Origin of the sequence: Bacillus sp. DWP3-1, from assembly GCF_049896565.1 — a bacterium.
Classification (GTDB): domain Bacteria; phylum Bacillota; class Bacilli; order Bacillales; family Bacillaceae; genus Bacillus.
On sequence record NZ_JAFCUN010000007.1, the window covers coordinates 1 to 113711 of the forward strand.

120 protein-coding genes, 1 tRNA gene, 3 pseudogenes, 3 riboswitches and 1 other annotated feature (1 of these 128 running past the window's edge) are annotated in these 113711 nt (G+C 41.7%); of the genes and pseudogenes, 38 read left to right on the forward strand and 86 right to left on the reverse strand.

The annotated features are described in order from the left end of the window. From ACP7A0_RS14945 to ACP7A0_RS14955, 3 genes and pseudogenes are all read right to left on the reverse strand, one after another. Positions 1-142 (reverse strand): annotated as a pseudogene (locus tag ACP7A0_RS14945) (IS5/IS1182 family transposase); the annotation flags it as partial. Positions 143-273: 131 nt separating this feature from the next. Further along, positions 274-1227 (reverse strand): flagellin Hag, encoded by a 954-nt coding sequence (hag, locus tag ACP7A0_RS14950; RefSeq protein WP_106071560.1) that lies wholly within the window; start codon positions 1225-1227, stop codon positions 274-276. After that, positions 1217-1402, reverse strand: a complete 186-nt coding sequence (locus ACP7A0_RS14955; protein ID WP_060596034.1) for a hypothetical protein — start codon at positions 1400-1402, stop codon at positions 1217-1219. Before ACP7A0_RS14955 ends, hag begins: the two co-directional genes overlap by 11 nt. 273 nt (positions 1403-1675) lie before the next feature. Between ACP7A0_RS14955 and ACP7A0_RS14960 the strand changes: the two genes are divergently transcribed. Both ACP7A0_RS14960 and ACP7A0_RS14965 read left to right on the forward strand, forming a co-directional pair. Beyond that, on the forward strand, positions 1676-2122 hold the full coding sequence (locus ACP7A0_RS14960) for a MarR family winged helix-turn-helix transcriptional regulator (RefSeq protein WP_060596033.1): 447 nt from the start codon (positions 1676-1678) through the stop codon (positions 2120-2122). 32 nt (positions 2123-2154) lie between these two features. After that, positions 2155-3096, forward strand: coding sequence for an acetyl-CoA carboxylase carboxyltransferase subunit alpha (locus tag ACP7A0_RS14965; protein ID WP_066031023.1), 942 nt, complete (start codon positions 2155-2157; stop codon positions 3094-3096). 200 nt (positions 3097-3296) lie between these two features. On the opposite strand, the pseudogene ACP7A0_RS14970 reads toward ACP7A0_RS14965, so the two are convergent. Then, positions 3297-3458: pseudogene (locus tag ACP7A0_RS14970) on the reverse strand (porphobilinogen synthase); the annotation flags it as partial. 182 nt (positions 3459-3640) lie between these two features. After that, positions 3641-4060, reverse strand: coding sequence for a MarR family winged helix-turn-helix transcriptional regulator (locus ACP7A0_RS14975; protein WP_060596031.1), 420 nt, complete (start codon positions 4058-4060; stop codon positions 3641-3643). 112 nt (positions 4061-4172) lie between these two features. Here ACP7A0_RS14975 and ACP7A0_RS14980 point away from each other — a divergent pair, with 112 nt between their 5' ends. Further along, the gene (locus ACP7A0_RS14980; RefSeq protein WP_060596030.1) at positions 4173-5159 is read left to right on the forward strand and encodes a YhdH/YhfP family quinone oxidoreductase; all 987 of its coding nucleotides are present in this window, start codon (positions 4173-4175) and stop codon (positions 5157-5159) included. 255 nt (positions 5160-5414) lie between these two features. Here ACP7A0_RS14980 and ACP7A0_RS14985 read toward each other — a convergent pair. The 3 genes from ACP7A0_RS14985 to ACP7A0_RS14995 form a co-directional block, all read right to left on the reverse strand. Then, positions 5415-5487: transfer RNA gene (locus tag ACP7A0_RS14985), tRNA-Val, on the reverse strand. Positions 5488-5616: 129 nt separating this feature from the next. Then, positions 5617-6795 carry a cystathionine beta-lyase gene (gene metC, locus ACP7A0_RS14990; RefSeq protein ID WP_106036705.1) on the reverse strand — a complete coding sequence of 393 codons (1179 nt, stop codon included), beginning with the start codon at positions 6793-6795 and terminating at the stop codon, positions 5617-5619. After that, entirely contained in the window at positions 6792-7910 is a 1119-nt protein-coding gene (locus tag ACP7A0_RS14995) for a methionine biosynthesis PLP-dependent protein (RefSeq protein ID WP_066031026.1), read from the reverse strand. Before ACP7A0_RS14995 ends, metC begins: the two co-directional genes overlap by 4 nt. Positions 7911-7987: 77 nt before the next feature. Further along, positions 7988-8109, reverse strand: a riboswitch (SAM riboswitch). A 221-nt stretch (positions 8110-8330) separates the two neighbouring features. On the opposite strand from ACP7A0_RS14995, the gene ACP7A0_RS15000 reads away from it, so the two are divergent. Genes ACP7A0_RS15000 through ACP7A0_RS15010 form a run of 3 tightly spaced genes read left to right on the forward strand, consistent with a single transcriptional unit; the run spans position 8331 to position 10080 of the window. Further along, positions 8331-9071, forward strand: a complete 741-nt coding sequence (locus tag ACP7A0_RS15000) for an alpha/beta hydrolase (protein WP_066031027.1) — start codon at positions 8331-8333, stop codon at positions 9069-9071. Positions 9072-9123: 52 nt separating this feature from the next. Continuing rightward, a complete protein-coding gene (locus ACP7A0_RS15005; protein ID WP_034663172.1) occupies positions 9124-9639 on the forward strand; it encodes a YjcG family protein in 516 nt (171 codons plus the stop codon). Between the two features lie 6 nt (positions 9640-9645). Further along, positions 9646-10080 (forward strand): GNAT family N-acetyltransferase, encoded by a 435-nt coding sequence (locus ACP7A0_RS15010; protein WP_058014269.1) that lies wholly within the window; start codon positions 9646-9648, stop codon positions 10078-10080. A 79-nt stretch (positions 10081-10159) separates the two neighbouring features. Here ACP7A0_RS15010 and ACP7A0_RS15015 read toward each other — a convergent pair whose 3' ends face one another. Continuing rightward, complete coding sequence (locus ACP7A0_RS15015) at positions 10160-10417, reverse strand: hypothetical protein (RefSeq protein ID WP_034663177.1); 258 nt, start codon at positions 10415-10417, stop codon at positions 10160-10162. 126 nt (positions 10418-10543) lie between these two features. Between ACP7A0_RS15015 and ACP7A0_RS15020 the strand changes: the two genes are divergently transcribed. After that, positions 10544-12856: a UvrD-helicase domain-containing protein gene (locus ACP7A0_RS15020; RefSeq protein WP_426005644.1), complete on the forward strand. Its 2313-nt coding sequence runs from the start codon at positions 10544-10546 to the stop codon at positions 12854-12856. Positions 12857-12872: 16 nt separating this feature from the next. Here the strand turns inward: ACP7A0_RS15020 and ACP7A0_RS15025 are convergent, their stop codons facing one another. The 5 genes from ACP7A0_RS15025 to ACP7A0_RS15045 form a co-directional block, all read right to left on the reverse strand. Then, positions 12873-13130, reverse strand: coding sequence for a stage VI sporulation protein F (locus tag ACP7A0_RS15025; protein WP_426005646.1), 258 nt, complete (start codon positions 13128-13130; stop codon positions 12873-12875). 138 nt (positions 13131-13268) lie between these two features. Further along, on the reverse strand, positions 13269-13406 hold the full coding sequence (locus ACP7A0_RS15030; protein ID WP_003212017.1) for a YjcZ family sporulation protein: 138 nt from the start codon (positions 13404-13406) through the stop codon (positions 13269-13271). An 84-nt stretch (positions 13407-13490) separates the two neighbouring features. Beyond that, positions 13491-13712 carry a hypothetical protein gene (locus ACP7A0_RS15035; RefSeq protein WP_060596024.1) on the reverse strand — a complete coding sequence of 74 codons (222 nt, stop codon included), beginning with the start codon at positions 13710-13712 and terminating at the stop codon, positions 13491-13493. 86 nt (positions 13713-13798) lie between these two features. After that, the gene (locus ACP7A0_RS15040; protein WP_258182060.1) at positions 13799-13927 is read right to left on the reverse strand and encodes a hypothetical protein; all 129 of its coding nucleotides are present in this window, start codon (positions 13925-13927) and stop codon (positions 13799-13801) included. Positions 13928-13998: 71 nt separating this feature from the next. Continuing rightward, a complete protein-coding gene (locus tag ACP7A0_RS15045) occupies positions 13999-14349 on the reverse strand; it encodes a DUF1360 domain-containing protein (RefSeq protein ID WP_060596043.1) in 351 nt (116 codons plus the stop codon). A gap of 177 nt (positions 14350-14526) precedes the next feature. Between ACP7A0_RS15045 and ACP7A0_RS15050 the strand changes: the two genes are divergently transcribed. The 5 genes from ACP7A0_RS15050 to ACP7A0_RS15070 all read left to right on the forward strand — a co-directional run bounded on the left by ACP7A0_RS15050 (position 14527) and on the right by ACP7A0_RS15070 (position 17166). Next, entirely contained in the window at positions 14527-14913 is a 387-nt protein-coding gene (locus ACP7A0_RS15050; RefSeq protein WP_034663185.1) for a spore coat protein, read from the forward strand. Between the two features lie 43 nt (positions 14914-14956). Next, a complete protein-coding gene (locus tag ACP7A0_RS15055; protein WP_066031768.1) occupies positions 14957-15292 on the forward strand; it encodes a spore coat protein in 336 nt (111 codons plus the stop codon). Between the two features lie 88 nt (positions 15293-15380). Beyond that, the gene (locus tag ACP7A0_RS15060) at positions 15381-15878 is read left to right on the forward strand and encodes a spore coat protein (protein WP_106039517.1); all 498 of its coding nucleotides are present in this window, start codon (positions 15381-15383) and stop codon (positions 15876-15878) included. Positions 15879-16024: 146 nt separating this feature from the next. Continuing rightward, positions 16025-16516, forward strand: a complete 492-nt coding sequence (locus ACP7A0_RS15065) for a CotY/CotZ family spore coat protein (RefSeq protein WP_060596022.1) — start codon at positions 16025-16027, stop codon at positions 16514-16516. A gap of 206 nt (positions 16517-16722) precedes the next feature. Beyond that, entirely contained in the window at positions 16723-17166 is a 444-nt protein-coding gene (locus ACP7A0_RS15070) for a CotY/CotZ family spore coat protein (RefSeq protein ID WP_034663193.1), read from the forward strand. A gap of 35 nt (positions 17167-17201) precedes the next feature. Here the strand turns inward: ACP7A0_RS15070 and ACP7A0_RS15075 are convergent, their stop codons facing one another. The 10 genes from ACP7A0_RS15075 to ACP7A0_RS15120 all read right to left on the reverse strand — a co-directional run bounded on the left by ACP7A0_RS15075 (position 17202) and on the right by ACP7A0_RS15120 (position 26294). Beyond that, positions 17202-17960: a CotO family spore coat protein gene (locus tag ACP7A0_RS15075; protein ID WP_278022977.1), complete on the reverse strand. Its 759-nt coding sequence runs from the start codon at positions 17958-17960 to the stop codon at positions 17202-17204. Between the two features lie 114 nt (positions 17961-18074). Further along, positions 18075-18851, reverse strand: a complete 777-nt coding sequence (gene fabI, locus ACP7A0_RS15080; RefSeq protein WP_003211867.1) for an enoyl-ACP reductase FabI — start codon at positions 18849-18851, stop codon at positions 18075-18077. 150 nt (positions 18852-19001) lie between these two features. Continuing rightward, positions 19002-19808, reverse strand: coding sequence for a bifunctional hydroxymethylpyrimidine kinase/phosphomethylpyrimidine kinase (thiD, locus tag ACP7A0_RS15085; RefSeq protein WP_066031030.1), 807 nt, complete (start codon positions 19806-19808; stop codon positions 19002-19004). A 16-nt stretch (positions 19809-19824) separates the two neighbouring features. Further along, entirely contained in the window at positions 19825-20838 is a 1014-nt protein-coding gene (locus tag ACP7A0_RS15090; protein ID WP_034663202.1) for a thiazole biosynthesis adenylyltransferase ThiF, read from the reverse strand. After that, positions 20835-21602 (reverse strand): thiazole synthase, encoded by a 768-nt coding sequence (locus ACP7A0_RS15095; RefSeq protein ID WP_034322849.1) that lies wholly within the window; start codon positions 21600-21602, stop codon positions 20835-20837. Before ACP7A0_RS15095 ends, ACP7A0_RS15090 begins: the two co-directional genes overlap by 4 nt. Before the next feature lie 4 nt (positions 21603-21606). Continuing rightward, positions 21607-21810 (reverse strand): sulfur carrier protein ThiS, encoded by a 204-nt coding sequence (thiS, locus tag ACP7A0_RS15100; protein ID WP_034663206.1) that lies wholly within the window; start codon positions 21808-21810, stop codon positions 21607-21609. Further along, positions 21807-22919, reverse strand: coding sequence for a glycine oxidase ThiO (thiO, locus tag ACP7A0_RS15105; RefSeq protein ID WP_060596017.1), 1113 nt, complete (start codon positions 22917-22919; stop codon positions 21807-21809). The genes thiS and thiO overlap by 4 nt, the downstream gene beginning before the upstream one ends. Next, positions 22903-23520: a thiazole tautomerase TenI gene (tenI, locus tag ACP7A0_RS15110; protein WP_060596016.1), complete on the reverse strand. Its 618-nt coding sequence runs from the start codon at positions 23518-23520 to the stop codon at positions 22903-22905. The genes thiO and tenI overlap by 17 nt, the downstream gene beginning before the upstream one ends. Beyond that, a complete protein-coding gene (tenA, locus tag ACP7A0_RS15115; RefSeq protein ID WP_066031032.1) occupies positions 23495-24205 on the reverse strand; it encodes a thiaminase II in 711 nt (236 codons plus the stop codon). Before tenA ends, tenI begins: the two co-directional genes overlap by 26 nt. Before the next feature lie 78 nt (positions 24206-24283). Continuing rightward, positions 24284-24393: riboswitch (TPP riboswitch) on the reverse strand. Between the two features lie 59 nt (positions 24394-24452). Next, positions 24453-26294 carry a monovalent cation:proton antiporter family protein gene (locus tag ACP7A0_RS15120; RefSeq protein WP_066031033.1) on the reverse strand — a complete coding sequence of 614 codons (1842 nt, stop codon included), beginning with the start codon at positions 26292-26294 and terminating at the stop codon, positions 24453-24455. Between the two features lie 162 nt (positions 26295-26456). Between ACP7A0_RS15120 and prpE the strand changes: the two genes are divergently transcribed. Next, positions 26457-27200 carry a bis(5'-nucleosyl)-tetraphosphatase PrpE gene (gene prpE, locus ACP7A0_RS15125; protein WP_034663218.1) on the forward strand — a complete coding sequence of 248 codons (744 nt, stop codon included), beginning with the start codon at positions 26457-26459 and terminating at the stop codon, positions 27198-27200. 42 nt (positions 27201-27242) lie between these two features. On the opposite strand, the gene ACP7A0_RS15130 is transcribed toward prpE, so the two are convergent. The 4 genes from ACP7A0_RS15130 to ACP7A0_RS15145 form a co-directional block, all read right to left on the reverse strand. Further along, on the reverse strand, positions 27243-28109 hold the full coding sequence (locus ACP7A0_RS15130; RefSeq protein WP_426005655.1) for an RluA family pseudouridine synthase: 867 nt from the start codon (positions 28107-28109) through the stop codon (positions 27243-27245). Between the two features lie 44 nt (positions 28110-28153). Continuing rightward, complete coding sequence (locus tag ACP7A0_RS15135) at positions 28154-28954, reverse strand: NAD kinase (protein ID WP_060596013.1); 801 nt, start codon at positions 28952-28954, stop codon at positions 28154-28156. Between the two features lie 65 nt (positions 28955-29019). Beyond that, positions 29020-29649, reverse strand: a complete 630-nt coding sequence (locus ACP7A0_RS15140) for a GTP pyrophosphokinase (protein ID WP_003211990.1) — start codon at positions 29647-29649, stop codon at positions 29020-29022. A gap of 33 nt (positions 29650-29682) precedes the next feature. After that, positions 29683-30048, reverse strand: coding sequence for a hypothetical protein (locus ACP7A0_RS15145; protein ID WP_034663228.1), 366 nt, complete (start codon positions 30046-30048; stop codon positions 29683-29685). Between the two features lie 236 nt (positions 30049-30284). On the opposite strand from ACP7A0_RS15145, the gene ACP7A0_RS15150 reads away from it, so the two are divergent. The 5 genes from ACP7A0_RS15150 to ACP7A0_RS15170 all read left to right on the forward strand — a co-directional run bounded on the left by ACP7A0_RS15150 (position 30285) and on the right by ACP7A0_RS15170 (position 33705). Then, a complete protein-coding gene (locus ACP7A0_RS15150; protein ID WP_060596011.1) occupies positions 30285-30863 on the forward strand; it encodes a CYTH domain-containing protein in 579 nt (192 codons plus the stop codon). Between the two features lie 21 nt (positions 30864-30884). Continuing rightward, positions 30885-31652 carry a lytic transglycosylase domain-containing protein gene (locus tag ACP7A0_RS15155; protein ID WP_106039523.1) on the forward strand — a complete coding sequence of 256 codons (768 nt, stop codon included), beginning with the start codon at positions 30885-30887 and terminating at the stop codon, positions 31650-31652. A 276-nt stretch (positions 31653-31928) separates the two neighbouring features. Then, positions 31929-32327, forward strand: coding sequence for a thiol management oxidoreductase (locus tag ACP7A0_RS15160; RefSeq protein WP_008355333.1), 399 nt, complete (start codon positions 31929-31931; stop codon positions 32325-32327). Further along, the gene (locus ACP7A0_RS15165; protein WP_106031504.1) at positions 32324-33235 is read left to right on the forward strand and encodes a ClpXP adapter SpxH family protein; all 912 of its coding nucleotides are present in this window, start codon (positions 32324-32326) and stop codon (positions 33233-33235) included. The genes ACP7A0_RS15160 and ACP7A0_RS15165 overlap by 4 nt, the downstream gene beginning before the upstream one ends. Before the next feature lie 296 nt (positions 33236-33531). Next, positions 33532-33705 carry a hypothetical protein gene (locus tag ACP7A0_RS15170; protein WP_034663238.1) on the forward strand — a complete coding sequence of 58 codons (174 nt, stop codon included), beginning with the start codon at positions 33532-33534 and terminating at the stop codon, positions 33703-33705. A gap of 103 nt (positions 33706-33808) precedes the next feature. Here the strand turns inward: ACP7A0_RS15170 and pepF are convergent, their stop codons facing one another. The 5 genes and pseudogenes from pepF to ACP7A0_RS15195 form a co-directional block, all read right to left on the reverse strand. Beyond that, on the reverse strand, positions 33809-35635 hold the full coding sequence (gene pepF, locus ACP7A0_RS15175; RefSeq protein WP_282959334.1) for an oligoendopeptidase F: 1827 nt from the start codon (positions 35633-35635) through the stop codon (positions 33809-33811). Between the two features lie 214 nt (positions 35636-35849). Beyond that, complete coding sequence (locus ACP7A0_RS15180) at positions 35850-37010, reverse strand: competence protein CoiA (protein ID WP_426005660.1); 1161 nt, start codon at positions 37008-37010, stop codon at positions 35850-35852. 161 nt (positions 37011-37171) lie between these two features. Further along, positions 37172-38692, reverse strand: coding sequence for a cardiolipin synthase (gene cls, locus ACP7A0_RS15185; protein WP_088003078.1), 1521 nt, complete (start codon positions 38690-38692; stop codon positions 37172-37174). An 85-nt stretch (positions 38693-38777) separates the two neighbouring features. Then, positions 38778-39443 (reverse strand): adaptor protein MecA, encoded by a 666-nt coding sequence (gene mecA, locus ACP7A0_RS15190; protein ID WP_012009573.1) that lies wholly within the window; start codon positions 39441-39443, stop codon positions 38778-38780. Continuing rightward, positions 39410-39530: pseudogene (locus tag ACP7A0_RS15195) on the reverse strand (hypothetical protein); the annotation flags it as partial. The pseudogene ACP7A0_RS15195 and the gene mecA, both read right to left, overlap by 34 nt. Positions 39531-39705: 175 nt before the next feature. Between ACP7A0_RS15195 and ACP7A0_RS15200 the strand changes: the two are divergent. Further along, positions 39706-40371: a TerC family protein gene (locus tag ACP7A0_RS15200; RefSeq protein ID WP_060596006.1), complete on the forward strand. Its 666-nt coding sequence runs from the start codon at positions 39706-39708 to the stop codon at positions 40369-40371. 39 nt (positions 40372-40410) lie between these two features. On the opposite strand, the gene spxA is transcribed toward ACP7A0_RS15200, so the two are convergent. The 8 genes from spxA to ACP7A0_RS15240 all read right to left on the reverse strand — a co-directional run bounded on the left by spxA (position 40411) and on the right by ACP7A0_RS15240 (position 47741). After that, complete coding sequence (spxA, locus tag ACP7A0_RS15205; protein WP_003211421.1) at positions 40411-40806, reverse strand: transcriptional regulator SpxA; 396 nt, start codon at positions 40804-40806, stop codon at positions 40411-40413. A gap of 193 nt (positions 40807-40999) precedes the next feature. After that, positions 41000-41578 (reverse strand): GNAT family N-acetyltransferase, encoded by a 579-nt coding sequence (locus ACP7A0_RS15210; protein ID WP_426005664.1) that lies wholly within the window; start codon positions 41576-41578, stop codon positions 41000-41002. Between the two features lie 136 nt (positions 41579-41714). Beyond that, on the reverse strand, positions 41715-42002 hold the full coding sequence (locus ACP7A0_RS15215) for a hypothetical protein (RefSeq protein WP_106039525.1): 288 nt from the start codon (positions 42000-42002) through the stop codon (positions 41715-41717). A gap of 105 nt (positions 42003-42107) precedes the next feature. Further along, positions 42108-43028 (reverse strand): ABC transporter ATP-binding protein, encoded by a 921-nt coding sequence (locus tag ACP7A0_RS15220; RefSeq protein WP_034663259.1) that lies wholly within the window; start codon positions 43026-43028, stop codon positions 42108-42110. A gap of 1 nt (position 43029) precedes the next feature. Then, the gene (locus tag ACP7A0_RS15225; protein ID WP_034663262.1) at positions 43030-44109 is read right to left on the reverse strand and encodes an ABC transporter ATP-binding protein; all 1080 of its coding nucleotides are present in this window, start codon (positions 44107-44109) and stop codon (positions 43030-43032) included. Between the two features lie 12 nt (positions 44110-44121). Continuing rightward, on the reverse strand, positions 44122-45039 hold the full coding sequence (locus ACP7A0_RS15230; protein WP_034663265.1) for an ABC transporter permease: 918 nt from the start codon (positions 45037-45039) through the stop codon (positions 44122-44124). Between the two features lie 3 nt (positions 45040-45042). Next, positions 45043-45987 carry an ABC transporter permease gene (locus ACP7A0_RS15235; protein WP_060596003.1) on the reverse strand — a complete coding sequence of 315 codons (945 nt, stop codon included), beginning with the start codon at positions 45985-45987 and terminating at the stop codon, positions 45043-45045. A 116-nt stretch (positions 45988-46103) separates the two neighbouring features. Continuing rightward, the gene (locus ACP7A0_RS15240) at positions 46104-47741 is read right to left on the reverse strand and encodes a peptide ABC transporter substrate-binding protein (protein WP_034666712.1); all 1638 of its coding nucleotides are present in this window, start codon (positions 47739-47741) and stop codon (positions 46104-46106) included. Between the two features lie 481 nt (positions 47742-48222). Next, positions 48223-48440: a binding site (T-box leader), on the forward strand. A 53-nt stretch (positions 48441-48493) separates the two neighbouring features. On the opposite strand from ACP7A0_RS15240, the gene trpS reads away from it, so the two are divergent. Next, positions 48494-49489 (forward strand): tryptophan--tRNA ligase, encoded by a 996-nt coding sequence (gene trpS / locus ACP7A0_RS15245; protein WP_426005668.1) that lies wholly within the window; start codon positions 48494-48496, stop codon positions 49487-49489. Between the two features lie 35 nt (positions 49490-49524). On the opposite strand, the gene ACP7A0_RS15250 is transcribed toward trpS, so the two are convergent. From ACP7A0_RS15250 to ACP7A0_RS15290, 9 genes are all read right to left on the reverse strand, one after another. Further along, a complete protein-coding gene (locus tag ACP7A0_RS15250; RefSeq protein WP_060596001.1) occupies positions 49525-50277 on the reverse strand; it encodes a YjbA family protein in 753 nt (250 codons plus the stop codon). Between the two features lie 178 nt (positions 50278-50455). Then, on the reverse strand, positions 50456-51355 hold the full coding sequence (opp4C, locus tag ACP7A0_RS15255) for an oligopeptide ABC transporter permease (RefSeq protein WP_081311422.1): 900 nt from the start codon (positions 51353-51355) through the stop codon (positions 50456-50458). A 33-nt stretch (positions 51356-51388) separates the two neighbouring features. After that, positions 51389-52339, reverse strand: coding sequence for an ABC transporter permease (locus ACP7A0_RS15260; protein WP_060595999.1), 951 nt, complete (start codon positions 52337-52339; stop codon positions 51389-51391). Between the two features lie 225 nt (positions 52340-52564). Continuing rightward, positions 52565-54199 carry a peptide-binding protein gene (locus ACP7A0_RS15265; protein ID WP_060595998.1) on the reverse strand — a complete coding sequence of 545 codons (1635 nt, stop codon included), beginning with the start codon at positions 54197-54199 and terminating at the stop codon, positions 52565-52567. An 83-nt stretch (positions 54200-54282) separates the two neighbouring features. Continuing rightward, positions 54283-55305 carry an ABC transporter ATP-binding protein gene (locus tag ACP7A0_RS15270; protein ID WP_060595997.1) on the reverse strand — a complete coding sequence of 341 codons (1023 nt, stop codon included), beginning with the start codon at positions 55303-55305 and terminating at the stop codon, positions 54283-54285. Further along, positions 55302-56282 carry an ABC transporter ATP-binding protein gene (locus ACP7A0_RS15275; protein ID WP_045210037.1) on the reverse strand — a complete coding sequence of 327 codons (981 nt, stop codon included), beginning with the start codon at positions 56280-56282 and terminating at the stop codon, positions 55302-55304. The genes ACP7A0_RS15270 and ACP7A0_RS15275 overlap by 4 nt, the downstream gene beginning before the upstream one ends. A 168-nt stretch (positions 56283-56450) precedes the next feature. Then, on the reverse strand, positions 56451-57245 hold the full coding sequence (locus tag ACP7A0_RS15280) for a DUF2268 domain-containing protein (RefSeq protein WP_106061798.1): 795 nt from the start codon (positions 57243-57245) through the stop codon (positions 56451-56453). 77 nt (positions 57246-57322) lie between these two features. Continuing rightward, positions 57323-58564: a beta-ketoacyl-ACP synthase II gene (gene fabF, locus ACP7A0_RS15285; RefSeq protein ID WP_060595995.1), complete on the reverse strand. Its 1242-nt coding sequence runs from the start codon at positions 58562-58564 to the stop codon at positions 57323-57325. Between the two features lie 21 nt (positions 58565-58585). Beyond that, entirely contained in the window at positions 58586-59524 is a 939-nt protein-coding gene (locus ACP7A0_RS15290; RefSeq protein WP_106156897.1) for a beta-ketoacyl-ACP synthase III, read from the reverse strand. Between the two features lie 169 nt (positions 59525-59693). Here ACP7A0_RS15290 and ACP7A0_RS15295 point away from each other — a divergent pair, with 169 nt between their 5' ends. Continuing rightward, a complete protein-coding gene (locus tag ACP7A0_RS15295; RefSeq protein ID WP_034663296.1) occupies positions 59694-59927 on the forward strand; it encodes a hypothetical protein in 234 nt (77 codons plus the stop codon). 9 nt (positions 59928-59936) lie between these two features. On the opposite strand, the gene ACP7A0_RS15300 is transcribed toward ACP7A0_RS15295, so the two are convergent. From ACP7A0_RS15300 to ACP7A0_RS15315, 4 genes are all read right to left on the reverse strand, one after another. Next, the gene (locus ACP7A0_RS15300) at positions 59937-60134 is read right to left on the reverse strand and encodes a ComZ family protein (RefSeq protein WP_003211983.1); all 198 of its coding nucleotides are present in this window, start codon (positions 60132-60134) and stop codon (positions 59937-59939) included. Positions 60135-60144: 10 nt separating this feature from the next. Beyond that, positions 60145-61107, reverse strand: a complete 963-nt coding sequence (locus ACP7A0_RS15305; protein WP_034663299.1) for a BMP family ABC transporter substrate-binding protein — start codon at positions 61105-61107, stop codon at positions 60145-60147. Positions 61108-61197: 90 nt separating this feature from the next. After that, positions 61198-61770: a nad binding enzyme gene (locus ACP7A0_RS15310; protein WP_106041568.1), complete on the reverse strand. Its 573-nt coding sequence runs from the start codon at positions 61768-61770 to the stop codon at positions 61198-61200. A 75-nt stretch (positions 61771-61845) separates the two neighbouring features. Continuing rightward, positions 61846-62586 (reverse strand): hypothetical protein, encoded by a 741-nt coding sequence (locus tag ACP7A0_RS15315; protein ID WP_060595993.1) that lies wholly within the window; start codon positions 62584-62586, stop codon positions 61846-61848. Between the two features lie 211 nt (positions 62587-62797). Between ACP7A0_RS15315 and ACP7A0_RS15320 the strand changes: the two genes are divergently transcribed. After that, the gene (locus ACP7A0_RS15320) at positions 62798-62992 is read left to right on the forward strand and encodes a YjzD family protein (RefSeq protein ID WP_003211779.1); all 195 of its coding nucleotides are present in this window, start codon (positions 62798-62800) and stop codon (positions 62990-62992) included. A 118-nt stretch (positions 62993-63110) separates the two neighbouring features. Here ACP7A0_RS15320 and ACP7A0_RS15325 read toward each other — a convergent pair whose 3' ends face one another. The 11 genes from ACP7A0_RS15325 to ACP7A0_RS15375 form a co-directional block, all read right to left on the reverse strand. Then, positions 63111-64376, reverse strand: a complete 1266-nt coding sequence (locus ACP7A0_RS15325; protein ID WP_034663308.1) for an MFS transporter — start codon at positions 64374-64376, stop codon at positions 63111-63113. Positions 64377-64544: 168 nt separating this feature from the next. Then, positions 64545-64724 carry a YjzC family protein gene (locus tag ACP7A0_RS15330; protein WP_034663316.1) on the reverse strand — a complete coding sequence of 60 codons (180 nt, stop codon included), beginning with the start codon at positions 64722-64724 and terminating at the stop codon, positions 64545-64547. 102 nt (positions 64725-64826) lie between these two features. Then, complete coding sequence (gene argF, locus ACP7A0_RS15335; RefSeq protein WP_106039528.1) at positions 64827-65777, reverse strand: ornithine carbamoyltransferase; 951 nt, start codon at positions 65775-65777, stop codon at positions 64827-64829. Then, positions 65774-68854, reverse strand: coding sequence for a carbamoyl phosphate synthase large subunit (locus ACP7A0_RS15340; RefSeq protein WP_106039529.1), 3081 nt, complete (start codon positions 68852-68854; stop codon positions 65774-65776). Before ACP7A0_RS15340 ends, argF begins: the two co-directional genes overlap by 4 nt. Then, entirely contained in the window at positions 68847-69908 is a 1062-nt protein-coding gene (locus tag ACP7A0_RS15345; RefSeq protein WP_106039530.1) for a carbamoyl phosphate synthase small subunit, read from the reverse strand. Before ACP7A0_RS15345 ends, ACP7A0_RS15340 begins: the two co-directional genes overlap by 8 nt. A 69-nt stretch (positions 69909-69977) precedes the next feature. Beyond that, positions 69978-71129 (reverse strand): acetylornithine transaminase, encoded by a 1152-nt coding sequence (locus ACP7A0_RS15350; RefSeq protein WP_106039531.1) that lies wholly within the window; start codon positions 71127-71129, stop codon positions 69978-69980. Beyond that, a complete protein-coding gene (gene argB / locus ACP7A0_RS15355) occupies positions 71126-71902 on the reverse strand; it encodes an acetylglutamate kinase (protein WP_034663330.1) in 777 nt (258 codons plus the stop codon). The genes ACP7A0_RS15350 and argB overlap by 4 nt, the downstream gene beginning before the upstream one ends. 14 nt (positions 71903-71916) lie before the next feature. Beyond that, on the reverse strand, positions 71917-73137 hold the full coding sequence (argJ, locus tag ACP7A0_RS15360; protein WP_375567228.1) for a bifunctional ornithine acetyltransferase/N-acetylglutamate synthase: 1221 nt from the start codon (positions 73135-73137) through the stop codon (positions 71917-71919). 20 nt (positions 73138-73157) lie between these two features. After that, positions 73158-74195, reverse strand: coding sequence for an N-acetyl-gamma-glutamyl-phosphate reductase (gene argC, locus ACP7A0_RS15365; RefSeq protein WP_426005780.1), 1038 nt, complete (start codon positions 74193-74195; stop codon positions 73158-73160). A 233-nt stretch (positions 74196-74428) separates the two neighbouring features. Then, on the reverse strand, positions 74429-74737 hold the full coding sequence (locus ACP7A0_RS15370; RefSeq protein WP_060595986.1) for a metal-sulfur cluster assembly factor: 309 nt from the start codon (positions 74735-74737) through the stop codon (positions 74429-74431). A gap of 45 nt (positions 74738-74782) precedes the next feature. Beyond that, positions 74783-75568: an alpha/beta fold hydrolase gene (locus ACP7A0_RS15375; protein WP_060595985.1), complete on the reverse strand. Its 786-nt coding sequence runs from the start codon at positions 75566-75568 to the stop codon at positions 74783-74785. Between the two features lie 136 nt (positions 75569-75704). Here ACP7A0_RS15375 and ACP7A0_RS15380 point away from each other — a divergent pair, with 136 nt between their 5' ends. The 3 genes from ACP7A0_RS15380 (at position 75705) to ACP7A0_RS15390 (ending at position 76946) form a co-directional block, all read left to right on the forward strand. After that, complete coding sequence (locus ACP7A0_RS15380; RefSeq protein WP_012009535.1) at positions 75705-76517, forward strand: Cof-type HAD-IIB family hydrolase; 813 nt, start codon at positions 75705-75707, stop codon at positions 76515-76517. 88 nt (positions 76518-76605) lie between these two features. Further along, a complete protein-coding gene (locus ACP7A0_RS15385) occupies positions 76606-76758 on the forward strand; it encodes a hypothetical protein (protein WP_034663354.1) in 153 nt (50 codons plus the stop codon). Further along, a complete protein-coding gene (locus tag ACP7A0_RS15390; RefSeq protein WP_024425070.1) occupies positions 76755-76946 on the forward strand; it encodes a DUF3813 domain-containing protein in 192 nt (63 codons plus the stop codon). The genes ACP7A0_RS15385 and ACP7A0_RS15390 overlap by 4 nt, the downstream gene beginning before the upstream one ends. Positions 76947-77006: 60 nt before the next feature. Here the strand turns inward: ACP7A0_RS15390 and ACP7A0_RS15395 are convergent, their stop codons facing one another. Beyond that, positions 77007-77462, reverse strand: coding sequence for a BsuPI-related putative proteinase inhibitor (locus tag ACP7A0_RS15395; RefSeq protein ID WP_060595983.1), 456 nt, complete (start codon positions 77460-77462; stop codon positions 77007-77009). 14 nt (positions 77463-77476) lie between these two features. Next, a complete protein-coding gene (locus ACP7A0_RS15400; protein ID WP_034663360.1) occupies positions 77477-78319 on the reverse strand; it encodes a YitT family protein in 843 nt (280 codons plus the stop codon). Between the two features lie 140 nt (positions 78320-78459). Here ACP7A0_RS15400 and ACP7A0_RS15405 point away from each other — a divergent pair, with 140 nt between their 5' ends. Then, the gene (locus ACP7A0_RS15405; RefSeq protein WP_034663363.1) at positions 78460-79317 is read left to right on the forward strand and encodes a DegV family protein; all 858 of its coding nucleotides are present in this window, start codon (positions 78460-78462) and stop codon (positions 79315-79317) included. Between the two features lie 48 nt (positions 79318-79365). Here ACP7A0_RS15405 and ACP7A0_RS15410 read toward each other — a convergent pair whose 3' ends face one another. The 3 genes from ACP7A0_RS15410 to ACP7A0_RS15420 form a co-directional block, all read right to left on the reverse strand. After that, positions 79366-81015, reverse strand: coding sequence for a methyl-accepting chemotaxis protein (locus tag ACP7A0_RS15410; RefSeq protein WP_060595982.1), 1650 nt, complete (start codon positions 81013-81015; stop codon positions 79366-79368). Further along, positions 81012-81989: a BMP family lipoprotein gene (locus ACP7A0_RS15415; RefSeq protein WP_426005679.1), complete on the reverse strand. Its 978-nt coding sequence runs from the start codon at positions 81987-81989 to the stop codon at positions 81012-81014. The genes ACP7A0_RS15410 and ACP7A0_RS15415 overlap by 4 nt, the downstream gene beginning before the upstream one ends. 232 nt (positions 81990-82221) lie before the next feature. Then, a complete protein-coding gene (locus ACP7A0_RS15420) occupies positions 82222-83070 on the reverse strand; it encodes a CvfB family protein (RefSeq protein ID WP_066031051.1) in 849 nt (282 codons plus the stop codon). Between the two features lie 237 nt (positions 83071-83307). On the opposite strand from ACP7A0_RS15420, the gene ACP7A0_RS15425 reads away from it, so the two are divergent. From ACP7A0_RS15425 to ACP7A0_RS15440, 4 genes are all read left to right on the forward strand, one after another. Next, the gene (locus ACP7A0_RS15425; RefSeq protein WP_060595979.1) at positions 83308-83799 is read left to right on the forward strand and encodes a YajQ family cyclic di-GMP-binding protein; all 492 of its coding nucleotides are present in this window, start codon (positions 83308-83310) and stop codon (positions 83797-83799) included. Positions 83800-83880: 81 nt separating this feature from the next. Further along, a riboswitch (SAM riboswitch) is annotated at positions 83881-83999 on the forward strand. 78 nt (positions 84000-84077) lie between these two features. Then, on the forward strand, positions 84078-85919 hold the full coding sequence (locus ACP7A0_RS15430; RefSeq protein WP_426005682.1) for a bifunctional homocysteine S-methyltransferase/methylenetetrahydrofolate reductase: 1842 nt from the start codon (positions 84078-84080) through the stop codon (positions 85917-85919). Further along, positions 85903-89331, forward strand: coding sequence for a methionine synthase (metH, locus tag ACP7A0_RS15435; RefSeq protein ID WP_426005684.1), 3429 nt, complete (start codon positions 85903-85905; stop codon positions 89329-89331). The genes ACP7A0_RS15430 and metH overlap by 17 nt, the downstream gene beginning before the upstream one ends. Before the next feature lie 114 nt (positions 89332-89445). Next, a complete protein-coding gene (locus tag ACP7A0_RS15440; RefSeq protein WP_426005686.1) occupies positions 89446-90303 on the forward strand; it encodes a GNAT family N-acetyltransferase in 858 nt (285 codons plus the stop codon). Positions 90304-90344: 41 nt separating this feature from the next. On the opposite strand, the gene ACP7A0_RS15445 is transcribed toward ACP7A0_RS15440, so the two are convergent. The 6 genes from ACP7A0_RS15445 to ACP7A0_RS15470 are packed head-to-tail and all read right to left on the reverse strand — an operon-like array spanning position 90345 to position 98655. Then, entirely contained in the window at positions 90345-92159 is a 1815-nt protein-coding gene (locus ACP7A0_RS15445) for an IucA/IucC family protein (RefSeq protein ID WP_426005688.1), read from the reverse strand. A 13-nt stretch (positions 92160-92172) separates the two neighbouring features. Next, a complete protein-coding gene (locus ACP7A0_RS15450; protein ID WP_060595974.1) occupies positions 92173-93522 on the reverse strand; it encodes a lysine N(6)-hydroxylase/L-ornithine N(5)-oxygenase family protein in 1350 nt (449 codons plus the stop codon). Further along, complete coding sequence (locus ACP7A0_RS15455) at positions 93497-94051, reverse strand: GNAT family N-acetyltransferase (RefSeq protein WP_060595973.1); 555 nt, start codon at positions 94049-94051, stop codon at positions 93497-93499. Before ACP7A0_RS15455 ends, ACP7A0_RS15450 begins: the two co-directional genes overlap by 26 nt. Continuing rightward, positions 94048-95829, reverse strand: coding sequence for an IucA/IucC family protein (locus tag ACP7A0_RS15460; RefSeq protein WP_066031055.1), 1782 nt, complete (start codon positions 95827-95829; stop codon positions 94048-94050). The genes ACP7A0_RS15455 and ACP7A0_RS15460 overlap by 4 nt, the downstream gene beginning before the upstream one ends. Then, a complete protein-coding gene (locus ACP7A0_RS15465) occupies positions 95826-97322 on the reverse strand; it encodes a pyridoxal phosphate-dependent decarboxylase family protein (protein ID WP_060595971.1) in 1497 nt (498 codons plus the stop codon). The genes ACP7A0_RS15460 and ACP7A0_RS15465 overlap by 4 nt, the downstream gene beginning before the upstream one ends. After that, positions 97309-98655: an aspartate aminotransferase family protein gene (locus tag ACP7A0_RS15470; protein ID WP_034663402.1), complete on the reverse strand. Its 1347-nt coding sequence runs from the start codon at positions 98653-98655 to the stop codon at positions 97309-97311. Before ACP7A0_RS15470 ends, ACP7A0_RS15465 begins: the two co-directional genes overlap by 14 nt. A gap of 386 nt (positions 98656-99041) precedes the next feature. On the opposite strand from ACP7A0_RS15470, the gene ACP7A0_RS15475 reads away from it, so the two are divergent. Continuing rightward, positions 99042-99578 (forward strand): serine O-acetyltransferase, encoded by a 537-nt coding sequence (locus ACP7A0_RS15475; RefSeq protein ID WP_034663405.1) that lies wholly within the window; start codon positions 99042-99044, stop codon positions 99576-99578. On the opposite strand, the gene ACP7A0_RS15480 is transcribed toward ACP7A0_RS15475, so the two are convergent. The 3 genes from ACP7A0_RS15480 to ACP7A0_RS15490 all read right to left on the reverse strand — a co-directional run bounded on the left by ACP7A0_RS15480 (position 99573) and on the right by ACP7A0_RS15490 (position 101385). Next, positions 99573-99833 carry a hypothetical protein gene (locus tag ACP7A0_RS15480; protein ID WP_081311424.1) on the reverse strand — a complete coding sequence of 87 codons (261 nt, stop codon included), beginning with the start codon at positions 99831-99833 and terminating at the stop codon, positions 99573-99575. The genes ACP7A0_RS15475 and ACP7A0_RS15480 overlap by 6 nt on opposite strands. 113 nt (positions 99834-99946) lie before the next feature. Further along, entirely contained in the window at positions 99947-100504 is a 558-nt protein-coding gene (locus ACP7A0_RS15485; RefSeq protein ID WP_106031485.1) for a GNAT family N-acetyltransferase, read from the reverse strand. A 14-nt stretch (positions 100505-100518) separates the two neighbouring features. Continuing rightward, positions 100519-101385, reverse strand: a complete 867-nt coding sequence (locus ACP7A0_RS15490) for an AraC family transcriptional regulator (RefSeq protein ID WP_060595967.1) — start codon at positions 101383-101385, stop codon at positions 100519-100521. 113 nt (positions 101386-101498) lie between these two features. On the opposite strand from ACP7A0_RS15490, the gene ACP7A0_RS15495 reads away from it, so the two are divergent. After that, the gene (locus ACP7A0_RS15495; protein ID WP_060595966.1) at positions 101499-102875 is read left to right on the forward strand and encodes an MATE family efflux transporter; all 1377 of its coding nucleotides are present in this window, start codon (positions 101499-101501) and stop codon (positions 102873-102875) included. A 25-nt stretch (positions 102876-102900) separates the two neighbouring features. Here the strand turns inward: ACP7A0_RS15495 and ACP7A0_RS15500 are convergent, their stop codons facing one another. The 4 genes from ACP7A0_RS15500 to asnB all read right to left on the reverse strand — a co-directional run bounded on the left by ACP7A0_RS15500 (position 102901) and on the right by asnB (position 108711). Beyond that, positions 102901-103740 (reverse strand): phytoene/squalene synthase family protein, encoded by an 840-nt coding sequence (locus ACP7A0_RS15500; RefSeq protein WP_060595965.1) that lies wholly within the window; start codon positions 103738-103740, stop codon positions 102901-102903. Further along, positions 103733-105208, reverse strand: coding sequence for a phytoene desaturase family protein (locus ACP7A0_RS15505; protein WP_426005694.1), 1476 nt, complete (start codon positions 105206-105208; stop codon positions 103733-103735). The genes ACP7A0_RS15500 and ACP7A0_RS15505 overlap by 8 nt, the downstream gene beginning before the upstream one ends. Further along, positions 105205-106722 (reverse strand): phytoene desaturase family protein, encoded by a 1518-nt coding sequence (locus ACP7A0_RS15510; protein ID WP_106048737.1) that lies wholly within the window; start codon positions 106720-106722, stop codon positions 105205-105207. The genes ACP7A0_RS15505 and ACP7A0_RS15510 overlap by 4 nt, the downstream gene beginning before the upstream one ends. 147 nt (positions 106723-106869) lie before the next feature. Further along, entirely contained in the window at positions 106870-108711 is a 1842-nt protein-coding gene (gene asnB / locus ACP7A0_RS15515; protein ID WP_066031061.1) for an asparagine synthase (glutamine-hydrolyzing), read from the reverse strand. A 156-nt stretch (positions 108712-108867) separates the two neighbouring features. Between asnB and ACP7A0_RS15520 the strand changes: the two genes are divergently transcribed. Next, positions 108868-109395 carry a DUF2777 family protein gene (locus tag ACP7A0_RS15520; protein ID WP_106031481.1) on the forward strand — a complete coding sequence of 176 codons (528 nt, stop codon included), beginning with the start codon at positions 108868-108870 and terminating at the stop codon, positions 109393-109395. A gap of 38 nt (positions 109396-109433) precedes the next feature. Here ACP7A0_RS15520 and ACP7A0_RS15525 read toward each other — a convergent pair whose 3' ends face one another. The 3 genes from ACP7A0_RS15525 to cotG form a co-directional block, all read right to left on the reverse strand. Beyond that, a complete protein-coding gene (locus ACP7A0_RS15525; RefSeq protein ID WP_034663442.1) occupies positions 109434-109802 on the reverse strand; it encodes a YisL family protein in 369 nt (122 codons plus the stop codon). A gap of 92 nt (positions 109803-109894) precedes the next feature. Beyond that, the gene (locus ACP7A0_RS15530; protein WP_375567206.1) at positions 109895-110800 is read right to left on the reverse strand and encodes a fumarylacetoacetate hydrolase family protein; all 906 of its coding nucleotides are present in this window, start codon (positions 110798-110800) and stop codon (positions 109895-109897) included. Positions 110801-110926: 126 nt separating this feature from the next. Beyond that, positions 110927-111451 (reverse strand): spore coat protein CotG, encoded by a 525-nt coding sequence (gene cotG, locus ACP7A0_RS15535; RefSeq protein WP_338712396.1) that lies wholly within the window; start codon positions 111449-111451, stop codon positions 110927-110929. Between the two features lie 205 nt (positions 111452-111656). Here cotG and ACP7A0_RS15540 point away from each other — a divergent pair, with 205 nt between their 5' ends. The 5 genes from ACP7A0_RS15540 to ACP7A0_RS15560 all read left to right on the forward strand — a co-directional run. Further along, complete coding sequence (locus ACP7A0_RS15540) at positions 111657-112751, forward strand: CotH kinase family protein (RefSeq protein WP_106031478.1); 1095 nt, start codon at positions 111657-111659, stop codon at positions 112749-112751. 122 nt (positions 112752-112873) lie between these two features. Beyond that, positions 112874-113035 (forward strand): aspartyl-phosphate phosphatase Spo0E family protein, encoded by a 162-nt coding sequence (locus ACP7A0_RS15545; protein WP_012009503.1) that lies wholly within the window; start codon positions 112874-112876, stop codon positions 113033-113035. Between the two features lie 127 nt (positions 113036-113162). After that, positions 113163-113384, forward strand: a complete 222-nt coding sequence (locus ACP7A0_RS15550; RefSeq protein WP_003211745.1) for a spore germination protein — start codon at positions 113163-113165, stop codon at positions 113382-113384. Between the two features lie 14 nt (positions 113385-113398). Beyond that, positions 113399-113632: a spore germination protein GerPB gene (locus ACP7A0_RS15555; protein ID WP_060595958.1), complete on the forward strand. Its 234-nt coding sequence runs from the start codon at positions 113399-113401 to the stop codon at positions 113630-113632. Positions 113633-113663: 31 nt separating this feature from the next. Continuing rightward, positions 113664-113711 carry the 5' end (the start) of a spore germination protein GerPC gene (locus ACP7A0_RS15560; RefSeq protein ID WP_066031066.1) on the forward strand. The gene runs 567 nt beyond the window's last position, so only the first 48 of its 615 coding nucleotides appear in the window; it begins with the start codon at positions 113664-113666; the stop codon falls past the right edge of the window.

A 113711-nucleotide genomic window follows, 5' to 3' on the forward strand; every position in this document is an offset into this window, starting at 1 on the left:
TATAATACGGTTTTACTTTATCTACGATAAATGAAAAATCAATGTACTGATCAATTTTACGAAGCAGGTGATCCTCTTCGACCAGTTGATCTAGCAATACAAATTCGGCTTCGTGCTGATAAGAATTTCTAGTGTGGAACATGAGAAAAACACCTTCCTTTAGTATGCTTTTCTCTATTATAAAATGGAGGAATGGAAACTTTAAGGAAAAAAATAAAGCTGTCGAGATTTTCTCGACAGCCTGAGCCCCTATATATAGGGGCTTTTGATTTATTAACGTAATAATTGAAGTACGTTTTGTGGCTGTTGATTCGCTTGTGCAAGCATCGCTTGAGACGCTTGAGAAAGAATATTGTTCTTAGTGAATTCACTCATTTCTTTTGCCATGTCAACGTCACGAATACGAGATTCAGCAGCCGTTAAGTTTTCACCAGAAGCACCAAGGTTGTTGATTGTGTGCTCTAGACGGTTTTGAACTGCACCAAGTTTAGAACGTTGTGCAGAAACTTGTTTAATAGCTCCATCAACGATTGCTAACTGATCATCAAATCCACCATCGTCATCAGCTGCAATTGTTTTAAATTTAGATACATCGATATCTTTAACAGACTTACCTGTCTCAACTGCACCATCGTTGTCTGTAACGCCTAAAGCAGCAGCGCTCATATCTTGAATGTTTACCTTAATTTGTTGTGTAGCATTTGCACCAATTTGGAATACTAAAGCATCACCATCAGTTGCTGGTGTACCTGTACTTGGATCATCTGGATCTGTCGGCGGAACTTCTGGTGTGCCTACTCCATTAAACGTACCATTTAATAATTTTTTTCCGTTAAACTCAGTACGATTAGAAATACCATCGACCTCTTCAACAAGCGCTGTGATCTCATCTTTAATTGCAGCTAAGTCTTCACCTTGCTGTGTACCAGTATTTCCAGCTTGAACGACTAGTTCACGAACACGTTGAAGGATGGAGTGAGTTTCAGTCAATGCACCTTCAGCTGTTTGGATAAGAGAGATACCGTCTTGGGCGTTTTTAGAAGCCATTTCTAATCCGCGGATTTGTCCACGCATTTTTTCAGAGATTGCTAGACCTGCTGCGTCATCTCCTGCACGGTTAATTTTAAGACCAGAAGATAGTTTCTCCATGTTCTTTTGGCTCGCACCGTTGTTTGCTGATAAACGGTTTAATGTGTTAAGTGCTGCGATATTGTGGTTAATTCTCATTTCCTATTACCTCCGTGTAATTTTTTTTAGAGAGCTTATCTGTAAAGTCCATTTGGATGAGAAGCTCTTCCTTAGAATTTTCGATTTCTAAGGCATGTGTATAGTAGTAACGCAGAGCACCTTTTGGCTCTCTTACTTTACTACCGTATGTAACATCAGTTATGGCAATATTCATGAAACCTCCTTCTATTCATTCAAAATGATTAGTCTTGTCACTTTTACGAGACTAGATACCCGCCATAACAATGAGTATTATGTTACCTACTATAGACTGAACTTCCATATATTTTAGTTTGTGGAAATTGTTAATTTCACAAATTAGACACATTTAACAAGAAGAAATATCTCGTCCATGTTGTCATATTGGCTTATGTTAAGCTTGTGAAAAAACCACATTGATGTATAATACAATTAATGTATGATACATGAATTGTAGGAGGTTGACCTTTTGAAAAGAGAAGATGCCTTAAAACTAAGAACAGATATTAAGAAAATGATTATATTAACTGGGGTTTTCGAATCTCAAAATTTGCCGAATGGACCATTTGAAAAACCTCTACCAACTTCTCAAATGATGGCGTTAGAGGAACTAGAGGTGGAAAGATTAACTGTTTGGCAACTATCCAATAAACTTAGACTAGATACTTCAACTGTAAGTAGATTGGTAGATAAGTTAGTAAAAAAGGGACTTGTTTATCGTGAAGTAAATGAAAAAAATAGAAGAGAACTTTTTCTGCACCTCACAGAAAAGGGTCACATTACTGTTAATCGCTTAAGAGAACAATCCCTTACATTTTATCAACGTATCCTCAATAATTTATCAGAATCAGAACAAAAAATAGTTGTGGATGGTTTTGAATTATTTATTGATTCTATTTCTAAGTCTTTTGATTAGAGTGAGGTAAATCATAACCTTTGGAGGATAAAATGAGTTTGGATTTTGAACGTCCTATTATTGAACTAAAAGAGAAATTTGATGAATTAAAGAAAATGATGAAAGAAAATAATGTAGATTTATCGTCAGAAATTCATTTATTAGAAAAACGTTTAAATAAAATGCAAGATGAAATTTATTCTAATCTTACAGCTTTTCAACGAGTTCAAATTGCAAGGCTACGTAACCGGCCCACGACATTGGATTATATACCTTTATTGTTTACAAACTTTTTCGAACTTCATGGTGATCGATTATATGGTGATGATAAAGCAATGATAGGTGGTATTGCAAAATTTAAAGGAATGCCCGTTACGGTTATTGGTCATCAAAGAGGTAGAAGTACAAAGGAAAATATAGAAAGAAATTTTGGAATGGCTCATCCAGAAGGATATAGAAAAGCGCTAAGACTGATGAAACAAGCTGATAAATTTAATCGCCCTATTATTACATTTATTGATACAATAGGCGCCTATCCAGGGAAAGGGTCTGAAGAACGTGGAATTTCTGAAGCGATAGCTCGAAATCTATTTGAAATGGCTACGCTTAAAGTGCCAATTGTTTGTATTGTAATTGGAGAGGCATCAAGTGGTGGAGCTCTTGGCATTAGTGTCGGTAACCATATCCATATGTTAGAGTATTCATGGTACTCGGTAATTTCGCCAGAAGGAGCAGCATCTATCCTATGGAAAGACGCTAAGTATGCTCCAGAAGCTGCTGAACATATGAAAATTTCAGCAAAAGATTTAAAACAGTTAGGAATGATTGATGAAATCATTCCTGAAATGAAAGGTGGAGCACAAAATGATATCAAATCACAGGCACAAATGATTGAATCTGTGATCGAATCATCTCTAAAAAAATTGACACCATTATCCTCAGAAGAGCTTATCCAACAGCGATATGAAAAGTATAGACAAATAGAAAATATTTAAAGTCCGTATTACATTTAGGAGGGTTCTTACAAGATAGTTCTAAATATTTTGTAAGTAACCTCTTAAACTGAATATGCTGATACTATTAAAAGATGTGTGATCGGTATGAAAAAGGATTTCTTCCATCAATACTTTTTCTGAAGGTCCTCAAATAATTCCTCATAAAAAAACAGACCCTGCATGGTCTGTTTTCATTTTGCCTATATGTTTTGAGATTCTCCATCTCTCAGTCGCCGAGCCATATCTAAAGCAAAATAAGTCAAAATGCCATCGCATCCGGCGCGTTTGAACGACATTAATGATTCTTCAATTACAACATTTGCATCAAGCCAACCATTCTGAATAGCTGCCATCAACATTGAATATTCTCCACTGAAGAAAGAATTTTGTCCATTCCTTACCTAATTTCCATAAAAAACTTAATATTATATTTATTATCACATCCAAGGATTTACAAAGCACCGAAAAGAAACTGAAAAAAGCTCCTGTAAAGGAGCCTTGTGATAGTTATCGATTTAATATGGAACTTGTTTATAAAAGTACATCATTGAAAATTATTTATAATTGTACTTAATGCTTTCTTTAGTACAACCTTATCATCATTTGACAAGTTTTGAAGCGCTGTCTCGTTCAGTTCAATTGTTGCTGCTTCAACTTGATCTCTAATGACTAAAGATTTTTGAGTAGCCTCTACTAAAATATTTCTTCGATTGTTTGGATCTATTGTGCGTTCAATTAAGTCAGCTTTTTGCATTTTATCTAAAATTCCAGAAACTGTTGAGGCTTCTAAATATACAAGTTCTCCAATTTGTTTAGGAGATAACTGACCCTCTCTCCACAGACAGTTCAACACACCATATTGAGCGGGTGTCAAATCACATTCCTCTAAAAGTTTACTAAAGTACTTGAACACTTTATTTTGACTAACACTTAGTAAAAAATTTATGCACTCTAATAATTCCATTTTATCTCCCCCACATTGACTTTACCTATAATATCATGGTAGTTTTTTAATTGAAATACTTTTGCACCAGAAATATTTTGTTGTAATATATTTTTAGAGAGGAAGATAAACAATGGATTCATTTAAAGCGATTCTAGTTACAGAAAAAAATGATCAAGTTAGTTATGATCTTCAAAATGTAAGTGTTAATGATTTATCTGAAGGAGAAATATTAATTAAAGTAGCATATTCTTCAATCAATTATAAAGATATGCTGGCTGTTCAAAAAAATGGAGGTGTTATTCGTAACTATCCAATGATTCCTGGAATTGATCTAAGTGGGACTATCGTTCATACAACAGATCATCGTTTCGTAGAGGGTCAACAAGTGATTGTCACAGGTTTCGCTATGGGCATGAGCCACACTGGAGGTTTTTCTGAATATGCTAGAGTACCTGCGGATTGGATTGTTCCTTTGCCAAATAACTTGACTTTAAAAGAAGCAATGATTTTTGGAACAGCAGGCTTTACCGCAGCTCTTTCTATCATGGCTTTACAGGAAAATGGTATGAGTACGAAAAATCAACCTAATATACTCGTTACAGGGTCAACTGGTGGAGTTGGTAGCATTGCTATACAATTATTATCTAAAATTGGGTACAACAATATTTTTGCTTTAGTGCGTAAAGATCATCAAGTTGATATAGCAAAATCTTTAGGAGCAGCTGATGTCATTTTTGCAAACGAGTTAGGAGAGCTAAAAAAACCATTAAACAAGCAAAAATTTGACTTCGTCTTAGATACCGTAGGAGGAGATGTGGCTTCTGTGATCATTCCTCAAATTTCTTATGGTGGAAGCATGAGCATGTGCGGGAATGCAGGCGGAATTAAATTAACAACAACTGTGTTACCTTTTATTCTAAGAGGGATCAACCTTCTAGGGATCGATTCTGTAAATGTACCAATCAATAAACGCAAAGTCATTTGGAACGAGATAGCAAACGAATGGAATATCTCCCAAACGACCCTAGTCAATGAGATTACTCTCAATACGTTACCTGAAAAAATTGAAGCCATTAAAAATGGTCAACATTTAGGAAGAACCATTATTAAATATTAAGATAAACGAACTTTATTTATTTAAATTACACCAGACAAATATTGAATGTATTGATGCAGATACCCCATCCCAAACAGGTGGGGTACATCTATTCAAAAAAGAGCGGGACATGCTAGTGCTAAAATACCCTCAGATATTTATAATCATGTCACAAACAAATTAGAATTTAACACCGCAGAACACTTTAATCGTTTTAACCTAAAAAAACAACCTGCAAAAAACAAAAAAACCCTTGCTAGGCAAGGGTTTAAACGATGATTCCGACTGGGCTCGAACCAGCGACCTCTACCCTGTCAAGGTAGCGCTCTCCCAGCTGAGCTACGGAATCGGGTTATGTATCAGTTCTGGGCTTTCTGTTACTGACAGTCTCTATTATATAACCATCATGATTCGTCGTCAATGGTTTTATTCAAAAAAGGTCAAAAAGCCGGCAGCCGGACCGGCTTTTTTCTCTCCTTTATGATTGGTTGACAAGAACAGGCTTTAGTTGGTCTAGTGCTTGTTTGAAGTCGCGTTTGAGGTCTTCTCCGTTTTCGACCCCTACACTTAATCGAAGCAGGCCATCTGTAATCCCTCTTTTTTTTCTTTCTTCTTTTGGCATAGCGGCATGTGACATTTTGGCTGGGTATGACAGAATGGATTCGACGGCGCCAAGGCTGACGGCGAATACAGGTAATGTGACAGCATCCACCAATTCTTTGACAGCTGCTTGGTTTTCTAATTCAAATGAAAGAACAGCTCCTGCTCCGCTTGCCTGCTTTCGCTGAATGTCCGCCCCTGGATGGTCATCTAAGCCTGGATAGTACACTTTTTTCACCGCAGGATGCTCTTTGAGAAATGAGGCCAGTTCGAAGGCCGTTTGGCTTGCTTTTTCTAATCTGACCTGAAGGGTTTTTAACCCTCTTAACACAAGCCAGCAATCCTGCACGCCAAGCACCGCGCCGAAGGAGTTTTGCAGCGAATAGAGTTCTTCTCCCAGCTTCTCGTCTTTCACGACAGCTAAGCCTGACAGTACATCACTGTGACCGCTCAAAAATTTCGTTGCGCTGTGCAGGACTACGTCAACGCCAAGGTCCAGCGGACGCTGAAGAGCAGGTGTTAAAAATGTATTATCTAAGAATGTCAGACAGTCATGTTCTTTGGCAAGCTGGACGACGCTCCCAATATCCGTAATACCTAGAGTCGGGTTTGACGGTGTTTCCATGTAAATGACTTTTGTATTCGATTGAATGCCTCTTTTGACTTCATTCAAATCGGTCATGTCCACAAAGGTATGCTCGATGCCAAATCGCGAAAGAACTTGGGTGATCATTCGAAATGTACCACCGTACACATCTCTTGTGACAAGGACATGATCGCCCTTTGATAATAGAAGAAAAGCAGTTGAGATGGCTGCCATGCCTGATGCAAAAGCAAGCCCTCTTGTTCCTCCTTCTAGCGCCGCAATCGTATCCTCTAATGCTTGACGTGTAGGAGTCCCCGATCTTGAGTAGTCATATTGACCAAATTCATCGAAGCTGCTTTGATGGAATGTGGATGCATGCTGAATTGGCACACTGACTGCACCTGTTGAACGATCTGTTTTGAACGCATTATGAACGAGTTGGGTTTCGAGTGTCCAATCGTGTGTGGTCATTTGGCGTGTACCTCCTCTTTCACTTGTGATAGTGCCTGTTTCAGGTCTGCTTTCAGGTCATCTACGTGCTCAATGCCAACGGAGAAACGGAGCAGTTTGTTACAAACGCCATTTGCAATGCGAATCTCCTCTGGGATATCCATATGCGTTTGCGTTGCAGGATACGTAATAAAGCTTTCGATTCCGCCAAGACTTTCAGCAAAACAGATCGTTTTCAGCTGCTTCAAAAATGGATTGACCCAGTCCTCCTTGGCTACACGGAATGACAGCATTCCTCCCTTGCCTGGGTAAAGGACATCTTGAATTTCTGGCTGTTTCTTTAAAAACTCTGCCAGCTCCTTCGCATTTGCCTCGTGCTGGCGCATTCTAAGAGCCAGTGTTTTCATTCCTCTCATTAAAAGCCATGAGTCAAACGGAGATAAAACGGCTCCAATTGCGTTTTGATGCTGGAACATGTCTTCAGACAGCTGCTCTCCTTTTGTCACCACAAGACCGGCAAGGACGTCATTGTGTCCGCCTAAATATTTGGTTGCGCTATGGATGACAATGTCCGCTCCAAGTGTAATCGGCTTTTGCAAAACGGGTGTGTAAAAGGTGTTATCGACAATGACCAAAGCGCCATATTCTTTTGCAATCTTTGCTATTTTTTGAATATCTGCTTCCTGCATAAGTGGATTTGTCGGCGTTTCAATAAAGACCGCTTTTGTGTTTGGCGTGATTTTAGAACGTAAACAGTCTTCATCTGAAAAATCATCGTAAAGAAACCGTAAGCCGTACTTTTTCCATTCGTTTTCAAACAAACGGTATGTACCGCCATATAGGTCTGATGAGACGATGAGTTCATCTCCGCTTTCAAATAATGCCATGATCGTTTGGATCGCAGCCATTCCCGAACTGAAGGCAAAGCCGGCCGTCCCTTCTTCGAGTGAAGCAATCGCATCCTCTACAAGCTGCCTTGTTGGGTTTTTCGTTCGAATGTAATCAAATCCGGTTGATTCCCCTATGCCTCTATGTCTGTATGCTGTTGAAAGATAAACGGGGGGACTGACCGTGCCAGTCGCCTCTTCGCTGCGGTTTCCAATTTGCGCTAATGTCGTTTCCACATGTTCTGTCATTTGACACCATCCTAAGTAAAATCTGATTTCAAAACAGAAAACCCCTTCTTCATAAGAAGAAGGGGTTTAATCGCTTCCTCTTATCTTCCAAGCAAAAAAGCTGCTTGCTGGATTTAGCACCTTGGTACATCACATGAAGTGATGCATACCGGTTGCTGAGGTTTCAAAGGGCCAGTCCCTCCACCTCTCACGATAAGAATGTATTGTCTGTCTGTTCTAATTCTTAATACTGTAACGCATTAAATCTTATTTTTCAAGAGGAATCGGAACAATTAATTGAAATTTTCTGTATTTTACAATAGATTCGGTGTTAACTGAATTGATTGCATGTTAGCATATAGGAACAACGCTGTTTTTCATGTTACAATGAATGGAAACGTTTCACTTTGTGATGAAATTGGTTAGCTGGAGGAATGGATTATGGTGAAGAAAACAGGCATTATTCAAGAAGAAACCTTACATTCAAAAGAACTTGGGGCGGATATGACCCTTTTGATCTATTTGCCAGTCAATTACTCCCCCCTTTATACATATCATGTCATCATTGCCCAAGATGGTCATGATTATTTCCGCTTAGGCAAAATAGGCAGACAGGCGGAAGAATTGATGCAAAACAAAGAAATGGAACGCTCGATTATCATTGGTGTCCCTTATGAAAATGTCTCGGAAAGACGGAATACGTATCATCCAGATGGCACAAAGTTTGAAGCGTATAAACGCTTTTTAGCAAATGAACTTGTCCCTTATATTGATACGCACTATCCAACCTATCAAATTGGCTCAGGACGCACGTTTATTGGTGATTCGCTAGGTGCTACGATTTCCCTTATGACAGCGATTGATTATCCTTCTTTATTTGGCGGGCTGATTTTGCAGTCTCCTTACGTTGATGATTCAGTCCTAGAAGCCGTTAAACAGTCGACAGCCCTTTCCCCTTATGCCATTATCCATCAAATTGGGCTGGAAGAAACGGCTGTGAAAACGACAGATGGCCAAGTGCTTGATTTTATTCAGCCGAATGAAGATTTAAAGGCGCTTCTTGAACAGTCAGGTGCGGATTATTTATTTGAGACATTCGAAGGGGATCATAAATGGACGTTTTGGCAGCCACTCATTGCGCCTTCGTTAAAAAAAATGCTCCCATATTCGTTAATCAACTGAATTTTGTTATAATAAACAATAATAAATACTTTCTTATTCAGGAGGGAACATGATGAAATACGGAGTTGTTATATTTCCATCAAAAAAATTGCAAGATATTGCGAACTCTTACCGGAAGCGTTATGATCCGAACTATGCACTTATACCGCCTCATTTAACATTAAGAACACCTTTTGAATTAACGGATCTAGAAGCGGCTGAGGTCGTCTCAACGTTAAGAGAGTATGCAAAAAATGCTTCTCCTATTACGTTACGTATTAAAAAATTCAGTTCATTCGCTCCTGTAAACAACGTCATTTATATGAAAGTAGAACCGAACGAGGAAATCATGGCGCTCAATGAAAGGTTGTACGCAGATCCACTTGCTGGCACACCTGAATATGCTTTTGTTCCGCATGTGACAGTAGCTCAAAAACTATCAGATGATGAGCATTCAGACGTACTTGGTACATTAAAGCTGAGAAAGATTGACCATGAAGAAACCGTGGATCGCTTCCACCTTTTATATCAGTTAGAGAACGGATCTTGGACCGTCTATGAAACATTTATTTTAGGAGAAGAGGGTTAAAGACATTTGAAAACAGTCATCGCAACAGCACAAACACAACGAGAAGATGCATACTACGTTCGAAAAGAAGTGTTCGTAAAAGAACAAGAAGTCCCGTTAGAGATTGAAATAGATGAACTAGAGGACGAGGCCATTCATTTTGTCATTTATAATGATGAAATGAAGCCTCAAGCAGCCGCTAGACTGCGGATCATTGAAGGGCCAAAGGCAAAGCTGGAACGAATTTGTGTGTTAAAAGAGGCGCGCGCTTTCGGCCTTGGCCACAAACTATTAGAAGCGCTGGAAACAGAAGCCATTGCTAATGGAGCGAAGGAAGCGGTTATGCACGCACAAGTCCAAGCTCTTCCTTTCTACGAAAAGAAAGGCTACAAAGCCGTTTCTGAACCGTTTGAAGAAGCAGGGATCACACATGTCAAAATGACAAAAACACTATCTGTTTGACCAAAAGAAAAAGCCAGAGCATCCATGATGCACTGGCTTTTCTTTATCATCGTTCGTCAAGGGAAGAAAGCGTAATCATTTATATATACGCATTAATATGAACGCCTTTGCCTTCTTCCATAAACATATCTCGTACAAAACGTTCCCGCTTTTTTTGCTGTACTTTCGTTTCTGCTTCTGTCACTAAGTCCTCTTTTTTCTCCAGCTCTCTGTATACCTTGTCATGAAAGGTGCGAGTAACCTTTGTTACTTTCGCGTAGTCTTCTTTATCCTGAGGAGCAGGACGATTGATATATTGAAAATACAGATCCGGCTGAATCGGGGCTATATATCCCATCAAGAACGCCTCCTTTGCTTCTCTTCTACTCTACTATTCCCTAATTATGACTGTTTGAAACACGTCTCATTTGATATGATTAGATGTGTTTCTTTTTAAGATTGATTAACTATTGGAGGACTAGCTTTGAAATGCGCACGACGACATGATCGAACGATCTCATTACATACGTATTCGAGAGAACATTATCAATTCCTCCATGACGAGGGAAAAAAAGGGCACTTATCCTGCCCATATTGCGGACAACCAGTCTTTTTCAGATTAAATATACATGAAGAACCTGCCTTTATTCATAAACATATGACGCAGCAAGAGATGTGTGAACAAGCAGAAGAACAAGAAGATCAGAAAAAAAATGCAGAGCAAGAGGAAAGTGCTTCCTATAAAGAACTTGGGGGCTTCCGTTTTCCAACAGGTAAACAGATCATCTCGCAAACGAATGAATCATATGACTGGCAGGAACCAAGGTCGATTCAATTTAGCGATGCGTTACATTTAGAAAAGAATGAACAAGCACATACCATCGAGCTCTTTCCGCATATTACCTTTAGCACACCGCAGCTTCAAGCTGTCACACATAAAGACGGTCCAATGCTGGTGCTGGCTGGCGCTGGCAGCGGAAAAACAAGAGTCTTGACAGCTAGAGCGGCATATCTCATGTCACATCATCATATTCCTGCTCACCATATCTTACTCGTGACTTTCACCACAAAAGCCAGCAGTGAAATGAAAGAAAGACTGCGCAAGCAATACCAGCTTCACCCATCACAAGCAAGCCAAGTGGTGACAGGCACCTTCCACAGTCTTTTTTATAAAATGCTGCTTCATGACGATGCAAGCAAATGGAACGGCCAGCACCTGATCAAGTTTGACTGGCAGAAGGAACAGTACATTCGGAAAGCCATCATAAATGAAGGACTTGATGAAAAAGACTACCCTACCGATCAAGTACTGCAATCGATCGGCTTTTGGAAAAATGCTTTTTTACCAGGCGAGCTTCCTGATTTGAAGGATGAAAAGGAAAAACACATGTGGACGATCTATCAATCTTATGAACAGCAAAAACGAGACAATCAGCAATTTGACTTTGATGACATGGCAATCGCCTGCTTGCACATGCTGACAGAACAGCCTGAACTGCTGAAACGATATCAAGAACGGTTCAAGTATATTTTAGTGGATGAATTTCAGGATATTAATCCAGTTCAATATCAATTGATTCAGCTTTTAGCTGGAGAATCTGAGCAGCTATTTTGTGTAGGTGATGATGATCAAGCCATTTATGCCTTTAGGGGCAGCAATCCTGCTTTCATTCTTGAATTCAAACGGGACTATCCTTCGGCTCAAATCGTCCATTTACATGCGAATTACCGGTCGCATCATACGATTGTCGCAAGTGCGGATGCCATTATTAAGAAAAATCAACATCGTTATGAAAAAACGTTAAAAGCCGTCCGTGCGGAGACAATCCCGCCTACGCTCTTTTATCCATATGACGAGGAAGAGGAAGCGACCATGATCGTGGCAGATATTCAGGAGAAAATTAAAAACGGCGCAAAGCCGAATGATATCTGCGTACTCTTTCGCACCAATACAGGAGGCCGCGCGATTTATGAGCGTCTGCATCAATCCGCGATTCCGTATGAGACGGAGGCTGGTGTCAAAGCCTTCTACAGCAGACGAATTGTTCGGGTTCTTCTCGCCTTTCTCTCTTTAAGTCAGGATGCCGATGATGTGGCTGCTATGAAACAGCTGCTTCCGGTTTTCTTTTTAAAGCAGCAGACCTTGAACACGATGAAGGCACTGACCATCACGGAAGATTGTTCAATGATAGACGCACTCGGAAAACTAACAGATATTCAGCCGTTTCAACGGAAAAAGCTGCAATCCATTGTTCCTCTGTTCCGCACGTTACGAACGTTAAAGCCGTCTGACGCTGTGACGTTTATTGAACAAAAGATGGGACTTGGTGATTACTTAAAAAAACGAGTGAACGATACGAATGTGCTTGAAAAAGGGGCGGATGATGTACGAGATGTAAAAACCGCCGCCAAACGCTTTGAAACGATTGAAGCCTTTCTCGCACATGCCGAACATATGAAATCTGCCGAAAAGGAAAAAACAGACGAACCAGGTGTTCAGCTCATGACGATTCACCGCGCAAAGGGACTTGAATTCCAAACGGTGTACATCACTTGCGTGGTCGACGGAGCACTGCCTCATGATTTCTCACTCGATGAACTAAGAAACGGTGATGAAGAAGCCCTAGAAGAAGAACGCCGTTTATTATACGTGGCCATGACAAGAGCTGAACAATCTCTTTATCTATCTGTTCCATCATTTAGGCGAGGAAAAACCGCTCATCGCTCGCGCTTTTTGTATCCCCTACTAAAGAAAAACCGAGAATTATTCACAGAAAAACAACAGGCCCCCCTTTAAGCGGAGAGCCTGTTGTTTATTTTTTGTTGTTCATCATTTTAGCGATTGTATTGAAATCAAGCTTTTCTTTTCCACTTATAATCGATTGAACGATTTTGTCTTCCATTTCTTTAGGTACACGCTTATTCGCAAGCTGCGCTACTTTTTTAATGACGCCTCGAACCGTTGCTTCATCTTTAAAGTTGGCATTTTGCAAAGAACCTGCAAGCTTAAAAACATCATTCATATTCACACCCGTTTTATTTTCAACGCTTTTAAAGAATTTATTATCCATTCATTTGCCTCCTCTTTGTGGAGTAATCACCTTACTATATGAAAATAGGCGAGATATGTGCCTATCCTAAAGCCTTGTTTGCCCAAAGAGAAAGGAAAGCAAAAGGCTCCCCCATTGCTTCCCTCACCTTCTTACTGTTTAGTTAAAGAAAGAAGCACCAACGATGATTAGAAGGATGAAAAGCACGACGACAAGAACAAATGTTGATCCATATCCGCCGCCATAACCTCCGCCGTAGCCGCCGCAAGAACCGCCACCGTAACCGTAACAACTCATATATAAGCACCTCCTCTTCTCCCTTACAAAATATGAAAAATACTACAAATGGTTTGGACGATCACATAAAAAAGTGCGGAATTTTTATTTCTGCTGTTTAAAGACGTAATCTGCCTCTCCATGACGCATCATGAATGCTTCTGTTTCTTTCGCAAAAGCATCCATCTTCTCGCCAAATACCTTTAAGTGCTGCTCAAGATCATTCGCTTTATCCGCTAGATCCATTTCACCCTTTTCGTGCGCTTGTTCTTTTCCATCATGAGGTTTAGTGAACAAGGAGCCGATTAATTGTTCGAATGCATCCATTCTGGTCACCCCTTCTCTCTTACATATGCATCACTCAAAAAAAGGGCAACAAAAAAACCGGATAAATCCGGCTTTTGTTTTTTCTTCTATTGAGGTTTCTTTTTCTTTCCACAACCGCAATCTGCTTTTTTGATTTTCTTCGTATAAACAGATTGTTGATTTGACTGCGCTGGATAACCTTGAAGCATATGTGACGGTGTTTCAGTTGGTTTCATCGCAACCCTTCCTTTCCTATTCCATGATAGTATATGCATTTTTTGAAAGCGTGTCTGATCAGTATGCCTGTTTATTTCACCAGCTTTGAGACGATCGCTTCAATAATGCCTGCTGCCGCGGCAATTGCTAATAGTAAATTAAGCCACATGCTGATGACAGGAAATAGTATGTATATCAGAAGTAAAGCAGCAGTGCACCACATGCCAGTACACCAATAACAGCTTAACAGCTCTCCTATCCAAGACCGCAGCCCTTTACCTTTAATGATGATATATGTCTCCACTTCACCTTGTTCATTGACCTCTTCCTGTTCTTCATGAAATAAACGGCGGAAAGGAGCAGTAATGGTATCAAACACAATCAGCCTCGTCAGTCTAAAGGATGCGAGGGCAAACACGACAAATGACAAAGCACCACTCAGGAGCCTCCACCTCCTTTTTTCTTCTTTTTTGCGTCCTTTCTTTATATATGCAAAAAGAAAGACCGCCATGATGAATCGAGCGGAAATAAAATTGGGTTGTACTTTTTCACGCTTTCCGATTCCACCTTGAGCCTCTGCTGCATTAAATAATGTATAGATAAGAAAGGAGTGAAAGTATTGTCTATTGAAGAAAGTGCTGATTTATTATACACACAACTGTTAAACGAATTAATCAGCAATTATGATGATTTCATTGAGATCAAAGATTCCGAAAATGTCACAATTCATAAAACAGATGTAACAGCTGCACTCTCCCTTCAAGCGACCGTAACGACAATCATTACTCTTTTAATTCAACTTCTTGTACCAGACGATGAATTGGCTGCAGACATCACAGATCAGCTTTTATCCACACAACAAGTGACAGTCCAAAAGAAAACTGTGATTCAAATCATCAACTGCTATAACATTACGATTACATTATCAGATGCATCCATTATGAACTCCGTCCAAATTCTCACTCAAACATTGAATGTACTCTTAGTTGAAGCCGGCATTCTTTGACCCTTTCTTTTCTAACATGACGTATGAAAGAGGTGAAATCATCGTGGCTGAAGAGAACGAAAAAAAGGAGTTTCAAATCAATACTGATGTTGATCCATTAACGAGTCTTCTTGTAAGTGATGTGTTAAACAAAAACAATATCACAGATGATCAGAAAGCAAATATCTCAGATGATCAAAGAAGAATGATTTTGAAATTAGTGGAGGACTTGCAAAAGAAAGCAAATGATTTCGTAGAACAGCAGCAGGAGAAAAAAAGGCAGGCTGAGGCAGCAAAACATCCGGAAGAAGTACAGCCTGAACCAAAAGTACGTCCAAAACGAAATTCACTTCGAGATCGTATTCAGCAGCGCCGTGATGCGCAGCGTAATAACGATTAAATAAAAATGGGTTGCCTGCTAGGGTAAATGCCCGAGACAAAACCACGCATTCCAGCATTTAATAAAGTAAACGGAAGGAGGAATAGAAATGGATTCTAAACCATATTCTTGGGTCGCTCTAGATCGTAACTGTACACACCACGGACACCACGGACACCACGACGATTACAACTATGAAAGAAAAGCAGTTTGTGATGGCCACTATTATGATGATGAAGATGTCTTACAAGAATTTGATCAATTAAGCTTCACAAAGCAGACATCTGAGGAAGTCATTATCGTCAGAGACTCTTGTGACATTAACGTCTCTTCTGTTGATGCACAGGTTGCAGCTTCTATCCAAGTAGCTGTTCAAACAGCGATTATCACCATTACAAATATCTCAATCGCTGACGGTGATTTAGCTGACCGCGTCACACAAGATCTTTTACAAGCCGCTACTCACAAACAAACAAACCGCCAGAAACTTGTCATCGAAAATTCAAGAAACGTTACAGTATCGACAATCGATGCGGATATCTCGATCGCGATTCAAACACTTACTCAAACACTTGTTGCGACAATCGTTGCAATTGGTATCCTCTAATGTCCAAAAGCAGAGCGAAAAGCTCTGCTTTTCCTTTTATAAAAATACAACAAATATAAATAGTCATTTACCCACACCAACTAGAGGGCGCATACATATGTTGTTAAGGACTAAAGTCAAATACCTTGTTAAAGGAGCTGAAATCCATGAGCTGCGGAAAACACCATGGCCGACATGATGAAAACTGTGTATGCGATGCGGTTGAAAAGATTTTAGCAGAGCAGGAAGCTGTAGAAGATAAATGTCCTACGAGCTGCTACAGTAATTTATTAAGCCCGACAGTTTCTGGAAAAGATACAATTCCGTTTTTAATTTTTGATAAAAAGGGCGGATTGTTTTCTACTTTCGGAAACATTGGAGGATTTGTTGACGATTGCCAATGCTTCGAATCCATTTTCTTCCGGGTTGAAAAATTACACGACTGCTGTGCTACGTTATCTGTATTAAGACCTGTTGATGTACACGGACATACGCTAAGCGTGTGTCACCCTTGTGACCCTGACTTCTTTGGTCTAGAAAAAACGGACTTTTGTATTGAAGTTGATCTAAACTGCTTCTGCGCGATCCAATGTTTAAACCCAGAGCTTGTCGACAGAGTCATGCCATCGAAAGATAAAAAGCATCATCACCACGGCTAAACCAATCGTCCGTTGACCTAACTTGTCATGAGTCAAAGCATCCCCTTCCTTACGAATGACAGCCAATCATGCGGAGCAGTCAGCATAAGAGCTGCCGCTTCCGCATTGATTGAAAGTAGATGTATCAACTGGCAAAACAAAAAAGCTTGTAGATGATGACAGTGCTCAAACACTCAAACAAATTTCCTAGTATAGGAGGGTTGAATATGAGCCGCAAACATTCATGGAGCTGTGTAGCAGAGGCTGTTGAAAATATTAACGACTTACAAAGTGCCGTCGAAGAAGATTGCCCGACCAGCTGTTACAGCAATCTCCTTTCTACATCCCATTCATTAGGTGATACTGTCCCGTTTGTTCTCTTTACATCCAAATCAAAACCATTCGTCGCATTCGGAAACGTCGGAGAAGTAGATGCAGGTCCTTGCTTCAGCACTGCATTTTTCAGAGTCGAACACATCTGTGATCACTGCGCAACACTCAGCTTGCTTATTGCATTTGACAAAGACCGTCATATTTTAGATTTTACAGATAAAGATTCCTTATGTGATGTGTTCCGATTAGAAAAATCGAAGTATTGCATTGAAGTAGATCTTGACTGCTTCTGCGCAATCGAGTGCTTAAATCCACGACTCATCAACCGTAACTGCTAACAAAAAAAGTCCCTCTATGGGACTTTTTTTATTCGTTAAAAGCCAAGCGGATGAATCGAGGAAATTTCATCTATTGCTAATTCAACTGGATTTCCCCCGCCCGCTGTTCGAATGACCACTAGATCTTCTTTTCGATCCATGATAATTCCTCTATATGTTTTACCATCAGCTTCAATCAGGCAAAGGGCTCTTGGCATATTATGAGGCAGGCTTGTGAGAAAATCGACTTTTTCGTCAATACTCATCTGACTTAAAGGCTTTTTCACTCGTTTTCTTCTAGGTTCTTCTTTTGTTTCATGAAATACACCTTCTGGCGGCTTTTCCTCTTCTCGCTGGGGTTTTCGTTCTTGTATAAGTTCTGGTTCTTGTGTGATGTCTTGTTCTTGTGTAAGCTCTGCTTCTTGTGTGATGTCTTGTTCTTGTGTAAGCTCTGCTTCTTGCGTGATGTCTTGTTCTTGTGTAAATTCTGCTTCTTGTGTGATGTCTTGTTCTTGTGCAAGTTCTGCTTCTTGTGTGATGTCTTGTTCTTGTGCAAGTTCTGCTTCTTGTGTGATGTCTTGTTCTTGCTGAAGTTCAGGCGGCCCGACTTCTTTTTTCTTCTCTATTTCTTGAGCCACGGGTTCCTCGTGCGTACTTTCTTCGATCACGTCTTTTGCACTCTGATGACTTTCTTGCGGTTTTTCTGATTTCTTTCGCTTTCTCACGATATTTTGCATGGCCGGCATTGATTCATCATAGCTCGGCTGAACAATATACATAAGCGGCTTCTGGTTCTCATCACCTTTATTTGACATACTAATCCCTCCCGAATGATTCATTCCTTATATATATGAGCGGATGTCTCAAATCAGAAGAAAAATAAAAAAACAGCATACCCATCTTTGGTATGCTGCAATTCAATGATTCGTTTAGCGGGCAATGATATGGAAGCCAGAATCAACATGCAGATTCTCACCTGTCATGCCGCGTGATAGATCACTGAATAAGAATAGAGCTGTATCGCCAACTTCTTCAGGAGTCGTTGTACGGCGAAGCGGTGCACGCTCTTCAATATCCTTCAGGATTGTATTAAAGCCGCTGATGCCTTTTGCAGACAGCGTACGAATTGGACCAGCAGAAATACTGTTCACACGGATACCTTCTGCGCCTAAATCAGCTGCTAAATATTTCACACTTGCTTCAAGTGCTGCTTTCGCTACACCCATTACGTTGTAGTTAGATACCACACGCTCTCCGCCTAAGTATGTAAGCGTGACGATGCTTCCACCTTCTGTCATCAATGGACGTGCTGCTTTTGCTACAGCTGTTAATGAGTATGCACTAATGTTGTGCGCCAAAAGGAAACCTTCACGGTTCGTGTTTAAGTATTCACCGACAAGTTCTTCCTTGTTTGCAAATGCAATCGCATGCGCAACGCCATGAATGACTTGTACTTTTTCTTTAATTGTAGCGAAACATTTTTCGATTTCTTCGTCACTTGTCACGTCACATGGAAGAATGATTGAATCATCACGCTCAAGTGTGCTTGCAAGTTCTTTTACAGATTCAGCAAGACGATCTCCAACATAAGTAAAAATCAAACGAGCTCCAGCTTCGTGAAGTGAGCGGGCAATTCCCCAAGCGATGCTTCGTTTATTGGCAACACCCATCACCACGATATTACGGCCTTCTAAAGAAAAGTTCATATGTAATAAAGCCTCCTATTTTTTCAAGACATAGTATTAGTACCTGATCATAATATTATCACAGATCATGAGAGAATGACAATTTCCGCTGAAAGAAAGTTTCTTTTTCATCAAAAAACCGCCCTCGCAAGTGAAGACGGTTCGATTCTCTTATCGTTTGAGCCTGTTTTGCTGATAAGCAAAATGGTTGGTAGGTCCATGTCCAGCTCCAATATTCAAAGGGAATTTGATGGCTTCATGGACAAAGGTTTCTGCTGTTTCAAAGGCCTCTCTCATGGAGTACCCTTTCGCAATTTCAGCTGTTAATGCCGCTGCAAACGTGCAGCCTGTGCCATGTGTATGCGGGGTATCAATATGTTCGTTTGTGACTTCTATAAAGCCTTTTCCATCATACAACAGGTCTGTTATCATACCGCCAGAGGGGCCGTGTCCCCCTTTGATCACGACATGTTTCGTACCAAGCTCATATAGACGTTCCGCTGCTAGATAGCGATCCTCTTTTGTCTGAATGCGCATGCCTGTCAGCACTTCTGCCTCAGGAAGATTCGGCGTTACGGCATAGCTGACAGGCAGCAAGTGTGTTTTCAACGCAGAGACCGCATCTTCATTTAATAAAGAGGCCCCTCCCTTTGCGATCATGACTGGATCGACAATCAGCTTCATCTCATATTGAACCGTTTTTTCAGCAACCGTATTGATCATTTCGGCACTCCACAGCATTCCTGTTTTGACGGCATCTGGCAGCAAGTCTTCTGCGACTGCATCTATTTGACTTTTTAACGCCTCGATTGAAAGAGGGTATATACCGTGAACGCCAAGTGTGTTTTGTGCTGTAATCGCTGTGATCGCAGACATTCCGTACACACCGAGCTCCTGAAAGGTTTTCAAATCAGCTTGAATGCCTGCTCCACCGCCCGAATCAGAACCCGCGATTGTGAATGCTTTTTTGATCGTCATTTCATCACACCTCTCATTAGCCAATCCATTGATGATAAATGGTTCTTGCTTTGGCCATATCATTTGTACCATGTACAAGTGCTCTGCCATCTTTAAATAAAACAAGCTTATATTCATCCTTTTGACAAGAAAGTAAATACGGATTTTCAAGCACATCCATTCCTGCTTTCTTTAAGCGAATAGCCACTTCGTGTAATGGCGGCGGGATTTCAGCAGCACTGCGGATTTGTACCGTATTGCGGCCGCATAGTACATCTGCCTTCGCTCTCTTGTCATAGGAGAGAAAAGGATATGTCTTCAGCCCACAGCTTGGACATTGCTTCTTCTTTAAGGAACTGGCTGATCGGATGTCAGATCGTTCATTGGTCCATAAATCAAAGGATCTTAAAATTGGCGTCACTTGATGGCCTGTTAAATATTTAAGGGCATCTGCCACTTGATATGCCGCCACCTGCTGCACCACTGGACTAATGATACCGGCTGTATCACAGGTCATGCCTTGTGCGGGTAAATGTTCAAGCAGGCAGTGTAAACATGGCGTCTCACCAGGAATCACAGTGAATTGAATACCATAGCTGGCTACACAGGCTCCGTAAAGGAACGGAATTTGATGTTTGACAGCAGCATCATTTGCAATCATCCTCACCTCAAAATTATCCGCTGCATCAACGATAATCGAAGCCCCGCTGACAAGTTCATCAATATGTTGAGCGGTCACATCGATGACAATTCCTTTGACATGTACGTCACTGTTCACCTGCTTGAGTCTTTTTTCAGCCGCCACAGCCTTTGGCAGCCGATCATGCACATCTTGCTCCGTGTAAAGCTGCTGTCGCTGAAGGTTGCTCCATTCAATATAATCTCGATCCAAAATGGTGACAGATCCAACGCCAGCACGAACGAGCATTTCAGCACTGGCTGTTCCAAGTGCCCCTGCACCAATAATGACAGCCTTTGAGTCTTTTAACCGCTTTTGCCCCTCTGTGCCGATTGGCTGAAAGAGCTCTTGGCGCGAATAACGTGTGCTCAAAATGCCGGCATTCCTTCCTGCGGACTGCTTGCTGTCCCATAGTTTTTCAAAGGAATCCGTCCTGCCTCGAAGCCTAGTCTTCCTGATTCAATCGCCAGCTTCATGGCTTTTGCCATTTTCACAGGGTCCTTTGCACCAGACACAGCTGTGTTCAGTAATACAGCGTCAGCCCCTAGCTCCATCGCATAAGCTGCATCCTTTGGAGAGCCTACACCAGCATCAATAATCACCGGCACCTTCGCCTGCTCAATAATAAATGAGAGATTCAGAGGGTTTAGTAAGCCTTGCCCTGAACCAATCGGAGAAGCACCCGGCATGATGGCATGGACACCGAGCTCTTCTAATTTTCTCGCCAGTACCACATCATCAGATGTATATGGCAGCACGATAAACCCTTCTTCGAGTAGCATTTCCGATGCTTTTAACGTTTCGACTGGATCTGGCAGAAGAGACCTTGAGCAGCCAATGACTTCTACCTTGATCATGTCACACAGTCCAGAAGCCTTCGCTAAACGAGCAATACGAACTGCCTCTTCCGCAGTACTTGCACCAGCTGTATTCGGAAGCAGCGTATATTTTGATAAATCAAGCTGCTCCAAAAAATTAGGCTGAGATGCTTCGAAAATGTTCATTCTTCTCACAGCAAAGGTTAAAATTTCTGCTTCTGATACGTTCACGGCTTCTTTTTGAACTTCAAATGATGGATACTTCCCTGTACCAAGTAATAATCTTGATGTGAATGTTTTTCCGCCAATGTGCAGCATGTTGTCATCCTCCTCCTACAAAGTGAACGATTTCAATCGTGTCATTAGATTGAATTTTTACTTGTTGAAACGCTTCTTTGTCAATAATTTCTTGGTTCTTTTCCACGATCACTACTCTATTTTCAAGCTGATAGGCTGATAGCAGATCATAGATCGTTCCATTCTCTTGATCGAAATCAACGATTCTGCCATTCAATTGAATTTTCATACAAACAGTGCCTCCTTTCGGCCAATACGAAACGCGTGAAGCCATTCCTTTTTGACCGGTTCACCCAATATCAGGTCGCGAATGATCTCTCCAGTAATCGGGGCAAGTAAAATGCCATTTCTGTAATGCCCTGCAGCAAAAAGAATACGCTGATCTTCTGGGTGTCTTCCAATGTAGGGATGCCGGTCGCTTGTCGCCGGGCGAAGACCAGCCCAGCACTGATCAATCGGCATCTCCTTGATCGAAGGCATAAGCTGAGACGCCTTTTGAATCACAGCTTCGATGCCGCCAAGCGTTGGAACAGCCTGCCATTCGTTTGGCTTCATCGTTGCACCAACGACCAGTTTGCCGCTATCTCGTTGAACGATATAACAATGATCATGGTAAATGGTGTGCGCGAGTGCTGGACCATTATTCCATACAGACACACACTCCCCCTTTACTGGATAAAGAGAATGAGTTAATCCAAGCTCTTCAAAAAAACGGCCAGACCATACACCACTCGCTACAGTCAGATCATCACATGTGAATGTTCCCTTCGTTGTTCTAATCGCTAACGCTTCTTTCTCCCGCTTCACTTCGATCACGGGTGTACATTCTTTCACATCTGCCCCGAACCTTACCGCCGCCTGCCAAAATGCCCGGCATACCGCATAAGGTTCGACATGAACATCCTCTTTAATCAAACCTGCTCCTAAGATGTTATCTGCCATTTGAGGCATGCATTTTTTTACGCTGCTTGCGTCCAGCCAATCAAATGTAGACAAATACTGCATCCGGCAAAGTGCTTGTTTCTCTTCTTCTGTAAAGGCTACCTTCATGATACCGCCCGCTGATGTCCGAATATCAATGCCAGATTCATGCTGTAGATCGACTTTTAACTTCTCGTACAATGCCTGGCTTGCTCTGCCTGCTTGGAAAAAAATATTCTCATGCCCCTCTCCTTCAGCATGTGCACCGAGCATCCCAGCAGCCGCACTTGTCGTTTGCTTCCCTACCTCATTCGCCTCAAGTAAGACGACCTGCTTTCCTGCTTTTGCAAGGTGATAGGCAATGGACATTCCTATGATTCCACCACCAATGATTGCAACGTCATAATGCTTCTTCATAAGGATGCCCCTTTACCTGTTTAGAAAATGCTTGTGCCATCATGCGCGGCTGATGATGAGTAAAAATCCCAGACATGACAGCAATCCCTTTCACATTCGCGTGTTTCAATTCTGGAATGCGGTCAGGTGTCAATCCACCGATCGCCACCACTGGAATAGACAGTGAAGATGTCAGTTCTTTCACAAGCTGTACGCCTCTTGCCTGAAGTCCTGGTTTACAAGTGGTGTCATATACGTGCCCAAACATGACATACTCTGCTCCATTTTTCTCCGCTGCTTTCGCTTCTTCTATCGAATGAACAGAGACACCCGCATGAAGGTGAGGGAATTTTTGCCGCAGCTCTTTTGGCGAAAAGCTATGGCCTGGGAGGTGTACCCGGTGAATATTGGTGAGCAGTGCAACGTCTACTCTGTCGTTGATGATGAGCTTCTCTTTCGGTACACCTTCTAAAAAGAGTCTTTTCACGAGATCAACAAGCTCACTTGCTGTTTTAGACCGTTCCCGGATATGAATAAAATCCACTTCAGGTGCGATGGCTTTTATTTGTTTGATCAGTTCATCCACAGGAAGCGAATCATTTGTCACTGCGTGGAGTTCCATTTGCACCAACCCCATCTAAGCATGCTGTTTGCCATGTTTCTTTTTGATACGCCATTTCCCAGAAATGGTACTCGTAATAGCTTGAAATCACAAAATTTTCTTTCATATTGGCCCGTACTTGTTCTGACGCTTTTTCGGCTAGTTCATCAAAGCGGTTGACCTGTTCAAAGACGAGCTCCTTAAACCAATCCCCTCCATATGTCAAAATCCATTCCTGATAAATCGGATGGTCAGGTGTGGTTTGTTTCAGCTTTTCACCCACCTCATAATATAGCCAGTAGCACGGCAATAATGCGGCTAAAATCTCTTCAAATCGCCCGCTTTTCACAGATCGATACATATGAGAGGTATACGCATAAGCAGTCGGAGAAGGCTTAAAGTTCTCGATGGCTTCATCTGAAATCTGCAAAAGCTCTGTGAACTTTCTATGCAGCGACAGCTCTGCTTCATACGTACCCTGCGCATGATACGCCATTCTGCCCGTCGTATGTAAGTCCTCACTAATCGCTGCGCCATATGCTTGCACCTTTGCAAAATGAGTTAAATAATATGAATCCTGCATCACATAATACGTGAAACGATCGAGTGAAAGCGTGCCATCTCCAATCCCTTTGACAAATGGGTGTGTGAAGCTTCCATTCCACCATGTTGCTGCTGCTTCTTTACATTCAGTTGAAAACGTCATGTTTCTCTCCTCCTGTTTTTCCATATAAAAAAGCCACTTTCCGCGTGGAAAGTGGCTTGGAATTTGTAAAAAGCATAGTCAAAAACCGCACCACTTCCCTACGCAGGTATGAACCTGTTCAGGTAATGAGGGTCTAAAAGTCGACACTTTTATCTCAGCCCTTTTAAAGGACTCCCCTAGTGGATCAAATATATGATGTTGTACTTCTATCTTAATCAGGAATTGTTCATTGGTCAAGGGTTCATTCTTACTCTAATTGGGCTCTTAGTCCTGCCACATACTCACGAGAGCCTGACACAAGCACACGGTCGCCGCTTCTAAGCGTGGTATCTCCATGTGGTACTAAGCTGTCTACCCCTCTGAAAATACGGACAAAGACCAAATCACCGGTAAACGGAAATTCCCTCAGCATGACATTGTGATAACGATGATTGTTCATTTGAATTTGATACAAAGAAGTATCCTCATTTGTTAATAATCGAATCGCATCCGGTGCTTCAATCAAGGCTCTTAGCACCGTTTTAGATGATAGGAAATTAGAAAACGTATCAATGCCTGCTTCCTTCAATGTCAGCTCTGTCTCAGCTTTGTTGACACTAGCAATGACTTGTTTCGCTCCTTCTTCCTTTGCAAATAAAGCAATTTCCTTATTTTTCGTCTCACTGCCTGTTGCGACGACGAGGACATCCTCCTGGCCAACGCCTGCCTTTCGCAGCGTCTCATCGTCGTACTCTTCAATCGATTCGACTTCAAAGATGGAGTCAGCAAGCAGCGCTTCTTTATTTTCTTGAAAGACATGTAAAATCCGAATATCATATTCATCCTGATGTAAATCAAGTGTGACAGGTAAGGTCAGCTGATTTGCACCAATAAAGGTCACACGTTTTTTATGGCTCGCAGCTTGTTCTTTTTTAAACAGCGCTTTAAACCAAACAGGCGTTAAAATACTCGTGAGTACCGCGACTAGAATCAGCGCTCCAGACATTTTATGGTCAATGACTCCGAGCCGCTCCCCTATCGTCGCAGCTGCAATGACGAGTGATAACGTCGATGTTAATAAAAAGCCAGAACCGATCACTTTTTTCATGTCATACCATTTTTTCAAATAAAGAATCGGGATGAGCTTACTAACCAGTAATGCAATAAACAGCAGCGGGATCATGATCATAATGGTTGGGTCCTTGAACAGTGCCCATATATTTAAATCCACTCCGACCATCACAAAGAAGATGGGGATCAAAAATCCGTAGCCAAATGAATCCAGCTGCTGGACAAGCTCTTTATTCGGCGAAAGAAGGGACACAAGTACGCCCGCTAAAAACGCCCCAAGAATATTTTCAGCACCGAGTGATTCAGATAAGGCAACTAAGACTATAATGAGAGTAAAGATCGCCCTTGTCCCAATTTGCACGGTCCCTTTTGACATGGACTGAAAAATCGACTTTGTCTTAAATACGCGGCCAAATAAATAAAGCAGAATGCCCGCAGCAAATAATAAGAGCAGAAGCCACATATTCCCTGTACCATCGCCATAAATGGAGGAAAACACAGCAAGTAAAATCATCGTCACCAAATCAGCAATGACGGCGACAAGCAAGATGATTTGACCGATATTCGTCTGCATTAACTTTTCCTCTTTTAAGGTGGGAACCACTACCCCTAATGAGATGGTCGATATAATGAGCGTCATTAAAAAGGCATTTTGGATAAACCCTGCAAGGACAAACGCATAGGACAGGATAAAAGAAATACTAAATACGCCAACAAAAATAATCGTGGCTGCCTTAAACGTATTTGGTTCTTTTAGACCATTTGGCAGTTCTCGTGCTTTCTTCTTTGACTCAAAAGAAGAAAAATCTATTTCAAGTCCACTTAAAAACATCAGAAAAATAAAACCGAGCATGGATAACGTGTCTAACCATGCATCATGTTCAACTACCAGTTGAAGACCGCTTTTTCCAATGATGAGCCCCATGATGATTTCAGCAACAACGACCGGAATGGTCAGCTTAAATCGGTGCAATAAAAGTGGGGTGAAAAAGGCGACAATAATAACGACAACGAGTGATGAAACAGATGTATGCTCCATTGGCTAAAGCCTCCTAACATTGATGTTTAATCTTTTAAGTTTTACGTTAAAGCATTGATTCTAACAATTGCCTAAATGAAAAGAAAGCCATTCGTTATATGTTCTAAAATTCAAACTTCTTTAACCCCGATGAATGGATGAGAAAGATCAGGAGGAAATCTTATGAAATTTGATATCATTGGAGATATCCACGGCTGCTACGAAGAGCTGCTTACCCTCATACACAAACTAGGATACGAACTCAAACATGGATTACCCGTCCATCCTGATAAGAGAACGCTAGCCCTTGTCGGTGATTTAACAGATCGAGGCCCTCAGTCAGTAGATGTGATGCGATTTGTCATTCATGCCTACGCACACGGCGCGATCCGCTACGTACCTGGCAACCATTGCTTTAAGCTTTATCGCTATTTGAAAGGAAATCCCGTGAAATTACTTCATGGCATCGAAACCACAGTGAACGAAATAAAAAAGCTGCCCCTTCATGAACAAACCAAATTGTCACATGAATTTAAGCAGCTATTTGAGAAGGCTCCGCTTTACGATGTACTCATTCCTGATGAACTGATTATTGCTCACGCAGCGATGAAGGAAAAGGACATTGGAAGAAAACCGAACAAACAGATGCGATCCTATCTATTATTTGGCGCGGTCACAGGAGAAACATGGCCAGATGGACGACCTGTGCGGAAGGATTGGGCAAAGGAATATCGCGGAAAACCGTGGATTGTATACGGACATACACCAGTGAAAGAACCCCGCTTCGTTGGCAGAACCGTCAATATTGATACAGGCTGCGTATTTGGCCACCGGCTGTCTGCCCTCACATATCCTGAGCTTGAAACGGTCTCTGTTCCTTCCTCTATGCCTTATGACGATTCAAGGTTTCAGCATTTCACATCATAAAAAAACCCGGTCCTGCGCTTGCAGGTAGCCGGGTTTCTCTATTTAAAGCAGCAATGATTTCATGTCTTCAGGAAGCGGAGCCGAGAATGTCATTTCCTCCCCAGTCATCGGATGAGGAAAGACAAGAGTCTCACTATGCAGTGCCTGCCGGTTCATCCGCTCACTCGTTCCGCCATATAGCGTATCTCCGATGAGCGGGTGACCAAGATACTTCATATGAACACGAATTTGATGTGTTCTCCCAGTTTCAAGTGATAGAGCCACATCTGACATGTTCAACTCAGCGTCCACCGCTCGCACTGTAAAATGCGTCACTGCTTCCTGTCCAGTATCATCGACCATTCGCTCGATGATACTATCTCCTTTTCGGGCAATTTTTGCACGAATGGTTCCATACTTTTCCGAGATCATGCCATGTGTAAACGCTCTGTATGTTCGTTTGACCGCTCCACTTTTTTGCGCTTTTGATAAAAGGCTGTGGGCAAAGCGATGCTTGGCCACGAGCATGACGCCCGATGTATCACGATCAAGGCGGTTCACCAAATGAACCGTCATCCGAACAGACTGCTCTGCATAATGGTGCAGCAATCCATTCGCAATACTGTGCTCTGGGTGCTCCCGAGAAGGAATGGACGGGATATATGGCTTTTTATTCAGCACAAGGACATGCTCATCCTCAAATAAAATATCAAGCGGAATCGGAGCAGGCTTCAGCCCTTCACTCACTTTTTCCTCTGGGAATAAAACGGTGAGCCTGTCTCCGTTATGCAGCTTGTATCTCACAGTCACATGCTCTCCATTAATGAGGAGATCACCGCCATCAAATTTAATATCCGCCAGCATTCTTTTTGAAATGCCAAGATCTATTAAATAATTCTTTAAAAGCAGCCCTTCTTCTTTGGCTGTCATGGTTTTATTTAGCGTAAAGTATTCCAGCGAGAACGACCTCTTTCTTATTCTCCTTTTCCGATAAAGGAATCTTGCACCCTTTTCCAAAACGGAAATGGTCTAAATCGGGCAAAACGGACATTCTCGTCGGCTACCCGGCATTGAATGGATTTGACGTCCTTATGAAGCAGCGTCAAATGATCAATGGTTACTTGAAAATCAACATCATTCATCGGTTTAATGACACAAGTATGGTGGTCTGGCAAAATAAGCGGTGAACCGACCGTTCGAAACACTCTGTTGTTGATTGAAGCCATTTCTGCCAGCTGAATGGCTCTAATGGAAGGATGAATAATGGCGCCTCCAAGTGCTTTATTATAGGCTGTACTGCCAGACGGTGTAGACAGACAAAGACCGTCACCTCTGAATGTTTCAAACAGCTGACCCCTAATTTCAACATCTGCCACAAGCGTCCCTTCCATACTTTTAATGGTACATTCATTCATCGCTAAATATTTCTCTTCTCTGCCGCCGTCGTTGTATCTGACAATGACTTCTAAGATCGGATATTCCACAATGTGATAAGGCGTTTTCGCAATAGCTAAGACGAGTTTTTCAATTTCACTTGGCACCCAGTCAGCATAAAAACCAAGATGACCTGTATGAACACCGACAAAAGCTGTTTCATTCAGACGGTCGCTATAACGGTGAAACGCATAAAGAAGGGTGCCGTCTCCACCAACCGTAATGACAAGATCCGGTTCCTCTTCGTTGAGTTCCATCCCGAAATCCAATAAGTAGGTCTGAATTTTATTTTTGAGTGTGTCAGATACAGAATTCCCTTTCGAAGAAACTGCAAATTTCATGAATTCTTCTCCTTTTCCACCTTGCTGCTATGAGAGGGCAGCATCATATTTGATCAAGCTCAGGCTCAGCTATCGTTTTTCTTTTTCCGGGAAAATGCCACTTGTGCTTCTTGAATTTCCCCTCTAATTTCAGACATCTCATCATCAAGCAGAGATGCTGCCTCAGAAGCTCTTTGAAGGCGCAGCTTGACTTTCTCCGGGATATTCCCGCTATATTTATAATTCAGAGAATGCTCAATGGTCGCCCAAAAGTTCATCGCAAGTGTACGAATTTGGATTTCGACGAGGAGCTGCTTCTCTCCGTTGATCGTTTGCAGCGGATATAACACAACAAGGTGGTATGAACGGTATCCGCTTTCTTTATGTTCTGCAATATAGTCGCGTTTATCAACAACCACAAAGTCTTTTCGTGACTGGAGCATTTTTTTCACGACTTGTATGTCTTCTACAAACTGGCACATAATGCGAAGCCCAGCAATATCCTGCATCGTTTCGATTTCATGCATCGGGATGTTTTTACGCTTTGCCTTTTCTAATATGCTGGCAACAGGTTTCACTCGGCCTGTGACAAATTCTACTGGTGAATGGTCATCCTCAAATTCATACAGCTTTCGAATGCCCTTTAGTTTCACTTTTAATTCTTCGACTGCTTGTTTATACGGTGCGAGGAATTGATCCCATTGTTTTTTGTCCATGAAACTTCCCCCAATTCCATATACCTAATTATTTCAGAGGAATGTGCTCTTCACTTTCTCTTCCATATCTCCGTAATTGGCATTGTCTTTAATATTGTCGATTAAATAATGTAATTCTTGATGAAGCTGAATGAGTTCTAACGAATGTTCTCCCGCTGCCAAATAGACAGGGATGTCAAGATTCATTGCTTCTTTTAATGGAGCCCATGTATGTTCCCCTAAGATAAGATACGAAAAGGACTCCTCGTTTTCAAGTATGTAAACGAACGCAAAGTGATCAGAATCAACAAGCATTTGTCCTGATGCTTTTGCTTTTTGGATTTGCTCTTCTGACGTGGTCGTCAAAATTAGCCTGTCTTCTTTTAAAGTTGCTTCTGTGATTTCAATTCGGTTTTGCATCATGATCTCCTTTACAACAAAGTACAGCTTTATTTTATCATATCAAGTTCAATATTGATAAACCGAACTTTTTGAGAAAATCCTATTTTCTTCTTATAAATGATCCTTTCACATGATTCTCCATTTATTTTGGCACATGTGGAAAGAGAAATAAGAGATAAAAACAGTCTTTTACATGATGAACACACTTCATGTACAATAATCATATTTCCTCTAAATGAAAGGTTGATGTCAAAATGGCACAGGAAATTGAAATAGAGCTAAAGCAATTGTTAATGAAAAAAGAATTTGAACAGCTGAAACAACATTTTCAATTGAAGGATTCGGATTTTCACACACAAACCAACTATTACTTTGATACACCTCAATTTGATATAAAATCTCAATTCGCTGCACTAAGAATGAGAGAAAAAGACGGTCAGTGGGTTCTCACGTTAAAGGAACCACACGAAATAGGCTTGCTCGAAACCCACCAAACGATCGCTCCTCCTTCAAGCCTTGACGATTTTCAGCTGCCAGAAGGTGAAGTAGCTGACAGGTTAGACCATCTGAACATTCAAAAGGATCAAATTGTGTATTTTGGTTCACTTGAAACATCAAGAGCTGAAAAAAAGATCAAAGAAGGCTTAATTGTTTTGGATCACAGCCGATATTTAACAGTAGAGGACTATGAACTTGAATTTGAAGTGAGCGACCTGGAAATCGGACAAGCCGCATTCTCCGCATTGCTCCAAAAATTCCAAATCCCTGTACGAAACACGAAAAACAAAGTCGTACGTTTTTATGAAGAGAAAATGAAAACACAGAATAGATGAATTCCTTGAAGGAGGAACATGATGAACGTCAATCAACTTCAATCCTTTATGCAGCTTCAAGCGCTTAAAACGTTACAATCAGACCCTGGACAAACACAAATACCGGCCGGCCAAGAATCGAATGCACAAGCTTCATTTCAGTCGCTGCTGCAAGATTTTTTAGGCGGATCAGAATTATCACGCCTGCCGCTTTCTATTTCTGCGTTTATGGGAACGGACCCATCAACGGCTCCGAACACGCAATACGCGCGTACAAACCCATACTTGTCTGCTATCGCTGGCAGTGAGCAGCTTCAATCTCCATCTTCATATGCGAATGACGCTCAATTGAATACAGCGAACGGCATTGGGAATGTCTTAAACAACAGCTACACGCCGCCGCTTCAAAAGGCTGTTTCAAACGGTTCATCATCAAAAGAAATTAATCAAATCGTGTCACAAATGGCTCAAAAGCATGGCGTTCCAGAGAAGCTGATTCATGCGGTCATCAAGCAAGAATCCGGCTATCGTACGAATGCGGTCAGTCATGCAGGAGCACTTGGCCTCATGCAGCTTATGCCATCTACTGCTAAGTCACTTGGTGTGAATAATGCCTTTGATGCGGCCCAAAACATCGAAGGCGGCACGAAGTATATAAAACAAATGCTTCAGAAATATAATGGAAATATCTCACTTGCCTTAGCTGCTTATAATGCAGGCTCAGGAAATGTTGATAAATACGGTGGCATTCCACCATTTAAAGAAACACAAAATTATGTAAAGAAAATCACAGCACAATATTTCGCTTAAACCGAAGAGAATAACCTCTTCGGTTTTTTGTATGTCGCTTTTCACCCTTTTTTGACTGAATGTGTTATGATATGGTCAATTGATCACGGAACCCGCCTCTCCCCTTATTTCCAATAGACCAAAGCGGTTTGTTTGTGGAATTGAGTTGAGGTTGTTAAAATAAGTATACAAGAATAGAAACAATAAAATAGAACAAACTGAATATCACTTTTGAAATAAATGAATTCACAATAGGGCGCTTCATCCTATTAACTACGAGTAAAAGGAGTAGTCAACATGGTACAATCGTTTAACGCACCTTACGAAGCGGTTGGAGAGGAACTTCTATCGCAACTTGTTGATACTTTTTATGAAAATGTAAAGTGTCATCCTTTGCTTCATCCTATTTTCCCGGATGACTTAAAAGAAACAGCAAGAAAACAAAAACAGTTTTTAACTCAATATTTAGGCGGACCCCCGCTTTATACAGAGGAGCATGGTCACCCTATGCTGCGGGCGAGACATCTCCCTTTTCCGATTACTGAGGAGCGGGCTGACGCATGGCTTGAATGCATGGAGGATGCGATGGATCAAGTAGGATTAACCGGCGATATTCGTGACTTTTTATTTGAGCGGCTTTCTCTAACGGCTCGTCATATGGTCAATCAAACACCTGAAAAGGATGGACGATCTTGAGCTGCAATACGCACGATCAATATTTCTCACACTGTCACGGACATCCTCAAAAGCCGATTGAAATCTATGTATTCATTGACCCTCTAAGTCCAGACTGCTGGTTATTAGAGCCATCCATTAAAAAATTGAAAATGAAGTACGGCCGTTTTTTCACTTTACGAACGGTGACAAGTTCTAGTATTAATGCATTGAATCGAAAACGAAAAAAGCATTTACTGACCGAAGCATGGGGGAAATTTGCTACCAAAACTCAGACCAAAAAAGAACAAATGCTGTCCGAACAAATTGTGACTTCACCCTACCTCGCCTCGCTTGCATTAAAAGCGGCTGAGCTTCAAGGCAGAAAATGCGGAATGAAGTTTCTGCGTCTCATTCAAGAATCACTTTTTTGCCATCAGCAAGATGTGACAAGTGAACATTTGCTGCTAGAAAATGCAAAAAGTGCTGGACTGGACATCGAGGAATTCCAGCGCGATATTCATTCTCAAAGTGCTGTTAAAGCACTACAATGTGATATGAAAATTGCAGCTGAAATGGACGTATCTGAGCTTCCAACCTTTGCCTTTTTTAATACAGTAAACGGGGATGAAGGTTTAAAAATTTCAGGTGCGTACTCTTATGATGTATACGAGGAAATCCTTTTTGAAATGATTGGTGAAAAACCAACACCTTCAGAACGGCCTCCAATTGAATGGTTTATTGCTTACTTTCAATTTGCATCTGCAAAAGAGATTGCTGTCGTTTATGACCTGACACTTGAAGAAGTTGAACGAGAAATGAAAAAGCTGGCTTTCGCTAAAAAGGTAGAACGTGTACAAGTACATCAAGAAATGTTTTGGCGCTATAAAGTAGATGATCATCATTCAGATCTTGATCTCTACCGCTGTGAGAATGAACATGGGTGCTGACCCATGTTTTTTCTTTACCCTAAAAAGGAACACCCGTTCTATTTTTAGGCACGAAGAAACCGCGCCGGGATAAGCGCGGTTTCACTATGTCTTAACGACAACAAAGGGGATGGGAGAAATTTTTCACGGTCAAACAAAGGGGTAATGTTTGTATGTGATTAATTTCACATCTGTAGTATATCAAATTTTGTCGACTTATGACAACAGATATACTATATGTTCATATTTTTGTCACAAAACATAAGAGGGTTGTCACTTTCATATAGTGAAAATAACGAAAAAATGGAGGGATCTGCATGCGCAGCACAACCATTGGACTTGTTTCCATTGGCTTATGTTTCTTTTTAAATATATTAGGCTTAATGAAAATGCTTCCTCTTTATCTAACATCCCCACTCTTATTTGCTTCTATTCTTTTTACACTTTATCGAATGAACCACCGGAAGACCTTTAAGGGATTTAAAGGTTGATGATAAGGAACGGCCTCTACATGCGAAGAGGTCTTTTTTTATGAGAAAAAAACTCCTGTCAAAAGATGAGTTTGCACTCACACGTCTGACAGAAGTCTTTTCATCACTCACCCGTTTTAGAGATGAGCTCTTCCATTTCTTTCAGCTTTTCTTCGAACAATTGACATGCTGCTTTGATTGGTTCTTTGGAAGCCATATCAACACCTGCTTTTTTCAACACATTAATTGGATAATCAGAGCTTCCTGCTTTAAGGAAGTCTGTGTAGCGCTCCACCGCAGGTTTTCCTTCTTCTAATATTTGCTTGCTTAATGCCTGTGCAGCACTATAGCCTGTTGCATATTGATATACATAATAGTTGTAATAGAAGTGAGGAATTCTCGTCCATTCTAATCCGATTTCTTTATCCACAACCATGCCGTCTCCAAAATACTTCTTATTCAGGTCGTAATAAAGGTTCGTCATAAATTCCGGCGTTAAAGCCTCTCCTTCTTGCGCTTTCACATGAATAAGATGCTCAAACTCAGCAAACATCGTCTGTCTGAATACCGTTCCTCTGAATCCTTCTAACAAGTGATTTAACACATACAAACGCTGCTTTTTATCATCTAGATGATTCAGCAGGTATTCGCCAAGTAACGCTTCGTTTGTCGTAGAAGCCACTTCAGCTACAAAGATACTATAGTTTCCATACGGATATGGCTGATGCTTTCTTGTATAGTAGCTGTGGACAGAGTGCCCAAATTCATGAGCCAGTGTAAATAAATTATCAATATTATTTTGCCAGTTCATGAGGATATATGGATTTGTACCATAGCTTCCAGATGAATACGCACCGCTGCGTTTCCCTTTATTCTCATAAACGTCTACCCAGCGATTGCTCAATCCCTCTTTTAACACGGACACATATTCTTCTCCTAATGGCGCTAACCCTTTTAGCATATAATCTTTTGCTTCATCGTAGGTTAGCTTCATACCAGCATCTTTTACAAGTGGTGTATACAAGTCATAATTGTGCACTTCATCAAGCTTTAATACCTTTTTACGCAATTCAATATAACGGTGTAATAACGGTAAATATTGATGAACTGTATCAATCAGATTGTCATATACTTCTTCTGGAATACTGTTCCGAGATAGTGCCGCTTCTCTTGCTGAGTTATAATTTCGTACTTTTGCATAAAAATTATCCTTTTTAATCGAACCGCTCAGTGTCGAAGCAAGCGTGTTTTTATACTGATCATACGTTTTATACACAGCTTTAAAGGCATTCTTTCTCACTTCACGGTCATCACTGTTTAAAAATGTGATAAAGTTGCCGTGGGTAATCTTCTTTTCTTCCCCATTTTCATCCTTTACAGAAGGGAACGAAATATCAGCATTGTTAAACATACTAAAAGTAGTAGATGAAGTTGAGAGTGGTTCAGAGGCCTCAGCTAATAAAGCTTCTTGCTCCTCACTTAAAATATGTGGACGCTCTTTATTAATTTCTTCGAGAGCATGGGAATACAGTTTTAATTCTTCTTTTTCCAGAATAAACTGCTGCAATTTATCTTCTTGAATCGATAAAATCTCTGGAACAATATAAGCAGAAGTACTAGAGAGCTGTGTAAATAAATTCGATGCTTTATCATTCAGCGCTTGAAATGATGAGTTAGTTGTATCCTCATCGTATTTCATGTGCGCATATGTATAAAGCTTACCAAGCTTTTCAGAAAGCTGATCCTGAAAGGTTAGGGCTTCATACAGTACATCAGCAGAATGGGCCAGCTTGCCTTTAAATTGGGCTAGCTTAGGAATTTCTTTTTTGACAGCTTCGAATTCCTTGTTCCATGCATCAACGCTTTCGAAAATATCTTCAAGACGCCATTTGTTTTCTTCTTTTACTTCGCTTCTGTCTGGTAAATGGTTATTTTTGCTTTGTGAAGTCATATGAATCCCCCTTGCATAAGTTGTGTTGAACCAACCTTTCGGAAAGTGAAAGAAATTGGTGTTGTATTTATCTTCTTTGTTTTGAACTATATTTGTCAAATCATATGCAGAAATAAATACCAAACAGACTAAAAAAATGAGAAAAAAGCGTTTCTTTCTATTCAATCGCAGCACCACCTTTTTCTTATCATGATCAAAGTGGGCATGAAACATGCTAATGAAATAAGAAAGCATCTCGTTTGAACGCTTCATCTACTGTTCGTATCGGCATTTGATTCGACGCTACTTCATAATTACCCTCTTTCGTCATGTGTAAAAACCCTTGTCTGACAAGCGCCTTAACATATGCAGTGATGACCTCTTGTATTTCTTCTATTGAAACATCACCGTATCGGAGCTTTACTTCTTTCATCTGGACACACCGCTTGATTTCTTTCATCAGCAGTTGAACCGTTACTGGACTGCTTCCTTTTTTCCTCATCATCCAATCATACAGACACCCCTGCCAGACATAAACAGGACTTGTAAAAATATACGTTTCTTTCAGCGGGATAAATAATTCAGTTGGCAGAAAAGGGAAAGCCATTTGATGGTGCTCATAGAAAATGTCTCTCAACCGCTTGCTTTCATTTGATAAAATGCGGGGAGGCCGCTGCCTAAATTGCTGTATGCATCTAAGCCATTGCTTGTAGACTGGACGCTTGCTTGAGGGCGGAGATAGGAGCGCCGAAAGTTCGCGGTATGCTGTTGGCGGTCTGACAGTCATGGCGGCACATATTTTCGTTGGTTGAAATATGAGAAGTTGAGCAAGATGGATGAATCTATTCTGGAGCGGACAGTAAAAAATCAGACTCCCTTTCTGTGATTCCCTTAACATTCCCCAATGAATGGAGGAGAAGGAAAAGAGCTGGGCAGATATTCGCTTTAAACGATTTGCCCCTATTACCCATATAGGGATGAGCCCCGCTTCACGGAGCCCTGCTGTTCTTTTGCGCAGCTCTTGCCGTGAAATATTTGAGCATTGATATTCGATTGCATAACTTGTTCCTCCAATAGAGACGGCCACGTCAGGACGCTGATGAACCTTTGACACATACTTTTCAAGCACCGGTTTATGTCCCAGCCGCTGAAGCCAATTCATGATGGCTTCTTTCCCCGCCTGATGATAAGCCGTTTCGCTTGAGGCTAGTGGACATGCTGTCAGCTGTTTATGTGCAAAATGATACACACGTTGTTCACCAAGCTTTAATTGCACCTCTTCCCTGCAATCAGGACAATAAAATTTGCACGTCGTCCTTACATGCTCCAGCCGGTTTTTAGATAAATGATGTGTAATTCGAATAAGCTTTCCATTATCCATGATCGCTGTATTCATTCTGCTCGCCCCTTACTCTTTGATGACCGTATTATAGCTTGTTCGTCTATTAAGAAGCGAATAGGCAAATTGAACTTTTATCATATCAAAACATGATTTTACTGATGTTTTCCTGAGGAAAATGAAAAAACCCCCTGATAAAAAGGGGGAAAATACAATCTTTATAGTAATGGTGATAATAATCTTGCTGTGGATTCAAACAGTCTTACCCTTAACGGTCTCTTTGCAAATTCTTCTGGGACAATTTCATGCGACTGCTCTAAATCACCTAAGAAGTCGTTCACGAGCTTCTCTGTGCTTTTCGTTTTATATAGGAAGGCATTCACTTCAAAATTCAAATGAAAGCTTCTCATATCCATGTTGGCCGTTCCTATCGAAGCCAGCTCGCTGTCCACAATGATAAATTTACTATGCATAAAGCCTTGATCATACTCATACACCTTTGCTCCTGCTTCTAAAAGCTCTGGGAAGTATGAACGGGACGCATGGAAGACGATCCGTTTATCTGGATTCTTCGGAGCAATAATCCGTACGTCTACTCCGCTTAATGCAGCAATTTTTAATGCAGACAAAATATCATCATCCGGCACAAAATACGGTGAAGCGATCCAAATAGACTTTTTGGCAGAGATAATCATGGAGAAAAAGAGATTTTTAATGACCTCCCACTGTTTATCAGGACCGCCAGCAATCATTTGTACGCCTTCTGTTGTGCTCTCAAGGTGACTGAAATCTTTAAAGTAGTCTACACCTGCGCATCTTTCATTCGTCATATAGTACCAATCCTGCATGAAAATCTGCTGCAGATCACGTACAGCTTCACCCTTAATCATCAAATGCGTGTCACGCCAAAAACCATATTGTCTGCTTCTGCCCAAATATTCGTCTCCAATGTTCAGCCCGCCAACAAATCCAACTTCTCCATCAATCACGACAATTTTTCGGTGATTTCGGAAATTGATTTTATTATTTAACAGGGGTAGTCTCACAGGTAAAAATGGAACGATCTGAACGCCGGCCTTTTCGAGGTCAGCAATATATTGACGAGAGAGCTTTAAGCTTCCTACATCGTCATATAAAAAGCGGACAATCACGCCATTTTTCGCTTTATCAATGAGAATATCTTTTAATTCTTGTCCAAGGTCATCGTGGCGGAGAATATAATATTCTAAATGAATGTGATGTGTCGCCTTTTTGATTTCTTCAAAAATATGAGAGAATGTTTCTTCTCCATTCGTCAGGACTTTAGAGGACGTGCGATACGTAATAGGGGTATGTCCGAGTCTGTGGGCCAGCTTAAATAAGAGCTGCTGATGATCACCCATATGCGTCATTTTCTCAATCGCTTCTCTATGAATATGCTCATCTTCCTGGATTAACTGTTCATCTAGAATGGCTTTCTTTTCAAACAGCCTGCGTTTTTTGATATTGCGTCCAAAGAAAATATAGAACAGAAAGCCGAATAACGGAAAGCTGCCAAGCAGGACAAGCCACGTTATTGTTTGAGATGGATTCCGGTTCTCCAAGAATATGACAAACCCGATGAAGATAATCGATAAAGTGAATAGAACACTGACAGAACTTAATACACTTACCGCTAAATCACCAGCAATTAATTGAATGACTAAATAAGCACCTATCGTAATGATAAGAAAAAATAGAACTTTGACTAAATTTCTCATTTCATTTTCTCCTTGCCGATCTCTTTATTTACCTATTCATTCAGATAAAAAAGCCGATTCCTCTATAGAAATCGACTTTTGTTGGTTACGAGAAGTGCTGTTGAATCGTTTCAAGGGCATTTCCTTCGATAATCAGCTGACCGTATTCTTTCAGTCTGTAAATGCTGACCACTGATTCATGAGCATATTCAAGCAAAATGCTGAGCTTATTCTCCACTTGCTCATCTGACAAATCCTCGTGGAAGTCAACATATAGATAATAACGGTTTTCAAACGAATATAAACTTGTGGTAAAATCCTGCATATTTAATTGAGAAAGTGCAATCAAATCTTCAAAGTCATCCATTTTCAACACAAATTGAAGTTGAAGTTTTTTGTCCTTCTCATTATGGTCTTCTTGATCCTGCTCTTCTTTTTGAAAATCATCAAGCAGTGCGTCTAGACTTTCTTCATCTGTTTGATCTTTTTTATCTTCTGGAATCGGCAATTCGAGCTTTTGTCCATCTTTAGAAAGTTGGGCTTTCGTCACGACAATTTCAAGACCTTTGTCAAGTGCCTGCACTTGAATCCAAAGAGGTCCCTCAACTGCAAATTCTTCTTCTTCGTGCACTTCGTCCATTACTTCCCAAAACAGCTCTTCACTGCGTTCACGATTATACCAAATTTCTTCACGGTCAAATCCGCGGTCTTCAATATCACCGTAGGAAATATAAAATTTCACTGTATGTTCATTAATTCTTTCGATTTCCATTTTGCCAACCTTCCCTTCTATATAAGATGTTGAAGGGACATACAAGCTCCCAATTAATAGTACTTTACTACACTTTACCCGTTCCGTCTACATGTTAACCTTTTAAAGAATTGAGGTATTGCTTCGTACTGTCTATTTTATGATAAAACATGAATAAAAGAAATAAAAACGCATTTTTTGCAGAGAAAACTTACAGAAACATATATTTGAATTGTCCTCATATATTGGTTGTACGAGCTCTATTAGACATGAGGTGAAATGGATGGAAACAGAGTGGATCATATCCTTACTGATGATTATTGGCATAGATCTGATTTTAGGCGGAGATAACGCGTTGATCATTGCGATGGCTAGCCGCAGCTTATCAAATGACAAACGCAATAAAGCCATATGGATCGGTACACTTTTGGCAGTGCTGATGAGAATTACGATGACAGGTGCCGCAGTTTATTTATTGACCATCCCTTATTTGCAATTTATCGGCGGGCTTTTTCTCCTTTATATAGGATACAATTTGTTAATTGAACAAAAGAAAGAATCGATTCGCATTAAAAGCAGCGGCTCCCTTTGGCGTGCGGTTCAGACCATTGTGATTGCAGATCTCTTTATGTCACTTGATAATGTGATTGCAGTTGCAGGTGCGGCAAAAGGCAACATGCTGCTGACCGCTTTCGGCCTTATGATTTCAGTACCGATTATTATTTGGGGAAGTAAGCTAATTCATGCCGCTTTAACCAAATTCCCGTTTCTTTTATACGGAGGAAGTGCTCTTTTGGCTTTTACTGGCGGTGAAATGATTGTTCGTGATGTGAAATTGAATGAATTTATGGCTCAGCATGCGACTCTTGAATTCATGCTCCCGTTTTTAACGGTTGTAATGGTCATTTTAGCCAGCTTATTTTACGAACAAACAGCTGAAAACAAATAAAAAAAGCTGCCAAATGATCGGCAGCTTTTCGTTTTTCAATTAGTTAGCAAGTCGCTGAGCTTCTCTTAGTTGGAATGTACGAACCGTTCTTGGAAGGAAACGTCTAATTTCATCTTCATTGTAGCCAACTTGTAGTCTTTTTTCATCCAAGATGATTGGACGTCTTAAAAGACCTGGATGCTCATTGATCAGTTTATACAATTGTTGAAGAGGCATTGTCTCAACATTCACATTTAGCTTTTGGAATACTTTTGAACGTGTTGAGATAATTTCATCTGTACCGTCTTCAGTCATTCGAAGAATTTCTTTGATTTCATCGATTGAAAGAGGCTCAGAAAAGATGTTTCTCTCTTGATACGGGATATTGTGCTCTTCTAACCACGCTCTTGCTTTTCTACATGATGTACAGCTTGGTGATGTGTATAATGTTACCATAAATCTTCACTCCTCAATTTGTAGAATGAATATTGATCTGTATTCTTAAATTAAAATTGTTCTAAATAAGTAATCTTTATAGTGATTATACTATAAAAAAGTAAGTGTGAACAGATTTTCTTGCAATTTTTGTGACAAAAACTAGACAATTTCATTCATTTTGTGGTGCCGTTTGATGTCTGAACATTCTCATTTAGTCGAGATGATCGAAAATATTTTTTTGTTTTCTATTTTCAATGACCTTCAATACATCATCAACATCCTCATACGACTGCCCATACCATTCTTCATCTTTATACGTATGGATTCGTTCATAGGTCTTCCTCATAGCCTCCATCATTTCTTCCTCATTATCTGTAAGAGGCGACCAATAAAGGATTTCCATGCGGTTCACTTCATTTGTTGCAAGTGACCTGCGTTTATAACCGATTGATTCTGTGTGCTTGAAGTGCTCTCTTTGGTAAAACTTTAGGCGTTTTGCAGTATCTGCATCATCTTCATCTACAGGCTCGACCTCAAGCAAGATCGGTTTCTTTTTTTCCTTCAGCTTATGAATGAGCTTTGATCCGAGGCCTTCACCTCTTGCATCTCTGGAAACAAATAAATAATCAATAAAGATGAAAGAATCAAATTCGGCGTACATCATCACATGATGAGGTCCTTCCTCCTTATGATAAACATCACTTCTTTCCTTTAATAAAGCTTCCATATGCTCTTTTGACTTCATTTCTTCTATCGGGAAGTATTCACTGAGCTTTTCATACCAATTCATGGATCCGCTCCTTATGATATCGTTAAGAACCACTTCCTTAGATATTCCCGATTTCCTATTATTTAAACGCCTGTACTAGTAAGACGCAGCAAAGTCTTCACTAGTTTCACTTTTTTTCAAACAACAGAAAAAAGTTTTATATCGAACGGTCCATGAGTAGTTGAAAACAAACAAAGAGGATAAGTGTCATCGCTATTTGAAACATAATGAAATAAAGATACTTCATGCGCCGTGCTTCTTGCTTCTGATTGCTTGTCTTTCGGTTAAGCATATATTCCACCGAAAAAGACACAATGCCAGTGAGCACCATAAACACGAGCATCCACTGTCCCCCATTTGGTTTCCTCAAAAAAGACGTTGAAAAAAGCATGAATACAATTAGAAAGTGAAATAATGAGTAGCGAAACGTCTTCCATATGGACATCTGATTTCCTCCTAGAACCTGCTTGTTGTTATCTAGAAATTACCATCATCTTATTTTTTTGTAAAATAAAAAAAGAAGCACTGACATAGCAGCGCTTCTTTCTTCTTATGATTGTTTAGCTTGAAGCTCTTTGAATTCTTCCTCTGTGCAGCTCACAAAGTGACCTGGCTTCACTTCACGGAACTCGGTGTTCGTTCCTTTGTGAACAGATGGATCATACTTGATTCGTTTGCGGTTACGCTCATAATCTGGATCTGGGAGCGGAATCGCAGATAGTAATGATTTTGTATATGGATGAAGCGGATTTTCGTATAATTCATTCGCTGGTGCCAGCTCAACCAATTTTCCGAAATACATCACACCAATACGATCGCTGATGTATTTTACCATAGACAGGTCATGGGCAATGAATAAGTACGTTAAGCCTTTTTCTTCTTGAAGTTCTTTCATTAAGTTGACGACCTGTGCTTGGATCGACACATCTAATGCAGAGATTGGTTCATCGGCGATGATGAAATCTGGTTCAACTGCTAATGCACGGGCAATTCCGATACGCTGCCTTTGACCACCTGAGAATTCATGCGGGTATCTGTTTGCATGCTCTTTGTTCAATCCAACGGTTTCAAGCAATTGGTATACACGCTCTTTACGTGCTTGCTTTGTTTTCGCAAGGCCATGAATGTCGATGCCTTCTGCAATGATATCAAGCACTGTCATTCTAGGGTTGAGTGAGGCATATGGATCTTGGAAGATCATCTGCATTTGACGGTTGAACTCAAGCATTTTTTGTCTTGATTTCTTCCCGTGTACACTTTCCCCTTTATAAAGAACCTCACCATCTGTCGCATCATAAAGTCTAATGATGGAGCGGCCCGTAGTGGATTTACCACAACCAGACTCCCCTACAAGGCCAAGTGTTTCACCTTTATAAATATCAAATGAAACTCCGTCAACTGCTTTCACAGTCCCTCTTGCTGTATGGAAATGTTGCTTCAAATTTTTGATTTCTAACAGTTTTTCTGCCATGCTATTCACCCTCTTTTACTAATACAGGTTTTTCGTAGCTACCTTCTAGTTCACGCATTCTCGCCTTTACAGAAGCAGGCGGTTCAACTTTAGGTGCATTTGGATGAAGTAGCCATGATTTCACATAATGCGTATCTGATACTTTGAACATTGGCGGTTCTTGTTCAAAGTCAATTTTCATTGCATAATCGCTTCGGAGTGCAAATGCATCTCCTTTCGGCGGGTTTGTCAGATCTGGCGGTGTTCCTGGGATTGCAGTCAGCTTTCCTTCATCTCCGCCATCTGTGTCAAGGCTCGGCATTGATGCTAAAAGTCCCCACGTATATGGATGTTTTGGATTGTAGAAAATTTCATCAACAGTCCCTGTCTCCACAATCTGTCCTGCATACATAACGGCTACACGATCAGCGACGTTGGCGACAACACCTAGATCATGCGTAATAAAGATAATAGATGTTTCCACCTTTTGCTGAATTTCTTTCATTAATTCTAAAATTTGCGCCTGAATCGTTACATCTAGTGCTGTCGTCGGCTCATCGGCAATCAATAGCTTTGGATCTGCTGCGAGCGCCATCGCGATGACAACCCTTTGTCTCATCCCGCCACTAAATTCGTGCGGGTATTGCTTGATTCTTTTTTCAGGCATTGCAATTCCAACAAGCTCCAGTAATTCAATGGCTCTTTTTTCAGCCGCTTCTTTTGAAATTTGTTCGTGCTTGAACAGTACTTCTGTAATTTGCTTCCCGACTTTCATCGTTGGATTCAAAGAAGTCATCGGATCCTGGAAGATCATTGAGATGTCTTTTCCTCGAATGGTTTGCATTTGTTTTTCTGTTTTCTTGACGATATCTTGCCCATCAAACAGGATCTGTCCGCGCTTGAAATAACCCGGCGGCATCGGTATTAATCTCATGATGGCCTGTGATGTCACACTTTTACCAGAGCCAGATTCACCTACAATAGCAAGTGTCTCTCCTTTATTTAAGTGGAAGTTCACACCACGAATGGCTTGAACCTCTCCACCATATGTTTTAAATGAGATTGCAAGGTCTTTCACCTCTAGAATACGTTCACGTTCCATCCTAATCACTCCTTATTTACGCAACTTCGGATCTAAAGCGTCTCTTAGTCCGTCTCCAACCACGTTAAAACCAAACATTGTTATACAGATAAATGCGGCTGGGAACCATAATCTCCAAGGATAGTACGTCATGGCCGGAATTCCGTCAGACGCCATTGTTCCCCAGCTCGCTAATGGAGCCGGTACACCAAGTCCTAGATAGCTTAAGAATGCCTCCGTGAAAATAGCTGAAGGAATGGTGAGTGTCATTGTGACAAGAATTGGTCCCATTGAGTTTGGAATTAAGTGTTTAAATAAAAGTCTAGATGTTTTCGCACCTAATGTTTGTGCAGCAAGAACGTACTCTTGACTCTTTAATTGTAGAACCTGTCCCCGAACGATACGTGCCATGTTTATCCAGCCTACGACTGTCATGGCGAGGATAATTGTTAATAATCCTTTTGGCAGAACAACCATCATTAAGATAACCATTAATAGTGTTGGAATTGCCCATAAAACGTCTGCGATACGCATCATGACTTCATCTGTACGGCCGCCTTTGAACGCAGCAATACTTCCCCAGATAATACCGATGATCACGTCAAGGACCGCTGCAGCAAGACCGATGAAGATCGAAATTCTTGCCCCGACCCATGTACGGACAAACATGTCACGTCCTAAATCATCTGTACCGAACCAGTGCTCTTTTGAAGGTGGCTGGTCTGCATTCAGTAAATCGGTCGTCGAGTAATCATATTTAGAAAAAATCGGAACAAAGATGGCCAGCATCACAATAATAAAAATGATTGAAAGACCAACCATTGCAAGTTTATTTGCACGGAAGCGAAGCATAGCATCCTTCCATAAAGATAGACTAGGTTTAGAAATTTTTTCAGATTCTGCTGCGTCAGCTGTCGCAGGAACAAATAAATCTTTTCTCATCTCTTCCATGTGTTAGACCCCTTTCTTCGCCTTCGTCAGTTTAATTCTAGGATCGATAATACCGTAGAGGACGTCAACGACTAGAATACTGATTAATAGAATAATACTGTAGAAGACTGTGACACCCATGATGACGGTGTAATCACGGTTTGTAATACTTGTGACAAAGTGAGAGCCTAATCCAGGAATACCGAAAATCTTCTCCACGACAAAACTACCTGTTAACACTGAAGCAGCCATTGGTCCCATATATGTAATGACAGGTAACAATGCGTTTCGAATTGCGTGTTTAATCGTCACAGCTGATTTCGTTAATCCTTTCGCTCTAGCCGTTCTAATGTAATCACTGTTTAGAACTTCAAGCATACTTGACCGTGCAAGTCTAGCGATAAATGCCATAGGCATGAAGGAAAGTGCAATAGAAGGTAGTACGGTGCTGGCCCAAGACTCCCATCCTGCAACTGGGAAAATCGCTAAAACGCTTGCCTCAGATGCAAATACATATTGTAGCAGCGCAGCTAAAATGAAACTTGGAACTGAAATTCCAAAGATCGTTAAAATGGCAATCGTATAGTCCTGCCACTTGTTATGATAGAGCGCTGCAAGGACCCCAAACAATACACCAAATGCTAATGCGAGGAGAATTGCCTCAATTCCGAGGGTAAAGGAAACGGGGAATCCAGAACTGATTAAGTCATTTACAGTTTGTCCTTTATATTTAAATGAGGGACCAAAATCTAATTTTGCAACTGAACCTAAGTAGTTTACATATTGAACAAATAAGGGCTTGTCCAACCCGTAGTGCTCGTTTAGGTTTGCTTCAATTTCAGCAGGAAGTTTCTTCTCACCAGAGAATGGACCACCCGGTGCTGCCTGCATGAGAAAGAAAGTTGCAGTTACAATAACAAACAGTGTGATTAAAATATATATTAATCGCTTACCGATATATTTAAGCAACGGAATTGCACCTCCATGATTTTACAACATTTTCTCTAATCAGCAAGAAAGGTATATGGAGAGACATCCTCCATATACCTTAAGATCCTTGCCGTAGATCTCTTACACTATAATTCTTACTTTTCGAAATGTGCCCATTTGTATTGAACATCACCTAGTCCAGATACAACCACACCTTTTAGTTTTGGATCTTGTACCCAAAGCTGAGTGTAGAAGTAAATTGGTGCTATAGGCATATCGTTGATGATGATTTCTTCTGCTTTTTTCAGCATTTCTTCACGTTTCGTTTTATCTGTTTCTTTCGCAGAATCATTCAACAATTGTTTGTACTCTTTGCTTTCCCATCCAGTGTCGTTGTTTCCACCGTCTTTATCTTTGTAAAGCTCAAGGAAGTTCACTGGATCGTTGAAGTCACCTAACCAGCCCATACGTCCGATTTGGTAATCTCCGCTGTGGATCTTGTCGATGTATACGTTCCACTCAGAGTTATCAAGTTCAACTTTCACGCCTAAGTCTTTCTTCCACATTTCTTGAATTGCTTGTGCAATCTTTTGGTGGCCTTCATCTGTGTTGTAAGAAAGTTTCAATGCTGGAAGATCAGAAACTGACTTATAACCTAATTCTTTCACACCTTTTTCAAGAAATTCTTTCGCAGTTGCTACATCGTGATCTTTGAAGTAGCCAGTTTTGTTATCAGTGAATCCTTCCATTGTTGGAGGAACGATTGCCATAGCTGGCACTTGCTCACCTTGCGTAATTTTGTCAACGATCGCTTGACGGTTGATTGAGTATGCAAGGGCCTTACGGATGTTTGCATTGTTTAAAGGTTTTACTTCTGTGTTGAATTTGTAGTTATAGATACCTGCGATCGTTTGGATTTTAAGACCGCCTTCTTTTTTCAATGTTTTTAAAGACTCAGTTGGAAGGCTTCCAGTTGGTGAACCAGCCCAGTCAAGCTCGCCTTTTTTGAACATGCTAAGCTCAGTGTTTGTATCTTTGATCATAGACATGTTGATCTTTTTCAATTTCACAGTATCTTTATCCCAGTATTCATTGTTCTTTTCAAGCGTGATAGAACCGCCATGTTTCCATTTAGAAAGAACGAATGGTCCGTTAGATACGTAATTTTCACCAGCATTTGTGAACCAGTTTTTATTCTTTTCAGCCACTTTTTTGTTGACTGGCATATACGTATAGAATGCAGTTAGTTCAGTAAAGAACGGTGTTGGGTTCTCTAGCTCAACTACAAGCGTTTTGTCGTCTTTAGCTTTAATGCCAACATCAGCAACTTTCGCTTTCCCTTTGTTCGCTGCTTCAGCACCTTTAATATAGTAAAGCTGGTAAGCATATTGAGATTCATTTTTAGGATCTAATGCCCATTTCCAAGCATATTCGAAATCTTTAGCTGTGACAGGGTCACCATTAGACCATTTTGCATCACGAAGTGTGAATGTGTATGTTTTACCATCAGCACTTGTTTTGATATCAGAAGCCATTGCATTTTCTGGCTTACCTTCAGCGTTAATTCTTGTTAATCCCTCAAAAGTCTGACGGATGACACTTCCTGAAGTTGAATCATTTGCCAATCCTGGATGTAGAGAAAAAGGCTCAGTGGAGATATTCACATTTAATGTTGTTTTAGCCTCTCCAGAACTGCTCGTGCTGTCGCCTGATTTGTTTCCGCTGAAACCACAAGCGCTTAATACAAGTGTGAAAATAAGCATTAAAGTAACAACAGACCAACGCTTTTTCAACTGTATTCCCCCTTATAATATGTTTTAGTTCAAAGGTCTCGATAGAAGATGAGATTCAGATTTAAGAAATAGCGTAAAAAAGTCCCTAAATAGCTTACTTTCTATTTCTTTTGTTTTTTCTGAATTTTCACTATGTAAAGAGCCTAGCACAAACGTGTGAACAAATTAATTATAATGAATAGAATAATTTATTGCAATATCAATTTCATATATTTTAAAAAAACGTAAATGGGGATAAAGAGGGATTTTTATAAACTAAAGTCTCAATCACTTCAACAAATTAAAGCGTAAATTGATTAAAATAATTTAACAAATTCAGCAGGAATAATGTTTTATACATATAATTAATCATCCTTTTTTAAAAAATTCTGACAGATAGTTGGTTTTTTATCTAAAATTTTAAGTGTCAAACGGCATGATGAGAAGGTCACATGAGGGCTTCGTGACTTTTTTATGGTCATCCTTTATAATAGATAGACATACTGTTGCGATGAAAAAGAAGAGTACATATATTCACCATTTACAGAGAGTCTGCGGCTGGTGCGAGCAGATAATGGCATGTATGGAATGGGCTTTGGAGCAGCTAACCGAACACTTTTGAAGTTAGTAGGCTTAGACGGAGCAGTCTCCGATATCAACGTCTTGAGTGATTTCTTTGTGAAATAACAAGGGTGGTACCACGGTTCATTCGTCCCTTTTCTGTTGAAAAGTGACGGGTGGGCCTTTTTATATTGAAGAAAAGAGGTTTTAGTATGACAAAGAAGACAATTTTTTCTGGCATTCAGCCGAGCGGTTCTGTGACTTTAGGGAACTATATTGGAGCAATGAAGCAATTTGTCGATTTGCAGCATGATTATCATGGCTATTTTTGTGTAGTCGATCAACATGCGATTACAGTGAGTCAGGACCGGCTAGCTCTTCGCCAAAATATTAGAAGCTTAGCAGCTCTTTATTTGGCAGTTGGACTTGATCCAGAGAAGGCGACATTGTTTATCCAATCAGAGGTACCTGCTCACGCCCAGGCGGGATGGATGCTGCAATGTGTTGCTTATATTGGGGAATTAGAGAGAATGACCCAATTTAAGGACAAATCCGCTGGTAAGGAAGCGGTTGTTTCAGGACTATTAACGTATCCCCCATTAATGGCTGGCGATATCTTATTATATGGTACTGATCTAGTCCCTGTCGGAGAAGATCAAAAACAGCATCTTGAATTGACTAGAACGCTTGCTGAACGTTTTAACCGCAAATATAATGACATCTTCACCGTACCTGAAGTGAAGATTCCAAAAGAAGGCGCTCGGATTATGTCTTTAGCAGATCCAACGAAAAAGATGAGCAAATCCGATCCGAACCAAAAATCGTTCATTACCTTATTAGATGAACCAAAGCAGCTTGAAAAGAAAATCAAAAGTGCTGTGACGGATTCAGAAGGCATCGTCAAGTACGACAAAGAGAACAAGCCTGGTATTGCGAACTTGCTGACGATTTATTCTGTGTTAGGCAACGTATCGATTGCAGAGCTTGAGCAAAAGTATGAAGGCAAAGGGTATGGTGAATTTAAGGGAGATCTTGCGAACGTAGTCGTTGATGCTTTAAAACCAATACAAGATCGGTACTATGAACTCATTGAGTCAGACGAGCTTGACCGCATTCTTGACGAAGGTGCTGAAAAAGCAAACCGCGCAGCAAACAAAATGCTGAAAAAAATGGAGAATGCGATGGGTCTTGGCAGAAAACGCAAATAAAAAAAGCTTGCAGCACATCACGCTGCAAGCTTTTTCTAATTCACTTTTGATTCGTTTTCCATTTCCCAAAGCTTTTCAAAAAACGGCTGTCCCTTAATCATTTTTTCACAAAATGCTAAATGATTCTCTGACCATCCATCAATGGTTTCATTGTAAAGCATGTTCCAAATCTCTTCGAATGACATTCGTTTGATTTGATTGTACATGCGCGGGTTCCATTCCGTATACCAATACGCAATTTCTGCTCTGTTTTGAAGACCTTTTAATTGATCGAGCGCCATAAACATTAGCTGCTTCAACTGTCTTTCTTTTCTCGTTAATCCGCTGATGTGCTGCGGCGGCAAAGACAAAATATGATACTCCTTCGCCGACTCAAGACTATCCAGAGAAAATTCATATTCCTCAGCCTTCACATCTTTCACCATCTCATACACCAATTGCTCCTGCCTTGGGATTAAGCGGCTTTTCCTCACAGGAATGGAATACCCAATCGTATCCACAGCAATAATCCGGATACCGTCCGTGACCACAAAGCAATATTCTAGTTTACGCCGTTCATGATTTTTTCGAATATATGATTTCTCAAAGACAGATTCTAGCAGCGTCTTCGGCAGTTCTGAAAGATCATTCTCTATGTAATCAAACAAAGGACTCTGCACCTTGAGTAAAGGCACTTGATCTAACAGCTCCACACTGTCCTCCTTACGCCACTCATGAAAATGACACACATTGTAGCCATTTTCTTCCCCTTCAAACCAATTCACCCATACGTCATGAAGAAATAACATAACCAATCCCTCACTTTATAAAAACTGTTGTCCACAGTATGGGCAAGGGATAGAGAAATTATTCCAACTTTATTAAACTTCAAGCGGAGTGAATGATGGCGTGCATTTTTTTATTTTTATAAAGAAAACAAAGTGCGTGTCGCAGAGTCCCTTTCATCTTGTCATAAAAAATGAGGCATTACTTTAGCTTTTTAGGATCAAGCGCATCTCTCAGCCCATCTCCTAAGAAATTAAAGCATAAAACGGTCAGCAATATCAGTAAACCTGGGAAGAGCGGATACCACCACGCTTGCACCATAATCGAGAAGTTTTGTGCATCTTGCAGCATGTTGCCCCAGCTTGCTGTTGGCGGCTGTATGCCAAACCCTAGATAGCTCAGCGTTGATTCGGCTAAAATGACGGAACCTACTTTAAGTGTAGCTGACACGATAATAGGACCGATACAGTTCGGTAAAATATGCGAAAAGATGATGACATGGTTTTTCGTTCCAATGGTTCTCGCCGCGAGTACGAATTCTCTTGTTCGTAGTGATAAGAATTCACTGCGGATCAGTCTCGCGGTTGTGGTCCAGCCGGTCAAAGCAAAGATTAATATCAATTTATCAATGCCCGGTTTGAAAATGGTGACAAGCGTGATCAATAGAAAAATGTCAGGAATCGACAATACCACATCAACAAATCTCATTAAGATAGAATCAACAAATCCTTTGAAATACCCTGCTACCGCTCCAACGACGGTGCCAATGGTGATCGCCCCGACCACTGAGACGAAGCCAACTAGCAGAGAGACCCTCGCTCCATAAAGCACCCTTGAGAAAATATCTCGGCCAAACTTGTCAGTTCCCATCAAATGCTCAGCACTTGGCGGCTGGAGCCGCTTCAATAAATCTTGCTGCTCTGGTGCATAAGGGGCAATCACTGGAGCGAAAATGGCTGAAAAGATAATGACCAATAAGATCACGGAGCCGGCAACCGCCAGTTTATTTTTGAAAAATTTCTCACAAAATAAACGCAGCATCGTCTCTGGCTTTGGCGGAAGACCCTCTTTTAATTTGAGATCAACAGGAGGTGTTCCCATATTAGGCTGTGCCAATTGTGCTTCAGCTCCCTTCTAATATTCAATACGCGGATCAACGATCGCATATAGAATATCCGCTATTAAATTTCCAACCACCACGAGCACTGCGGAAATAACAGTCATCGCCATAATGACCGGATAATCTCTCGAAAAGGCAGAATCGATGAACAGCTTTCCAAGCCCTGGCCAAGTGAAAATTTGTTCCACCACGACTGCGCCGCCAATAAAGGATGGAACCATCAATCCGAAAATCGTAATGACAGGCATAAGACCGTTTCTTAACCCGTGCTTGAAAATGACTTTGTTTTCTCGAAAGCCTTTCGCTCTTGCGGTGCGAATATAATCCTGCCTCATGACATCAAGCATACTCGACCTTGTGTACCGGGTGAGCCCTGCCATATCAGCAGTTGCTAAAACAAAGGCTGGTAAAATGATGTGATGGAGCCGGTCAAACACATTAAAATCGGCATTTAAGGTAGAAACACCGCCTGTCGGGAACCATCCTAGATTCACAGATAAAACCATAATCAGAATGAGTCCAAACCAAAAGTTCGGAATAGCCAGTCCGATAAAAGATGTAACCGTAATGCCATAGTCAAGCTTTGTATATGGACGTTTTGCTGAAAGAACACCAAATGGGATGGCGATAATCAGTGCGACTAATGTAGAAAAGATCATGAGGATGAGGGTATTTGGCAGCCGGGCAAAAATCAAATCAGCCACGGGCGTTCCCTTTTTAACAATGGAAGTGCCAAAGTCACCTTGAAGCATATTGCCAAGCCATTTCATATATTGCACATATTCAGGATCGTTCAAGCCGTACTTATCAATAAAGGCTTCCCGGTCTGCGGCACTAATGGTCGGGTCCATCATGAGTGACATTGGATCGCCTGGTGCTGCTTTCATAATGGCGAAGGACAAAATAGTAATCCCAAATAAGATGGGAATGGAAAGCAGTGTCCTTCTAATGATATATGTAACCATATGCACAACTCCTTTTTCATCGGATCGCCATACTGTGATGAAAAAGGGCTAAAATAGGCTTTATTTTAGCCCTCTGTCTTCATTGCAGCGTGATATGAGAACCCTTAAAATCTAACTGGTGCTTGGTGAATGAAATCATCGTGAGCACCAGCGCGCCGGACTGACGCCGAATAGAAGGGTTTGTCTTCACGCTGAAAGGGGAGACCCCCCCTCTTCACTAACAGCCTACTGTTCAATCCACCATTTCTCGATTTTGTAATACTCATCTTTCGGGTGGTAAGAGTAGCCTTGGAGATTAGATGGCATCGCGCGATGTGAGTTGGCATAATAAAGGAACGTATATGGCTGATCTTCTGCGATCAGTTCATAAATTTTTTCATATGCCTTTGAATATTCTTTTCGATCGCTTAAGTTCTTAGCATCCACTAACAGCTTATCGACCTCTTCATTTTTATACCAGATGTTATTCAAGCCTTTTTCTGACTGGCTTGAGTGGAAGATGCTGAATTGATCAGGGAATGTGGCAAGGCTCCAGCCGAGCAGCAGCGCATCGTAATCCCACTTAGGCGGTGTCGTCTGCTCAATGAGTGCACTGAATTCCACAATTTGCGGCTTCGCTTCAACACCAATTTCTTTGAGCTGCTGCTGGACAACGACAGCGATGTCTTCACGGACTTTGTTTCCTTGGTTGGTCTTTATGACAAAGGAGAATTTTTTGCCGTTCTTATCAAGATAGCCATCTCCATCTGTATCCTCCCAGCCCTCTTCTTTCAGTATCTTTTTCGCTTTTTCTTGATCAAACTCAAATACTGGAACACGATCATTCTTCGGATAGTTCCATGACAGCGGACTTTCTGGAATGTTGGCTACTTTGCCGTCTCCATCTAACACTTGATCGACAATCGTTTGACGATCAATGGCATGTGTCAGCGCTTGGCGGACCTTTTTACTTTTAAAGAGATCATTTTTCTGGTTCCAGCCAATGTATGAATAATTGAGCCCTAGATCAGATTCAATTTTAATGTTGCTGACTTTTTCAGCTGTTTGCAGCTCTGCTCCCGGTACAGCAAAGAAATCAATATCGCCTGCTGACAGCTGGGCAATCGCTGCATTCTGATCAGGAATGGTTTTAATCGTGACGGTATCAAGGTATGGACGTCCATCCCAATAATCGTCAAAGGCTTCTAGTTTAACGTAGTCTCCTTCTTTCCACTCGGCAAATTTAAATGGACCTGAACCAATTGGATTTTTTCGGTTAAATTCATTTTCACCGAGATCCTTTACAGGCACATCACCTAAAATATGCTTAGGCAAAATGCCATAGCTTCCTAATGTGACATTATAGAAATAGGGATCTTTTTTATTGAGCTTGAATTCGATTGAGTAATCCCCTGTCTTTTTAACGGAATCTAATACTTCAAAGCCTGATCCGCGCTCTCCATTGTAGTCCTTATTGATCGGAATGCTGTATGTAAACACAACATCATCAGCCGTCAGTTCTTCACCATCATGAAACTTTACGCCTTTTTTAATGGTCACATCAAACTGCTTGCCGTCATCAGATTCTTTAATATCCTCTGCCAGCGATAGCTGAGGGTTCAGCTTTCCGTCAGTTTGAAGTAAGAAGCTGTAGATTCTTTCCTCAATATCAGAGCTTGCCACGTCTGTTGAATACAGCGAGTTAAATAACGTAGGCTCTGCAATTGAACCGATGACAAGGTCTCCGCCTTGTACAGGTTTTCCAGTTGATTTCTTTTCACTGTCTCCAGATGTTTTATTTCCACTAGAGCAAGCCGCAAGCATGAGTGTAAAGATCAGCAGTAAACTGACCAAAATGGGTTTTCTATTTCTACCTTTCATATACAATTCCCCCTATCCTTTTTTAGAAATGACGACAGATGCCGCTTCATCCCCCCTCTCAAAGATGAGATCTTCCAAGCTGATTAAGCGTCGTAGAGGTGGCAGGCAACGAAGTGGTTTGTTTTTAATTCCTGAAATGCTGGTATTTTTTCTTTACAGATTTCCTTCGTATGCGGGCATCTTGTGTGAAATACGCAGCCTTTTGGCGGATTCGCAGGACTTGGCAGATCGCCTTGAAGCATGATACGTTCTCTTTTGATCTGACCCTTTTTACGGGTAACAGGAACAGAAGAAAGCAGTGCCTGTGTATATGGATGGAGCGGTTCATCATACAGGCTGTGCTTATCGGCAAGCTCCATCATTTTGCCGAGATACATCACGCCGACTCTATCACTAATGTGCCTGACCACACTTAAATCGTGAGAGATAAATAGATATGTCAGGTCAAATTCCTCCTGAAGCTCCTCCATCAGATTAATCACCTGCGCCTGAATGGATACATCAAGTGCTGATACCGGCTCATCTGCGATGATCATTTCGGGATTCATGGCAAGCGCACGAGCGATGCCGATTCGCTGCCTCTGCCCGCCAGAAAATTCGTGAGGGTAGCGATTTGCAAAGCTTGGATGAAGGCCCACCTTTGATAAAAGCTGTTCTACTTTTTCATTTCTTTCTTTTAAGGAATATAAGTGATGTGTTTTGTAGGGTTCTTTGATGATGCTTCGAAGTGTTTTTCTAGGGTTGAGTGATGCAAAGGGATCTTGAAAAACCATTTGGATGTTTTTTCGTGTTGATTGTCTTAGCTTTGATTCTGATACGCGGGAGATATCTTGCCCTTTAAAAAAGATTTGACCGTCAGTTGGCTGATATAAGCGAATCATTGTCCGGCCTAGTGTAGATTTACCGCACCCTGACTCCCCAACAATGCCTAACGTTTCACCTTTATAAATCTTCAAGTCTATGCCGTCAACAGCTTTGACTGCACCGACTTTCTTCTGAAAGACGCCCGCTTTAATCGGAAAATGTTTTCGGATCTGTTTCAGTTCAAGGATGGTTTCTTTCTCTGTTAGATCTGTTGGCTGTGGTTGATTTTGAGCAAGGGTCATGTATGGTCTGCCTCCTCATATAAGAAGCATCTGACGCTTCTGCCATTCTCAAATGTCCTGAGCTTAGGCAGCTCTCCTAGGCAGCGCTCCTTCACTTGCGGGCATCTAGGAGCAAAGCGGCAGCCAGCCGGAAGCTGATCTGGCGCAGGGACATTCCCTTTGATCGCCGTTAACGGCTGTATGTCTCCGTCAATGACAGGAATCGATTCAAGCAGCCCTTCTGTGTAAGGATGAAGCGGCTGATCAAATAATTCTTCGACGGTCCCATTTTCAACAACCTGTCCGCAGTACATGACAATGACTCGATCTGCCACTTCAGACACGACACCTAGATCATGAGTAATGAGAAGAATAGATGTACCAAATGTCGTGCATAAATCTTTCATCAATGTGAGCACCTGGGCTTGAATCGTTACATCTAGGGCAGTTGTCGGTTCATCTGCAATGAGAAGCTTCGGATCGCAGCTTAGCGCAATGGCAATCATCACTCTTTGCCGCATGCCGCCTGATAAACGGTGCGGGTAATCTTTGATGATTTGTTCCGGTCTGGAAAAACCAACAATCTTCAGCAGATCAATCGCTTTTTTCGTCGCTTCTTTTTTTGAAAGTTTTTTGTGATAGATGAGGATTTCTGTTATTTGTTCCCCGATGGTTAGGACGGGATTAAGTGAGGTCATGGGTTCCTGAAAGATCATAGATACATCATTACCACGAATGCTGCATAATTCCTTTTCACCATATGTAACTAGGTCCTTTCCATCAAGCTTGATGGAACCGTCCATAATTTTTCCACCAGTGCCGTTTATCAACCCCATAATGGATAAGGACGTAATGCTTTTACCAGATCCAGACTCACCGACTAACGCGACAGTTTCTCCTCTGTTGATGCTGAAATCAACGCCATCAACAGCAGGTATCGGTTCTTTTTTTCGAAAAAAATATGTTTTTAAGTTTTGCACTTCAAGCAGCTTGGTCATTCATTCGCCCCTTTCTCCATAGACAATAGAAATGAATAAAAAATTCTGTCTTTTTTGAATAAAAAGAATTATCAAAATTTATATTTGTATATTATTACATTGTTATGACGAAATCAAGAAGAATTTAGTAAATTTGTAATATGTCTCTTTTTATGTGAATCATTCACTTTATGAGTCTACCGCCTTTAAAAAAGTTTCGGACGGCTCTGCAATCATAGACTCCTCGCTGATTCGGTGCTCACTGAAATACTTTTTCACAATATAAAACCCGGTGGCGTAACCAAGCATTTTGGGGTAGTTCCCTTTTCCATAAAGGAGGTTCTGTATCAGTCTTTCGTCGTCCTGCACTTTTTGATCAAGATGACTGGATACCCATTTCTTATACAAGTGCTGAAGCTGCGTTTCGTCATAGAGAGTGGTCCATTTGGCTGTATAGCTTTCTCCGTATCTATGATACACAGCATATTCAGCGAGCCCCTCCATCATGATTGTATCAAGGAATGTAAAATCTTTTTCTTCTTTCGTGAGAAAATGCAACCTGCATACATGGTGATATTCATGAGTCAGCAATGTACCGATACGTTCTTTCGGAGTATTTGGCGACAAAAAGAGAAAGACCTTGTCGTCAAATGCCATGCCGGATTGATAAAAAAATTGTTCTCTAATTTCTTTGCTGCTCTCATTGACTGGCAAAATAAAGACAGGAATGTCAGGGCCTTTCCACTGCTTTTGCAGCGCCCTGTATTCTTTCATGACGAGCTGGAAGTACCCTTTTTCTTTGAGCTTGTCGATCATGTCTTTGCATGATCTAAAAGACCGAATCATTCCGTGATGCTGCAGGTGGGAGAGAATAGAGGACCATTCTTTTTCCTCTGCCCCTTTAAAATAAGGAATAAAGCGCGATGCCAGCTCCTGAAATGATGATGATTGATGAATGAGATATTGTGTATTGACTAGACCCATACCGCTAAACACCTCCATTTTCATCATATGCAAAAAAGCGGCGATCTGTTTATAGATCGCCGCCTTCTTAGGAAATATTACGCTTCGTATTTTTTAAAGATAATTGTCGCATTATGTCCGCCAAAGCCAAGTGAGTTACTTAGAGCCACTTGTACTTCTTTTGAACGTGCTTCATTTGCCACATAATCTAGATCACATTCTTCATCCGGTGTTTCAAGGTTAATGGTTGGAGGAATGACGCTGTCTTTAATCGCAAGAACAGAGAAAATAGCTTCTACTCCGCCTGCTGCGCCAAGTAAGTGACCTGTCATTGATTTTGTCGAACTGATGGCAAGCTGATTCGCATGCTCTCCGAACACTTCTTTAATGGCCATTGTTTCAAATTTATCATTGTAAGGTGTGCTTGTTCCGTGGGCATTGATATAATCAATTTCTTCCACAGACAAACCAGCATCTCGAATCGCTTCTTTCATTGCGCGGACGCCGCCTTCTCCGTTTGGAGCCGGCGCTGTAATATGATACGCATCTCCAGTTGAACCATATCCAACAATTTCTGCATAAATTGTCGCACCGCGTTTTAACGCATGCTCGAGTTCTTCAAGAACGACAATCCCTGCACCCTCTCCCATAACAAATCCGTCACGGTTTTTGTCAAATGGACGGCTTGCTGTCTCTGGATCAGGATTTGTCGAAAGAGCTTTGTTCGCACAGAAACCAGCAAATGACATTTTTGTTAACGGCGCTTCCGTTCCGCCTGTGATCATCGCATCTGCATCTCCGCGCTGAATGACTTTAAATGCATCACCAATTGAGTTTGTCCCTGTTGCACATGCTGTCACTGTACAAGAGTTAACCCCTTTTGCGCCAAGTGCAATTGAAATTTGGCCTGTTGCCATATCTGGAATCATCATTGGAACGAAGAATGGGCTTACGCGTCTTGCTCCTTTATTTGAATACACTTCAAACTGCTCTTCAAATGTTTCAAGTCCGCCAATACCAGACCCAACCCATACACCAACACGCGGTGCGATTTCATCTGTGATTTCAAGACGTGAATCTTCTAGCGCCTTTTGAGCAGCAACGACTGCATATTGCGTGAAGCGTGCCATTTTTCGTGCTTCTTTTTTCTCCATGTAATCTTCAATGTTAAAATCTTTTAGTTCTGCTGCTACTTTTGCGGTATATTCACTTGAATCGACACGTGTGATTGGTCCAACTCCTGATACACCTGCTACAGCATTTTTCCATGTTGACTCTACATCGTTGCCAAGAGGTGTCAAAGCACCTAATCCTGTAACAACTACTCGTTTTTTATCCATTAATTTGTGCACCTCACTCTTTTATCGGCCCCATCGCATAGCGATTGCGCCCCACGTTAATCCGCCACCAAAACCAACCATTACAATCACATCGCCGTCATGAATTTTTCCGGCTTCGATTTCTTCACATAGTGAAATTGGAATAGATGCTGCTGATGTGTTTCCATACTTATGGACCGTCTTCGACATTTTTTCAACTGGCAGCTCTAGGCGTTCGCGGGCTGCTTCCATAATGCGAATATTTGCTTGATGCGGGATCAAGAAGTCAACGTCTTCTTTTGATAGTCCAGCTTTTTCGATGACGTTTACGCTTGACTCGCCCATTTGTCTTACAGCAAATTTAAATACTTCTCGTCCATTCATGATTGTATGATCTTTTTCATCTAAGTACAAGTGCTTCCCGCCTCTTCCATCGGCTCCAAGCTCAAATGAGAGAATTCCTTTCCCTTCGCTGACCTCTCCTAACACAGCAGCACCTGCTCCATCTCCAAACAGAACAGCAGTATTGCGGTCATCCCAGTCGGTAATGCGAGAAAGCTTTTCAACGCCAATGACGAGCACGTGCTTGAACGTACCTGATTCGATAAATTGTTTTCCAGTAACAAGCCCATACATAAAGCCAGCACACGCAGCGCTAATATCCATTGCACATGCTTTATGTGCACCGAGCTGCTCTTGAATCATACAAGCGACTGTCGGAAATGCTTGATCTGGCGTGACTGTCGCCACAAGAATCATATCGATATCTTCTGCAGCTACATTTGCGTCAGCTAATGCTTTTTTTGCAGCAGCAAGCGCCATATGTGATGTATTGACATCATCAGAAGCAATTCTTCTTTCTTCTATACCTGTTCTAGTACGAATCCATTCGTCAGAAGTTTCAACCATTTTTTCTAAATCAAGATTTGTTAACACTTTTTCAGGTATATAGCGGCCAAGGCCAATAATTCCAGCATTCATTGAATAAGACTCCTTTTACTCATACGAGCATGTGATATTGTGATCTTATATTAGTATCTGGTACTAATTTTACCTTATTTTTTTCTCCTTGGCAATACAAACGTCTAACCTTTCCTCTCACTTTTTTCATAGATTATTGATATACCGATAGTAGAAAGGAGCATGTGATATGGCGCAAAAAGATATTTTTTCGGCTATGATGTTTGGCCAGCCGCTTGAAAAGGAGAAAAGCAAGACAGAAGCAAAGGAGGAACGTGAGGAGACATCTCCAAGTGAAGACTCAATTGATTACATGCATGTCATGAATCAAATTGGGAACATTATGAACTCCATCGATGAACTGAAGCCTGTGTTTAAAGATGTTGGCCCTATGATTAGTGCCTTCAAGAAAAAATTATCATAAAAAAAGCCACTATTCTGTGGCTTTTTCTGATTCTGCATCTGCTTTCCCAAGCTCATATGCCTCTTGCATGACAGATGTAAACAATGATAAAAGCGGCTGAAGAGCTTCGGGCTCAAGCTGAATACCCGCTTTATCTAATTCTTCTTTTGCCTGCGGAAAATACTTCATGGCAATTTGTAAAAACTCCATCGATTTTTCGTGCTGCATCGTCGTATCCTCACTTTTCATTTGGCAGTTTGCCAGTTTTTTTGTAAGTCGCAATATCACTTTCAATATCTTTCACAAAAGCACGGTCAATGGTGGAACTAAATTTCCCCATTTCGATCACTCCTTCTTTAAAATCAAAGGAGTAGTCACCTTGTTCGTTTAGCTTGCCTTCATTAAATTTCTTCGCAATAATAGTGTACGCTTTATCCACATGCTGGACTGTGCTTGTTAAGACGGTATGACTGCCGAGGTTGGATTGATCAGTGACATATCCGATCGCTGATAAATTATCGGCTTTGATTTGTTCAATGACAGGGATATTATAACCATCGCCTGCTGGATATACAACATCTACGCCCTGCTTTTTCAATTTTTGATAGAGCTCCACGGCTTTGTCCGCATCATCCCAGTTTTCGACAAACTCGGCAAGCACTTGTACATGTTCATCTTGATATTTTGCACCTTTGATAAAGCCATCTACTTCGCTTTGCCAATCATATGTAGCAAGAATACCAATCTTTTTTGATTTTGACATATGTGCTGCTGTCATGCCTCCGAAAAAGCCCATCGCTTCACCTTTAAACGTCACATTCGCGACATTATCCGCCTGAGGCTTGTTTCCATTTACCGTGATAAATTGTGTTTTCGGATAATCTTCACTAATTAAGTTGAAAATTTCGCTGTATTCATTGCCATGGCCAATAATCAAATTGACTCCTTTTTTGTGAAATTCTTCAATGGCATCAACGATTTTCTCTTTGTCGACCATTCCTTCCTTATAATAAACATCTACACCAAATGTTGATTGAATATTTAATAAGCCTTTATAACCTTTCGTTCCCCAAACTTGATCATTAATTGTATCGGGGACGAGTAAACCCACCTTCTCAATCTGTCCTTTTAAAGGTGCCTGTGAGCAGGCAGATAATAGGAGAAGGAACGAAAAGATCATGACAAGCCGCTGATACTTCATGCCATGTTCAACTCCCTTTGCCACATGCAGGCATGAACCTGTATGTTAAATATAGGTTTATTTTATACTGAAAAAAGATAAGATGGAAGATCATTCTTGCTTTTTGTCGAAAAATGTTGAGTTTTGTCTTTTCCATTCTACCATCATTTCTTCTGCTTGTTTGTCATCCGTTTGTCTTTCTACCTTCAATTCATGTGTTTCCTGTCTTTGTTCAGTGCCCGATGCCCACTTGAACAAATCCCTTGCCACATCTTCTACAAAAAATGCTTCATCACGCTTAGTTCTTTCTTTATTAAGTGCCCATGGTCCGAACATGCGAGGGAGAATAACAGCCGGCACATTCTGATTGGACGATTCGTCTTCGGGTTTTTCGTAAAGAACCCGGTACATGCCATGCTTCGCTTTCATGTCTTTGTGTCGTTTATCTGATTCCTCTGATTGAATAAAGATGAGGTCATACGTGTCTTTTCCATCCTGAAGGTCAATGACACGGAAGAGATCATTTCTGCCGAGCCACATCATTCGCTCTTCTAATAACATCTTTTGCTCTTCTGTATGATCATGAGGACATGTGATATCCACTTGAATGCCCTCTTTCATCATATATTCACACAGCGCTAGACCAAAAAATTCATCTGCCCCTATGATCAGTCCTGTTTCCATGTTCATGTCCCCTTTTTTAGCTTATCGAATAAAAAGAAGAGCCCTTTCCATGAAGGGCTGTTATCATCCTATTCATCACAATTCTCTTTCATGCGATTTATAAAACTTGTGAATGGATTGAAAGATTCTTCTCGGATGATCAAACATATGCAAGGTGAGATCGATCTGACAATGCTCTGGATTCTTCATATGCTGATCTATAAAAGGCTTTGCATGCAGTTCATATGCATACGGTGCGCCGTTTAGTCTTTGCCATATGTGAATCGGTACATGAGCAGAATGAACAGGGCAAGCAGGGAGCGGGTACGTTTCCGCTTCCTTTTCAGAGCAGCCGTAGCTTTTCGCTAATTCTTTGATCAGCTGTTTATAAAAGAATTTGTGTTCCTTTTCTCTTTCTCGTTGTGCATAGAGATGCAGACATGGATTCACGAGCGCAATGGACCTTAGCACTTCTGGCATCTCTTCAGCAAGGCTCATGGCAACGAGTGCGCCCATCCCCTCTGCCAGCACATGAATTTCCCGGTTTAATATTTCTTGTTTTAATGTGTGATGAACGAGCTGCTTTGCACTAAAAACAGCATCTTCGCATCCCCAGTGATTCCCATGAAGATGACTATTAAACAATGTATATCCTTCATCCTTTAAGGCAGTTAAAAGCTGGTTTCTTCCATAGTGCTGAAGCCAGAATGATGTATTTTCCTGCACAAAGTGATTTCGGTCACCGAGGATAAGAATGCCAAAGCCATTTGGTTTTTGAGGAAGGTGAATGACGTTCCACTGGGAACCAAGCTGGAAAAACCGTTCGCTTACACCCATATGGCCAGCCTCCTTTCAGTGATTCTGCTTTCTATGATATGAACAACAACTCTTGTAGGAATAAGGAAATCCCCTAAAGAGAGAAGAATTCTTTTTATTTTTATAGCAGAAGGTCTTAAAATGGTCACATAAAGGCTAAAACAGTCTTTTCCCCTCACTCGTATCTATGGTATGATAATCAATAGATTGTTACATAAAGGACGGTGGGATTATGCATTATATTATCACCCTCATTTGGACTTTTCTGCTGACACATATGGCTGGTTACATCGTTGCCTCGATGAATGGCGCTGCTTATGACTTTACTTTGACTTCTATTCTTGCAGTGGTGTTTACGGTTATTTTATTCATCTTTGCTGAAGTAAGTCCAATGAAAGAAACGGAAAGTTCAACAAAACACTCTTAATACGTAAGACTTGATTGCTGAGGAAGAGCTAAAATGATGTTGATTTTAGCTCTTTTTCTTTTTGATTGAAAAGCGGTACGCTAAAACCCCCTGCAGCCACAGGGGGTTTTTTTATCGATTACACCTCGACGGTTTCGGACTTCTGTTTGTCTGCTGTCAAATGGCTTTTCGCAAGCCCTGTAAACAGGAAGATCGCGATACCAGATAAAATTTCAAGGACCCCACCGCCAGCAATGACAGGTCCTGCTCCAAACCTTTCTGCCAGAACACCTGATACGACAGCTGCAAGCGGGAGAAAAACATTTGATGAAGCATTGATCACGGCGTATACTTGCGGCTGATCGTCTTGGTCGACAGACGTTTGAATAATGACCATTTCCGGTACATTGATCGCACTAACGGCGGCACCGAATATAAAGGATGCAAGTAGAACGACCGGCAGCCATGTACTCATCCCTGTGATAAAGAACGCAGCTCCTTCAATCATACCAGCGACAATAAAGAACAAACCAAATCTCTTAATTTTCACTTTCGCTAGAGCAAAGCCCATCATAAACGCGCCGACTGCGGCAACACCTCTTAAAATGGAATACACCATGGAATCGCTTTGCAGTGCTTCTGCTACGTATACAGCAGATAGTGCCTGCCACGGTGCTGCGGCGACATTCATTAAAATACAATACAGCGTCAGTGCAAATAAAATGTGATGATTTTTGACGACGAGAAAACCTCTTTTTAAGTTATACAAATATGTATTCTTTGCTTGTTTAATGCCTGCTGCTTTTTCTTCATCGGTTTTCTTTAGTTTGACGCCGATAATAAACAGGCCGGATATGATGAATAAGGCAGTGGTGATGAGCAGGGTATCTGCAGGTCCGATTAATTTGACCAAGAGACCAGCCACCATGACTGCTGCAAGTGCGACAATCTCAAAAGAAGATTGCAGGATGGCATTTGCTTTTTGAATCAGATGCTTCGGAACAATCTGCGGTAAAATGGCCACAGAGGCTGGATTATATGCTGCACCTGTTGCCGATTGAATAACCATTAATGAGATCAATAACCATAAAGGCAATAGATGCGAAAAATGCAGAAGCGGAATAATGAGTACAATTGTTGCTCGAACGACGTCTGAAGCGAACATCCATTTAGACAAATGGTGCTTTTTCATAAGAGGTCCTAGTATTGGGGCTAACAAAGATGAAGGAAGAACGGTTACTGCTAGGAGAAGTCCTGTACCGAGTGCTCCATCCCCTCTCAAAATCAATAGCCAAAGGACGGATGTAAAAGCAAAACTTTCTCCTGTGTTTTTAATCAGTCTTGATATGAATAATGAGGTGAAGCGTTTATTCCAAACACTTTCACTGAGATTCGTCTTTTCCATCACACAAATCCTTTCAACAATATATTCCAATTACATATTTTACCTTAAATTTTCTTTTTTTCATACTGTTTTTTGAAAATTGGAACTTAATTGATTTTTATTATAAAGAAAAAAGAGGCATGACACATGCCTCTAAAGACTTATTCCTTCTGACTCTTAGTCAATTGCTTATGGCTTTCTTTGGTAGGTCCAAACACGATTATGGTTCGAGTTATCCGGAAAGACGTCGCCTGCTTGAAGCTTAATCTTTAAAGGATCTTTCACCATACTGCCGGTTTCACCGATCTCGATATACACACCATTATTCGGTGCTTTATTCCCTGATTTAAATTGATGCTTCTGACCCATTCCCATCCTCCTTTCTCGATGATGTTATTATGTCCCGTCACTTGCCTCTCCAATCCTTTATGCAAAAAGTCCCTGCTCCTACGAGTCAGGGACACTTTTCATTTAATTGGTTTGTTGATACATGAGCTCTTTGATTAACGCTTTTTGTACATGCAAACGGTTTTCTGCCTGCTGAAAAACTTTTGAGTGCGGCCCGTCAATAATGTCTGCTGTCACTTCTTCTCCGCGGTGTGCCGGGAGACAATGAAGGAAAATATAATCCTTTGCTGCATAACTCATTAGTTCGTCATTGACTTGATATTCTTTAAATTCAGCAAGACGTTTCTCTGTTTCTTCTTCCTGCCCCATGCTTGTAAACACATCGGAATAAATGACATCTGCATCTTGAACAGCAGCGACAGGGTCTGTCGTAACGATGACTTCTGCGCCTGATTGTTTTGCAAACTCACGTGCCGTGTCTGTTACTTCTTGGAGCGGTTCATAGCCTTCTGGTGATGCAACAGCAATGTCACAGCCTAGCTGCGCACAGCCAACCATCAAGGAGTGAGCCACGTTATTTCCGTCACCAATATAGGCTACTTTGATTCCTTTTAATGTTCCTTTTACTTCTTTGATTGTCAATAAATCAGCAAGTGCCTGACATGGATGGGAGTAGTCAGTCAGTCCATTGATGACAGGAATAGACGCGTATTGTGCTAGCTCCTCGACCTTCTCATGTTCAAAGGTCCGAATCATAATGCCATCTACATAGCCAGACAGCACTTGTGCCGTATCACTGATCGTTTCTCCTCTGCCAATTTGCAAATCATTTGAGCTGAGGAAGAGCGCATGTCCTCCTAGCTGCGTCATTCCCGCTTCAAACGATACACGGGTTCTAGTTGACGATTTTTCAAAGATCATCGCTAACGTTTTCCCTTTGAATAAATCCTGATAGGGATTTTGTTTCATTTCTTCCGCTTTTTCAATTAAATAAGCAATGTCATTGATTGAGAAATCTTTTAAAGTTAAAAAGTCTTTTCCGTATAATGCCGGTTGCACGTCGACTTGACTCATGCCGTCACTTCCTTTTTATATAATTCTTTGAGCGATACTGGTGATACATCTCCATTTTTCCCTTGCAGGAATGCTTGAGCTGTTTCATATTCGGTTAGAACTTGGACGCCATGTGTGAGTGCTTTTACACGCTGCTCTTTTGCCTCTTCATCTTCCCCTAAATGGATATGAAGCGACTTATCTTCGTTTTGCAGCCAAGTTTCAAAGCTGTCCGTCCAGACGTCAAAGCCTGCATGTTTCGCTTTATCTACCAATTGTTCACTGCCTTTTATAAAGAGGCTGCCTTTCTGATGCCAGATTGACGCAAACACTTTTTTCAAGGCGCTTTCGGCGTTCTTGCCTACACACATTCCTTCTCCTGTCGCTTTCATTTCAGGTGTCAGCTTTAAGTCAATATCTTGAATGGCATGTGATGAGAAGACTGGGAATTTGACCGCTGTTCCCCCTTTGTTTTTCGTTGCAGGGTTCAGTTCTTCAAGCGTCGCACCCGCTAATAATTGAGTCGCAAGCGGAATCATGTCAATGCCCATTACTTTGCTGACGACTGGAACCGTCCGGCTTGCCCGCGGATTTACCTCTAGTACAAGCGCCTGATCCCCTTTGATCACAAATTGGATATTCATAATGCCCTTAAACGCTAATTTCTTCGCTATTTGTTCGGACGCAGTATGCACCTGCTGTTTGATGTCTTCGCTGATGGAGACACTTGGTAAAATGGCAAAGCTGTCACCTGAATGGACGCCCGCTTTCTCTATATGCTCCACGATCGTTGGAATGAAGGTCGTTTTTCCGTCAGAAATCAGATCCACTTCAACTTCTTTTCCAGTGACATACTCATCAATTAAGATCGGGTACGGCAAATGATCTGGCTGATCAAGCAATGATGTCAAATGTACTTCTGACTGGACAACGATCATCCCCATTCCGCCAATGACATACGATGGGCGAATTAACACAGGGTAACCAATGATTCTGGCATGTGCGAGTGCTTCTTCTTTTGAGTCAGCCGTATTTCCTTCTGCATGAGGAAGATTCAGTTCATCAAGAAGCTGATAGAACAAATCACGATCTTCGAGCGCATCTAGCGTGTCAAAGGATGTACCTAACAACGTGACACCGGCTTTTTCTAAGCCTTCTGCTACATTGATGGCAGTCTGTCCGCCAAATTGGACGATGACGAAATCAATTTTTTCTGCTTCGACAACGTTTAAGATGTGCTCTAATGTAATGGGTTCAAAATATAAACGATCTGCGATCTCATAATCCGTACTGACCGTCTCTGGATTGTTGTTCATCATGATGGTTTCAAAGCCAAGCTTTTGCAGGGTAAGAACGCCATGAACTGCACTATAGTCAAACTCGACTCCCTGCCCAATTCGAATCGGACCAGAGCCAATGATGAGTGCACGTTGCTTTGTTTTCTCCTGATGCTCTCCATCACTTTTGCCAAAGTATGTGGAATAGAAGTAGTTCGTTTTTGCATCAAATTCTGCCGCACATGTGTCGACAATTTTAAATGAAGCCGTAATGTCATATTCTTGACGAAGCTGTCTAATGGCCTCTTCACTGTGGCCTGTAAGAAGAGCAATCGTTTCATCAAGGAAGCCCTTTTCCTTTACCTTTTTCAAGGTGTCTTTTGAGAGCGTTCCCTCATGGTTCTTCAATTCCTGTTCGAGAATGATCATATTCTTGAACACATGTAAGAAGAATAGATCAATTTTCGTCGCTTGATGAATCGTTTCGACCGTTTCTTGTCTTGAAAGAAGCTCCATGACAGCGAAGAAACGTCGATCGTCTGGTGTTTTGATCAGTTCAAATAGTTGTTCAGTCGATTGGTCTTTCAATTCTGGCAGATGGAAGCCCTTTGTTTTGATTTCAAGGGAGGCGACGGCTTTTTGAATGGCTGACTCTAAATTACGGTCAATCGCCATGACTTCGCCAGTCGCCTTCATTTTTGTTCCTAATTGACGATCTGCCTGTTTAAATTTATCAAACGGCCAGCGTGGGAATTTCACGACGACATAATCGAGTGCCGGCTCGAAACTAGCATAAGTTGTGCCTGTGAGCGGGTTTTTGAGTTCGTCTAGTGTGTAGCCTACCGCAAGCTTTGCCGCCATTTTAGCAATTGGATAGCCTGTTGCTTTTGAGGCAAGAGCAGATGAACGGCTGACCCGTGGATTCACCTCAATGACAAAGTATTCTTTACTGAGTGGATCAAGGGCGAATTGGATGTTGCATCCGCCGACTACATCCAGTGCTGAAATGATTTTCAGGCTCGCTGAACGAAGCATTTGATAATCCTGGTCTGTTAATGTTTGGGAAGGTGCAACGACAATCGAGTCTCCTGTATGCACACCAACTGGATCGATATTTTCCATATTACAAACCGTAATACACGTATTTTGACGGTCTCTCATGACCTCATATTCGACTTCTTTAAAGCCAGCGATGCTTTTTTCAACTAAACACTGATGAATCGGGCTCGCTAAAAGGGCTCCTTCAATGAGCGGTTTAAACGCTTCTTCTGTTAAAGCAATTCCGCCGCCCTTTCCGCCAAGTGTGTATGCTGGTCTTAGGATGACTGGGAAGCCTACTTCTTTTGCAAATTGAAGGGCATCTTTCGCATTATCCACAATTTCACTATCTGGCACAGGTTCGTTCAACTGCTTCATGAGAGCACGGAATTTCTCTCGATCTTCACCGTTTTCAATTGTTTCAACTGACGTTCCGAGCAGGGTTACCCCATGCTTCTTCAGCACACCGGCTTTTTCTAGCTCGACAGCAAGGTTTAAAGCGGTCTGTCCGCCAAGGTTGGCTAAAAGACCATCTGGTTTTTCCTTTTCGATGATTCTTGTCACTGAATCAACTGAAAGCGGTTCAAAATAGATTTCATCAGCAAATGATTCGTCTGTCATAATGGTTGCTGGGTTGTTATTCACTAAAATGACTTTGTAGCCCTCTTCTTTTAAGGCCATACATCCTTGTGTTCCTGAGTAATCAAATTCTGCTGCCTGACCAATGATGATTGGACCAGACCCGATGACTAGAATGGTTTGTATGCTTTGATCTTTAGGCATGTGCAACTTCTCTCCTTGCTTGTTTCACTTTCTCAATAAAATCATCGAATACCCATTCACTTTCAGCAGGACCTGGGTGTGCTTCTGGATGAAATTGAACTGACATAATTAGCTTCTCTTTATGAATGAAACCTTCTACAGATCCATCATTGACATGAAGGAATTTCACGTCCACTTCTTTGTCATTCATGCTTTTTTCATTCACCACATAGCTGTGATTCTGACTTGTCATGAAAACACGTTTGGATTCTGTATCTTGTACAGGGTGATTCGCCCCGCGGTGGCCAAATGGAAGCTTATACGTATCCCCGCCAAGTGCGAGAGCGATTAATTGATGACCTAAGCAGATTCCAAGTGTCGGGAAGGTCATCATGATGTCATGAATGGTTTTTAAATATGGCTTCATTGTTTTGGGATCACCAGGTCCATTTGACAGCAGAATCGCATCTGGCTTGATCTCAAACACCTTTTCCAGCTGTTTGTACGGAATGACGGTTACTTTACAGCCGCGCGCTTCAAGCGAATCTGCAATTGATTTTTTAAAGCCAAAATCAATGAGCGCTACATGTTCCTCGCCGCTGCCTTGTGTGTAGATCTCGTCCTCTGTCACCTGTGCGACCACATTGTCTTGTTTCATGACCGGCGGTGTTTCGTTTTCGTCTACACTGATCACAGCGTTCATCGTCCCATTAGCCCGGATGTTTTGCACGACTGCACGTGTATCTGTATGTGTCAGAAGCGGAATGTTCCACTTCTGTAAATAATCTTTTAAGCTAACCGCTGCAAGATGATGAGAGAAATGATCAGCTGCTTCATACACAACGACAGCTTTCACTTGTGGTTTTTTGCTCTCAAAGTCTTCATGATTAATACCGTAATTTCCGATGAGTGGATATGTGAAAACAATGATTTGTCCCTTATAAGAAGGATCTGTGAGCACCTCTTGGTAACCTGTCATCCCTGTAAAGAAAACCACTTCACCTGTCATGCCAGCTTCTCCTGTCAGATCTCCTTCAAAAGAGGCTCCATCTTCTAAATTTAAATAACCTTTCATGCTTGTGTCACCCCAAATTGAATAATTAGTAATATAAATGCATTTTTATGCGTTTTGGTGTAAAAAAATTTATACCGTCACTGCTTCATTTGCTAAAACCTGAGTAATCGCTTCTATTGCATGATCTATTTCTGCTTTTTCTACATTCAGCGGAGGTAATAACCGAATCACATTTGGACCAGCTGGAAGTACCAGCAACCCTTGTTCTCTAAGAGCTGTGATATAATCACCGACTGGCTGATGACATTCAATCCCTGCCATCAATCCTTTTCCGCGTACTTCTTTTACAATATTCAGTTGTTTCAGATCTTGCAGCTTTTCTAACAGATAAGCGCCTTTTTCTTTGACTTCTGAAAGAAACTCTTCTTTGAAAATGACATCGAGTGTTGCATTCACTGCGGCCATGGCAAGCATGTTGCCACCAAAGGTTGTTCCGTGTGAACCTGGTGAGAATGCATCTCCTAAAGCCTTTTTCCCTATGACCGCACTGACTGGGAAGCCGTTTCCTAAGCCTTTAGCAGAAGAGATAATATCAGGATCAAGTCCCGTTTGTTCGTATGCAAACGCTGTTCCTGTACGTCCAATACCCGTTTGAATTTCGTCTACGATCAGCAGTGCTTCATGCTTTTGGCAAAACGCTTGAACGGCTTCTAGAAATTCTGCTGTCGCTGGATTTACTCCACCTTCTCCTTGCACAACCTCAAGCATTACCGCTGCCACATCATCGACTTCACACGCCGCAATAGCGTCTGGGTCATTAAACGGTACATAATGAAAGCCTTCCAGCATAGGGCCAAAGCCAGTTTTGATTTTATCTTGACCTGTAGCAGCCATACCAGCATACGTGCGCCCATGAAAAGAGTGCAAAAATGTCACGATATTTGTTTTCCCTGTTGCTTTACGCGCTAATTTGATCGCACCTTCATTTGCCTCAGCTCCGCTATTGCAGAAAAACACGAGGTCTCCTGAACTGTTTGCCGCAAGCTTTTCTGCTGCTTTTTCCTGCAGTCCATTTTCAAATAGATTCGATACATGCCAGACGTGATCAAGCTGCTTCTTGATGGCTTGATTGACCTTTGGGTGATTGTGGCCTAGATTTGTAACCGCAATGCCTTGTATAAAGTCTAAGTATTTTTTTCCATTTGTATCGACTGCCCAAGAACCTGCTGCCTCTTTAATTTCAACATTCCACCGTCCATACGTTTGAAAGAGATGACTCACAGAACCGCCTCCTTTTGTTTCACAATTCTTGTTCCTTTAAAGGTTTCCCCTGTAAAGATACTGCCTTTGCCATTCACGATCATGACTTCATCCACATCTCCTGATAAAGCACTCAAAGCGGATTGCACTTTTGGAATCATTCCCCCGGAAATAATGCCTTCATCAATGAGTGAAAGGGCTTCTTGTTCGGTGACGACATCTAATAATTCACCATTTTTTAAAATGCCTTCCACATCTGTAACAAACATGAGCTTATCAGCTTTCATGGCTCCTGCGACAGCTGATGCTGCTAAATCAGCGTTTACGTTTAACGTTTGGCATTCTTCTGTCATAGACAGCGGTGCAATCACAGGAATAAATTGTTTTTCCATTAATGCTTCTGCCATCTCTGGATGGACTTCTTTGATTTCGCCAACGTATCCGTACACGTCTTGATCGAGGAAATCGGCGACAAGCATCTGCCCATCTTTTCCAGATACGCCGACAGATGAAATATCATGCTTTGCGAGCTCTGACACAAAGTATTTATTCACCGTTCCCGAGAGGACCATTTCAGCTACTTCTAATACAGGCTTCGTTGTTTTACGCTGCCCGTCAACAAATTCTGTTTTCACTTCTAATTTTTGCAGCATGCTAGTGATTTCAGGACCTCCACCATGGACGATAGCCAGCTTAAATCCAGCAGCTTGAAGTGAGCGTACATTTTCATAAAAGGTATCTGAAAGTTCTCGAATGACACTGCCTCCACACTTAAATACGATCGTTTTATCCATGTCTATCTCCTTCATTATGTGCGATAGCTCGCGTTAATTTTCACATAATCATAGGTAAGGTCACAGCCCCATGCTGCTGCTTTACCATTTCCCTCATTCATTTGAATCAAAATCGTGATCTCATCCTGCTCTAGATACGCTTTTGCTTCCTCTTCTGAGAATGGCTGCGGTTCATTATGTTTAAACAGACATTGTCCGCCTAAATAAACTTCTACCTCTTGTGGTGTGACGGAAGCTGCACTATGACCAATGGCTCCAACGATTCGCCCCCAGTTGGCGTCGGTGCCGTAGACGGCTGTTTTCACAAGACTTGAACCAACGATTTTCTTCGCTATGATGCCGGCTTCTAAATTATTTTTGGCGCCAGCAACTTGCGCTTCAATTAATTTCGTTGCACCTTCTCCGTCTCTTGCAATCTCTTTGGCAAGATCCTCACAAGCTAGCTTTAATCCTTCTTTGAACAATGGCCATTCTGGATGCTTTTCATTTAGCGCATCATTTTCTGCCATGCCATTTGCCATCACAAGTACCATATCGTTTGTCGATGTTTCCCCATCGACGGTAATTTGATTAAAGGTCACATCGGTAATGTCACGAAGTGCGTTTTGCAGGGCTTCCTGTTCGACATTTGCATCCGTTGTCACGAAGCCAAGCATCGTTGCCATGTTCGGATGAATCATGCCAGAGCCCTTTGCTGCACCTGCAATCAGAATCTCTTTGCCGTTTATCGTCAAGGTGTATGTTGTATTTTTAATGACTGTATCTGTTGTTAAGATTGCCTCTTCAAAATGACCATTTCCTGCTTTTGCTTCTTTCAGCTGCGAGATGCCTTTTTTGACTTTATCCATATCGAGACACTCTCCAATGACACCAGTAGAAGAAACAGCAATGTAATCAGGTTCTACCCCTAACATATCTGCGCAGGCTGCCTGCATTTCGTATGCGTCCTTCAAACCTTGCTCACCAGTACATGCATTGGCGATGGCACTATTGACAATGACACCTTTTAATTGCCCTGTCTTTTTTAAGCTTTTCTGAGTGACTTGTAGAGGTGCAGCTTGAAAGTGACTTTGTGTATATACCGCTGCACTCGCTGCCGGCACCTCACTGACAATCAGTCCAAGGTCTTTTTTCGAATAGCGTAATCCAATATGAATCCCCTTTGCTTCAAAGCCTTTTGGTGATGATACGTCACCGTCTATTTTTACAATGCTTTTTTCATTCAATTCGATCATGTTTGTTGTCTCCCCTGTTCTTATGGATAGAGAGGTGTCATTGTGAGGCCCGCCTCTTCATCTAAGCCTTTGATGATGTTGAAGTTTTGAACCGCTTGGCCGGCTGCGCCTTTCATGAGATTGTCGATCACAGACACAATCGTGAGTCTGCCTGTACGTTCATCTAAATGAAAGCCAATGTCACAGAAATTACTGCCGTAGACTTCCCTTGTTTGCGGATACACGCCGTGATCTCTCACTCTGACAAAATAGGAATCTTCATAAAAGCCTTTCATATGCTTCATCAATTCCTCTTTTGTGATATCTGATTTCAGCTGTGTATACATCGTCGCCATAATCCCCCTTGTCATCGGGACAAGATGCGTTGAAAATGTGATGTTCGCCGTTTGCGGATTCCATTCTCTTAATATTTGCTCTATTTCAGGTGTATGTTGATGTTCATTTACCTTATAAATTTTGAAATTGTCGTTTAGCTCTGAAAAATGTGTTCCAAGTGAGGCAGATCGTCCTGCACCGGACACGCCTGTTTTTGCATCTATTATGATCATAGATTCATCGATTAGATTCTGTTTCATCAGCGGTGCTAAACCGAGAAGAACTGCGGTAGGAAAGCACCCTGGGTTTGCAATAACTTCAGCCTGCTCAATTGTTTCACGATTTAATTCAGATAATCCGTACACAGCTTGTTGAACAGATGCTTGATCAGCTGCCCTTCGTTTATACCAAGCTTCATAGGTTGCGCCATCTTGAATGCGCAAATCACCTGATAAATCAATAATGGGCACTCCTTGATTCATGAGCTTCGGCGAAAGTTCACTTGATACGCCTGCTGGTGTCGCTAAAAACACAGCATCTGTTTCTCGCACAATGGAAGCTGGATCAATGGCTTTTAATGTTTGATCAGTAATAGTTGTCAGATGCGGATAAGACTGACTGTATAATTGCCCATCACCACTTGATGTATACAATATACATTCCCCCACATGTGGATGATGCTTGAAGATACGAACCAATTCCGCACCACCGTACCCTGTAGCACCTATAATACCTATTTTCAACGTCAATACACCCTCTTGATCTTTGTGAAATTATTTAACATTATAACATGTATAAAAATTAATTCAATTGTATATTTAATATTTGTTTTCATTTTTTTTCAACAAAAAATCCGCATATCTTCATGAGACATGCGGATTTATCTTTATATCAATCCATTCTCTTCCTCTACCTTAATTTTTCATAAAAAAACCTGGCATGAGTTCAACTCATACCAGGCATTTTTCATATGTGCTTATTGAATACCGAGCGCGATTTTTGCGTATCTTGACATTTTGTCTCGTGTCCAAGGCGGATTCCATACGATGTGAACTTCTGTTTCTTTTACTTCTGGAAGATCACTTAATGCTTTTTTGACTTCATCCACGATAATTGGTGCAAGAGGACAACCCATTGATGTTAAGGTCATGGTGACATCCGCTTTTCCATTCTCATCAAGATCGACATCATAGACAAGTCCAAGGTTGACGATGTCGACATTCAGCTCAGGGTCAATCACCTGTTCTAGGGCGCCTAAAATATTTTCTTTCAATGCTTCATCCATGATATCCACTCCTTTTCCATTAGTATAACGTACTTTTTCCTTTGACTAAACGTTTGTGCTTTTCAGATGTGTCACAAACCAGTCAATCGTTTCAAACATTGCTTGTCTTGAGACCTTATGGCCAGCTTGTCCGTCTGTGATAAAACGAATCAGGTGCGGGTCTTCTTTATATTGGGTTGCTGCTAACTCGTCATAAAGAGCCTTTGCATGCCGGTAAGGAACAACTGGATCGTTTTCTGCATGCCAGAATAACAGTGGTCTTTTGTTTAATCGATCCGTTTGCAGCGTTAAATCATAAGGGCGCAGGGCGTCTAATTGCTGATGAACCTCTTCGTCTGTAATCTCTTTCATCAACCCTTTGTGCCGCATGTCCATGATTTGTGCTTGTAGAAATGTCGTATATTTCGGACTGCCCATCAAGCTGACTGCTGCTTTAATCCAATCATGCTTGGCCAGTGCACCAAAGGTGGTGATGCCGCCCATGGAAGTACCCGCAACACCTATCAGATCGGCTTCAATCAATTGTTTTTCTTGAAAGTATGTTTTGAGTATATCGATTTCACGTATTTCGTTCAGGACAATTTCCCAGAACTTTGATGCCAGTTCCTCTAAGCTGAGGTTTTCTGATCTTACACCATGATAAGCACAGTCAGGCAAAATCACTCTCATGCCTTTTTCCGCCAAATGAAAGGCGAAGTGTAAGTTGTGCTCACGTGCACTTGTAAATCCGTGTATGAAAAATACAAGCGGAAGCGGTTTGTCTTTATTTTCAGCTTTTACGATATGTAAAAATGGAATATCGTGTTCAGTTTGCTCATCAATGGTGATCACAGCCTATGAATCCTCCTTTATCATTCCCGTCTTTGTTTATTTTAACATGTAGACAACAAAGATGTGATAAAGATACACTATAGGTAGAGGCGCCGCACGAACTGCCTCCTATCACTTACAGATCAAAGGAGATTTTATGGAGACTAAACCTTATCTAATCGCACTTGACCTGGATGGCACGTTATTAAAAGATGATAAAACCATCTCTACACACACGCTTGACGTCATTCAAAAAGTGAAAGACAGCGGGCATCATGTCTGTATTTCAACCGGCCGGCCATTTCGTTCCAGCTCTCCTTATTATCAGCAATTACAGCTTGATTCACCCATTGTGAATTTTAATGGAGCGTTTGTCCATCATCCTCTTGATGAAAAATGGGGCAGATTTCATACGTCACTTGATCTCCAAGTCGTTAAACAGCTTGTAGACATTAGTGAGGAGTACAAAGTGCACAATGTGCTAGCTGAAGTGTTAGATGATTTGTATTTCCATTACCATGATGAGAAGCTCATTGATATATTTAATATGAATGCAAATAAAGTCACCGTGGGAGACCTTCGGGACAACCTTGGAGAAAATGTGACGAGCGTGTTAATCCATGCAAAAGAAGAGGACGTCGGAGCCATTCGAAGCTATTTATCAGATGTTCATGCAGAAGTGATTGATCACCGGCGGTGGGCTGCTCCGTGGCACGTGATTGAAATCATTAAAACAGGCATGAATAAGGCCGTTGGACTGCAAAAGATCAGTGATTATTACGGCGTTCCCCAGGAGCGGATTGTGGCATTCGGAGATGAAGACAATGATTTAGAAATGCTTGAATTTGCTGGATGCGGCGTGGCAATGGGCAATGGAATCGATGCGGTGAAACGTGTTTCAAATGAAGTCACTGATACGAACGAACAAGATGGGATTGCAAAGTTTCTAACGAATTACTTCTCGCTTTAATTTTTCCATTCATACATAACCGAAGGAAGCGGGCATACTACCGTTAGACAGGTTGTCCTGTCAGCTTGTGTAAAGGGGCGGATTCCGAATGGGTAAAAGAAGCAAATCGAAACGCTTTATACAACAAGGTAAAGATTCAGTCAGTCTGCATGACGCACGTTTTCCTTATCGTTCGACACTTGAAGAAGCGGCGGCGGACAGGGGAAATATGAAGACTGATGCTTCTGGAGGTTCATTGTGAGAAACGAACTTTTTGATCAAGCCAAATCATTTACTGAAGAAGCCCTTACTTCTTCATTTTCATCTGGGTTAGAGCGTCAACAGGCGGTCAAACGAGCCAAAAATGCCGTATCTTCTGCATTTGCCAATTCGACAGATGCAGAAAGAAACCAGCTGCATACCTTCCAAGACTTGCTCGATGATCTCTAACATAAAAAAAGCTGTCCACCATTGGACAGCTTTTTCTGATTCTCATGAAGCAGGAAGCACTTATTTCACTTGGAACGTTTTCTTTTCCGTGATTTGCTTCAGCCCTTCTGCTTTTCCTTTAAATGTGACGACCGCTTCATACATTCCCGGCTTGACACCGTTTGACCACGTATCTTGAAAATCATAGGCTTCGCCTTTCTTCAGTACAAAAGATTGGATGGCCTGTGTGAACATACGGTCTTTCGAATAGCGGTATTGTTCATTTCCGTTTTCGTCATACACACTGAGTTCGAATTTCTGGCTTGTGTTAAAAGTAAATTCAATATCTCGATCTGATTCATTTTTCAGCGACATGTTAAATTGAACCGAAGAACCTTTCTGGACGGGGTCTACTGTGAGTACAACCGTTTTTTCTCCCATTTGACCGGATACCTCCTTGTCTGGTTCATCCTTTTTTTGTTGTCCACAAGCGGCTAAAATCAATAAAACGAGAAGAAGCACCAACCCTTTTTTCATTTGCTACCCACCTTTTAATCTCGTCTGAAAAATCCAAGAATATTGGTTGTTTGCACAATATTTGTAAAGGCTTTTGGATCGACTTCTTTAATAATTTGTTCAAGTTCATACAGCTCATACCTTGTAATGACGATCACCATCATTTCTTTTTGCTCGTTGGTAAAAGCTCCTTTTGCAGGTACAGTCGTAATGCCCCTGACCATTTTTCCATAAATGGCTTCTTTGATTTCATCAGCTTTCTTCGTCACAATCATCGCGGTCAGCTTCTCATGTCTTGTATGGATGGCATCAATGACCCTTGTGGTCACATATAATGTGACAAGGGTATATAATGCTTTCTCCCAACCTTGTAATAATCCTGCTGTAAAGATGATGATTCCATTTAAAATGAAGAAATATGTGCCGACTGGTTTATCCTTCCACTTCGCTAAGATCATGGCAAGGATGTCGAGCCCTCCTGTTGATGCCCCGTATTTGAGGGTGATCCCAATCCCGAGTGCAGATATGACGCCGCCAAACACAGCATTTAGTAATATATCCTGTGAAACACTCGTTTCTGGTAAGATGCCGAGGAAAATGGTCGTCAGTGCAACACTGATGATGCTGTATAACGTAAAGGAACGGCCAACTTTCATCCAGCCTAAAATGCCGACTGGAATATTTAAAATAAATAATAGGATCCCTGTTGATATATAAAATGGCGCATATTGATCCATTAAGCTGGATAACAGCTGGGCCACCCCTGTAAACCCGCTCGCGTATACATCAGCTGGGATTAAGAATAAGTTCAGTCCAATCGCATTGAGCAGTGCACCAATGACGACGACAATGAGTTTTTTTGCTTCTCCAATGAACATATTGTCATTCCTCCACTTACCATTCTCTCTATGGTTTTCCCTAAAATTTAGAATTTGAACACGAAAAGATGATTTCTGTGATATAGTTAGGCTAAAAAGATGTAAAATATGGCTGATATTTTTAGAAAGAAGGGATTTTGATGACTGTTCATATCATAGCAGACAGTGCTGCTGATCTGCCTCTTTCTTATTATGATGAACATAACATGACGCTCATTCCGCTGCGTGTGTTACTTGGCGAGCAGGAATTTGAAGATTTGATCACCATTGAACCAAAACAAGTATTTGATGCGATGAGACAAGGTGCCAGCCCAAAAACGTCACAAGCTTCACCAAACCGAATCAAAGAAGCCTTTGTTTCTGTCGCACAAACCCATACATCTGCAATCTATGTTGCCTTTTCATCAGAGCTTTCCGGTACATACCAAACAGCTGTGATGATGGCAAACGAAGTGAAGGAAGAATACCCTGATTTTGATTTGCGAATCATTGATTCTAAATGTGCTTCACTCGGCTATGGGCTTGCTGTCAAACACGCTCAATCACTTGCCATTGACGGAAATACAATACAAGAAATTGAAACGTCTGTAAAGCATTTTTGCGAATCTTTACAACATATTTTTACTGTAGACGATTTATCGTATTTAGCAAGAGGCGGAAGAATCAGTAAAGCGTCCGCATTTGTTGGCGGTTTATTAAGCATTAAGCCCATTTTACACGTCGAGGATGGAAAGCTCATACCACTTGAGAAAATCCGCGGACGTAAAAAGCTGTTGAAACGCATTATTGAACTGATGAAAGAACGTGGAACGGATTGGCCAAATCAAACTGTGGGCATTAGTCATGGTGATGATCCTGCACTTGCAGAAGACATGAGACAATTGATTGAAGCCGAATTTCATCCAAAAGAAATTGATATTCAGATTGTCGGCGCGGCTGTTGGGTCCCATTCAGGCCCAGGCACGCTTGCCATCTTCTTTACAGGCAAACCATCATAAAAAGCACCCTTCCCTGACACATCACGGGAAGGGTGCTTTTCTTATGACTTATGAAAGTTTAAACCGATGGACGGTTTCATTTAACCTTGCCGTCATACTCATCAGTTCTTCTACCTGTTTGTTCATTTGATGGAATGATTGCAGCTGTTCATTGGCCGAGGCAGAAATTTCTTCGCTGCCAGCTGCTGTTTCTTCTACAACCGCACTAATATTTTCAATCGAGTTCAGCACTTGTCCGCCAAGCTCTGTTGATTGAACAATTTGGTCATTTAAGACAGCCATTTCTTGTTTAATGTGCTGCGCTTTTGTTTCTATATCTTCAAAGGAGTGTGAGGTTTTGTCCATCGCATCCTGCTGTTGAAGTGAAAGCTTGACTCCTTCTTTGACAGTTTGACTAATGGATTGAATGCCTCTTTCAATATGACTGACCATATCAAAGATTTGTCTTGTAGCGTTAGATGATTCATCGGCAAGCTTACGAATTTCATCTGCAACAACAGCAAAGCCTTTTCCAGCTTCACCTGCTCTTGCCGCTTCAATCGCCGCATTTAGCGAAAGTAAGTTTGTCTGATCCGCAATGTCAGAAACAGTTTTGGCCATGGCCGAGATGCCGCTGGCGTATTGCGTGAATTCTCCTGCTGACTGCTCGATTTGCCTTGTGGCATGTGTATTTTTTTCAATCGCAGTTTTTGTTTCTGTTAACGTGTGCTTTCCACTTTCCACTGCTTCTATGGCATCCTCAGTACTTTGGATGACTGTTTGTGAACGTTCGGAATTTTTACGTCCATGCTGATCCATCTTTTCAATCAAACTGACGCCATGCTGGAGATCCTCTGAAATGGCTTGTGACCCATTTGCCATTTCGTCTGTCGAGACAGATACTTGATTTGCAGATTCCATCAGCTTTTTGTTTTCATCATCTAACTGGATCGAGAATGTCTCTACTTGACTTGAGACATTGCTGATTTCTTTAATCAGACTAATCAGCTGATCTGTCATTTGATTAAAGGATTCATTCAAGCCGCCGATTTCATCCTTGCGCTGAATGTCCATCCGTTCGACAGCAAGGTTGCCTTCTGCGATCTGCTTCGCTCGGTAGGATAGTGATTTGATAGGGGTCACGATGGATCTTGTTAACCCAATATTTAAAAAGACAGCAATGACAATTAGTGTGAGGGCTGCAACGAGTGCACTGGTGATGATCCATTGCACGTTATCAGATGTATTCTCTAGATTTTGTTTATACGCTTCTTCTGCTCTTTTATTCATTGTATGGACGTCGTTTAAAACACCATCAATTCTTGCAGCGACCCGTCTTGCATCTGATGCATTTTTTTCACCAATGGCACCATTCGCTTCCTTGGTCCACGTATCATATTTTGTATTTAACCTTGTTAGTGCATCTTTGTTGATATTACCTGCATGTTTGTTTAACGTTTGCAGCTGTTTTTTTGCTGTAGAAATATCGGTTTGAACTACTTCTAGCTGTTCATCAGAAAGTGTCATGGAGTAATTGGTCATGGCTTGTTCAACACTTTCAAAGCTTGCTTTTGTTTTTTGAACGTTTAATAAGGTTTGAACTTCTGTTTCATTTGATGATTGGATCTTTGTCATACTGACAATGATAAAGGCAATGACGCCAACTGCTAAAAGAAGTGAGACGAGTGAGTTGAGTAAAATTTTGATGCGTAAGCTCATGATGCGTCCCCCTCTTCTTTCAGAAGTTTCTGCTTCAGCTCATTTACTTTTTTGGTCAATGTCTCAGCGTTCTTCAGCACCCGAATTCTTGCCATATCGATTCCGTCATTGCTTAAGTCGTAGACAACATGCCCACTTTTGATCTGATTGTTCTTGACGAGCTGTTCGCTGAATTGATAGACCACTTCATCGACTTTTTTTACCATGGACGAAATTACCGCTTTTTCAGCGGTGTAGTACTGATCACTATCTACACCAATGGCATATTTGCCCTGCGCTTGCGCTTCTTTTAATACACCGACACCTGTATAGCCAGCTGCGGCATATAAAACGTCAGCTTTCTTTTTGATCATGCCTTTAGCTATTTTACTGCCTTTGCCCGCATCACTAAACGTATTAGCATAGGTGGATAAGATCTTGATGTTCGGATTCACTGATTTGGCGCCTTTTTGAAACCCTTTTTCAAAACGATGGATCAAATCCGCATCGACACCGCCAACAAATCCAATGACATCACTTTTCGTTGTCATGGCAGCAAGTGCGCCCGCTAAATAGCTGCCTTGCTCTTCTTTAAACGTCACGGAGGTCACATTTTTCAGCTCAGATACGGCATCGATGAGAAGGAATTGCTTCTTCGGATATTTCTTTGCGACTTTTTCTAAGTCTTCTTGCATACTAAAGCCTACCCCGATGATGAGGTCATTGCCAGCTTTTACGAGCTCTATCAGTCCTTTTTCATATGTATCGGTTTCTGCAATTTCTCTATAATCAAATTCAATCCCTAGGTCATCACGTGCTTTTTCTAATCCTTTAAATGATGAATCATTAAATGATTGATCACCAAGACCATCATCTGTGAGCATAACGCCAATATGCTTCGCATTTGATGCCGGTGGTTTCCCTTGCTGATTGCTGCATGCGGCGAGCACCATAAGCAGGGCTGCCACCAGAAGCAATGAAATTTTCACTTTCATCCACACACACACTCCTTTTATCATCCTTACTCCTTTCTTATCGGATTTGAGAGGCGTTGTTTCAATGATTAAGTGAAGGTTTTTCAGCTTTTTTCATGACTTTTTTCACTGAAAAAAACCATTATTTATAACAAATATAAAAAAAGGGATAAAATCATGATGATTTTATCCCTTTTTCTTCTTTTCAGTGAGATATGAAAACCCTTGAAGTCAGGGTTTGTTTTCACGCTGCTCATTTTTTCTCGTATGTCCAGCCCTCTTTTTGGTAGATTAAGTCATTTTTCATCAAATGACCTAATGCTCGTTTAAAGGCTGCCTTGCTCATTTGGAATCGTTCGCGGATGTCTTCTGGATCACTTTTGTCCCCATAAGGCATGGCACCATTTCTCGTTCTCATATAGGTTAAGATTTCTTCTGCATCGACAGATAACGCTTCCTGTTTTCTAGGAAGCAGAGAAACGTTCACGGTTCCATCCTCTTTCACGGCAATGACGCGTCCTGTCACGGTCGATCCTAATCTTGGTTCTTCCTTTCGTTCCGTGCGGTGGATAAACCCTCGCACGCCTGTATCTGTCAGCATAAAAGAGCCTGTCGCAATTAAGCGATAAATGGTTCCAGTGATTTCTTTGTTCATTAAGGTTTCAGGTGCCTCAGTAAACAATTCACTGATCACATCTTCAGTCGCTGGCTTTGCGAACATTCTGCCGTAGCTTGTGACTTTCAGCATACAGTAGAGTTTGTCTCCTTTTTTTGGCCATGCTTCCTCAAAAGGCGGGAGGTGTTCTGTTGCAACAAGTGCATCCTTTGACAGCCCGACATCGACAAATGCGCCCATGTCTTCTACCACGTCTACGACTTCTACCCAGCCATATGTATGCGCATTGATTGTAGGTATTTTCATCGTGGCAGCCAGTCTTTCTTCATGATCTACATATAAGTAGACCTCTACTTCATCTCGGTCACCAATATCCTCTGTCATCTCACTGCGGTGCAAGAGGACCGAATCTTCACCATCTGTCAAAAAGTAGCCGTATTCCATCTCGTTCTCTATTTGCAAGGTCAGTTGCTCACCTGGTCTCATGTTCTCTTCCTTCCTATCTGCCCATAAAAGAGCGTTCGTTCATCTTTTGATTCACTTTATTCTACTATACTTCTCCTCACATGAACATCTCTAGTTCTGTTAGCTAAAGTGGACAAACTGGACACGATTTATACCGCTGCCGGCTGAACTCTTTGACTCGTCTCTTCGATAAAGTTTCTTCTTCTCCTATTTGCATGATAAAATAGACGCAATATCTATACATGGAGGTCATGTGTTATGGCAAAAGAAAGCTCATTTGACATTGTATCGAAGGTTGAACTGCCAGAGGTGCAAAATGCTGTTCAAGCAGCGCTGAAAGAAATTAAAAACCGTTATGATTTTAAAGGAAGTAAAAGTGATATTTCTCTTGAAAAAGAAGAGCTCGTTCTCATCTCTGATGATGACTTTAAGCTGGAGCAGCTAAAAGATGTGCTTGTGACAAAGCTGATCAAACGAGATGTTCCTACCAAAAACATCGACTACGGAAAAACCGAGCATGCCCTTGGCGGAACAGTACGCCAGCGCGCGAAGCTGATCAGCGGGATTGATCAAGACAACGCCAAAAAGATCAATGCACTCATTAAGCAATCCGGCATCAAAGTGAAGTCACAGTTTCAAGATGACCAAGTGCGTGTAACAGGGAAAAATAAAGATGATTTACAAGAGGTTATTTCTCTTATACGCAAGGCAGATTTACCAATTGATGTTCAATTTATAAATTTTCGATAAATTTCAAATTTTCCATTGATTATTTCCGATTTTTTCGATACAGTTGATGGAAGTTCAATTCATTGACATGTTCATATCACTTTCTTATCAAGAGAGGCAGAGGGACTGGCCCTGTGAAGCCTCAGCAACCGGTGTAGTAGAAATATATTTTCTATGACCAAGGTGCTAAATCCAGCAAGCAACTGCTTGGAAGATAAGGAGAAGAATTACGATACAGCCAAAAAGTCTTCTTCTTATCAGAAGGCTTTTTTTGTTACATAGAAATAAGGAGGAAACCAATGGGCCTATTACAAGACTTACAAAACCGCGTACTGATTGCTGACGGTGCAATGGGAACACTTTTATACTCTTACGGCATTGACCGCTGCTTTGAAGAATTAAATTTATCGAAAGAAGAGGAAGTAAAGCGCGTGCATGAGGCATATGTGCAGGCTGGTGCTGACATCATCCAAACAAATACGTACGGTGCGAATTATATTAAACTATCCCGCTACGGCTTAGAGGAAGAAACGAAGCGCATCAATACAAAGGCCGTACAAATCGCAAAAGCAGCCGCAGGCTCCGCTTATGTACTCGGAACGATCGGCGGCATTCGAACATTTAACAAAAATGCCTACTCTATTGAAGAAATTAAACGAAGCTTTAGAGAGCAGTTGTACATTCTATTAAATGAACAGCCTGACGGATTATTGCTAGAAACGTACTATGACATGGAAGAAGCGAAGGCCGTTCTCCAAATTGCACGCAAAGAAACGACTCTCCCGATTGTCATGAACGTCTCCATGCATGAACAAGGTGTTTTGCAGGATGGAACCCCGCTCAAGGATGGTTTATCTGAATTGTCCTCTCTTGGCGCAGATGTCGTCGGCATCAACTGCAGGCTAGGCCCTTATCATATGATTCAGGCACTCGAAGGCGTACCGATTTTAGAAAATTCCCATTTATCAGTCTATCCTAACAGCAGTCTTCCCTCTCTTGAAGAAGGCAGACTCGTCTATGATACAGATAACGATTATTTTCGAAAAAGTGCACTTGAATTTAGAAATCAAGGCGCACGTATTATCGGTGGCTGCTGCGGAACAACGCCTCAGCATATTCACGCAATGGCTGAAGCGGTCAAGGATTTAGCGCCGATCACTGAAAAAGAAGTGAAAGTATTAAAAGAAGAAATCATTTCGATTCAAGATCAGCGGACTGAACCAGGTCTTGATGAGCTGGCTGCGGAAAAACGGACGATTATTGTAGAACTTGATCCGCCGAAGAAGCTGAACTTCGAAAAATTTCTCGTCGCGGCAAATGAGTTAAAGAATGCAGGCATTGATGCCTTGACATTAGCTGATAATTCTCTTGCGACCCCGCGCATTAGCAATGTGGCTTGCGGCGCATTATTGAAACAGCAGCTTGATATGCGTTCACTTGTCCATATTACGTGCCGTGATCGTAATTTGATTGGGCTTCAATCCCATTTGATGGGTCTCGACACCCTTGGTTTAACTGATATTTTAGCCATTACAGGCGATCCTTCTAAGATTGGAGATTTCCCAGGTGCAACGTCGGTTTATGATTTAACCTCCTTTGATTTGATCCGGCTGATCAAGCAGTTTAACGAAGGTCTTTCTTTCTCAGGGAAGCCGCTTGGTAAAAAGACCAATTTTTCAGTAGCTGGCGCGTTTAACCCGAATGTTCGTCACATTGATAAAGCGGTCAAACGTCTTGAGAAAAAAATCGAATACGGCGCTGATTATTTTGTTTCACAGCCTGTTTATTCTGAGGAACAGCTTGTGAAAATTCATGAGGAGAGCCGTCATTTGGATAAACCGATTTATATTGGCATTATGCCGTTAACAAGCAGCCGAAATGCAGAGTTTATTCATCATGAAATTCCAGGCATCAAATTATCTGATTCCATTCGTGACATTATGGCCAAGGCTGGCGAGGATAAGGAAAAGCAGCGAGCAGAAGGCTTAGCGATTGCCCGCTCTTTATTAGATACAGCCTGTGAATTGTTTAATGGCATTTATTTAATTACCCCTTTCCTTCGATCAGATTTAACAGCAGAACTGACCACCTACATTCATCAGAAAGAAAAGGAGTCAAACATCCATGTCAACTATCACTGAACAGCTAAAGAAACGCATCCTCGTCCTTGATGGTGCAATGGGGACCATGATTCAAAATGCCAATCTCACAGCAGAAGACTTTGGCGGAGAAGAGTATGAGGGCTGTAACGAGTATTTGAATGTAACAGCCCCTCACATCATCCGCGCGATTCATAGGGAATACCTTGAAGCAAGTGCCGATCTCATTGAAACAAATACATTCGGGGCTACAAAGCTCGTCCTTGATGAATACGGGCTTGGCCACCTTGCCTATGAACTCAATGTACGGGCTGCCCAGCTGGCAAAGGACGAAGCTGACCGTTACTCCACGCCGGAGCAGCCTCGATTTGTTGTAGGCGCAATGGGACCCACAACAAAAACATTATCTGTGACAGGCGGCACAACCTTCGATGAACTCGTCGCCAACTACAAAGAGCAGGCCCGCGCCCTGATTGATGGCAAATGTGATGCCCTTCTTTTAGAAACAAGCCAAGACATGCTGAATGTAAAAGCTGGATTCAAAGGCATTCAGGAAGCCTTTCAGCAGGCAGGCATTCAATTACCACTCATGGTATCAGGTACAATTGAACCAATGGGCACTACCCTAGCTGGTCAAGACATTGAAGCCTTTTATATCTCTCTTGAGCACATGAAACCAATTAGTGTTGGCCTTAACTGTGCGACTGGTCCTGAATTTATGACAGACCATATCCGCACGCTCTCCTCCATCGCCAAGTCAGCGGTTAGCTGCTATCCAAATGCTGGTCTTCCAGATGAAGAAGGTCAATATCACGAATCCCCTGTTTCTCTTGCTAAAAAAATCGCCGCTTTTGCGAAGGAGGGCTGGTTAAATATTGTTGGCGGCTGCTGCGGAACAACACCTGCACATATTCAAGCTTTGTCAGATGAAGTACGCACGATTCAGCCGCGTCACATCGCGCATGAATCGTCTCAGCATACCGTATCAGGAATTGAGCCCCTTATGTATGAGGAATCAATGCGTCCTCTTTTTGTAGGAGAACGGACCAATGTTATTGGTTCACGCAAGTTCAAACGACTCATTGCGGAACAAAAATTTGAAGAAGCGTCAGAAATTGCTCGCGCACAGGTAAAAAACGGCGCTCACGTGATTGATGTGTGTCTCGCTGATCCAGACCGTGACGAGGCAGCTGACATGGAAGGCTTTTTACAAGAGGCCATGAAAAAAGTCAAAGCCCCTTTTGTCATTGATTCAACAGATAAACACGTGATTGAAAAGGCGCTCACGTATTCCCAAGGGAAAGCCATTATCAATTCCATTAACCTCGAGGATGGCGAAGAACGCTTTGAAGAAATTCTTCCACTTGTAAAGCTGTACGGCGGTGCACTTGTTGTCGGCACGATCGATGAAACAGGGATGGCTGTAACAGCAGAACGAAAGCTCGAGATTGCCGTACGCTCTCATGATCTATTAACGAAGAAATATGGAATTCCCGCAAGTGACATCATTTTTGATCCACTTGTCTTTCCAGTAGGCACTGGAGATGAGCAGTATATTGGGGCTGCCGAAGAAACGATCAAAGGCATCAAAATGATCAAGGAAAATCTGCCTGAGTGCCTGACGATTTTAGGCATCAGCAACGTGTCTTTCGGACTCCCGCCTCTTGGCAGAGAAATCTTGAATGCCGTCTACTTGTATCACTGCGTCCAAGCAGGACTTGACTACGCCATTGTGAATACGGAAAAGCTTGAACGCTTCGCTTCCATTCCAAAGGAAGAAATCAAGCTGGCTGAAACGCTGCTCTATGAAACAAATGATCAAACACTTGCTGAATTCACCCAATTTTACCGAGGCAAAAAGAAAACGGAGAAAAAACCAAAGGTCTCCTTATCACTTGATGAAAGGCTGGCACTCTACGTCGTCGAAGGAACAAAAGAAGGACTTATCGATGATTTATCCCTTGCTCTAGAGCAATTTGAATCACCACTTCATATCATCAATGGTCCGTTAATGCAGGGAATGGCTGAGGTTGGACGTCTTTTTAATCAAAACGAGCTGATTGTGGCGGAAGTGCTTCAATCGGCAGAGGTCATGAAGGCATCTGTATCGTATCTCGAGCAATATATGGAAAAGCAGCATGCAAGCGGGAAAGGTAAGATTCTACTTGCAACTGTAAAAGGAGATGTCCATGATATCGGGAAAAACCTTGTCGACATCATTTTGAGCAATAATGGCTTTCAAGTGGTCGATCTCGGCATCAAGGTGACACCTCAAACATTGATCGAAGCTGTGCAAAAGGAAAAACCAGATATGATTGGATTATCAGGATTGCTTGTGAAATCAGCTCAGCAAATGGTACTCACCGCTCAGGATTTACAAAAAGCGAATATTTCCGTTCCCATTTTGGTCGGCGGCGCTGCACTTTCTCGGAAATTTACGAAAATGAAGATTTCGCCTCATTATGACGGACCGGTTCTTTATGCAAAAGATGCGATGGACGGCTTATCTTTAGCCAATGAATTAAAAGCGAATCCTCTTCAGTTTCAAACAAAGTCCGGAGAAGAGCCTGTGGCTCCTTTTAAAGAGAAAGAAGCAAAGCAGCCACAAGCTGTCATTGAATTACTAGAAAAACGTGCGGCACTCCCGCAGGCACCTATTTTTACGCCAGAGACTATGGCACGTCATTATGTGCGGGACATCGATTTGCATCACATTATGCCTTATGTGAATGAACAAATGCTCATTGGTCACCACCTTGGATTAAAAGGAAAGGTCAAAACATTGTTAGCTAACCAGCATCCAAAAGCATTGGAATTAAAGCAGCTTGTCACAGACCTTCTAAACGAAGGCAGAGAGAAAAACTGGTTTGCGCCGGCATTTGTGTATCAATTTTTCCCTGCCAGTTCAAACGGAAATGATCTGCGTATTTATGATCCCGCAGCGCCTGACCGCATCATTGAAACGTTCCAATTCCCAAGACAGGAGAAGCTTCCGTACCGCTCTATTTCTGATTATGTGCGGAAAAGCGGCGAAAACGAGAAAGATTATATTGCCTTATTTGCCGTCACAGCTGGTGCGCGTATACGTGAAGTTGCGCAGCAATTTAAGCAAGAAGGAGATTATTTAAAAATGCATGCGGTCCAAGCTCTGGCGCTTGAGCTTGCAGAAGGATTAGCCGAAAGAACCCACCAAGTGATTCGTGACAAATGGGGCTTCCCTGACCCAGTCGATTTCACAATGGAAAAACGATTTCAGGCAAAATATCAAGGGCAGCGCTATTCCTTTGGTTATCCCGCTTGTCCAAATCTTGAAGACCAAGAAAAGCTGTTCAAGCTGCTTCAGCCTGAAAAAATTGGCATCCATCTGACAGAAGGGTTCATGATGGAACCTGAAGCATCTGTTTCAGCAATCGTCGTTTCTCATCCTGAAGCTCGATATTTTAATGTTCATTAATGCAGGGCCTCCGGAATTGGAGGTTCTTTTTTGATTGTAAACACCAATTTTTACACTATGCTTCTTATGGTACGATACATATAAATGAATTCAGCTAAGAAGGAGTTGCGTGTCATGACAAACGTTGTTCAACGAGCATTAACAATTGATGACATACCAGATCTCATCGCATTGTCTAAAGAGGTAGAATGGCCTGATTACAATGCGGAAGAACTCACATCTCTTTTAACAAATGGATATTTCACAGGTTTTTCAACAACGGACGGAAAAATCATCTCATGTGCGGGACTTTTCCAATATGATCAATTGGCGTCAATTGGGGCAGTCATTGTATCTGAGACACATCGTGGATTAGGTCTTGCACGGAAAATGATTGACACCCTGATAGGTCAAAGTGATCAAAGCATTCCTGTCGTTTTAACCGCTACTGTCCAAGGGCGGCCTGTTTACGAAAAAATCGGGTTTCACACGGCTGGTTACATTCATACTTACAAAGCGCAAAAACCGAACCCAGAGGCGCTTCGTGTGTCAGATGACATTCACCTGTCTCCTGCCGATGAAACGCACCTTCCGTCCATTGAAGCACTTGATGAAAAAGGCGCAGGTACAAATCGATCAAGCTTTTTAAAAAACCGGATGAACCGGGCAGCACGGCGTATCATTGCAAAGAATGAACATCACGAAACAACTGGCTTTGCATTTGGCGTTGAAACGCCTGCCAATTTAATGATTGGACCGCTTGCAGCAATTGATGAACTTACAGCTCTTTCGCTCATCCATTCGCTCATCTCGTCTTATTCGGGTGCGATTCGTTTAGATATGCAGGAGGAAACAGCTGAGCGCCTGCACGCAACACTTGTTGAAGCAGGTTTTACGAAAACAAACAAAGCGCATTTTATGATGATTCGCGGAAAAGAAAAGCAGAATGATCCCGCACTTCTTTATTTCCTTGCCTCTCAAGCATTTTCGTAAAAAATAAAAGCTGTAGACAGTTGATGTCTACAGCTTTTCTATTAATTCTCACAGGCGGACGAAAGAACATGAGCGAGTGCATTTTTGACCTTCCCATGCTCTGACGCATGCGGGCGGTCATCTCCATCTCCGTACCCATAATCAATCATTCGATTACGATTTAAGCACAGCTTTGTCAGCTTCGGCTGGAATAGATCAAATAGTTCAAAACGGTCCTTCAGCTGCGGGAATTGTTTTTGATAATGCTGAATTTCTTCTGCAAGCAAGCGCCAAAGAGTCGTTTCATCTAACAATTGATGATTGTCTAACACATTTGATACGTAACGCAGGTTACAAATAAACAGTCCTGTAAAGATAAACTGCACTAACCCTTCCGGCGGCTCACTCCGCAGCACTTCTTTTAAATCTTCTTCTAGTGAAGCCAATTCAGGCAGCGGCTGATCACTAATATTCACATCATCAACGAAATCTTTGATCGCCAAACGATGCGGCTGATGATCTTTTAACACAAGAATCGTATTTTGTCCGTGCGGTGAAAAGACGGTGCCGTATTGATACATAAAGTGCAGCAGCGGCGGCATCACCACATGGAAAAATTTCGCCATCCATTCCTTTGCTGAGAGACCAGATTTTTCAATCAGCTGTTTCACATATGGCTCACCTTCATGATCCTCATAAGTGAGTGCTGCAAGTGTAACAGGGCTCTCTCCTTCATCTAAATACGTATAAATGCTTTCTCTAAAAATCACACCGAGCATCTCAAGATATTGATACGGCGCACCAGGCAGTTTGCTGTAGTAAGGATGATCGACATTGATACTTGCGTTCTCACCAGGTAAAATCACGCGGCAGACATCCGATAAAAATGAGTCTTGATCCGCAATCCCTTTAATATGCGCTGTAATACGAGGGGCAATGACTGTCCGTTCTGACGGAAGTCCCCGGTACACGAGTGTATTTAAAATACTCATTGGCAGTTTAATATGATGCTTGCCTTTATTTGAGATGTTTGTAAAGGTTCTGATGGACTGCTGCGGGATATATTGATCCAGTCCCTCTCCTACATACACAATCCGGCGCAAGGCCAAATCTTCCGGGAAATGCTGAATAATCATATGCGTCCACTGCCACTTATGAACAGGCATCAAATAATAATCAGCTACATTCAATCCTTCATCCTTTAACACGCGGTGAAATTGACGGATCGTGACTTCATCTAATTCTTTGGCGATCACCTGCTCATAATTTTCATGATCGACCGCATGGAATGTCGCAAGGTCCCGGTGAACAGCAATCCAAGACAGCTGCACACTTTCTTGCCTTTCAGGTGCATAGGCTAGGTAGTCATCGTAACTGAACCCAATTCGTCCTTTGTTATACACAATCCAAGGATGGCCTGTCATCTCTCCTTCAATCCAAGCGTAATCTGTATCTGTCAGTTCATCCGCACGAAGTGCTTTTTTCGACAGCAAATGTACATCTGCTAACAGGGTATGATGAAGCTCTTTGATAAGATGGCCTGTTGTATCAGAAGACATTGGAATGAGCGGCTGAATGTCTAGTAAAAACACAATCGCACTGACATCCTTTGACCATTTTCCGTCTTGACAGCACTCGATTGATTCAGCGATTGTATCAAAACTATCAAACAAACGAGGTTTTGCGAGATAGCGATATTTCTTATGTTCGTGAATGATTAATTCATACTGAGCGATGCCATCCTTACGATCTAGCTGCACTGGATGAAGCATGTCCTCATACATGTATTCAGACAGCATTTTTGCCACCATTCGCTGATTTGCCTTTTTCCAAGCAGCAGGATTCACCGCTTTTTTCAATTCATCTTGTACACTCATCGCTTCATCCTCCTTAACCTTTGATTTCTTCAAATGTGTTAACGTTCTTGTGTGTACCAAATGTCTGGAAGACGTGCTTTTGATAAAGTGGATACACGGTTTGACGAGCAAGTTCATTGATAATTACACTGTTTCGGTAAGCGCCAAGCCCTAAATCCGGAGCGCCAACCCCATGTGTATGAAGCTCAGCATTTTGCACAAAAATATCATTTTCACCCATTGTATTTGTTTTTAAACGATATTCACGTTCGACCTGGAATCGTCCTTGATCGTCCCATTGAATATGATGAGAAATTGGGTTGATAAACGGCGGCAGTACCGATTGATAGCCAGTCGCCAGCACAACAATATCGGTCTCATGGGTAAAGGTGTCCTCTTTGACCCATTGCATGCATGAAAGGGACAAGCCGTCCGCTGTTTCCTCAATCAAGTTGACCTCTGTCATTGCTTGAAGCACTGTGTTCAACTGCTCTCCGCAGGCAGAACGTTCATAAAGCAAATGGTAAATATCACGGATCATTGCAGAGCTGATGCCTTTATACAGCAAGTCTTGCTGCTTTAACAAAGCATCCTTTTTTGTTTGGGGAAGCTCATAAAAGAAATCAATATAATCTGGAGAGAAATATTCAAGACCAAGGTTTGAATATTCCATTGGGAAAAATCCTTTAGAGCGTGTGAACCAGTGAATATCCTTTGCCTCATCATCTGATAAAATATCATAAAACACTTCTGCCGCACTTTGGCCAGAGCCGATAACTGTCACAGATTTCCCTTTAAAACAGCCTTCTTTCTTTCGTTTTAAATAGTCAGCAGAGTGAAAAACTTTCTCTCCTAAAGCTGGCTGGAGCGATGCTGGTATCGCCGGCTGTGTACCAATTCCTAAGACGAGATGCTTACTTTCAAATACCTCTACGGTTTGATCATTCACATGACGGACATGCACTTCATATCGCTTTTCTCCTGCTTTCTCAATCAATGAGACAGATTCGACGTTCATGCCAAATCGGCAAGAGTCTAACTGATCTGCGACCCAGCGGCAATAATGACTATATTCCTTGCGCGGGATATGAAAATCCTCTAGAAAGTAAAATGAATACAAACGGTTTTGCTCCTGCAAATAGTTAAGAAAGCTATATTTGTTTTTCACATCTGCCATGCTGACAAGGTCCGCTAAAAAGGGGACTTGCAGTGTCGTCCCTTCAATGAGCATACCTGGGTGCCAATGAAAGGCTTCACTTCTTTCAAAAAACAAAGCGTCGATTTCATTTACCTCTTCAGATAATGCGGCCAGTCCCAGGTTAAACGGACCAATGCCGATTCCAATTACATCCACTACATTATTTTGCTTGTTGAACCGCGTCATGGTTATACTTCCTTTCGAATCGTTCTCGATCACAAAACATCAAAAGACCTGTTTTATCGGGTAAATTGACTGGTTTTACACGTTCAAATCCGCATTTTTCAAATACATGGATCATTTTTTCATTGCGAATATCCGGCTCAGCGACGATTTTTTCTGTTCGTTTGTTCTGCTCAAATTGAAAGGCTGTCATTGCCTGAAGCAGCGGGGCCGCAAATCCTTTTCCCACATAATCCGGCTCCCCTATTAATAGATGGATTCCTTGATCATGCGGAGAAGGCTGATAGTAGGATTCAATGACGTCACCTTTGACGTTGTATGCCTCAAAATAACTCATTGGCGTCCCATCAATTGTTCCTAAATAAAGAGTTTGATGCGGATCATGAATCGCCTGATAAAAATGCTTTTCAAAAGCAGGAAACGGAATATTCAAATGCCAAAATGGGTGAACATACTCTTCTTGCATCCACTTGTGGACAAGCCGGACATCCCTTTCATATTCAGCGCGAATAAACCTAATACGATGCCTCATCCAATCAGCGCCTCCTTATGTAAAAAGAGCGGATTCAAGACAGCTGTGTAACGAGACTGTGTTTCCAGAGATCCTGTCAGCTCATCCATATCTTCAAACCGTGTCAGCAAATTCGCTTTTGAAGGCAGCTCCTTTGAGCGGAGAAGGCTGTTTGTCAGTTCAGATGCCCCGTATGTTTCCTCATGAGCGAGCAATGTGTCTCTCACGAGTGCCAGCAAGTCTTCTTCCTTTGCCAGTCCTTCTGTGCCAAAGCCGTTAATGAGACCAAATAAATGATTAAAGAAGAAATAATAACGCAGTCTCTCAACGGCTACATCATCTGCACAAATGGTTTCACTTCTCACGCTCAAGTTTTGGACAAGGTTTGCGAGTTTATCCTTTTTCGATTCACTATAATAGTAGCCTTGGTTGTCACGATAATAGAAGGTGTCCGGGTAACCAGCCTTCATTTGCACAACAGCATTTTGCTGATGGGCTTCCAGTGCAAGACCATATGTTTCAAACAGCCAGAGCATCGGTTCTAACGAAATGGTTAAATATTGCTTAAACCAATCTTGGCTCACAGCATCTGTTGATCGGCCTTCTGCGTCTGCAAGGTCATGAATGATCCCTGCTAATCGCGATTTTCCACCAAACGCATGATCCTGACATAATCCAGCAATTAAGCTTGCCCCTTTTTCACGATGCAAAAATGGGTTTTGACGAATGACTACTTCAAAGCCAGATTCCGCCTCTTCTCCTTGAATGGATAAATAGGCAGGATCTTCAATGACCCGGAATCCAGAGAATTTATCGTATAAAGAAATGCCTAATTCTGTTTTTAAAATGCGAGACATCTCAACTCCGCGATCCAGTTCCTTTTGTTTATTGACACGTAAGGAGTTTGTAATTTTCACAGGAACAGAGAATTTGAGCATGTAAGCAGAATCTTTTTGATAGACAGTTCTAAAGGATGAGGTCGCTGTGTATTCAGACCCCAGCGGTCCTAAATAAGTCAGTTTCCCTTCCTCTATATAACGCTGGACGAACGCTTTCTCCATGACCACTTTGACTTGCAGCGGGTGAATCGGAATGAGCACATATTCTCCGCTTTCTGTTAACGTATTCAGTCTCTCTGTTTCTTCTGGTACCTGGCGCAAGAGCTCTTCTAACATGAGGCTTGCCGCAGACTGTGCAATAGACGAATCCTGAAGCACAATCGAATGGTGCGCTTTAAAGTAATGAAGCTGGAAAGCCCCTTTCAGCTCAGGAGAATAGACCGCCTCTTCCTCCTCCGTCATCCCTTGTCTGCTTTTTGGAGTGGGATGCGTTAAATGTCCAAGAAGAAGTGACTGCTCAGCCTCGATATACTCAAAATCGGCTTCAGAAAGAGCTGCTCGATCACTTTCTCGCTCCTTTAAGAATCGTTCAATATTTCGGCAGCTTAAAATGATGCGAAGCATGAATTCATCCTCTGCATCTGTGCGGCCATATTCAATGAGAAGCTCCTTTGAACATAGAGCAACAAGTGTCGTGTAATCGGCGATTGCGCCCTCTTGTTCACTGCCTTGCGGACGGAAGCGAATCGGAAAATCAAAGAGATGGCGGCCAACAGATGAAACATATCGGATCGGAATCACAAGCTCTAGATCTTGCTTTGCTAGTTTTGCGATGAATACAAGCGAGCCATCTGCTCTCGTCTCTTTTTTTGCAGATCGATCGATTCCTGTTTCGCGTAAAAAACAGTTTAAAAAGCTTTGCATAGTTGCATTTTCAGCCATTTGTTTATATTGACTCAACGTAGTACCCTCCCGGATTGAATATGAGCGATCCCGATATCAACGATGTCAGAAAGGATTTCCTCAATATGTGTGATTGTCGTTCTCGGATTTAACAAAGTGAATTTTAAGCATGTTCGGCCATCAACCACTGTTTTCGCAATGACAGCAGTTCCCGTTTTGAACAATGTCCGATGAATGATTTTATTGATGTCATCTGTTCGGTGCTCATCCTTAAATCGGAACACAATCGCATTGATTTCCGGCTCAGGATTGATTACTTCAAGGTGATCATTTCTCTCAATAAGCGCGGCCACATCCTTCGCAAAATGAATGGTATGGTCAATGATGTCACCAAATCCTTCTTCTCCAATTAGACGAAGAGAGAGAAGTAACTTCAGAGCATCAAACCGGCGCGTCGTTTGGATAGATTTATTGACGAGATGTAGAATACCATCTAGTTCATCTTCCTTTGGATTAAGATAATCTGCATGATAATCGATCAAACCAAAATGTCTTTTATCCTTCAGCAAAAATGCCCCGCAAGAAATCGGCTGATAAAATTGCTTATGAAAGTCGATCGTGATTGAATCAGCAAGCTCCATACCGGCTAATTTACTTCGGTAGGTTTCGCTTAATACAAGTGCTCCGCCGTAGGCAGCATCTGCGTGAATCCACAGACCGTCTGGTTTGACGATGTCATACACATCTCGAACCGGGTCAATACTTCCAAAATCAGTTGTCCCGCAAGTCGCTACTACCGCAAAAGGAAGCAGGTTCTGATCCTTTAATTCAACCATCTTCTTTTTCAAATCATTGAGGTCCATTCGGTGATGCTCATCCGTCTCGACCAGTACAACAGCCTGCTCCCCTAAACCGAGCTGGGATGCAGATTTTTTCACCGTAAAATGAGCATTTTTAGAGCAAAGAATTCTCATGCGGTGAGCTTCACTTGGTAAGCCTTTCTGCTGAACATTCCACTGCCATGTGTTTTCACAAAAGGCATCTCTCGCCAGAAGCAGCCCCATATAGTTAGATTGGGTTCCACCGCTTGTAAATGTCCCATCTGCTAAGCCGCCATAAGAAAACTTTGCACATAGCCACTTGAGGATTTCCTCCTCAACCAAAGAAGCAATACCGCTTTGATCAAAGGAATCCATTGATTGGTTAAAGGAACTCACCATCACCTCTGCGGCAAGTGCAGGAATGAGCGGCGGACAATGCAGATGTGCCAAGCATTTAGGATGCGATACATCAATCAAATGCGGCAAAAGATGTTCTTTTATATCTTGAAAGACAGATTCAATTGATTCTCCAGACGGTTGAAATCGGAATAACGATTCGACACTAGCCGCTAATTTCCCAGGCAATATTCCGCTGTATGGTCCTGTGTCTTTTTGCCATTGCTCCAGTAAGCTGTCGATAGATGTATGAAGAGCCGCTTGGAAGGACTCTCTTCCAAGCTGGCTTTGATTCATAAATAATGAATCCACAGAAGCTTTAGTTGATTGCATCGTACACGGCCTCTTTAAAAATAGCGATGACTTTTTCAAGCTGTTCTTCTGTCATAATGAGTGGCGGCAGGAATCGAATCACACTTCCGAAACGGCCTCCTGTCTCCACAATTAAGCCTTTATCGAAGCAATTCTTTTGAATAAGACTGGCCAGCTCTGGATTCGCTGGATAGCTTCCGTCCACATCCTGTTTCTCATTTGGATTGACTACTTCAACGCCAATCATTAAACCTCTTCCTCGAACATCACCGAGAGCAGGTACTTGTTTTTGGATGTCTTTTAGGTGAGCCTGCATACGATTTCCTAACTGTTCTACATGATCAAGCAGGTTGGTTTCTTTTATAAATTTAAGCGTAGCGGTTCCTGCAGCCATCGCCATTTGATTCCCTCTAAATGTCCCGATGTGTGCACCTGGATTCCATTGATCTAAATCTTTATCATAAATCACAACTGAAAGCGGCAGGCTTCCACCAATGGCTTTTGACAGCACAATGACGTCAGGTACAATTCCTGCATGTTCAAAGGCAAACATCTTACCTGTTCGGCCGATGCCTGATTGAACCTCATCAATAATGAGCGGAATCCCTTTTTCTTTTGTGATTCTTCTCATTTCCTTCATCCATTCAATAGATGCTGGAATGGAGCCTCCCTCGCCCTGCACTGCTTCAAAGATCATACCTGCTGGCGGAAGAATACCACTTTCAGGATCATTTAATACGCGCTCAATATACGAACTTGAAATGCGGTGCGAATCCTTCCCTCCAATTCCAAATGGGCAGCGATATTCATATGGGTAAGGCATAAAATGAACATCAGGTATTAACCCTTGCACTCTTTCCTTTGGAGATAAATTCCCGCTTAATGACATCGTGCCATGTGTCGCACCGTGATACGCACCGTGGAATGAAAGAATGGAACGATTACCTGTCGCTGTCTTGACTAATTTAATAGCTGCTTCTATGGCGTCACCACCAGTTGGCCCACAAAATTGAATTTTGGCTCTTTTTGCAAACTCTTCTGGCAAGTGAGAAAAGATTTCATTCACAAATTCTTCTTTAATTTCTGAGGTTATGTCCAGCGTATGCAACGGTCTTTTTTCATGAAGCATACGTTCAATAGCTTCTATAACAACTGGATGATTGTGACCAAGTGCAAGTGTTCCTGCGCCTGCCAGGCAGTCATAAAACTCTCTGCCATCCGCATCTGTCACGATCATACCCTCGGCTTTTTGCATGGCTAATGGGAACCGTCTCGGGTAAGACCTTGCATTAGATTCTCTTTGACTTTGCTGCTCTAAAAATTGCTGATTTTTAGAAACGGTTTTGATGGACATAATAAAACACTCCTCCAATTGATAAAGATTATCATTTTCATTTACTAGCCTAGAGGATGTGAGATATGAAAGTCAATTGTATTCAAAAAGATGATTCGAAAAGCATATGAATGCTATATTCTCTTTTTAGCGAGTATTTTCGTGTAATTTTTACAAACCTCTACTGCCATAAGGAGATCAAACGGATGAGACGGAATGATGTAGAAAAAAATTACAAATCATTCTTCCTGGTTCTTTTGTTCTACTCATGACGAAGCTCTTATTTTATACAGGAAACTGGATGAAAATGATGTAGAAAAAGAAAGAAATAAACGCCTATCTATATTGATATAAATGGTTATAATGGTATAATTTCTCTGAAACAAAAGGGAATGGAGAGGGATCTGATGATTTTAACGAAGCACGATCTTCACCACTACTTGGCACAGGATAAGAAAGCATTAGCCATTAAGCGCAAAAGACCTAAGTGGTTTGGGGATGATATATGGAAATATCAAAGGATTTTACGAAAATATGAATACTATTCTAATAGCGGCGCTACACTTCGCAAATGGTTTTATCGCTATTTACATAAAAAGAAAGGCATGCAGCTTGGCTTTGATATTCCGATTGGTGTCTTCGGCCCTGGCCTTAGAATCAATCATACGGGTCTCTTAATTGTGAACAAGCATGCAAAAATTGGGGCATTTTGTGATATTCATCAAGGGGTGAATATTGGTCAGAACCATCATGAAAAGGATGTGCCAACCATTGGGGATCATGTATGGATTGGCCCTGGCGCTAAGCTGTTTGGGGACATCTATATTGCAAATCATATTTCAATCGGAGCAAATGCTGTGGTAAACCGTTCTTTTCACGAGGAGAAGATTGTTATTGCAGGTGTGCCTGCGCAAAAGGTAAAAGAAAAAAGCCCTTCTTCATGAAGGACTCACCTGATAAAAAAGAATGATACCGATCAAAACAGAGATGAGCAGCATGAGATAAAACAAGATCGTTAAAATGAGAATGGTCCAGCCAAGTCCCTTCCTCTCTGTCTTGATCAAATAAATACCGAGAACGATGGTACTAAATAGGACACCTAAAATGGCCCACAGCCATTTGTCTTTATCATGCTTTGGCGCATCAAACCATAAATAAATGGCAACAGCAAGTGAAACGAATAACCCCGTAATTCTCACGTTCAAACTCCTCCTTATGTAAATTACATGTTCTCTATTATGCTTTTTAGCCCCCCTTCTTCTTCAGTTTATTCAAACATTCGATCCTTTTGTCCTAAAATGATTCATCATTGTTAAGTAGCATGTCGCGGGAGGCTTTTCCATTCCTCTCTCAGCATCCCATAGCGCATCGAATCATAATATTCTCCTTGATAGTAACGGACCTTTCGCAGTCTCCCCTCAAGGACAAATCCGCATTTCTCTGCGCACCGCATCATCCGTTCATTTCCCGACCATGTGGTAAGACCAATTCGAGGGATATCAATGTGTGTAAATAACTCATCAGTCCATAGGCTTAACGCCTTTGTCCCAACGCCACCGCTCCAAAAACGCGAGTCATAAATGAGAATGCCGCATTCAAGCCACCGTGTACGTTCATTCTCCCAATAATATGACACGGTGCCTTTGATTTCGCCGTCTATTTCAATGCCATATAGCTTTGGCGGAATGGATGTGTCCTGTAAGTATCGTTTTTTAAATGCAGCAAGCGGGATTTCGTGTTCATAAAAATATGGGGCATTCCACTTTCGATAGGACTGATCTGGTGCTTTGAATTTTAAATGCCATACCATCTCTAAATCGGCTTCGTTTAATGCTTGTATGCTCACATGCTCTTCCTTTTCCCTTTTCATCTGTTCACGTTCCTTTACTTTGTCGTTCTTTTTGCTAGATGACGGTACTCGATAGGCGTCATGCCTTCGTTTTGCCGAAACAGTTTAGAAAAATAAGTAGGGTCGTCAATGCCTACGTGATCAGCAATAGCTGCGATTTTATCATTCGTTGAGGCAAGCATGCTTTTGGCTTTTTCGACCTTGAGACGATTGATGTATTGGTTTGGCGTCAGGCCATATACAGTCTGCATGCACCTTGTCATGTAATCAGGATGATAATGCAGCTTCTCTGCAAGCTCTTCCATTTGTAGTTTCTTCATAAAGTGACGCTCAAGATAATGAACCACTTCTGAGGCGACATTCTCCTTTGCACTTGGAATATGAAATGCTTCTTTTTGTAAATGAATGAGCATTTCCTCAAACTGAAGCTGCTTTTTCAGCGGCAGTTCAGACGCGTCATCATTTAGTGCACGCATTGCTGAAAGATGTTTTTCGAACACATTTCTTCCTTTCACTTTTCCTATACGAGGCAGGCTAAATTCATATGTTGCCGGCTTTTCAAAGGTGGCTTGATTTTGTTTCATATCAAACCAGTGTTCTCTCAGCCGATTCGTCAACTCAAATGGATCAATTGAAAAATGCAGCCACTCATAGTGAGTTTCTTCTTCGCATGGCAGGTGTCCCCCATGAGACAAGCCAGGTGAGAGAATGATATATTCTCCTTCTTTTACGTGATGAGCCTCTCTGTCTTCTGTGATCCATAGTTCCCCCTTTGTGACATAAAGAAGATCAAACACAGTGAAGGTTCTAGAGATATGTCTTTCTCCTTGATGAAATACACCTTTGCCTGAAGCAATATAAACCGGGAACGGCGGTACAGTAAATGTAATAAATCGATTCATATTCATCCCCTTATGAAGTCGGATTTCTCCAATAAGTTTCGGTTTCATCTCTTCTTATTATAGTCGATGCAAGGTACACTATAAATCGGATTTATACGAAAGGAGGTTGATTGATGAAACCTCAATCACTGCCAATTCAAAAGGTTCAAGCTAGGGGTAAGAAAACCCATCCTTCATTATTTGCATTAACTTGGCCTATTTTTATTGAAATCTCTTTATATATGCTCATGGGAAGCGCGGATACCCTCATGCTCAGTCAATATTCCGATAATAGTGTTGCCGCAGTTGGTGTAAGCAACCAGCTCCTGAATTTATTGATTGTCATGTTCAGTTTCATTACAACTGGAACGACGATTGTGATTGCGCAGCTTTTAGGAGCTAGCCGCAGGCAGGAAGCGACTCAAGTCGCCTATGTCTCACTAGGAACCAACTTCTTGATTAGCTTTGTCATTAGTCTTCTCATGTTTGTATTAGCTGTTCCCATTTTACACCTGATGGGCCTATCAAGTGAGCTCATGCCGGATGCGGCGGTATTTTTACAAATTGTCGGACTGCTTTCTTTTATTCAAGCGCTCATTATGACGTATAGTGCTATTTTAAAAAGCTATGGATATACAAGAGATACGATGTATGTCACCATCGGAATGAACTTGCTAAACGTTGCCGGTAACTATCTGGTCATTTTCGGTCCGTTTGGCTTCCCCGTATTAGGTGTGATGGGGGTCGCTTTTTCTACCTCACTTGCTCGGTTGATCGGATTAATGGCAATGATCCTCATTGTACGCCGCCGAATTGGATTACGCTTTTCACTGAAGAAGATGTTTCACATCCAGCGGACACATTTAAAAAAGCTTCTGAAAATCGGGATTCCTTCTGCTGGAGAGCAGCTTTCTTATAACGGCTCTCAAATGATCATTACACTGTTTATTACGTTTATGGGGACGCAGGCATTAGCAGCAAAGGTCTATACTCAAAATTTAATGATGTTCATTATGCTATTTGGTGCAGCCATTAGCCAAGGGACACAAATTTTAATCGGGCGCCATATTGGGGCGAAGGAATTCGATGCTGCCTATCACAGATGCATGAAAAGCTTATACTGGGCCATTGGCATCTCCCTTCTTTCTTCCACTGCTTTATCTTTATCATCGACGCATTTGCTTGCTTTCTTCACTAGCAACAGCGAGATCATTCAAATCGCCGCCACACTCCTCCTATTGACAATTATTTTGGAGCCGGGCCGTTCTTTTAATATGGTCATTATTAATTCCTTGCGGGCTGCTGGTGACGCGAAGTTTCCAGTGTATATGGCGATGATTTCAATGTGGGGCATTGGGCTTCCGATCGCTTACTTTTTAGGCATTCAGCTTGAGATGGGTCTCATTGGAGTTTGGATTTCTTTTATCGTGGATGAATGGGTAAGAGGCATCTTTATGTATAGGCGGTGGCGTTCAAGGGTATGGACAGAGTATCGCTTTTCTTCCACATAAAAAGGACTGCGGGTGCAGTCCTTTTTTACGTAATATCTTCTAAAATAAGTTCTTTTTCCTGCTTTGAAATAAATGATCGCTGTGTAAACACGCGGTATTCATTTTCTCTTGTTTTATCTAAAATGGCTTTATAAAAATGAGCAGCTGCTTTCACTGATATACGTGAATAAAGCGGGAATTCATGAAGATGGTCAAAAAACTCCTCGTAGTATGCCTCTGCCTCAAAGGCAATGTACTCCCATACGTGCTGAAATGCTTGATTGACAATGCCTTCTTGCAATTCTTGCTCTGTATATCCGAATTGATCCATGACTTGCTTTGGCAAATAAATGCGGTCTCTTTCAGCCTTATCCTCGCCGATGTCACGAAGGATGTTGGTCAGCTGCAAGCCAATCCCTAATGAAATGGCTGCTTCTTTCAGCTGTTCTTTTTTACGCGGTGCAATAATGGGAAGCAGCATAAGCCCAACGGTACTAGCCACATGGTAGGAATAGATGAGCAGTTCATCTAACGTTTCATACCGATGCTGCTCTAAATCCATCTCTTGACCTTGGAGCAAGTCACGGAACGGGGCTTCATCCATACGAAACTCTTGAAATGTATGTTCTAGCGCCACCCACATCGGATCATTCCGATCTACCTCACCATGTAAAAATCGATCAAACGTCTCTCGAAAGGATGCAAGCTCCTCTTTTGGCGAGGGGGACTCATCTACAATATCATCTGCTCTCCGGCAAAAGGAATACACAGCCCAGACGGCCTGTCTTTTCTTTTTAGGCAGCATGGAAAAGGCACGGTAAAACGTTTTAGAATGGGTTTGAATCGTCTCCTCACATAATTTCAATGCTGTTTGTACATCAACCACTTAGCTTCACTTCCTTTCTGTCATTCAAATCTTTTAACAGCACAGAAGCCATCAGCTTCGCACTTTGCATCACGATCGGCACTCCGCCCCCAGGATGGATGGAAGCACCTACTGCATAAAGATTGCCCGTCTCAGCTACCTTCACTTGCGGGCGGAACACACCTGATTGAAACAAGTTAGGCGCAAGTCCAAAGCTGCCGCCTTCAAACAATCCTTCTCGCAAGGAATCATTTGGTGTTCTGATTTTTTCCCAGACAATCGACTCTCGCAATCTTGGAAAGCCTCTTTTCTCAAGACGATCCACCATTTTCTCTACAAAATCTGTCTCCTCTTCCCAGTTGATATGATCTCCTGTGGGAACGGGAATCAGCATATATAAAACACTACAGCCTTCCGGGGCAAGAGATGGATCAATGATCGATGGATTAAACGTATAAAACGACGGATCTTGAGGGATCGTCTTCGTTTGAAAAACCTCTTTCATATGCTGATCAAAGTGTTCTCCCATAAAAAATTGGTGAACAGGCGCATCATGGTACATCTTGTTTAACCCTAGATACACCATCACACAGCCAGAAGACGGCACGTATTTACGCCGATCTTGTTCGTCTAAACCAAGCTGTTTTAACGCAGCTGGATAATCTCCGTTGATCACAAATGCATCAGCTGCTATACGGTCGTCACTGACTTTTGCTCTAACCACGCGTTTCCCCTCAAACTCTAGCTCCGTGACTTCTTCATTTTTTCTTACATGCACACCCATTTTTATGAGCTGCCTCTCCAGTATATCTACTAAGCTCGCATAGCCGCCTTTTAAATAGTAGATTCCATGTGCGTGCTCACTATATGAAACGAGCGAATAAATAGCAGATGCTTCATACGGGTTCCCTCCGACATAGAGGGTTTGCAGTGCGTATGCATCTCGCAGGCGTTCGTCTGAGAAATACTTTTTCAGAGCACTTTGAACCGTTCGATACGCCTTTAATTTCATTAAAATCTTCATGTTTGCTTTTGTAAAAAATGTACGTTTTTCATGAAATGATTTCTCTAGAAAGGCTTGCTGCCCTTCTTGAAAACGGTCTGTCATTTCTTCCATAAACCTTAGAAATCCTTGATCTTCCTCTGGAAATACACGTCTGATTTCCTCTAGCTGACGAAATGCATCAGAGTACTTCGTGTAGGAGGTTCCATCTTGATATTGAATCGTATACAGCGGATCAAGCTGCAAAAGATCAAGAGATGCTTCGTCCATTCCAACCTCATGTAAAATACCTTTTAACATATCAGGAAGTAGGACAATGGTCGGACCTTCATCTACTTTATATCCTTTCTCACGTACAAAAGCAAGTCTTCCGCCAAGTCGCTCATTTTTTTCGACAAGCGTGACATCATGTCCAGCTTTTTTTAAATAAAGTGCTGAGATCATCCCGCCAATCCCGCCACCTGCAATCAATATATGTTTTTTCATGAGGCACTCCCCTTTTCTTGGTGCGGCAATGTTTTGTGCGTATGTTTCTCTTTTGAAAGAATCGCATTTGTCGTGATACGTGCTGATTCTAAAATGGTCGGCAGCCCGCTTCCCGGGTGCGTCCCTCCTCCTACAAGCCAGCAATGGTCCAATTCATCAAATTCATTGTGCGGCCTTAGGACCATCATCTGCGTCAGCTGGTGGCCAAGGTTAAATGTAGCTCCTTCGTATACGTAAAGATCTTCCTCCCATTGCTTCGGTGTGATCATCCGTTCGACTTCTATATGCTGTCTCACATTCTTAAAACCGGTTTTTCGCTCAAGTGTGTCCAGCACAAGTTCTCTAAATTCATCTTGATGCACTTCCCAGTCAATACCGCTTTGATTGTTGGCAACAGGTGCCAGCACATAAAGAGCTGACTTTCCTTTTGGCGCAAGCGAGTCATCTGTGACACTTGCATTTTGAATATAAATAGATGGATCATCTGGCAGCTCATATGTTTTCGTAATGCCTTTGACGAATTGAGCATAATCATCGGAAAATACGATGGTATGATGCGGCTCCTCATACATGGTATCTAATCCTAAATAAAGCATAAAGGTGGAGCATGAGAATTTTTTCTTTTTTAATTTTTTCTCGCTATATTTCTTTAAAAGTCCTGGCTCTACAAGCTTTGTCATCACATGTGCAAAGTCTCCATTTACGACAACCTCATCTGCCTGTATTTCTTCCCCAGATTCTAAGCGAATGCCTTTTACTTTCCTGCCTTCCGTCAGCAATTTTTCGACGCCAGCTGACAGATGAATCGTCGCTCCAGCTTCAACCGCTGCTTTTGCCATCGCTTCTGACAGCTGATTGACCCCGCCCTTCGGATGGAAAACACCTGTGTCATGTTCCATAAACGATAGAATGGAGAAAGCACCAGGGCACTCCCACGGTGACATGCCTAAATACTTTGATTGAAATGTAAACGCATATTTCACTGATTCATTTGAGAAATAATCTGACAGCACATCATATAAACTCTTATTCAATGAAAGCTGCGGAAGTGCTTTGAGCACCTTTGGACGCAAATAGTGATGAAAACGATCCATTTTACTTTGTAAAATAGGTGTAAGCTGATCCATTTTGCGCTTTGTATCGTTCATAAATCGTAAATACCCTTCGCCCTCACCAGGTGCAAAGGCTTCTAACCGTCTATACATTTCATCACGATCTCGAATCATATCTAGCTGATCGTCTTGAAAAATCAATCTATACATTTCTTTTAATTCGATCACATCAATATAGTCATAAAGATTTTTACCAGCAAAGGTGAACAGCTCCTCTGCTATATGAATCATGCTGAGAAAGGTAGGACCCGTATCAAACGTGAAATCACCGAGTTGAAACTTAGAGTTACGTCCGCCAACAAAGGGCTGTTTTTCGTATACCTGAACATCATGTCCTTTGCTTTGAAGCATCATAGCTGCCGCAAGTCCCCCTGGTCCTGCTCCGATCACAATGATTTTCATTATCCTTTTTCCTCCAAATTAATTCACTTTAAGTTAATTATACAAATTAGAAAGATTAGATCAACTTTTGATGTGCTCTATTCGTCTCATGCTATGTATTAAAAAAGCCGACTTCCCTTCAACAAATGTAAGAAAGCCGACCCTTTATTACGCTTCTATATCAATTCGATACGTTTCAAACCAATGATGAATCTGCGCCAGATGAGCGATTAACTGCGGGCCCTTCATGAGCTGGCCATACCAAGGCACTTGAAAGGAGGCTCCTTCCGTTTCAATCAGCTGGTTTAATTGATGTGGATCTAGAAATTCGTGAAGGACAGAATCTTTTTGCGCAAGGCAATCTGTTAACATCTCTTTCACAGCCTGGGTATAGGCTGGATGATGTGTTTTCGGATAAGGACTCTTCTTGCGATAAAGCACTTCATTCGGTAAAATTCCCTCTAACGCTTTTCGTAAAACCCCTTTTTCACGATTTCCATGCATTTTCATTTCCCAAGGAATATTCCATACATATTCGACAAGGCGATGATCTGCAAATGGCACACGTACCTCAAGACTTGCCCCCATACTCATTCGGTCTTTTCGATCAAGCAGCGTTGTCATAAACCAGACCATATTTAAGTAAAAAAGTTCTCTCCGGGCTTTATCCACTCCAGTTTCTCCATCTAAAAGAGGCGTTTCAGCCACGGTTTCTTCATATTTGCTTTGTGCATATTCTCTTAGTGACAGCTTCTTTTGCCACGAATCTTGTAAGAGCTGCGTTCTGGCTTCCGTCGATCTCATCCAAGGAAAACCATTCGTTTCATTTGCCGCATGGAACCAAGGATAACCTCCAAAAATTTCATCCGCACATTCACCTGACAAACCGACAACAAAGTCCTTTTTAATTTCTCGACAGAACCAAAGCAAAGAAGAATCAATATCTGCCATACCCGGTAAGTCTCGGACCTCAACCGCTTCCTTCAAATAAGCAGCCAGCTCCTTTTGTCCAATGACGCAGCTGTGATGATTCGTTTGAAACGCCTTGGTCATGCGGTCAATCCATGGACCGTCAGCATTCGGCTGGAATTGACTTGCCTCAAAGAATTGATCATTTCCTTCGTAGTCAACCGAATACGTATGAAGCGGTGCTTTCCCTATTTTCTCAAAGTGCTTAGCGGCAATGGCGGTAATGGCACTCGAATCGACGCCACCCGATAAAAATGTACAAACAGGCACATCAGAAACGAGCTGTCTTGTGACGGCATCTGTAAAGAGATGCTTGACGTGCTGGGCGGTGTCATCAAGTGAGTCCGTATGCGCCTTGCTTTTGACATTCCAGTATCTCCACACACGCAGTCCGTCTTTTGAAAAAGTCAAAGCATGAGCAGGTCTCAGCTCTTTTACCCCTTTAAACACTCCTTGCCCTGGTGTTCTAGACGGTCCTAAACCAAAGATCTCCGATAATCCTTCATGATCGACTTTTGCTTTCATATCAGGGTGAGCAAGTAGCGCTTTGATTTCCGAACCAAATAAAAAGGAATGATGACGTTCTGTATAGAAAAATGGCTTGACGCCGAGCCGGTCTCTCCCTGCAAATAATAATTCACGCTCACTATCCCAGATCACAAATGCAAAAATACCATTAAAATGGGTCACACACTCTTCCTTCCATTCTGTGTAGGCGTGAAGAAGAACCTCTGTATCAGAATGCCCAAGAAAGCGGTGGCCCCTTTTTAACAATTCTTTTCTTATATCTTCTGTGTTATAGAGCTCTCCATTGTATACAACGGTATAAGCATGGTTTTGATGTGTATATGTCATCGGCTGTTTTCCGCCTTCTACATCTACAACCGCTAACCTTTTATGCCCAAATAGAACGTGCTCACTTTTCCACGTATTTGTATCGTCTGGCCCTCTTTTAGATAATGTATCTGTCATTTGATTGATTACATGATCCTGTTGGATGAGCTGCTTTTTAAAGTCTGCCCAGCCTGTTATTCCACACATCATCATCAGCTCCCATCCGTTTTTCCTCAAGTGTTCTCATTCAGCCTTTCTTAGTTTATGCATCGTCTCCTTGATAGTTGATTTGTCCTTTTTTTCTCGGGCGTATAGGACAAGCATGATTTGGTAAGAAAAGAAAGAGGAAAGGAGCTTTTGCAAATGGAAAAACGAATGAAGCAGCTTGAACGCTGCAGTCGAAGATGGTGCAGCGGGTATTTACTGATTGAAAACGGGTATTGTCTGATTGAAGATGAAGAAGGAGACATCATGCTGCCAGAAAGTCTTCAAAGCACGATGATCTGTTTGAAGGAAAATGGCAGGTGGACAAAAGGGGAACTGCTCGGGTCCATGATACTTCATGAAAGTGGGCAGCTAGTAGAAGTACAAGGCGGTGAAGTGATTCAATATACGGCATCACTTGCCAAAGGATGGCTTGACCTCCTGATGTTCGTTCCTGAAAACGTTTTTTATGAAATCATTGCACAGGTAGAGCAGCTTGGTTTTTCCGTCTACGATTGTGTTTTCTCCTCCTTTCATTCTTTTCAACGAGTTTCTTTCTTTCAGTTTTCGACAGATTCACAATCACTTGCCCTTCAATGTCACCATGACTCCGCCGCAGGTCAAATTCGTTTTGAATGGACCACTTCTGACGGTCACCGGTCGGTTTCACAGTTTGATGGCATATAAAAAGGACACTGCTTCGTATAAGCAATGCCCTTTTTATGTTAAAAGATATGGAAACCGATCGGCAGACGTAAACCGAGAAGAATGGTCACAATGGCGAATACGATAAAACCAATCAATACACCAGTCACCGATTTTCCTTTTTTCTTGCGTACAAGAACCATTTCCATGAAGCCGATCACAAGGATACCGAGAATCATTTTACCGATATACTCGCCACCGAAACCTGGAATTTTCATTCCTGTGCGAACATACAGCTCTACGCCTGTTGCGATAATGATCAAGTACAATAGTCTGACAATCATGTGCACAATTTTAGCACCTTTGTCATTTTTACCTGCTAGAGCAAAGGCAACGAAGAATAAAATAATCCCTAGCACCCATGCTGTAATATGTAAATGCGTTCCCATCTGTTATTTCCCCCTTTATCAGAACAATTACCTTCTCATCGTACCACGAAATAAGTCGAACACAAAGCGACAATCCTGTGTCATCGCACTCTTTATTTGACGCGATTCGATAGCGTTCCAATCGGCTCAATCGTGATGTCAATTCGATCCCCTGAAGCTAAGAACTTAGGCGGTTCAAAGCCTTTGCCAACCCCAGAAGGTGTTCCCGTTGCAATGATGTCACCAGCTTCTAGTGTCATCCCTTTTGAAAGAGTAGAAACAATATTCTCGATGGAGAAAATCATTAATTCTGTACTGGCAGACTGGCGAACCTCTCCGTTTACCTTTGTTTCCACATGGAGCGCACCATGATCCTCGACCACTGACTTATGCACAATATAAGGTCCTATCGGGCAGGTTGTATCTAAGCTTTTACCTATGAAAAATTGTTTGTGTTTTTTCTGCAAATCTCTTGCCGTTACGTCATTTAAAATGGTGTAACCGAATAGATAATCACGGACCTCTTCAGGTGCAATATTCTTCCCTGATTTGCCCATCACGATCGCAAGCTCCCCTTCATAGTCCAGCTCACTGGTCACATCTTCATGAAGGAGAATATCCGCTTCATGTCCAACGACTGAAGTAGGTGCCTTTGTAAAGATCATCACATCTTTAGGAATATCCGCTGCACTTCCCATCTCCATGACATGATCTTGATAATTCTTTCCAACACACATGATGTTTTTAACTGGCTTTGGAATCGGCGCATGGAGTTTCACTTCCGAAAGCGGATATACATAAGAACCGCGGTCTTCTTCTTTTTTCTCAGCCCAGTCAAGGAGCTGTTTGACATGCTCAACAAACTTGTCCCCCATATTAATACATTCAGCTAAAGAGTTTGGCAGTGTCTCAAGCTCAAATAATTTGGCTTCTGCCTTTTTGACGTCCATGACCCATTCATCATCAATCACTACCCCAATAAACATTCTGCTATGTATCTCACCTGTAAAAAACTTCATGTCTTCCCCTCACAATCTTCATTTCGCTAAGTGATGATGTCTCATTTTATTTCTCTATGAAATAAAAAAAACCCTTTTTTATCATACTCTCTTTTAAAAAGGGTTTCAAAAAAGATGATCTGATGTTTAGCGGTAGCGGCGATACTCCCACATGTTCCCTTGGTCCCATTTGCGATCAACATTTCCTCTGCTGTGGGAATGATGCTTTTTCTTTCCACATCTTTTGCAAGAGCGGCTGCGTTTATGGTGATGAGATCGTTTAGATCGATGGCTGCGATGTGACTTGCGGCAGCTTTTCTTATGATGGGATCTGTGTTTGCTGCGGCATGATTTTTTCGGTTCACTCTTTTTACTTCTGCAAGATTTCTTGCTTTTGCACGATTTTTTGCTTTTGCATGGTTTCTCACTTTTCACGCTTTTCTTTGAACAGCGACTTTTTTTCGAACGATAGCTCTTGTAGCTTTTTTTACTGCGGTGTGATTTACGGCATCCGCCTCCACCAAAGAACCAATGACGGCGTTTTGAATGGCGAGAACGTGCTGACTTGTGCGATCGTTTCGATTCTGGTTCACGATCTAAGTGATGATCACGTCCTTCACTTCGAAGTGAATCCACTGCATGTTCAATATGTGAATGATCAAATGTGCTCACGAACGATTCCCCTCCCAGTCTATACTTTGACAAAACAAACAGATCAAGCTGTTTATCTTCTCTGCTTTATGTTACGAGACTTGGTAGACAAGTGTTCTTGGCGGATGCCCCTTTCTTTTAAAACTCCATGAATACCTAACAAACGGGTACAGGACATTCCTTCATTTTCATATCGTAAAGAAGAGCATAGGAGGATGATGAACGCATGACCACAGAACCTTTAAAGCAAATGGATATTTGGATTCATCCAAAGGACTTGATTGAATTAAGAAAAGACATATGGAACGACGAACCTGTTGAGGCCATTTTGAAAACCGGCCAGATCAAATCACATATTTATGCTTCATACCGCGGGTCTCACATTAGAAAGCTGAAAAAAAAGTCCTATCAAATTGAATATCGTAAGCCAAAGCAAAGACAAGGCGAATCTATCTTTCATTTAAATGCAGAGTACAATGACCCTTCGTTTATCCGAAACAGGCTGTCCTTTTATTTCTTCGAGCAGATAGGGGTGCTAAGCCCTGCTGCTTCTCATGTGTTTCTCACTATAAATGGTAGAAAAGAAGGCATTTATTTAAAAATAGAATCCGTCGATGAGCACTTTTTTCAGAAAAGGCAGCTTTCAGGAGGCGGCATTTATTATGCAGTCGATGACGATGCCAACTTCTCCCTTTTGAGTTCGTTTGATAAAAAGCCCAAAAAACACCTTCTCCTCGGGTACGAGAAAAAAACGGGGACTTCTCAACACGATCAGCAGCTGAGTGAATTTATTTACTTTCTCAACACAGCGAAAGATGACATATTTGCAGAAAAAATTGAGCAATACCTAGATGTAACACAGTATTTCCGCTGGCTCATTGGTGTCGTGTGCACACAAAACTTTGACGGCTTTGTCCATAACTACGCTCTTTATGTGAATGAACAAGGAAAATTTCAAGTACTTCCTTGGGATTATGATGCGACATGGGGCCGTGACATTCATGGAGAAGAAATGGCATTTGATTATATTCCAGTAAACGGCTTTAATACTTTAACTGCTAGGTTACTAGATATCCCTTCATTTAAGAGAGCCTATTACACGCTTTTTCAGCATGTACTCGATACACATTTTTTAGAAGACCGGCTTTGTCCAATCATCGAGAAATGGCATGCCTCTATCGAGAACCGAATTGGAGATGATCCTTATACGAGAGATCGAAAAGACATCCTACAATCAGAACGAGAGGTCATCCGGCAGTATATCAACAAAAGACGACGTTATTTACAGGCTGAAATAAGAAAAGAGATATATGGCACGTAAGGACGCTTTCGAATTTTGTCACTTTATTACTCATATTGACGAAACAGCTTTTTTTATAGAAAAATAGGGTATACTAACCATATCCTTCTATTATATAAAAAATGTGAGAGTTGGCGTCCGTTATGATCAATTATGAAATTGAACAAAAAAGATTACATTTAATTGAGACAGCAAAAAAATTCGGGATGAATGCCGAAGAAACCATCAGGTGCAGTCAAGAGCTTGATACACTCTTAAATAAAGGCATCAAATACACCTCGAATGAATGCTCTAAAAAAGGGTAAACCATACACCTAATTCCTCTCATCAAAAGCTTTCAAAAAGACAATCACACATTAAAAGACCCATCATAAGCTATGGTGAAACGCCCAAAAACAAAGTGCCTTATTTTTATAAAGGATGTGCACCGCTATGCCGGCTATTGTTGGAGCCTTTAAAGTAAATGCCGTCGGAACGAGCGGAGTCGTTCATGTTGGAGACTGCATCACCATTTCTCCAAATAGTCAGGTTAAAACGTTTGCTGGCGCAGGCAGTTTTAACACTGGTGATCAATTGCGCATTAGCAACTATAAAAGTGTGACAAATACGTACGACAGTGATGTCATTGATCAACCGCTTGTTGGTAACTTGTAAGGAGTGAGAATCCGTTGAACTTCTATATTAATCAAGCGATACAAATTAATTATTTGCGTGTAGAGTCTGTCAGTAACTCCTCTGTGCTGCAAATTGGGAGCGCTGGTTCAATTAAAGCTCTTTCTAATCTGTATAACACGGGCAGCTACGTAGAAGCAGCACCTGCCGCAGCAGGTACACAAGGAATTGAAGAATCCCAAGGCGCAATCACAACACCTTTTGTACCGCTTCAGTCACCAACAACTTAAGTTCATCTGCTATCCCCGGAGGTGTATGTCAATGTATGATTATCAAAGCAACGCTTCACAGGTGCATGGCATCATTCAA

Excerpts from the sequence above, each read along its gene's own strand:
- hag (WP_106071560.1), bottom strand. The coding sequence starts at position 1,227 with ATGAGAATTAACCACAATATCGCAGCACTTAACACATTAAACCGTTTA.
- ACP7A0_RS14955 (WP_060596034.1), bottom strand. The coding sequence starts at position 1,402 with ATGAATATTGCCATAACTGATGTTACATACGGTAGTAAAGTAAGAGAG.
- ACP7A0_RS14965 (WP_066031023.1), top strand. The coding sequence starts at position 2,155 with ATGAGTTTGGATTTTGAACGTCCTATTATTGAACTAAAAGAGAAATTT.
- ACP7A0_RS14975 (WP_060596031.1), bottom strand. The coding sequence starts at position 4,060 with ATGGAATTATTAGAGTGCATAAATTTTTTACTAAGTGTTAGTCAAAAT.
- ACP7A0_RS14980 (WP_060596030.1), top strand. The coding sequence starts at position 4,173 with ATGGATTCATTTAAAGCGATTCTAGTTACAGAAAAAAATGATCAAGTT.
- metC (WP_106036705.1), bottom strand. The coding sequence starts at position 6,795 with ATGACCACACACGATTGGACACTCGAAACCCAACTCGTTCATAATGCG.
- ACP7A0_RS14995 (WP_066031026.1), bottom strand. The coding sequence starts at position 7,910 with ATGACAGAACATGTGGAAACGACATTAGCGCAAATTGGAAACCGCAGC.
- ACP7A0_RS15000 (WP_066031027.1), top strand. The coding sequence starts at position 8,331 with ATGGTGAAGAAAACAGGCATTATTCAAGAAGAAACCTTACATTCAAAA.
- ACP7A0_RS15005 (WP_034663172.1), top strand. The coding sequence starts at position 9,124 with ATGAAATACGGAGTTGTTATATTTCCATCAAAAAAATTGCAAGATATT.
- ACP7A0_RS15015 (WP_034663177.1), bottom strand. The coding sequence starts at position 10,417 with ATGGGATATATAGCCCCGATTCAGCCGGATCTGTATTTTCAATATATC.
- ACP7A0_RS15025 (WP_426005646.1), bottom strand. The coding sequence starts at position 13,130 with ATGGATAATAAATTCTTTAAAAGCGTTGAAAATAAAACGGGTGTGAAT.
- ACP7A0_RS15030 (WP_003212017.1), bottom strand. The coding sequence starts at position 13,406 with ATGAGTTGTTACGGTTACGGTGGCGGTTCTTGCGGCGGCTACGGCGGA.
- ACP7A0_RS15035 (WP_060596024.1), bottom strand. The coding sequence starts at position 13,712 with ATGGATGCATTCGAACAATTAATCGGCTCCTTGTTCACTAAACCTCAT.
- ACP7A0_RS15040 (WP_258182060.1), bottom strand. The coding sequence starts at position 13,927 with ATGAAACCAACTGAAACACCGTCACATATGCTTCAAGGTTATCCAGCG.
- ACP7A0_RS15060 (WP_106039517.1), top strand. The coding sequence starts at position 15,381 with ATGGATTCTAAACCATATTCTTGGGTCGCTCTAGATCGTAACTGTACA.
- ACP7A0_RS15065 (WP_060596022.1), top strand. The coding sequence starts at position 16,025 with ATGAGCTGCGGAAAACACCATGGCCGACATGATGAAAACTGTGTATGC.
- ACP7A0_RS15070 (WP_034663193.1), top strand. The coding sequence starts at position 16,723 with ATGAGCCGCAAACATTCATGGAGCTGTGTAGCAGAGGCTGTTGAAAAT.
- ACP7A0_RS15075 (WP_278022977.1), bottom strand. The coding sequence starts at position 17,960 with ATGTCAAATAAAGGTGATGAGAACCAGAAGCCGCTTATGTATATTGTT.
- fabI (WP_003211867.1), bottom strand. The coding sequence starts at position 18,851 with ATGAACTTTTCTTTAGAAGGCCGTAATATCGTGGTGATGGGTGTTGCC.
- thiD (WP_066031030.1), bottom strand. The coding sequence starts at position 19,808 with ATGACGATCAAAAAAGCATTCACAATCGCGGGTTCTGATTCGGGCGGT.
- ACP7A0_RS15095 (WP_034322849.1), bottom strand. The coding sequence starts at position 21,602 with ATGCTGCACATTGGCGGAAAAACATTCACATCAAGATTATTACTTGGT.
- thiS (WP_034663206.1), bottom strand. The coding sequence starts at position 21,810 with ATGAAAATTCAATTGAATGGCAGAATCGTTGATTTCGATCAAGAGAAT.
- thiO (WP_060596017.1), bottom strand. The coding sequence starts at position 22,919 with ATGAAGAAGCATTATGACGTTGCAATCATTGGTGGTGGAATCATAGGA.
- tenI (WP_060596016.1), bottom strand. The coding sequence starts at position 23,520 with ATGGAACTCCACGCAGTGACAAATGATTCGCTTCCTGTGGATGAACTG.
- tenA (WP_066031032.1), bottom strand. The coding sequence starts at position 24,205 with ATGACGTTTTCAACTGAATGTAAAGAAGCAGCAGCAACATGGTGGAAT.
- ACP7A0_RS15120 (WP_066031033.1), bottom strand. The coding sequence starts at position 26,294 with ATGGAGCATACATCTGTTTCATCACTCGTTGTCGTTATTATTGTCGCC.
- prpE (WP_034663218.1), top strand. The coding sequence starts at position 26,457 with ATGAAATTTGATATCATTGGAGATATCCACGGCTGCTACGAAGAGCTG.
- ACP7A0_RS15130 (WP_426005655.1), bottom strand. The coding sequence starts at position 28,109 with ATGACAGCCAAAGAAGAAGGGCTGCTTTTAAAGAATTATTTAATAGAT.
- ACP7A0_RS15135 (WP_060596013.1), bottom strand. The coding sequence starts at position 28,954 with ATGAAATTTGCAGTTTCTTCGAAAGGGAATTCTGTATCTGACACACTC.
- ACP7A0_RS15140 (WP_003211990.1), bottom strand. The coding sequence starts at position 29,649 with ATGGACAAAAAACAATGGGATCAATTCCTCGCACCGTATAAACAAGCA.
- ACP7A0_RS15145 (WP_034663228.1), bottom strand. The coding sequence starts at position 30,048 with ATGCAAAACCGAATTGAAATCACAGAAGCAACTTTAAAAGAAGACAGG.
- ACP7A0_RS15150 (WP_060596011.1), top strand. The coding sequence starts at position 30,285 with ATGGCACAGGAAATTGAAATAGAGCTAAAGCAATTGTTAATGAAAAAA.
- ACP7A0_RS15155 (WP_106039523.1), top strand. The coding sequence starts at position 30,885 with ATGAACGTCAATCAACTTCAATCCTTTATGCAGCTTCAAGCGCTTAAA.
- ACP7A0_RS15160 (WP_008355333.1), top strand. The coding sequence starts at position 31,929 with ATGGTACAATCGTTTAACGCACCTTACGAAGCGGTTGGAGAGGAACTT.
- ACP7A0_RS15170 (WP_034663238.1), top strand. The coding sequence starts at position 33,532 with ATGCGCAGCACAACCATTGGACTTGTTTCCATTGGCTTATGTTTCTTT.
- pepF (WP_282959334.1), bottom strand. The coding sequence starts at position 35,635 with ATGACTTCACAAAGCAAAAATAACCATTTACCAGACAGAAGCGAAGTA.
- ACP7A0_RS15180 (WP_426005660.1), bottom strand. The coding sequence starts at position 37,010 with ATGAATACAGCGATCATGGATAATGGAAAGCTTATTCGAATTACACAT.
- cls (WP_088003078.1), bottom strand. The coding sequence starts at position 38,692 with ATGAGAAATTTAGTCAAAGTTCTATTTTTTCTTATCATTACGATAGGT.
- mecA (WP_012009573.1), bottom strand. The coding sequence starts at position 39,443 with ATGGAAATCGAAAGAATTAATGAACATACAGTGAAATTTTATATTTCC.
- ACP7A0_RS15200 (WP_060596006.1), top strand. The coding sequence starts at position 39,706 with ATGGAAACAGAGTGGATCATATCCTTACTGATGATTATTGGCATAGAT.
- spxA (WP_003211421.1), bottom strand. The coding sequence starts at position 40,806 with ATGGTAACATTATACACATCACCAAGCTGTACATCATGTAGAAAAGCA.
- ACP7A0_RS15210 (WP_426005664.1), bottom strand. The coding sequence starts at position 41,578 with ATGAATTGGTATGAAAAGCTCAGTGAATACTTCCCGATAGAAGAAATG.
- ACP7A0_RS15215 (WP_106039525.1), bottom strand. The coding sequence starts at position 42,002 with ATGTCCATATGGAAGACGTTTCGCTACTCATTATTTCACTTTCTAATT.
- ACP7A0_RS15220 (WP_034663259.1), bottom strand. The coding sequence starts at position 43,028 with ATGGCAGAAAAACTGTTAGAAATCAAAAATTTGAAGCAACATTTCCAT.
- ACP7A0_RS15225 (WP_034663262.1), bottom strand. The coding sequence starts at position 44,109 with ATGGAACGTGAACGTATTCTAGAGGTGAAAGACCTTGCAATCTCATTT.
- ACP7A0_RS15230 (WP_034663265.1), bottom strand. The coding sequence starts at position 45,039 with ATGGAAGAGATGAGAAAAGATTTATTTGTTCCTGCGACAGCTGACGCA.
- trpS (WP_426005668.1), top strand. The coding sequence starts at position 48,494 with ATGACAAAGAAGACAATTTTTTCTGGCATTCAGCCGAGCGGTTCTGTG.
- ACP7A0_RS15250 (WP_060596001.1), bottom strand. The coding sequence starts at position 50,277 with ATGTTATTTCTTCATGACGTATGGGTGAATTGGTTTGAAGGGGAAGAA.
- opp4C (WP_081311422.1), bottom strand. The coding sequence starts at position 51,355 with ATGGGAACACCTCCTGTTGATCTCAAATTAAAAGAGGGTCTTCCGCCA.
- ACP7A0_RS15260 (WP_060595999.1), bottom strand. The coding sequence starts at position 52,339 with ATGGTTACATATATCATTAGAAGGACACTGCTTTCCATTCCCATCTTA.
- ACP7A0_RS15265 (WP_060595998.1), bottom strand. The coding sequence starts at position 54,199 with ATGAAAGGTAGAAATAGAAAACCCATTTTGGTCAGTTTACTGCTGATC.
- ACP7A0_RS15270 (WP_060595997.1), bottom strand. The coding sequence starts at position 55,305 with ATGACCCTTGCTCAAAATCAACCACAGCCAACAGATCTAACAGAGAAA.
- ACP7A0_RS15275 (WP_045210037.1), bottom strand. The coding sequence starts at position 56,282 with ATGACCAAGCTGCTTGAAGTGCAAAACTTAAAAACATATTTTTTTCGA.
- ACP7A0_RS15280 (WP_106061798.1), bottom strand. The coding sequence starts at position 57,245 with ATGGGTCTAGTCAATACACAATATCTCATTCATCAATCATCATCATTT.
- fabF (WP_060595995.1), bottom strand. The coding sequence starts at position 58,564 with ATGGATAAAAAACGAGTAGTTGTTACAGGATTAGGTGCTTTGACACCT.
- ACP7A0_RS15290 (WP_106156897.1), bottom strand. The coding sequence starts at position 59,524 with ATGAATGCTGGAATTATTGGCCTTGGCCGCTATATACCTGAAAAAGTG.
- ACP7A0_RS15295 (WP_034663296.1), top strand. The coding sequence starts at position 59,694 with ATGGCGCAAAAAGATATTTTTTCGGCTATGATGTTTGGCCAGCCGCTT.
- ACP7A0_RS15300 (WP_003211983.1), bottom strand. The coding sequence starts at position 60,134 with ATGCAGCACGAAAAATCGATGGAGTTTTTACAAATTGCCATGAAGTAT.
- ACP7A0_RS15305 (WP_034663299.1), bottom strand. The coding sequence starts at position 61,107 with ATGAAGTATCAGCGGCTTGTCATGATCTTTTCGTTCCTTCTCCTATTA.
- ACP7A0_RS15310 (WP_106041568.1), bottom strand. The coding sequence starts at position 61,770 with ATGGAAACAGGACTGATCATAGGGGCAGATGAATTTTTTGGTCTAGCG.
- ACP7A0_RS15315 (WP_060595993.1), bottom strand. The coding sequence starts at position 62,586 with ATGGGTGTAAGCGAACGGTTTTTCCAGCTTGGTTCCCAGTGGAACGTC.
- ACP7A0_RS15320 (WP_003211779.1), top strand. The coding sequence starts at position 62,798 with ATGCATTATATTATCACCCTCATTTGGACTTTTCTGCTGACACATATG.
- ACP7A0_RS15325 (WP_034663308.1), bottom strand. The coding sequence starts at position 64,376 with ATGGAAAAGACGAATCTCAGTGAAAGTGTTTGGAATAAACGCTTCACC.
- ACP7A0_RS15330 (WP_034663316.1), bottom strand. The coding sequence starts at position 64,724 with ATGGGTCAGAAGCATCAATTTAAATCAGGGAATAAAGCACCGAATAAT.
- argF (WP_106039528.1), bottom strand. The coding sequence starts at position 65,777 with ATGAGTCAAGTCGACGTGCAACCGGCATTATACGGAAAAGACTTTTTA.
- ACP7A0_RS15340 (WP_106039529.1), bottom strand. The coding sequence starts at position 68,854 with ATGCCTAAAGATCAAAGCATACAAACCATTCTAGTCATCGGGTCTGGT.
- ACP7A0_RS15345 (WP_106039530.1), bottom strand. The coding sequence starts at position 69,908 with ATGAAAGGTTATTTAAATTTAGAAGATGGAGCCTCTTTTGAAGGAGAT.
- argB (WP_034663330.1), bottom strand. The coding sequence starts at position 71,902 with ATGGATAAAACGATCGTATTTAAGTGTGGAGGCAGTGTCATTCGAGAA.
- argJ (WP_375567228.1), bottom strand. The coding sequence starts at position 73,137 with ATGATCGAATTGAATGAAAAAAGCATTGTAAAAATAGACGGTGACGTA.
- ACP7A0_RS15370 (WP_060595986.1), bottom strand. The coding sequence starts at position 74,737 with ATGGATGAAGCATTGAAAGAAAATATTTTAGGCGCCCTAGAACAGGTG.
- ACP7A0_RS15380 (WP_012009535.1), top strand. The coding sequence starts at position 75,705 with ATGGAGACTAAACCTTATCTAATCGCACTTGACCTGGATGGCACGTTA.
- ACP7A0_RS15385 (WP_034663354.1), top strand. The coding sequence starts at position 76,606 with ATGGGTAAAAGAAGCAAATCGAAACGCTTTATACAACAAGGTAAAGAT.
- ACP7A0_RS15395 (WP_060595983.1), bottom strand. The coding sequence starts at position 77,462 with ATGAAAAAAGGGTTGGTGCTTCTTCTCGTTTTATTGATTTTAGCCGCT.
- ACP7A0_RS15400 (WP_034663360.1), bottom strand. The coding sequence starts at position 78,319 with ATGTTCATTGGAGAAGCAAAAAAACTCATTGTCGTCGTCATTGGTGCA.
- ACP7A0_RS15405 (WP_034663363.1), top strand. The coding sequence starts at position 78,460 with ATGACTGTTCATATCATAGCAGACAGTGCTGCTGATCTGCCTCTTTCT.
- ACP7A0_RS15410 (WP_060595982.1), bottom strand. The coding sequence starts at position 81,015 with ATGAGCTTACGCATCAAAATTTTACTCAACTCACTCGTCTCACTTCTT.
- ACP7A0_RS15415 (WP_426005679.1), bottom strand. The coding sequence starts at position 81,989 with ATGAAAGTGAAAATTTCATTGCTTCTGGTGGCAGCCCTGCTTATGGTG.
- ACP7A0_RS15420 (WP_066031051.1), bottom strand. The coding sequence starts at position 83,070 with ATGAGACCAGGTGAGCAACTGACCTTGCAAATAGAGAACGAGATGGAA.
- ACP7A0_RS15425 (WP_060595979.1), top strand. The coding sequence starts at position 83,308 with ATGGCAAAAGAAAGCTCATTTGACATTGTATCGAAGGTTGAACTGCCA.
- ACP7A0_RS15430 (WP_426005682.1), top strand. The coding sequence starts at position 84,078 with ATGGGCCTATTACAAGACTTACAAAACCGCGTACTGATTGCTGACGGT.
- metH (WP_426005684.1), top strand. The coding sequence starts at position 85,903 with ATGTCAACTATCACTGAACAGCTAAAGAAACGCATCCTCGTCCTTGAT.
- ACP7A0_RS15440 (WP_426005686.1), top strand. The coding sequence starts at position 89,446 with ATGACAAACGTTGTTCAACGAGCATTAACAATTGATGACATACCAGAT.
- ACP7A0_RS15445 (WP_426005688.1), bottom strand. The coding sequence starts at position 92,159 with ATGAGTGTACAAGATGAATTGAAAAAAGCGGTGAATCCTGCTGCTTGG.
- ACP7A0_RS15450 (WP_060595974.1), bottom strand. The coding sequence starts at position 93,522 with ATGACGCGGTTCAACAAGCAAAATAATGTAGTGGATGTAATTGGAATC.
- ACP7A0_RS15455 (WP_060595973.1), bottom strand. The coding sequence starts at position 94,051 with ATGAGGCATCGTATTAGGTTTATTCGCGCTGAATATGAAAGGGATGTC.
- ACP7A0_RS15465 (WP_060595971.1), bottom strand. The coding sequence starts at position 97,322 with ATGCAATCAACTAAAGCTTCTGTGGATTCATTATTTATGAATCAAAGC.
- ACP7A0_RS15470 (WP_034663402.1), bottom strand. The coding sequence starts at position 98,655 with ATGTCCATCAAAACCGTTTCTAAAAATCAGCAATTTTTAGAGCAGCAA.
- ACP7A0_RS15475 (WP_034663405.1), top strand. The coding sequence starts at position 99,042 with ATGATTTTAACGAAGCACGATCTTCACCACTACTTGGCACAGGATAAG.
- ACP7A0_RS15485 (WP_106031485.1), bottom strand. The coding sequence starts at position 100,504 with ATGAAAAGGGAAAAGGAAGAGCATGTGAGCATACAAGCATTAAACGAA.
- ACP7A0_RS15490 (WP_060595967.1), bottom strand. The coding sequence starts at position 101,385 with ATGAATCGATTTATTACATTTACTGTACCGCCGTTCCCGGTTTATATT.
- ACP7A0_RS15495 (WP_060595966.1), top strand. The coding sequence starts at position 101,499 with ATGAAACCTCAATCACTGCCAATTCAAAAGGTTCAAGCTAGGGGTAAG.
- ACP7A0_RS15505 (WP_426005694.1), bottom strand. The coding sequence starts at position 105,208 with ATGAAAAAACATATATTGATTGCAGGTGGCGGGATTGGCGGGATGATC.
- ACP7A0_RS15510 (WP_106048737.1), bottom strand. The coding sequence starts at position 106,722 with ATGAAAATCATTGTGATCGGAGCAGGACCAGGGGGACTTGCGGCAGCT.
- asnB (WP_066031061.1), bottom strand. The coding sequence starts at position 108,711 with ATGTGTGGAATAACAGGCTGGGCAGACTTTAAAAAGCAGCTCATCCAA.
- ACP7A0_RS15520 (WP_106031481.1), top strand. The coding sequence starts at position 108,868 with ATGGAAAAACGAATGAAGCAGCTTGAACGCTGCAGTCGAAGATGGTGC.
- ACP7A0_RS15525 (WP_034663442.1), bottom strand. The coding sequence starts at position 109,802 with ATGGGAACGCATTTACATATTACAGCATGGGTGCTAGGGATTATTTTA.
- ACP7A0_RS15530 (WP_375567206.1), bottom strand. The coding sequence starts at position 110,800 with ATGAAGTTTTTTACAGGTGAGATACATAGCAGAATGTTTATTGGGGTA.
- ACP7A0_RS15540 (WP_106031478.1), top strand. The coding sequence starts at position 111,657 with ATGACCACAGAACCTTTAAAGCAAATGGATATTTGGATTCATCCAAAG.
- ACP7A0_RS15545 (WP_012009503.1), top strand. The coding sequence starts at position 112,874 with ATGATCAATTATGAAATTGAACAAAAAAGATTACATTTAATTGAGACA.
- ACP7A0_RS15550 (WP_003211745.1), top strand. The coding sequence starts at position 113,163 with ATGCCGGCTATTGTTGGAGCCTTTAAAGTAAATGCCGTCGGAACGAGC.